87 protein-coding genes and 2 pseudogenes are annotated in these 96535 nt (G+C 72.3%); 41 read left to right on the forward strand and 48 right to left on the reverse strand.

All coding sequences use genetic code 11. The features are described from left to right. The 3 genes from NQU54_RS31595 to NQU54_RS31605 form a co-directional block, all read right to left on the reverse strand. On the reverse strand, nt 1-1641 hold a 1641-nt coding region (locus NQU54_RS31595), incomplete at its 3' end, for a GAF domain-containing protein (protein WP_257634011.1). A 281-nt stretch (nt 1642-1922) separates the two neighbouring features. Further along, a complete protein-coding gene (locus tag NQU54_RS31600; protein WP_257634012.1) occupies nt 1923-2729 on the reverse strand; it encodes a 3-hydroxybutyrate dehydrogenase in 807 nt (268 codons plus the stop codon). Nucleotides 2730-2784: 55 nt separating this feature from the next. Next, entirely contained in the window at nt 2785-3264 is a 480-nt protein-coding gene (locus NQU54_RS31605; RefSeq protein WP_257634013.1) for an NUDIX hydrolase, read from the reverse strand. A 203-nt stretch (nt 3265-3467) separates the two neighbouring features. On the opposite strand from NQU54_RS31605, the gene NQU54_RS31610 reads away from it, so the two are divergent. Further along, complete coding sequence (locus tag NQU54_RS31610) at nt 3468-4493, forward strand: O-antigen ligase family protein (RefSeq protein WP_257634014.1); 1026 nt, start codon at nt 3468-3470, stop codon at nt 4491-4493. Nucleotides 4494-4603: 110 nt separating this feature from the next. Here NQU54_RS31610 and NQU54_RS31615 read toward each other — a convergent pair whose 3' ends face one another. Together NQU54_RS31615 and NQU54_RS31620 are read right to left on the reverse strand one after the other, a co-directional pair. Then, a complete protein-coding gene (locus tag NQU54_RS31615) occupies nt 4604-5161 on the reverse strand; it encodes a hypothetical protein (RefSeq protein ID WP_257634015.1) in 558 nt (185 codons plus the stop codon). 98 nt (nt 5162-5259) lie between these two features. Beyond that, nucleotides 5260-6054 (reverse strand): glutamate racemase, encoded by a 795-nt coding sequence (locus NQU54_RS31620; protein WP_147968461.1) that lies wholly within the window; start codon nt 6052-6054, stop codon nt 5260-5262. Nucleotides 6055-6122: 68 nt separating this feature from the next. Between NQU54_RS31620 and NQU54_RS31625 the strand changes: the two genes are divergently transcribed. After that, the gene (locus NQU54_RS31625; RefSeq protein ID WP_102933761.1) at nt 6123-7337 is read left to right on the forward strand and encodes a glycosyltransferase; all 1215 of its coding nucleotides are present in this window, start codon (nt 6123-6125) and stop codon (nt 7335-7337) included. Between the two features lie 25 nt (nt 7338-7362). On the opposite strand, the gene NQU54_RS31630 is transcribed toward NQU54_RS31625, so the two are convergent. After that, nucleotides 7363-8784 carry a TerD family protein gene (locus NQU54_RS31630; protein ID WP_257634016.1) on the reverse strand — a complete coding sequence of 474 codons (1422 nt, stop codon included), beginning with the start codon at nt 8782-8784 and terminating at the stop codon, nt 7363-7365. 239 nt (nt 8785-9023) lie between these two features. Here NQU54_RS31630 and NQU54_RS31635 point away from each other — a divergent pair, with 239 nt between their 5' ends. After that, nucleotides 9024-9524 carry a DUF6643 family protein gene (locus NQU54_RS31635; RefSeq protein WP_257634017.1) on the forward strand — a complete coding sequence of 167 codons (501 nt, stop codon included), beginning with the start codon at nt 9024-9026 and terminating at the stop codon, nt 9522-9524. A gap of 450 nt (nt 9525-9974) precedes the next feature. Here the strand turns inward: NQU54_RS31635 and NQU54_RS31640 are convergent, their stop codons facing one another. Both NQU54_RS31640 and NQU54_RS31645 read right to left on the reverse strand, forming a co-directional pair. After that, nucleotides 9975-10682 carry a response regulator gene (locus NQU54_RS31640; RefSeq protein WP_069871527.1) on the reverse strand — a complete coding sequence of 236 codons (708 nt, stop codon included), beginning with the start codon at nt 10680-10682 and terminating at the stop codon, nt 9975-9977. Nucleotides 10683-10790: 108 nt separating this feature from the next. Then, complete coding sequence (locus NQU54_RS31645; protein WP_069871321.1) at nt 10791-11240, reverse strand: Crp/Fnr family transcriptional regulator; 450 nt, start codon at nt 11238-11240, stop codon at nt 10791-10793. Nucleotides 11241-11502: 262 nt separating this feature from the next. Here NQU54_RS31645 and NQU54_RS31650 point away from each other — a divergent pair, with 262 nt between their 5' ends. From NQU54_RS31650 to NQU54_RS31670, 5 genes are all read left to right on the forward strand, one after another. Continuing rightward, complete coding sequence (locus NQU54_RS31650) at nt 11503-11964, forward strand: ATP-binding protein (RefSeq protein WP_069871319.1); 462 nt, start codon at nt 11503-11505, stop codon at nt 11962-11964. Between the two features lie 79 nt (nt 11965-12043). Continuing rightward, nucleotides 12044-13021 carry a universal stress protein gene (locus NQU54_RS31655; RefSeq protein WP_257634018.1) on the forward strand — a complete coding sequence of 326 codons (978 nt, stop codon included), beginning with the start codon at nt 12044-12046 and terminating at the stop codon, nt 13019-13021. A gap of 235 nt (nt 13022-13256) precedes the next feature. Beyond that, entirely contained in the window at nt 13257-14900 is a 1644-nt protein-coding gene (locus NQU54_RS31660; protein ID WP_257634069.1) for a sensor histidine kinase, read from the forward strand. Between the two features lie 80 nt (nt 14901-14980). Further along, complete coding sequence (locus NQU54_RS31665) at nt 14981-15583, forward strand: Rv1733c family protein (protein WP_257634019.1); 603 nt, start codon at nt 14981-14983, stop codon at nt 15581-15583. Nucleotides 15584-15782: 199 nt separating this feature from the next. Beyond that, complete coding sequence (locus tag NQU54_RS31670; protein WP_069871314.1) at nt 15783-18221, forward strand: right-handed parallel beta-helix repeat-containing protein; 2439 nt, start codon at nt 15783-15785, stop codon at nt 18219-18221. Here NQU54_RS31670 and NQU54_RS31675 read toward each other — a convergent pair. Beyond that, the gene (locus NQU54_RS31675) at nt 18191-20572 is read right to left on the reverse strand and encodes a hypothetical protein (protein WP_372506102.1); all 2382 of its coding nucleotides are present in this window, start codon (nt 20570-20572) and stop codon (nt 18191-18193) included. The genes NQU54_RS31670 and NQU54_RS31675 overlap by 31 nt on opposite strands. 201 nt (nt 20573-20773) lie before the next feature. On the opposite strand from NQU54_RS31675, the gene NQU54_RS31680 reads away from it, so the two are divergent. Together NQU54_RS31680 and NQU54_RS31685 are read left to right on the forward strand one after the other, a co-directional pair. Next, entirely contained in the window at nt 20774-21619 is an 846-nt protein-coding gene (locus NQU54_RS31680) for a DeoR/GlpR family DNA-binding transcription regulator (RefSeq protein WP_069871309.1), read from the forward strand. Nucleotides 21620-21643: 24 nt separating this feature from the next. Then, nucleotides 21644-22117 (forward strand): SRPBCC family protein, encoded by a 474-nt coding sequence (locus tag NQU54_RS31685; protein ID WP_257634020.1) that lies wholly within the window; start codon nt 21644-21646, stop codon nt 22115-22117. Between the two features lie 46 nt (nt 22118-22163). Here NQU54_RS31685 and NQU54_RS31690 read toward each other — a convergent pair whose 3' ends face one another. Then, the gene (locus tag NQU54_RS31690) at nt 22164-23285 is read right to left on the reverse strand and encodes a PLP-dependent cysteine synthase family protein (RefSeq protein ID WP_306279265.1); all 1122 of its coding nucleotides are present in this window, start codon (nt 23283-23285) and stop codon (nt 22164-22166) included. A 179-nt stretch (nt 23286-23464) separates the two neighbouring features. Between NQU54_RS31690 and NQU54_RS31695 the strand changes: the two genes are divergently transcribed. Both NQU54_RS31695 and NQU54_RS50245 read left to right on the forward strand, forming a co-directional pair. After that, the gene (locus NQU54_RS31695) at nt 23465-23800 is read left to right on the forward strand and encodes a hypothetical protein (RefSeq protein WP_069871304.1); all 336 of its coding nucleotides are present in this window, start codon (nt 23465-23467) and stop codon (nt 23798-23800) included. Nucleotides 23801-23985: 185 nt separating this feature from the next. Continuing rightward, nucleotides 23986-24750, forward strand: a complete 765-nt coding sequence (locus tag NQU54_RS50245; protein ID WP_372506103.1) for an ATP-binding protein — start codon at nt 23986-23988, stop codon at nt 24748-24750. A 228-nt stretch (nt 24751-24978) separates the two neighbouring features. Here the strand turns inward: NQU54_RS50245 and NQU54_RS31705 are convergent, their stop codons facing one another. Continuing rightward, nucleotides 24979-25275 carry an SHOCT domain-containing protein gene (locus NQU54_RS31705; protein ID WP_257634021.1) on the reverse strand — a complete coding sequence of 99 codons (297 nt, stop codon included), beginning with the start codon at nt 25273-25275 and terminating at the stop codon, nt 24979-24981. Nucleotides 25276-25495: 220 nt separating this feature from the next. On the opposite strand from NQU54_RS31705, the gene NQU54_RS31710 reads away from it, so the two are divergent. Next, nucleotides 25496-26083 carry a DUF4865 family protein gene (locus NQU54_RS31710; protein ID WP_257634022.1) on the forward strand — a complete coding sequence of 196 codons (588 nt, stop codon included), beginning with the start codon at nt 25496-25498 and terminating at the stop codon, nt 26081-26083. A gap of 94 nt (nt 26084-26177) precedes the next feature. On the opposite strand, the gene NQU54_RS31715 is transcribed toward NQU54_RS31710, so the two are convergent. Then, nucleotides 26178-27407, reverse strand: a complete 1230-nt coding sequence (locus tag NQU54_RS31715; RefSeq protein ID WP_257634023.1) for an ROK family protein — start codon at nt 27405-27407, stop codon at nt 26178-26180. A gap of 17 nt (nt 27408-27424) precedes the next feature. Between NQU54_RS31715 and NQU54_RS31720 the strand changes: the two genes are divergently transcribed. From NQU54_RS31720 to NQU54_RS31740, 5 genes are read left to right on the forward strand one after another with little or no spacing between them, the layout of a single operon-like run. Next, entirely contained in the window at nt 27425-28846 is a 1422-nt protein-coding gene (locus tag NQU54_RS31720) for an MFS transporter (RefSeq protein ID WP_257634024.1), read from the forward strand. Between the two features lie 55 nt (nt 28847-28901). Continuing rightward, nucleotides 28902-29636, forward strand: coding sequence for a maleylpyruvate isomerase family mycothiol-dependent enzyme (locus NQU54_RS31725; protein ID WP_257634025.1), 735 nt, complete (start codon nt 28902-28904; stop codon nt 29634-29636). A 53-nt stretch (nt 29637-29689) separates the two neighbouring features. Then, nucleotides 29690-30214 carry a DUF4442 domain-containing protein gene (locus NQU54_RS31730; RefSeq protein WP_257634026.1) on the forward strand — a complete coding sequence of 175 codons (525 nt, stop codon included), beginning with the start codon at nt 29690-29692 and terminating at the stop codon, nt 30212-30214. A gap of 6 nt (nt 30215-30220) precedes the next feature. After that, entirely contained in the window at nt 30221-30463 is a 243-nt protein-coding gene (locus NQU54_RS31735) for a DUF6332 family protein (RefSeq protein ID WP_257634027.1), read from the forward strand. Then, nucleotides 30463-31371: a DUF2797 domain-containing protein gene (locus NQU54_RS31740; protein WP_257634072.1), complete on the forward strand. Its 909-nt coding sequence runs from the start codon at nt 30463-30465 to the stop codon at nt 31369-31371. The genes NQU54_RS31735 and NQU54_RS31740 overlap by 1 nt, the downstream gene beginning before the upstream one ends. A gap of 34 nt (nt 31372-31405) precedes the next feature. Here the strand turns inward: NQU54_RS31740 and NQU54_RS31745 are convergent, their stop codons facing one another. From NQU54_RS31745 to NQU54_RS31755, 3 genes are all read right to left on the reverse strand, one after another. Next, nucleotides 31406-32071 carry a response regulator gene (locus tag NQU54_RS31745; protein WP_079260325.1) on the reverse strand — a complete coding sequence of 222 codons (666 nt, stop codon included), beginning with the start codon at nt 32069-32071 and terminating at the stop codon, nt 31406-31408. Between the two features lie 47 nt (nt 32072-32118). After that, nucleotides 32119-33468 carry a sensor histidine kinase gene (locus NQU54_RS31750; protein WP_372506104.1) on the reverse strand — a complete coding sequence of 450 codons (1350 nt, stop codon included), beginning with the start codon at nt 33466-33468 and terminating at the stop codon, nt 32119-32121. 704 nt (nt 33469-34172) lie between these two features. After that, nucleotides 34173-35378, reverse strand: coding sequence for a geranylgeranyl reductase family protein (locus NQU54_RS31755; protein WP_257634028.1), 1206 nt, complete (start codon nt 35376-35378; stop codon nt 34173-34175). Between the two features lie 168 nt (nt 35379-35546). On the opposite strand from NQU54_RS31755, the gene NQU54_RS31760 reads away from it, so the two are divergent. Beyond that, nucleotides 35547-36908: a dipeptidase gene (locus NQU54_RS31760; protein ID WP_257634029.1), complete on the forward strand. Its 1362-nt coding sequence runs from the start codon at nt 35547-35549 to the stop codon at nt 36906-36908. A gap of 146 nt (nt 36909-37054) precedes the next feature. Here NQU54_RS31760 and NQU54_RS31765 read toward each other — a convergent pair whose 3' ends face one another. The 4 genes from NQU54_RS31765 to NQU54_RS31780 all read right to left on the reverse strand — a co-directional run bounded on the left by NQU54_RS31765 (nt 37055) and on the right by NQU54_RS31780 (nt 41445). Continuing rightward, entirely contained in the window at nt 37055-38089 is a 1035-nt protein-coding gene (locus NQU54_RS31765; RefSeq protein WP_257634030.1) for an NUDIX hydrolase, read from the reverse strand. A gap of 231 nt (nt 38090-38320) precedes the next feature. Then, nucleotides 38321-39238: a carbohydrate ABC transporter permease gene (locus NQU54_RS31770; protein ID WP_257634031.1), complete on the reverse strand. Its 918-nt coding sequence runs from the start codon at nt 39236-39238 to the stop codon at nt 38321-38323. After that, a complete protein-coding gene (locus NQU54_RS31775) occupies nt 39235-40149 on the reverse strand; it encodes a carbohydrate ABC transporter permease (RefSeq protein ID WP_069871273.1) in 915 nt (304 codons plus the stop codon). The genes NQU54_RS31770 and NQU54_RS31775 overlap by 4 nt, the downstream gene beginning before the upstream one ends. 12 nt (nt 40150-40161) lie before the next feature. After that, nucleotides 40162-41445 (reverse strand): ABC transporter substrate-binding protein, encoded by a 1284-nt coding sequence (locus NQU54_RS31780; protein ID WP_208972899.1) that lies wholly within the window; start codon nt 41443-41445, stop codon nt 40162-40164. Between the two features lie 212 nt (nt 41446-41657). Between NQU54_RS31780 and NQU54_RS31785 the strand changes: the two genes are divergently transcribed. Next, nucleotides 41658-43715 (forward strand): NPCBM/NEW2 domain-containing protein, encoded by a 2058-nt coding sequence (locus NQU54_RS31785; protein ID WP_257634032.1) that lies wholly within the window; start codon nt 41658-41660, stop codon nt 43713-43715. A 48-nt stretch (nt 43716-43763) separates the two neighbouring features. Here NQU54_RS31785 and NQU54_RS31790 read toward each other — a convergent pair whose 3' ends face one another. Next, nucleotides 43764-45341 carry a serine/threonine-protein kinase gene (locus NQU54_RS31790; protein WP_257634074.1) on the reverse strand — a complete coding sequence of 526 codons (1578 nt, stop codon included), beginning with the start codon at nt 45339-45341 and terminating at the stop codon, nt 43764-43766. A 132-nt stretch (nt 45342-45473) separates the two neighbouring features. Further along, complete coding sequence (locus NQU54_RS31795) at nt 45474-46451, reverse strand: ROK family protein (protein ID WP_069871267.1); 978 nt, start codon at nt 46449-46451, stop codon at nt 45474-45476. A gap of 146 nt (nt 46452-46597) precedes the next feature. Here NQU54_RS31795 and NQU54_RS31800 point away from each other — a divergent pair, with 146 nt between their 5' ends. The 3 genes from NQU54_RS31800 to NQU54_RS31810 all read left to right on the forward strand — a co-directional run bounded on the left by NQU54_RS31800 (nt 46598) and on the right by NQU54_RS31810 (nt 49234). After that, the gene (locus NQU54_RS31800) at nt 46598-47671 is read left to right on the forward strand and encodes a LacI family DNA-binding transcriptional regulator (RefSeq protein WP_257634033.1); all 1074 of its coding nucleotides are present in this window, start codon (nt 46598-46600) and stop codon (nt 47669-47671) included. Nucleotides 47672-47827: 156 nt separating this feature from the next. Then, nucleotides 47828-48280, forward strand: a complete 453-nt coding sequence (locus NQU54_RS31805; RefSeq protein WP_257634034.1) for a hypothetical protein — start codon at nt 47828-47830, stop codon at nt 48278-48280. A gap of 81 nt (nt 48281-48361) precedes the next feature. Next, nucleotides 48362-49234: an alpha/beta fold hydrolase gene (locus tag NQU54_RS31810; protein WP_257634035.1), complete on the forward strand. Its 873-nt coding sequence runs from the start codon at nt 48362-48364 to the stop codon at nt 49232-49234. Nucleotides 49235-49273: 39 nt separating this feature from the next. Here the strand turns inward: NQU54_RS31810 and NQU54_RS31815 are convergent, their stop codons facing one another. Further along, entirely contained in the window at nt 49274-49657 is a 384-nt protein-coding gene (locus NQU54_RS31815; protein ID WP_257634036.1) for an SHOCT domain-containing protein, read from the reverse strand. 176 nt (nt 49658-49833) lie between these two features. Here NQU54_RS31815 and NQU54_RS31820 point away from each other — a divergent pair, with 176 nt between their 5' ends. Beyond that, the gene (locus NQU54_RS31820; protein WP_257634037.1) at nt 49834-50466 is read left to right on the forward strand and encodes a GAP family protein; all 633 of its coding nucleotides are present in this window, start codon (nt 49834-49836) and stop codon (nt 50464-50466) included. A 68-nt stretch (nt 50467-50534) separates the two neighbouring features. On the opposite strand, the gene NQU54_RS31825 is transcribed toward NQU54_RS31820, so the two are convergent. From NQU54_RS31825 to NQU54_RS31850, 6 genes are all read right to left on the reverse strand, one after another. Beyond that, nucleotides 50535-51746, reverse strand: a complete 1212-nt coding sequence (locus NQU54_RS31825) for a hypothetical protein (protein WP_257634038.1) — start codon at nt 51744-51746, stop codon at nt 50535-50537. Nucleotides 51747-52013: 267 nt separating this feature from the next. Next, on the reverse strand, nt 52014-53309 hold the full coding sequence (locus tag NQU54_RS31830; RefSeq protein WP_257634039.1) for a DUF6986 family protein: 1296 nt from the start codon (nt 53307-53309) through the stop codon (nt 52014-52016). 180 nt (nt 53310-53489) lie between these two features. Beyond that, the gene (locus NQU54_RS31835) at nt 53490-54452 is read right to left on the reverse strand and encodes an electron transfer flavoprotein subunit alpha/FixB family protein (RefSeq protein ID WP_257634040.1); all 963 of its coding nucleotides are present in this window, start codon (nt 54450-54452) and stop codon (nt 53490-53492) included. Between the two features lie 82 nt (nt 54453-54534). Continuing rightward, a complete protein-coding gene (locus NQU54_RS31840; protein WP_257634041.1) occupies nt 54535-55320 on the reverse strand; it encodes an electron transfer flavoprotein subunit beta/FixA family protein in 786 nt (261 codons plus the stop codon). Between the two features lie 264 nt (nt 55321-55584). Next, a complete protein-coding gene (locus tag NQU54_RS31845; protein ID WP_257634042.1) occupies nt 55585-56091 on the reverse strand; it encodes a flavin reductase family protein in 507 nt (168 codons plus the stop codon). Nucleotides 56092-56284: 193 nt separating this feature from the next. Continuing rightward, on the reverse strand, nt 56285-56644 hold the full coding sequence (locus tag NQU54_RS31850) for a TlpA family protein disulfide reductase (RefSeq protein ID WP_208973403.1): 360 nt from the start codon (nt 56642-56644) through the stop codon (nt 56285-56287). A 185-nt stretch (nt 56645-56829) separates the two neighbouring features. On the opposite strand from NQU54_RS31850, the gene NQU54_RS31855 reads away from it, so the two are divergent. Then, on the forward strand, nt 56830-57561 hold the full coding sequence (locus tag NQU54_RS31855) for a lysophospholipid acyltransferase family protein (RefSeq protein ID WP_257634043.1): 732 nt from the start codon (nt 56830-56832) through the stop codon (nt 57559-57561). 123 nt (nt 57562-57684) lie between these two features. Here the strand turns inward: NQU54_RS31855 and NQU54_RS31860 are convergent, their stop codons facing one another. Genes NQU54_RS31860 through NQU54_RS31870 form a run of 3 tightly spaced genes read right to left on the reverse strand, consistent with a single transcriptional unit; the run spans nt 57685 to nt 60976 of the window. Next, on the reverse strand, nt 57685-58746 hold the full coding sequence (locus tag NQU54_RS31860; protein ID WP_257634075.1) for a threonine aldolase family protein: 1062 nt from the start codon (nt 58744-58746) through the stop codon (nt 57685-57687). Beyond that, nucleotides 58743-59525, reverse strand: coding sequence for an SDR family NAD(P)-dependent oxidoreductase (locus tag NQU54_RS31865; protein WP_087684161.1), 783 nt, complete (start codon nt 59523-59525; stop codon nt 58743-58745). Before NQU54_RS31865 ends, NQU54_RS31860 begins: the two co-directional genes overlap by 4 nt. Before the next feature lie 53 nt (nt 59526-59578). Next, a complete protein-coding gene (locus NQU54_RS31870) occupies nt 59579-60976 on the reverse strand; it encodes a DUF6421 family protein (protein ID WP_257634044.1) in 1398 nt (465 codons plus the stop codon). 308 nt (nt 60977-61284) lie between these two features. Here NQU54_RS31870 and NQU54_RS31875 point away from each other — a divergent pair, with 308 nt between their 5' ends. Then, nucleotides 61285-61968: a glycerophosphodiester phosphodiesterase gene (locus NQU54_RS31875; RefSeq protein ID WP_069871505.1), complete on the forward strand. Its 684-nt coding sequence runs from the start codon at nt 61285-61287 to the stop codon at nt 61966-61968. Nucleotides 61969-62050: 82 nt separating this feature from the next. Here the strand turns inward: NQU54_RS31875 and NQU54_RS31880 are convergent, their stop codons facing one another. Continuing rightward, nucleotides 62051-62608 carry a GNAT family N-acetyltransferase gene (locus tag NQU54_RS31880; protein WP_167500316.1) on the reverse strand — a complete coding sequence of 186 codons (558 nt, stop codon included), beginning with the start codon at nt 62606-62608 and terminating at the stop codon, nt 62051-62053. An 87-nt stretch (nt 62609-62695) separates the two neighbouring features. Here NQU54_RS31880 and NQU54_RS31885 point away from each other — a divergent pair, with 87 nt between their 5' ends. Then, nucleotides 62696-63088, forward strand: coding sequence for a VOC family protein (locus NQU54_RS31885; protein WP_257634045.1), 393 nt, complete (start codon nt 62696-62698; stop codon nt 63086-63088). A 277-nt stretch (nt 63089-63365) separates the two neighbouring features. Here the strand turns inward: NQU54_RS31885 and NQU54_RS31890 are convergent, their stop codons facing one another. Continuing rightward, nucleotides 63366-63827 carry a glycine-rich domain-containing protein gene (locus NQU54_RS31890; protein ID WP_257634046.1) on the reverse strand — a complete coding sequence of 154 codons (462 nt, stop codon included), beginning with the start codon at nt 63825-63827 and terminating at the stop codon, nt 63366-63368. 313 nt (nt 63828-64140) lie between these two features. Then, complete coding sequence (locus NQU54_RS31895; RefSeq protein WP_257634047.1) at nt 64141-64596, reverse strand: hypothetical protein; 456 nt, start codon at nt 64594-64596, stop codon at nt 64141-64143. A 144-nt stretch (nt 64597-64740) separates the two neighbouring features. Here NQU54_RS31895 and NQU54_RS31900 point away from each other — a divergent pair, with 144 nt between their 5' ends. Further along, nucleotides 64741-65922, forward strand: coding sequence for a helix-turn-helix domain-containing protein (locus NQU54_RS31900; protein WP_257634048.1), 1182 nt, complete (start codon nt 64741-64743; stop codon nt 65920-65922). Nucleotides 65923-66122: 200 nt separating this feature from the next. Here the strand turns inward: NQU54_RS31900 and NQU54_RS31905 are convergent, their stop codons facing one another. Continuing rightward, complete coding sequence (locus NQU54_RS31905) at nt 66123-66542, reverse strand: PPOX class F420-dependent oxidoreductase (RefSeq protein WP_257634049.1); 420 nt, start codon at nt 66540-66542, stop codon at nt 66123-66125. A gap of 242 nt (nt 66543-66784) precedes the next feature. Here NQU54_RS31905 and NQU54_RS31910 point away from each other — a divergent pair, with 242 nt between their 5' ends. From NQU54_RS31910 to NQU54_RS31920, 3 genes are all read left to right on the forward strand, one after another. Continuing rightward, entirely contained in the window at nt 66785-67387 is a 603-nt protein-coding gene (locus NQU54_RS31910) for a DUF5134 domain-containing protein (RefSeq protein WP_257634050.1), read from the forward strand. A 97-nt stretch (nt 67388-67484) separates the two neighbouring features. Then, nucleotides 67485-68420, forward strand: a complete 936-nt coding sequence (locus tag NQU54_RS31915; protein WP_257634051.1) for a M56 family metallopeptidase — start codon at nt 67485-67487, stop codon at nt 68418-68420. A 257-nt stretch (nt 68421-68677) separates the two neighbouring features. Continuing rightward, on the forward strand, nt 68678-69367 hold the full coding sequence (locus tag NQU54_RS31920; protein WP_257634052.1) for a phosphatase PAP2 family protein: 690 nt from the start codon (nt 68678-68680) through the stop codon (nt 69365-69367). Nucleotides 69368-69445: 78 nt separating this feature from the next. Here NQU54_RS31920 and NQU54_RS31925 read toward each other — a convergent pair whose 3' ends face one another. Beyond that, on the reverse strand, nt 69446-70450 hold the full coding sequence (locus NQU54_RS31925; RefSeq protein ID WP_257634053.1) for an MFS transporter: 1005 nt from the start codon (nt 70448-70450) through the stop codon (nt 69446-69448). 19 nt (nt 70451-70469) lie between these two features. On the opposite strand from NQU54_RS31925, the pseudogene NQU54_RS31930 reads away from it, so the two are divergent. The 3 genes and pseudogenes from NQU54_RS31930 to NQU54_RS31940 all read left to right on the forward strand — a co-directional run. Then, a pseudogene (locus NQU54_RS31930) lies at nt 70470-71281 on the forward strand (AMP-binding protein); the annotation flags it as partial. A 45-nt stretch (nt 71282-71326) separates the two neighbouring features. Next, nucleotides 71327-71797: an AMP-binding enzyme gene (locus NQU54_RS50250; protein WP_372506108.1), complete on the forward strand. Its 471-nt coding sequence runs from the start codon at nt 71327-71329 to the stop codon at nt 71795-71797. Continuing rightward, nucleotides 71794-72036 (forward strand): annotated as a pseudogene (locus tag NQU54_RS31940) (nitronate monooxygenase); the annotation flags it as partial. The gene NQU54_RS50250 and the pseudogene NQU54_RS31940, both read left to right, overlap by 4 nt. A gap of 226 nt (nt 72037-72262) precedes the next feature. Here the strand turns inward: NQU54_RS31940 and NQU54_RS31945 are convergent. Next, nucleotides 72263-72940: an O-methyltransferase gene (locus NQU54_RS31945; RefSeq protein WP_069871198.1), complete on the reverse strand. Its 678-nt coding sequence runs from the start codon at nt 72938-72940 to the stop codon at nt 72263-72265. 228 nt (nt 72941-73168) lie between these two features. Between NQU54_RS31945 and NQU54_RS31950 the strand changes: the two genes are divergently transcribed. The 5 genes from NQU54_RS31950 to NQU54_RS31970 all read left to right on the forward strand — a co-directional run bounded on the left by NQU54_RS31950 (nt 73169) and on the right by NQU54_RS31970 (nt 76254). Then, nucleotides 73169-74137 (forward strand): pirin family protein, encoded by a 969-nt coding sequence (locus NQU54_RS31950; protein WP_257634054.1) that lies wholly within the window; start codon nt 73169-73171, stop codon nt 74135-74137. Nucleotides 74138-74220: 83 nt separating this feature from the next. Then, on the forward strand, nt 74221-74685 hold the full coding sequence (locus tag NQU54_RS31955) for a hypothetical protein (protein ID WP_257634055.1): 465 nt from the start codon (nt 74221-74223) through the stop codon (nt 74683-74685). Next, nucleotides 74682-74999, forward strand: a complete 318-nt coding sequence (locus NQU54_RS31960) for a winged helix-turn-helix domain-containing protein (RefSeq protein WP_174886379.1) — start codon at nt 74682-74684, stop codon at nt 74997-74999. The genes NQU54_RS31955 and NQU54_RS31960 overlap by 4 nt, the downstream gene beginning before the upstream one ends. A gap of 99 nt (nt 75000-75098) precedes the next feature. Next, nucleotides 75099-75788: a M24 family metallopeptidase gene (locus NQU54_RS31965; RefSeq protein ID WP_257634056.1), complete on the forward strand. Its 690-nt coding sequence runs from the start codon at nt 75099-75101 to the stop codon at nt 75786-75788. 166 nt (nt 75789-75954) lie between these two features. Further along, entirely contained in the window at nt 75955-76254 is a 300-nt protein-coding gene (locus NQU54_RS31970; RefSeq protein ID WP_257634057.1) for a hypothetical protein, read from the forward strand. A 99-nt stretch (nt 76255-76353) separates the two neighbouring features. Here NQU54_RS31970 and NQU54_RS31975 read toward each other — a convergent pair whose 3' ends face one another. The 11 genes from NQU54_RS31975 to NQU54_RS32025 all read right to left on the reverse strand — a co-directional run bounded on the left by NQU54_RS31975 (nt 76354) and on the right by NQU54_RS32025 (nt 88625). Further along, nucleotides 76354-76998 (reverse strand): LysE family translocator, encoded by a 645-nt coding sequence (locus NQU54_RS31975; RefSeq protein WP_257634058.1) that lies wholly within the window; start codon nt 76996-76998, stop codon nt 76354-76356. 70 nt (nt 76999-77068) lie between these two features. Then, nucleotides 77069-78646 carry an ABC transporter ATP-binding protein gene (locus NQU54_RS31980; RefSeq protein WP_257634059.1) on the reverse strand — a complete coding sequence of 526 codons (1578 nt, stop codon included), beginning with the start codon at nt 78644-78646 and terminating at the stop codon, nt 77069-77071. Beyond that, the gene (locus NQU54_RS31985) at nt 78643-79446 is read right to left on the reverse strand and encodes an ABC transporter permease subunit (RefSeq protein ID WP_257634077.1); all 804 of its coding nucleotides are present in this window, start codon (nt 79444-79446) and stop codon (nt 78643-78645) included. The genes NQU54_RS31980 and NQU54_RS31985 overlap by 4 nt, the downstream gene beginning before the upstream one ends. Nucleotides 79447-79520: 74 nt before the next feature. Beyond that, nucleotides 79521-80474 carry an ABC transporter permease gene (locus NQU54_RS31990; protein ID WP_257634060.1) on the reverse strand — a complete coding sequence of 318 codons (954 nt, stop codon included), beginning with the start codon at nt 80472-80474 and terminating at the stop codon, nt 79521-79523. Further along, entirely contained in the window at nt 80471-82063 is a 1593-nt protein-coding gene (locus NQU54_RS31995) for an ABC transporter substrate-binding protein (protein ID WP_257634061.1), read from the reverse strand. The genes NQU54_RS31990 and NQU54_RS31995 overlap by 4 nt, the downstream gene beginning before the upstream one ends. 200 nt (nt 82064-82263) lie before the next feature. After that, complete coding sequence (locus NQU54_RS32000; RefSeq protein WP_257634062.1) at nt 82264-83067, reverse strand: class I SAM-dependent methyltransferase; 804 nt, start codon at nt 83065-83067, stop codon at nt 82264-82266. A 16-nt stretch (nt 83068-83083) separates the two neighbouring features. Continuing rightward, nucleotides 83084-84337, reverse strand: coding sequence for an MFS transporter (locus NQU54_RS32005; protein ID WP_257634063.1), 1254 nt, complete (start codon nt 84335-84337; stop codon nt 83084-83086). Beyond that, a complete protein-coding gene (locus tag NQU54_RS32010; protein ID WP_257634064.1) occupies nt 84321-85436 on the reverse strand; it encodes a mandelate racemase/muconate lactonizing enzyme family protein in 1116 nt (371 codons plus the stop codon). Before NQU54_RS32010 ends, NQU54_RS32005 begins: the two co-directional genes overlap by 17 nt. Further along, complete coding sequence (locus NQU54_RS32015) at nt 85433-86524, reverse strand: PLP-dependent cysteine synthase family protein (protein WP_099012796.1); 1092 nt, start codon at nt 86522-86524, stop codon at nt 85433-85435. The genes NQU54_RS32010 and NQU54_RS32015 overlap by 4 nt, the downstream gene beginning before the upstream one ends. Then, nucleotides 86521-87372, reverse strand: a complete 852-nt coding sequence (locus tag NQU54_RS32020; RefSeq protein ID WP_257634065.1) for a Rossmann-like domain-containing protein — start codon at nt 87370-87372, stop codon at nt 86521-86523. Before NQU54_RS32020 ends, NQU54_RS32015 begins: the two co-directional genes overlap by 4 nt. Further along, a complete protein-coding gene (locus tag NQU54_RS32025; protein ID WP_257634066.1) occupies nt 87369-88625 on the reverse strand; it encodes an ATP-grasp domain-containing protein in 1257 nt (418 codons plus the stop codon). Before NQU54_RS32025 ends, NQU54_RS32020 begins: the two co-directional genes overlap by 4 nt. A gap of 226 nt (nt 88626-88851) precedes the next feature. Here NQU54_RS32025 and NQU54_RS32030 point away from each other — a divergent pair, with 226 nt between their 5' ends. Together NQU54_RS32030 and NQU54_RS32035 are read left to right on the forward strand one after the other, a co-directional pair. Beyond that, nucleotides 88852-90354 carry an alpha/beta hydrolase gene (locus NQU54_RS32030; protein WP_257634067.1) on the forward strand — a complete coding sequence of 501 codons (1503 nt, stop codon included), beginning with the start codon at nt 88852-88854 and terminating at the stop codon, nt 90352-90354. A 321-nt stretch (nt 90355-90675) separates the two neighbouring features. Continuing rightward, on the forward strand, nt 90676-96535 hold a 5860-nt coding region (locus NQU54_RS32035), incomplete at its 3' end, for a type I polyketide synthase (RefSeq protein ID WP_257634068.1).

Below are 96535 nucleotides of genomic sequence, written 5' to 3' on the forward strand. Positions count from 1 at the left end.
GGGGCGGCGGGGCCGGGCACCCCGGCCGCCCCCGGGCGGGGGGGGGGTGGGGGGGGGGAGGGCGTCGGCGGTGTCGCCCTGGGCCAGCGGCAGCAGCAGAACGGTGCCGCCGTCGCGGGCGGCGGCCAGACCGTGCCGGGTGGCCGCCAGATGGGACGCGGCGGACCACAGCCGACGGCGGCCCGCGGCGTCCTCTGCGGGGGCGCCGCCGGGTCCGCCTCCGGGCCCGGCTCCTGGTGTGCCGCCGGGCCCGCCTCCGGATGCCCCGCCGGGACCGCTCGCGCGTGCGCTGCCGGGACCGCTCGCGGGTGCGGTGCCGGGTCCGCCTCCGGGTGTGGTGCCCGGCCCGCTTCCGGGTGCCCCGCCGGGGCCGGCGGCGGGCGTACCGGTGTCCGGGGCCTCGATGCCCGCGGCAAGCACCACATGGGGCGTGTCCAGGTCCGCCCGGAGCCGCGCGGCGCGCTCGCGCAGCAGCCGGGGCTCACGGTCGGGAGCGTCGAGCAGGTCGTCCAGGAGCTCACCGCGCACCCGCTGCTCGGCCTCACCCGCCGAGCGGCGGGCGAGCTGCAACAGCGAGGTGACCATGGCGGCGCGCTCCAGGGTGCGCTGGTCCATGGGGTCGAGCCGGGGGTGGCCGCGCAGTACGAGCGCGCCGAGCAGTTCGCCACCCGCCGAGACGGCGGCGACCCAGTCCTCCTCGCCGTCGCGCACCGCGTGGCCATCGGCCCGGGACCGGTCGACGGCCGCCGCGGGCGCCTCGTCGGTCTCGAGGAACTCCACGGAGCCGCTGAGCACCTCGGCCAGCGCGTCCGCCACGTCGTGCACCCCGCCACCGCGCAGCACCAGCTCGGTGAGCCGGTCATGGACGTCGGAGGCGCGCTCGATGACCCGGCTGCGGTCCCGGATGATCTCGTTGGCCGCCTCCAGTTCGGCGAGCGCCGTACGGGTCTCGGCGAGCAGATGGGCGGTGTCGATGGCCACGGCCGCGTGAGCGGCGAACGAGCCGAGCAGCGCGATCTGCTCGCGTTCGAACACCCTGGCCCTGCGGTCGGCCGCGAACAGCACACCGATGACACCGCTGCCCAGTAGCAGCGGCACCCCGAGGATGGCGACGAGCCCCTCGTCCCTGACGCCCGCGTCGATGGCGTGCGTGTGCTGGAACCGCGGATCGTCGAAGTAGCTCTCGGTCACATAGGGGCGGGCGGTCTGGGCCACCAGACCGCCGAGCCCCTCCCCCATGCCGAGCCGCAACTGCTGGAAGCGGGCCGAGACCGAACCGTCGGTGACCCTCATATAGGTGTCACCGGCCGTCGGATCGTTGAGCGTCAGATACGCGACCTCGGTGCCCAGCAGGGAGCGGGCGCGCTGGACGATGGCCTGGAGCACCGCGTCCAGATCGCGCAGCCCCGCCAGATCGTGGGCGGTCTCGAAGAGCGCGGAGAGCTCGGCCTCGCGGCGCCGTCGCCCCTCCAGCTCACCGCGCACCCGCAGGGCGAGCAGCTTGGCGCGCTCCAGGGCCGCCAGCAGGTCGGCCGGAGCCTTGTCGGCGCGGGCGCGCAGCACCGGGCGCTCATACGCCTCGGCGGGCGCGCCGCGTACGAGGAGTTCCAGGTAGGGGGCCTCCGGCCGGTCGTCGGGCATGGTCACAGGCATACTCCCGCCGGACGCGGCGGCGCCAGCCGTAGGGCGGCCCGGTGTCCTTTCGAGGGGGCGGCCGGGCAAGAGGCGGTCCGATGGCTGAGCCAATGAGCCACCATCCCGCCCGTCTGGCAGTGGCTGAGCCACTGAGCCGCTCGCCCGCCCGTCCGGCAGTGGCTGAGCCAATCGGCCACCATCCGCCGGTGGCTCAGCCAATCGGCCTTCATGGCCCAGTGGCTCGGCCAATCGGCCTTCACCGGCCGAAGAACCATCCGATGAGCCGCTCAGTGGGCGGTCCATCCGCCGTCCATGCTGAGCGAGGCACCGGTGACGAAGGACGCATGCGGACCGCAGAGATACGCGACGGCCTCGGCGACCTCCTCGGGTTCGACCAGCCGCTTGACCGCCGAATCGGCCAGCATCACATCGGAGACCACCCGCTCCGGCGAGATCCCGTGGGCCTCGGCCTGGTCGGCGATCTGCCGCTCGACGAGCGGGGTGCGCACATAGCCGGGGTTGACGCAATTGGAGGTCACCCCGTGCGCCGCGCCCTCCAGGGCGGCGACCTTGGACAGCCCCTCCAGACCGTGTTTGGCGGCCACATAGGCCGACTTGTAGGGGGAGGCGCGCAGCCCGTGCACCGAGGAGATGTTCACGATCCGGCCCCAGCCCCGCGCGTACATATGCGGCAGCGCGCCGCGCACCAGCCGGAACGGGGCCTCGAGCATCACGGTGAGCACCCGGGAGAACACCTCGGGCGGAAAGTCCTCGATGGGCCGGACGAGTTGGAGCCCGGCGTTGTTGACCAGGATGTCGATGCCGGCGGCGGCCCGTTCGGCGGCGTCGAGGTCGGTGAGGTCCAGGGGGTGGGCCTCGACCTGGCCGGGCAGTCCGGCGGCCGCGTCGACCAGGTCGGTGAGGCCCTCGGCGTCCAGGTCGACGGCCCGCACCCGCGCCCCGGCGGTGGCCAGCCGCAGTGTGCAGGCCCGGCCGATGCCCCCGGCGGCGCCCGTGACGAGTGCGGTACGGCAGGACAGATCGGGGCCGTCGGACGGCCGGGGGCCGGGGCCCGGTGTGGTGGACGCGCTCATGAGTGGCACATTAGGCAGCCATCGTGCCCGGACCGATGTGGGGGCGGCACATACTTCACTCCGCGACGATGGGCTCGAACCATGTCGGGCCGTCCTCGAGCGCCTGCTTGATGCGGGACAGGGAGAAGTCCTCCATCTCGGGCAGCGCGTCGAGTGGGAACCAGCCGACGTCCAGCGACTCGTCGTCGTTCACCCGCGCCTCGCCGCCGACCGCGCGGCAGCGGAAGCAGACGTCCACGAACTGGCACTTGTCGTCGTTGGGGTAGGTCACCGGGGCCAGGGTCCGTACGAGCACGATGCGTTCGGGGACACAGCGCACCGCGGTCTCCTCCTCCACCTCGCGGACCACCGCCGTGGCAGGCTGCTCACCGGGCTCGGGGATACCGCAGATGATCGTCCAGCGGCCGTTGTCGGCCCGGCGGCCCAGCAGCACCCGGCCCTGGTCGTCGAAGACCACGGCGCTCACGCCCGGCAGATAGAGCAGTTGGTGACCGATGGAGGCCCTGAGGTCACGGATGAAGTCGGGGGTCGGCATGGGCCGAGGGTATCGGGCGGAAAAGGGGGCGCGCGCGGCGGCCGCACGGCGCCCTCCACGGCGGGCGTTTCACCACCGACGCATCGTTTCTGCGCACCATATACACATTCCTTACGACAAGCGCTACGGTTTCGGGTGTCATGGCTCGCACGGCGGCCGTAAGGCCGTCGGTGCGGTGCCCGTCACGACGGGGGGTCGGCGGGATGACGTCATCAGTGGTGGAGCCTGTCGTACAGGACCACGGCAGACCGGCCGACGGCTGCGCCGGCGCGGCCGACATCGCGGGGGTTCTGATCCTGGCCGGCTGCGCGGTCTGGGCCCTGATCGCGGCCATGGGGCGGCCCGCCCGCCCCGAGGGGGTGCTGCTCGCCGTGCTGGCGGTGGCCGCCGGTTACGCCTGCGGCCGGATCGCCGGATCGCTGCTGCCGGTCGCCTCGACGGCGGCCGCCGGGCTCGCGGGATTCGGCCTGGCCTGCGCCTCGCCGTACGGGCTCGCCGACCATGAGGGGCCGGGCGCGGCCCAGCTCACCCTGGCCACAGGCGCGATCTGCTGCGCGGCCTGGGCCGCCCCGCGGGTCCTCCGCCCGGCGCTGTGGCTGCTGGCCGCGGCGATCACGCTGACGGCCGTGGTGGGCGGCTCGACGGCGGGCTCCGTGGCGAGCGGCGCCGTGCTGGTGTGCTCGCTCGCCGCCGCCCGGCCGCGGCGGCGGCTGCCCGCGCTCGCGGCGTGCGCGCTGGTCGCGGCGGTCGCGGTCGGCGGCACCTGGGCGGTGGCCAAGGACGCGGTCCCCGGCGGGCTGGCGCCCGCCCTGCGCGACCACCTCACCGAGCACCGGATCCGGCTATGGCAGGACGCCGCCCGCATCGAGGAGACGGACCCGCTGCGCGGTGCGGGCCCGGACCGCTTCGGCGAGCTGAGCCCCGCGGTGGCCCAGCCACAGGACCAGGAGGCCAAGCCCCATTCGGCGCCGCTTCAGCAGGCGGCCGGTCAGGGGCTGCCGGGGGTGGCGCTGCTGGGCGCCGCCTTCGCCTGGATGCTGCACGCCCTGTGGTGCTCCCCACGCCCCACTCCGGTGGTCCTTACGGCGGCCGCGACGCTCACGGCCCTGGCCGTCGAGTCCTGTCTGGGCAACGCCCTCAGCTTCTCCCAGGTCACCGCGGGGGCGGGCCTCCTCGCCGGGCTGGCGACGGCCCGCCGTCTGGACCAGACCCCGGGAACGGTGCCATGAGCCCCGGCACGGCTCGCGAATACCCGTCGCCTCAAAGAGAACGCGGGCCTCGAAAGCCGCGAATGAGAACGCAGGGGACGCATCCCCTGAAAGGGGGACATGGGCACCGGCTAGACCTGAGAGGTGCGCGCCGCGATCAGCCGCAGCCGGTCGCGGATGACCCGGACCGCGGCCTCCGCGTCATCCACCGTGACCGTGAAGACGCGGCCGTCCCCGAGGCGGACCACCAGGCCCTCGCCCCGGCGCACCACCACCGCCGTGCCCTTCTCGGGGCGCCAGCGGTAGCCCCAGCCGCCCCACTGGCAGGGGGTGACCTTGTGGGCCACATCGGCGTGGACCACATCGCTGAGCGGGATACGGCGGCGTGGGAGCCCCATATGGCCGCAGCGGATCTCCAGCACCTCGTCGTCGACCCGTACCGCCACATGAACGAAGGCGAGGGTGCCGAAGAGCATCAGCAGCCCGGCGGCCACACAGCCGATGACGGCCATCAGCAGCGGGGCGATGCCCGAACCCCATGGGGAGTCGACGGCGAGGTCGACACCGAGCGCCAGGCACGCGGCCCCCGCCACGGCCAGCAGCCACTGCACGCGGTTGTGGGCCCGTCCGGTCCAGACCGCGGGCGGCTGCCCGTGGGCCGTCGGCTCTCCGTGGTCGTGGTGCCTCATGCTTGGCAGCGTACCCACCTTCCGGCACCGCGGCAGCAGGGCGGATGAATCCGCTGGTGAAGAGCGGTTCGGTCAGCTCACCGCACGAGGCGTTCCGGTCAACCGCGGGCCGGTGCGACGGGTGCCAGCAGCACTCCCTCGGCATAGGTCAGGGCGGCGTCCGGCAAGGCAGCCTCGTCCCCGCTGAGGATGACCGTCAGACCGCCCGGGGTGACGGGGCCGTCCGGCGGGAAGGGATCGGCGCCGATCCGGCGCAGGGCCTGGGCGGCGACGGCCCCGGCCGAGCCGTGGAGGACGATCGGCGGTGCGTCCGGCCGCTGCACGGCGGCCCGGATGCGGTCGGCGACCAGTTCGTAATGGGTGCAGCCCAGGACGACGGTCGTTACGTCGCGGGGGGTGCGGGCCGCCGCGACGGCCACCGCGGCGTCGATCCCCTCGGTGTCGGCGTGCTGCACCGCGTCCGCGAGCCCCGGGCACGCCACCTCGGTCACCTCGACGCCGTCCGCGAAGTCGCGGATCAGTCCGCGCTGGTACGGGCTGCCGGTGGTGGCCGGGGTGGCCCAGATCGCGATCGGCCCTCCCCCGGCCGCCGCGGGCTTGATGGCGGGCACGGTCCCGATCACCGGCAGCCCGGGCTCCAGCTCGGCGCGCAGCGCGGGCAGGGCGTGGACGGAGGCGGTGTTGCAGGCGACGATCAGCGCGTCCGGGCGGTGCGCGGCGGCGGCCCGGGCGCAGCCCAGGGCGCGTTCGGTGACGTCCTCGGGAGTGCGCGGCCCCCACGGCATGGTGGCGGGGTCGGAGGAGAGGACGAGATCGGCGTCCGGTCGCAGTCGGCGCATCGCGGCGGCGGTGGGCAAGAGCCCGATTCCGGAGTCCATAAGCGCGATCTTCACCCGGTCACTTTAAGGGATCGGTCCGGTGCGCCCGACGGCCGGGCGGACCTTCGGGCAGACTTCGGCGGGTGAGCGCGCTGATGTGGATCGCCGCCGGGTCGTTGGCCGCGTGGCTGTGGCTGCTGCTGGGCCAGGGCTTCTTCTGGCGTACGGACGTCCGGCTGCCCCGGACCGGCCCGGGCGGCTCAGGGCCGCCGGAGCCCGCGGCATGGCCCTCGGTGGCCGTCGTGGTGCCCGCCCGGGACGAGTCCGCGGTGCTGCCGGCGAGCCTGCCCTCGCTGCTCGCCCAGGACTATCCGGGGCCGGCGGAGATCTTCCTGATCGACGACGGCAGCTCGGACGGCACCGGAAAGCTGGCCCGTCAACTGGCCGACGAGTACGGCGGGCTGCCGCTGACCGTCGACTCCCCCGGCGAACCCGGCCCCGGCTGGACGGGCAAGCTGTGGGCGGTGCGGCACGGCATGGCGCTCGCCACGACCCGTCTCGCCGCCGACCGTAAGGACGACGGCGGCGTGGACTATCTGCTGCTGACGGACGCCGACATCGCACATGAGCCGGACTCGCTGCGGGAGTTGGTGCGCGCGGCCGAGGCGAACGGGCTGGATCTGGTCTCCCAGATGGCACGGCTGAGGGTGGCGACCTACTGGGAGCGGCTGATCGTGCCGGCCTTCGTCTACTTCTTCGCGCAGCTGTACCCCTTTCGGTGGGTCAACCGGCCCCGGGGGCGGACCGCGGCGGCCGCGGGCGGCTGTGTGCTGCTGCGCCGGGAGGCCGCCGAGCGGGCCGGTGTCCCGGAGGCGATCCGTCAGTCGGTCATCGACGACGTGGCGCTGGCCCGCGTGGTGAAACGGTCCGGCGGACGGATCTGGCTGGGGCTGGCCGACCGGGTCGACAGTGTGCGGCCGTATCCACGGCTGGGCGAGCTGTGGCGGATGGTCTCGCGCAGCGCGTACACCCAGCTGCGCCACAATCCGCTGCTGTTGCTGGTGACGGTCGCTGGGCTGGCGGTGGTGTATCTCGTACCGCCCGCGGCCGTGGCCGCCGGGGCGCTGACCGGGCGGCCCGCTCCGCTGGCGATGGGCGCCGCCGCCTGGGCCCTCATGGCGGGCACCTACATCCCGATGCTGCGCTACTACCGGCAGACCCTGTGGCTGGCGCCGCTGCTGCCCCTGACGGCCCTTCTCTACCTCCTGATGACCGTGGACTCGGCGGTGCGGCACCACCTCGGGCAGGGCGCGGCCTGGAAGGGGCGCAGCTACGCCCGCCCCAGCGCCGCGCCCTGATGGCCGCGCCCCGTACGCCGGGGCTTCACTTGCGGCCGGGGGTCCAGTTCATGCCCCAGCCGTAGGTGTGGTCCAGGGTGCGCTGCGGGCTGACACCGCGCTGCGGCACCAGATAGCGGGCCTCGCGCTGCACGACGAGCTCACTGCCGGTGTTGGTGATGAGCGCGAGCGCGCAGACCGGCGACTGGACGGTGCACTCGTCGAGCGAGAAGTCGATCGGGGCGCCGAACTGCGGCTGGAGGGTGACCGTGGCGTCCAGGTTGGCGAAGCTGCGGGCGCCCTCGTAGATGGTCACGAAGACCAGGATCCGGCGGAACGACTGCTGGTGGTCCAGGTTGATGGTGAGGTTCTCACCGGCCGCCCGGGCGCCGGTCCGGTCGTCGGCGTCCAGCTGGATGAAGGGCGGCTGGTGCAGTGAGCCGAAGGAGTTGCCGAGCGCCTGGACCACGCCCTTGCTGCCGTCGGCGAGTTCGAACAGCGCCCCCAGATCGAGATCGAGATCGTTGTGCATGGCCATGGCCTTGCCCAGCTTGGAGGCCCACCCCGAGAACTGCTTGTGCACCTGCCAGTTGAGGTTGACCCGCATGGTGCCGGAGGTGCCGCCCTGCTTGGTGAGCGAGACGGCGGGCGCCTCCTTGGTCAGGGTGACCTTGCTGAGGCTCACCGGCGCCGGGGCGGCCGCGGGGTCCGGTGGGGCCGGTGCGGTGGGCGGAGGCGGCGGAAGGGGCGTGGAGGCGGCAGTGGGCGGCGGAGGCGGGTACGCCCCGGCCGGAGGGCCGGACGGCGGCGCGGGTGCGGCGTACGGGCTCTGGGCGGCCGCGTACGGGTTCTGTCCCGCGTACGGGTTCTGCCCGGCGTTCGGCGGGGCGGCGGGGGCGGGCGCCGGGACAGGGGCGGGGACGGCGGGCTGAGCCGGCGCCTGCCGCGGTTCGTCGTCGACGGTGATGCCGAAGTCCGTGGCGAGCCCCGCAAGCCCGCTCTTGTACCCCTGGCCCACCGCGCGGAACTTCCACGCGCCCTGCCTGCGGTACAGCTCGCCGAGGACGAACGCGGTCTCGACCGTGGCGTCCTCGCTGTCGAACCGGGCGATCTCCGCACCGCCCGCCGCGTCCAGCACCCGGATATGCAGCCCGGGGACCTGACCAAACGTTCCCCCATCGGCCGAGCCCGCGAGCACCACGGTGTCGATGGTGGGCTCCATCCGGGCCAGGTCCACCGAAAGGGTGTCGCTCACGGTGTCGCCCGCGGTCCGCTTCCCCTCGTGGCGCACCGCGCCGGAGGAGTGCGCCGCCTGGTTGTAGAAGACGAAGTCCGCGTCGGACCTGACCTTTCCGGACGCCAGCAGCAGCGCCGAGGCGTCCACATCCGGCACCCCAGGTCCCGCGCGCCAGCCGAGCTCGATCCGCACCGCGTCCGCCGGTACTGGCGTATTACCGCCCTTGCGCATGGCCATTTCCGTCCCCCTGCCTCTCTGTTCGCTCGGTCGCCGGGCGGCTCGGCCGCCACATACCGCGGATGGCCCGCGGCAACCCGCTGAAAACGCGCTCTTTACACGATCTCAACGTACCCTGACGACCGATTTTCCCGGGTTAGCTCTGATTGGGGATCCGCGACCACTCCGAACACTGAAAACAACCCTCCTACCGGACTCCCCAATGAGCACATGGTGGGCTTAACTTATGGTCTATGACCTCCCCCCGCAGCACTTACGGTGGCGGCTACTACTCCTCGCCGTCCTTCCCGGACACCCCCATCTACGACAGTCTTGTCGCCGAGCGGGGTACACCGCAGATCGCACCCATCAGAGTGCCGTCGGCCTATGACACCGGAAGTCATCTTCCGGCCCTGCCCTCGGCGCTTCCCGCGCTGCCCGCCGCTCCCTCCCCGCAGCCCATGCACCAGGGGTACCAGCAGCAGGCGCCGCAGCCGACCGGGCTCCAGCAGGCGCACTCGCCCCACATCCCGCCGCAGCCGACGGGACCGCGGGGCTACCCGGGCGCCCAGCAGCCGCAGCAGATGCAGCGCCCCGGGCCGGCCTCGCCCATGGGGTACGAGGCGATGCGCCCGGCCATGACGCGTCCGGCCGCGCCTCGTCCGGCGGCGCCCGCGCCTTCTCCGTACGACGACCCTTACGGCCGTCAGCAGTACCCGGGCGGCCGGTCGCCGCACCCGGGAGGCGGCTACTGACACATGTCGGGAGGTGATGCGACCGGGCCGGTGCCCGGTCGCGGGAAGGGCCGGGCCGGGCCGGATGGGGCATCCCCGTCCGGCCCCTGATCTTTGGCGGCTGTCCGGCCGCTGGGTTCCCGGGGGCCGCCCGCCCCTGACGCTTGAGGGCCGACGCTTGGGGCCCGGCTCCTGAGGGCCTGCCTCTCAACGGGCCCCATTTCGAGGGCCGTTCGGCCCCTCCCCGGCGGCGGAGCGCACCGCGATGCTGGAACCGAGCAGTTCCGCGACCATCTCCACCACCGGGGCGGACCGGGCTCTCACTCCACTGCGGTGATGAGCGCTTCGACCGGCCGCCCGTTCGGCATGGGGCGCGGGGCCGGCATGGGGATCCGGTCTCGCGCTCCAGGCGAAACGCACACCCGGCCACCGTAAGGACGTCATCCGCTCCTGACCGCGCTCTTCACGGGCTCACTGACCCGTTTCGCGCTCCTTCAGCCGCTCGGCGATCACCGCGGCCTGAATGCGCCGCCCCACGCCCAGCTTGGCCAGGATCGAGGAGATGCGGTTCTTGACGGTCTTCTCGGCCAGGAACAGCCGTTCGGCGATCTGCCGGTTGGTCAGCCCGTCGCCGATGAGCTGGAGGATCTCCCGCTCCCGCGGGGACAGGTTCTCCAGCTCCACGGGCCCGCTGGGCGCGGGGCCGCGCAGCCGGGCCATCACCCGGGCGGTGGCGCCGGGGTCGAGCATGGAGCGGCCGTCGGCCACGGTGCGCACCGCGGACACCAGGTCGGACCCGTTGATCTGCTTGAGCACATAGCCCGCGGCCCCGGCCATGATGGCGTCGAACAGCGCCTCGTCGTCGTCGAAGGACGTCAGCATCAGACAGGCGAGATCGGGGAGCCGGGTCCGCAACTCCCGGCAGACCTCGATCCCTTCGTGGTCGCCGCCCTCGCCCGAGGAGCCGAGCCGTACGTCGAGCACCGCGACCCGTGGCCGTACGGCGGGGGCGCGGGCGATGGCCTCGCGGGCATTGGCCGCCTCGCCGACCACCTCGAGATCGGGCTCGGCGTCGAGCAGATCGCGCAGTCCGCGCCGCACCACCTCATGGTCGTCGAGCAGAAAGACCCTGATGGGGCCGTCGGCGTCGGCTGTCTGGGGCACCGGCCTCTCCTCCATGGCGCGCGGGTCGCCGGTCGCGATCCGGCTGCCCAGCTTTACGTTCTGGCGCAAGGAAGCGTAAGGGGCCGTTCGGCCCCGGGCCGCTCTCCGCGCCCGTCGGCCCGATCATGGCGAGATCCCGCCCGCGTACGGCCCGTACAGATCCAGCAGCCGGGTGCGGGCGCTCTGGAGACGGCGCCCGATCACCTGGGCGCAGGCCAGCGCGAGGGCGTAGCCGAGCTCCGGGTCCTCGTCGCACAGCCGGCGAACCGCCTCCGCGTCGAACTCGTGCGCGCGCACCGGGCTGAGCGCCTCCGCGCCCAGATGCCAGGTGTCCGGCGGAAAGAGCCAGGACCAGCCGATGAGCTCTCCCGGCCCGAGGGTCTCGATCACCGCGGCCCGCCGCCCCGGGACATGCAGATCGAGGGTGACCGCGCCGGTGCGGATGATCCAGAAGTGGTCGGCCTTACGGCCCTCCTCGAAGATCCGGCCGCCCGAGGGGAAGGACACATCGTGGGCGAGCGCCATCAGCCGCTCACGGTGTTCGGTCTTCAGCGCGCTCAGAAGTCCCATCATGACCTCACTCCGTCGTCTCCTCTCCCCCCTCACCCTCGGCGGTCACCGTGCGTAAGCGCCGCGCATACGCAGTGTGTGCACGAGCTGTATCTACCAGATGTGCTTACGAGAGGCAGCCGATCCAAAGCGATACACCGGCGAACGGGTATCGATTCACCCTTACCCATTTCCGGTCACGTTTCCGATATGACACGTCATTTATGGTCGTCGTGACCGATGAGACCCCGCTCCCCGTACCCTCGGCTGCTTCACCGACCCTGCGATGTCGCTCGTACTCGTCACCAAACGGGAGGCACTGGTGCTAGCCGACCCTCGTCGTCGGTCCGCCGATCGAGCCGGAGAACACCTGCTCCACCGTCGTTTCACCGCCGAGGAGCTGCCCCGGCTGCGGGTGCAGGTCGAGCGGTGCGCCGCCTGGGCCGGGCTCAGCGAGACCCGCCGCGGGGACTTCGTGCTGGCTGTGGACGAGATCGCCAACAACGCCATCGAGCACGCGGGCGGCACCGGCTCCCTGTTGCTGCGGCGGGTCGGCGACGAGCTGGAGTGCCGGATCAGCGACTCCGGCCCCGGCTTCTCCGAGGACGTCATCCCGCGGATCCTGCCGGGTCTGGACGGCGCGACCAGCGGCCGCGGACTGTGGCTGACCCAGCTGGTCACCGACCGGCTCGCGATCAGCGCGGGGGCGGTGGGCGCCGTGGTGACGCTGGCCATGCGGCTGCGCTGAGTGAGCCGCCGGACTCCCTCGGCGACCGCTTCGGCGGGACAATGGGAAGGGACGTAGCCATGTGCCGGCAGGAGAGGCGGTGGACACGGTGGAGCTTCCCGTGGTCGTCGGGGTCGACGGTTCGGACGCCGCCTCGGACGCACTGGACTGGGCGGCCGAGCTGGCCGGGCGCCGCGGGCTGCCGCTGCGCGTCGTCCATGCCTCCCTGTGGGAGCGGTACGAGGGCTACATCCCCGGTACGTCCGCCGACCGGCCCGCCGAGCGGCTCCACAGCGAGGCGGTGCTGGCCACCGCGGCCGAGCGGGCCGGACGGCGGGTGCCGGCCCTGAAGGTGATGACCGACCTGGCGTCCGACGACGCGGTCACGGCCCTGCTGCGCACCGGGCAGAGTGCCGAGGCGCTGGTGGTCGGCTCGCGCGGGCGCGGCGAGTTCGCCTCCCTGCTGCTCGGCTCGGTCGGCCTGGGCATCGCGGCCCGCGCCCTGTGCCCGGTGGTCGTGGTGCGCGGCCGCCCGGAGAACGTGCGGGGCGGGATGAACCGGGTGGCGGTGGGGATCGCCGAGCGCGAGCGCCCCGGCGACCAGGAGCCCGCGCCGCCCTCCGCCGCCGTGGCGTTCGCCCTCCGCGAGGCGCGGCTGCGCGGCGGCGAACTGGAGGCGGTGCACGCCTGGCGCTGTGCGGGCCCCGAGGACCATGGAGCGCGCGAGGAGCATGGGAGACGCGAGGAGCGCAGAGGACGCGAGGACCATGGGGGACGCGAGGAGCACGGGGCGCATGAGGGCCAGGGGGCGCGCGAGGCTCACACACGGCGCGCCGCCGAGCTCCTGGACGAGACGCTGGGCGGCGCCTCGGCGGCCGGGCTGCCGCCGGTGCCGGTGGCGCACCGCCCGGTCGAGGGCTCGGCGCGCAAGGCGCTGCTGGACGCCTCCGCGCACGCCGATCTGCTGGTGGTCGGGGCCCGGCGGCGGCAGGGGCACTTCGGCATGCAACTGGGGCTCGTCAACCACGCCGTTCTGCATCACGCCAGGTGCCCGGTCGCCGTGGTGCCGGTTTCCTAGCCACCGGCTCCGCGGCGCCGCACCCGGCCCTGGCCGAGTTCCTCCCCTTTCCGTCACTGTCGGTCCCCCGCCCCGGCTACTCTGCTGGTGAGAGGCTCATGGGGGGGATGGAGGCCAGGTGTCGTCGGGCAGTGCGGACCAGGGACGCCATCCGGCCCTCCCCCAACTCCGGCTCGACCAGCTGCTCGGCGAGCTCCAGGCGCGGCTGGACGCGGCCCGGTCCACCCAGGACCGGATGCACAGCCTCCTGGAGGCCGTGCTCAGCGTGGGCCGTGAGCTGGACCTGGAGCAGGTGCTGCGCCGGATCGTGGAGGCCGCGGTGGTGCTGGCCGACGCGGAGTACGGCGCGCTGGGCGTGGTCGACCGGCACCGGCTCTCGCAGTTCCTGCCGGTGGGCATATCCGGGGAACAGGCGTACCGCATCGGCCCGTTACCCAGCGGCCACGGACTGCTCGGCGAGCTGATCCGCCACCCCCAGCCGCTGCGGCTCACCGATCTGTCGGAGCATCCGGCGAGCTACGGCTTCCCCGAGCACCATCCGCCGATGCGCTCGTTCCTGGGCGTGCCGATACGGGTGCGGGACGAGGTCTTCGGAAATCTCTATCTGACCGAGAAGCGCGGCGGCGCCCAGTTCGACGCCGATGACGAGGCGGTGCTGACCACCTTGTCGGTCGCCGCCGGGGTGGCCATCGACAACGCCCGGCTGTACCACGAGAGCCGGCGCCGCGAGCAGTGGCTGGAAGCGCTCGGTGTCATCACCCGTACGCTGCTGGCGGGCACCCCGGCGGCCGAGGCGCTGAGCCTGATCGCCCGGCTCGCCCTCCAGGTGGCCCTCGCCGACTCGGCGGCGATCCTGCTGCCCGCCACGGGCACCGACTCCCTGATGGTCGAGGTGGCCGAGGGGCATGACGCGGAGCGCATCGGCGGGCTCGTGGTGCCGTCCGACGGCTCGCTGGCCGGGCTCGCCGCCCGCACCGGACGCCCCGCGTTCGCCTCGGACGTACGGGTGGACTCCCGGGCCAGATCCTGGCCGCTGTCGGCTCCGGAGAGCGAGTTCGGGCCGGTGGTGGCCGTTCCGCTGGTCGCGGGCGAGCGGGCCTCCGGGGCGCTGCGGCTGTGCCGGCTCGCCGGGCGGCAGCCCTTCGACGACCATGAGGTCGCGCTGCTCTCGGGGTTCGCGGCGCAGGCGGCCCTGGCGCTGGAACTGGCCCGGCATCGCGCCGAGTCCGAGCATATGGCGATCCTCCAGGACCGTGATCGGATCGCCCGGGACCTTCATGATCTGGCCATTCAGCGGCTCTTCGCGACCGGGCTCACCCTCCAGAGCGCGGGCCGGCTGATCGAACGCCAGGAGGCGGCCGAACGGGTGGGGCGGGCCGTGGACGACCTGGACGAGACCATCAAGATCATCCGTTCCACGATCTTCGCCCTGCGCACGGTCGGGGACGACGGCGGCGAACCCGCCACGCTGCGGCGGCGGCTGGTCAAGGCCGTCCGGTCGGCCTCCGACACCCTGGGCTTCGCGCCGTCGCTGCTGATGGACGGCCCGGTCGACACCGATGTGCCGGACGAGACCGGTGACCATGTGCTGGCGGTGCTCGCCGAGGCTCTCAGCAACACCGTGCGGCACGCCCATGCCCAGCGGGTGGAGGTGCGGCTGACCGTCGGCGCGCGCATCACCCTGGAGGTCACGGACAACGGGGTGGGCATCGGGGGCGCCGCGCCCAGCGGCGGGCTGGTCAATATGCGGTCACGGGCCGAGCTGCTGGGCGGCACATTGGACATCGAGGCGCCCGAGGCGGGTGGCACCCGGCTGGTCTGGTGTGTCCCTCTTGACCGCCGACGGCCCGCCGGAAGGGCGAAAGGGACGGCCCCGTGATATTGCTCTCTCTTCACCGAATTCGCGCATATCCGGCCCGCCATGCGGTACCCACGAGTGGGGAAGGGGGTGTCTGATCCATGCGAAAAATCTGGGGGCTGCGGCGCTGGCGGCGCAACCCGCTGCGCCGTAGGACCGACGTCGTGGAGGCGTGCGCGGCGCTGATCGCCGCGTCGCTCATCCTGCTCGTCGCCCCCGCCGTCGGCTGGGCATCGGGGTCGTTGGCGCACGGGGCTCTGGTGAAGGCCGCGCGCGAGCAGCGTGCCGAGCGGCATCTGCTCTCGGCCACGGTGGTGAAGGTGCTGCCGCACCCACCCATCGACTCCGATCCCGAGACCGCGTCCGCGAGAGACGCCCACCGCCGCGTCCTCGCCCGCTGGACGGGGCCGGACGGCAGCAAACACGAGGGCACTCTGGGTGCCCATCCCGGTGCCGACCCCGGTGAGCGGTTCCGGATCTGGACCGACGACCGCGGCCGCCCCGTCGGCCGTCCGCTGGACACCGCGACGGCCGCCACCCACGCCGTGCTGGCGGGGATCGGCGCGGCGGGGGCCACGGCGGTCCTGGTGGACGGTGCCAGGCGGCTGGTCGTATGGCAGCTGATGCGCCGGCGCTATGTGCAGTGGGACATCGCCTGGGAGCGAGCCGGTCAGGACTGGGGCCGGGCGGACGCCGACAGCTAGCCTGTCCGAGCGGGCAGCGAAGGCAGTAAACGGGCGGGAGTTGTCATATGAACGCCAACTCCCCCCGTGCTCCACAGGCACGTCAACTCGGGGTGCCGTGCGCACGCTACGGTGGGGCATTCCATATGCGCAGCGGCAGTCAGCAGCGGCTGTCGGGCGCGCACACCGGCATCGCACGAGGTGGGGGCACAGCAGCACCATGGCACAGGGCTCGGTCGTCCAGGTGACGCACAGCGGAACGTCGCGGTGGCGGCGCCGCACCGGAGAGTACGCCTCCCTCTCGGCGGCCCTGGAGGCCGCCGGGGACGGTGATGTGCTCTCCATCTCGCCCGGCACCTACCGCGAGAATCTGGTGGTGGGCCGGGCCGTCACCCTGCGCGGGCCCGAGGGCTCGGCGCGCGGTTCGGTGCGGATCGCGCCGGTGGACGGAGTCGCGCTGACGATACGTGCCTCCGCCGTGGTCCAGGATCTGCATGTCGAGGGCCAGGACTCGGCCGCCCCCGCGCTGCTCATCGAGGACGCCACCCCTGAGCTGACGGACGTCCGGGTCGCCACGCGGTCGGCGGTCGGCATCGAGGTGCGCGGCGGCGCCCGTCCGACCGTGCGGCGCTGCACCGTGGACAACCCCGCGGGTGTCGGGCTCAGCGTGCTGGACGGCGCGGGCGGGGTGTTCGAGGAGTGCGAGGTGGTGGCCGCCGGGCAGTCCGGGGTGGCGGTGCGTGGCGGCGCCCGTCCGCGCCTGGACCGCTGCCGGGTGCACCACGCGTCCGGGTCGGGCTTCTCGCTGACCGGCGAGGGCTCCTCGCTGGAGGCCGTCGGCTGTGAGGTGTACGAGATCAGGGGCGCCGGGGTGCAGGTCTCCGGGCGCGCCACCGGCAATCTGACCGACTGCCGGGTGCACCGTACGACGGCGGACGGGGTGAACCTGGACACCGACGCGGTGCTCACGCTCGCCGACTGCGAGATCCATGACATCCCGGAGAACGCGATCGACCTGAGGTCGCGTTCGGTGCTGACGCTGACCCGCTCCACGGTGCGCCGCTTCGGGCGCAACGGCCTGTCGGTGTGGGACCCGGGCACCCGGGTGGACGCCAACCAGTGCGAGCTGCACGAGAGCACCGGCGACTATCCGGCGGTGTGGGTGAGCGACGGGGCGACCGCCGTGCTCGACTCGTGCCGGGTGCGCGAGGTGCCCGACGCGCTGTTCGTCCTGGACCGCGGGTCGCGGGTCGACGTGGTCGACAGCGATCTTTCACAGGTGCGCTCCACCGCGGTCTCGGTCAGCGACGGGGCCATCGTCCAGCTGGACGACTGCCGCATCCGGGAGGCGGCCACCGGGGCGTGGTTCCGCGACCACGGCAGCGGCGGCACGCTCGCCAACTGCACCATCGACGGCGCCGCCACCGGAGTGATCGTCACCAAGGGCGCCGATCCGACGGTCGAGCGCACCACGGTCACCGGGCCGACCGAGGCCGGGTTCTATGTGTCCGCCGAGGGCCGCGGCACGTTCACCGGCTGCCGGGTCACCGGCAGCGGGGGCTACGGCTTCCACATCATCGACGGCTGCCGCACCACCCTGACCCGGTGCCGTACGGAGCGGTGTGCGCGCGGCGGGTACGAGTTCTCCGAGGCCGGGCCGATCGTCGAGGACTGCACCAGCGACGAGAGCGCCACCACGGCGCTGGGCTCCCCGACCACGCCCGCCCACCCCCCGGTCACCGCGCCCGCCGTGGAGACCGCCGCCTCCACGGGCGGGCTGCTGGGTGGCGTCCCGGCGCAGCGGTCCGCCCAGACCTCCGCGCCCGCCGCCGAGCCCCCGGTCGACATCCGCCCGTCCTCCGCGGTGCTGGGCGAGCTGGACGCACTGGTCGGGCTGGAGAGCGTCAAGCGCGAGGTGCGCGCCCTCACCGACATGATCGAGGTGGGCCGGCGGCGTCAGGAGGCCGGGCTCAAGGCCGCCTCGGTCCGCCGCCATCTGGTCTTCACCGGCTCCCCCGGCACCGGTAAGACGACGGTCGCCCGGCTCTACGGGGAGATCCTGGCCTCCCTCGGAGTGCTGGAGCGCGGCCATCTGGTGGAGGTCTCCCGGGTGGACCTGGTGGGTGAGCACATCGGCTCCACGGCCATCCGCACCCAGGAGGCGTTCGACCGGGCGCGCGGCGGGGTGCTGTTCATCGACGAGGCGTACGCCCTGTCACCGGAGGACTCCGGCCGGGACTTCGGCCGGGAGGCGATAGACACCCTGGTGAAGCTGATGGAGGACCACCGGGAGGCGGTCGTGGTCATCGTGGCCGGGTACACGGCGGAGATGGAGCGCTTTCTGTCCGTCAACCCCGGTGTGGCCTCCCGCTTCTCGCGCACCATCACCTTCGGCGACTACGCCCCGGAGGAGCTGCTGCGGATCGTGGAGCAGCAGGCCGAGGAGCATGAGTACCGGATCGGCGACGGTGCGTCGGAGGCCCTGCTGAAGTACTTCACCGCGCTCCCCAAGGGCCCGGCGTTCGGCAACGGCCGCACCGCCCGGCAGACCTTCGAGGCGATGGTGGAGCGGCATGCGGGCCGGGTCGCCCAGATGAGCGACCCGACCACGGAGGACCTCACGCTGCTCTACCCCGAGGACCTGCCCGAGCTCATCTGACCGGTGGCCCCCTCCTGGGGAGGTGGCGGCGTCTGCTCCGGGAGCCGGGCCAGTAGCCCGGCCCGCTCCCGGTCGAAGACGGGGTCGGCCTGATAGTCCCCATGGCCCAGGATCGGTGCGGGCAGCGGGTGTTCGGGCGTACGGCCGTAGACCAGCGGGTCCTTGAGCGCGTCGCAGTCGACCTCGGGCCCGCTGCCGTCGGGCAGCAGCATGGGGCCGCCGATCGGATCGGTGTAGCGCCACAGATTGCGCCAGCAGCGCACCTCGCCGTGGAGCGAGAGCAGTTGCGTGGGGCCGAAGTAGGCGGGGAACCAGCGCCCGTAGAGCCGCTCCAGCGGTGAGCCGTAGGTGAGCAGCGCGACCCGGCCGCGGGTGCGGTGGTCCACCTGCCAGACCGCCGCGGCGGCCAGCACACTGCCCTGGGAGTGGCCGGAGATGACCAGCCGGCCGCCGTGCCTGCGGGTCCAGGTCTCCATCCGCCAGGTCAGGTCGGGCACCGCCCGCTCGGCGTAGCACGGGGGCGCGAAGGGGTGGGCGGCGCGCGGCCAGAAGGTGCCCACGTCCCACAGGATGCCGATGGTGCGGCGGGCGGAGGGGCTGCGGTAGGCGCGGCGGGCCCAGGTGGCCAGCATCAGGCAGGCCACCCCCATCAGCCAGGAGCCCAGGGCCTGCGCGGTCTGGGCCGCGGCGTCCACGACCCCGGGCGCGCTGTCGGCGGCCCGCCCGGGCACCTGGTGCGTGGCCCAGGCCCCGGTGACGGCGCAGGCGCCGAACAGCAGGGTCAGCAGCGCGAAGGGACCGACGATCCACGGGGCGGAGTCGGTGAGGCCGGCGCGGGCGATCGTGCTCGCGATGCGCCGGGTGCGCACCGCGTCGGGCCGCTCCCCTGGATAGCCGTCCATGATGGTCGGCAGCAGCCGTTCGCGCGTCCGCCACACCCTTACGGTGAAGATCACCAGCAGTCCGACCAGGACCAGCAGCAGCGCGGGGATGGCCGTGGCCAGCCAGGTCAGCAGGACCGGCGGGGCGATGCCCGGCCCCTCACCGGGGGTGGCGCCGCCGTCCAGCCAGTCGGCGATGCGCTGGGCGACACCGCCCGAGAGCACCGCGCCGAGCCCGCAGGCGAGCACCGCCACGGCGGGCCCGGCGAGCCCGTACAGCGGGGTGCGGCCGGGAGCGGCCCGGTGGAGGACCAGGGCGCACACCGCCATGGCCACGATCAGCGCGCCCTCCCCGATGACGATGACGCAGAACGCCTGGTTGCCCGGCAGCTTGCCGGAGGAGGCCCAGTCGGGGCGGGACCAGGCGGCGTACAGGACGGAGAGCGCCAGCACCCCGAGGGCCGCGCCGGGCAGCGCGGTGATGGTGATGCGGTCCAGTTCCCCGTCGACCTTGGTCTCGCTGCGGCCTCTGAAGCACACCACGGCCACCACCGCGACCGCGCCCATGACGAGCAGCGTCAGCAGCGCCCAGCCCACGGCGTCCTGCAACCCGCTGCCGCCCGGTCCGCGGTCGTAGGCGGTGGTGGGCAGGGTCAGGCCCGCCGCGACGGTGAGGAAGCCGGCCGCGGTGTGCGCGGCGCGCAGCCGGGCGACGATCCTGCGGCCGTACCAGAAGCCGGGCAGGCACAGCGCGGGGCGGTTGCCCGCCTCGGGGGCGGACTCGTCGACGGGGCGCTCCAGCGGCGGGGAGGACTCGTACGCGCTCCAGGTGCGGTTGGACAGGTACCACAGCAGTCCGGTGAGCGCGCCGGGCAGCACCGCGGCGAGCGCGAGCCTGCGGCCGGGCTGGCTCCACCAGCCGTGGTTCTCCGGGGACAGGAAGCCGAGCCAGGACTTGCCCCCGGCGCAGTCGGCCGAACCGGCACACTGCCAGGCGAACAGGTCCAGGCCAACCTCGCAGGCCCCGGCGATCAGCAGCACGGTCAAGGTGAGCGCCACGAGCCGGACGAACAGGCCGTAGGCGCGCACAGTCCGCTCGCGCCGGTCGGCCGGGGGCCGCATCCAGTGGGCGAGGTTGGCGACCATGAAGGGCAGTAAAAGCAGCCACAGGGCGCGCGAGCTGTTGCCCGAGGTGAGGTTGCACCATACGTACGCCTCGCGGATCGGGCCCTCGCGGTCCGGCCCCTCGCGCTCCTCCGGCGGGCGCCGCTCGGCGTCGAGGTCGACCGTCCTGCGGTAGACCGCCGCCGTCTCGTCGCCGGTCACCAGGCTGGTGCGCGGATCGCCCAGCATCTCCTCGGGGGTGGTGCCGCCCACTCCGTGGACGAGGAGTTCGAGATCGGGTGGCGGCGCTCCGCCCTTGCGGGCCGTCGTCGCCTCCGCCGCGTCGGGCGGTGTGTCCTTGGGCATGGTCGCTGGCACCGTTCCCCCGATTCCGGTGTGGTGCGGTCGTTCGGCTCCAGGATTGTGCCCACCGGCCGCCTGCCCCGACCATGACAGGGCGGGCGTGGCGAAATCGTGACCCTGGGTGCTCCGGCGATCGGCTGTCCCCACCCCGTGCGAAGATGAACGCGCGGGCGACGAGGGCCGACCGGAAGGAGACGAGGCCGGGTGAGCGACAACCAGAACCTCCTCGCGGAGCAGCGGCGCGCCCTGATCCTCGATGAGGTCAGGCGGCGCGGTGGGGTGCGGGTCAATGAGCTGACGCGCAAGCTCAATGTCTCGGACATGACGGTCCGTCGCGATCTGGACGCGCTGGCCCGGCTGGGCGTGGTGGAGAAGGTGCACGGCGGGGCCGTGCCGATCGCCGAGGCGAGCACGTACGAGCCCGGGTTCGAGGCCAAGTCGGGCCTCGAGCTGAGCGCCAAGGAGGACATCGCGAAGGCGGCGGCCGCGATGGTCACACCGGGCACCGCGATCGCCCTGGCCGGGGGCACCACGGCCTTCGCACTGGCCCAGCAGCTGCTGGAGGTGCCGGATCTGACCGTGGTGACGAACTCGGTCCGGGTCGCCGATGTGTTCTACAACGCCCAGCGGTCGGCGGCGCTCGGCGGAGTGGGCCCGCGCCCCGGTGCGGCCACCGTCGTGCTCACCGGCGGGGTGCGGACACCGTCGGACACGCTGGTGGGGCCGGTCGCGGACGCGGCTGTGCGCTCGCTCCACTTCGATGTGCTGTTCCTCGGAGTGCACGGCATATCGGTGGAGGCGGGTCTGTCGACGCCCAACCTCGCGGAGGCGGAGACCAACCGCCACTTCGTCAGGGCCGCGCGGCGGGTGGTGGTGGTCGCGGACCACACCAAGTGGGGCACGGTGGGGCTGAGTTCCTTCGCCTCGCTGGAGCAGGTGAACGCGCTGGTCACGGACCCGGGGCTGCCCGAGGAGGCGCGGGCGGAGATCTCCGAGTATCTGCCGGAGCTGGTGGTGGCGGGCGAGCCGTCCCGCACCGCAGACATCTGACACCCCGGCAGTTATCGTGTGCCCATGACACACCGGTTGCGTTCGGTCGGACTGGAGTACGCCGAGACCGCCCCGGTGCGGCTCGTCTTCGTCGCCGAGATCTCGGCCGCTCCGGAGGCGGTGTTCGAGGCGTTCGCCGACGTCGAGGGCTGGCCGCGGTGGTACCGGCAGGTGAAGCGGGCCCGCGCCACGGACGGCGGCAAGCGCAGGGAGATCCGGCTCGTGGGCGGCACCCGCTTCCGCGAGACGGTCATGGCCTCCGATCCACACGAGCGCTATGCCTACCGCGTCGACGAGACCAACGCGCCGGGGCTGCGGGCGCTGCTGGAGGAGTGGACGCTGCGGCCCTCGGGCGGCGGCGGGACCGTGGTGCGCTATGTCTTCGCGGTGGACGGCACGGTGCTGCTGCGCGGTGCCGTGCGGGCGCTGCGGCCGGGTCTGCGGCGCGCGTTCCACCAGGCGGTGCGGAACCTGGACCGGATGGTGGCGGCGGGCTGACGGGCCGTACGGGCGGACGTCAGCCGGTCCTGTCGGCGGGAAGACCTCAATCGGTCCAGTCGCCGGTGGTGAGGAAGACGTCGAGCGTCTTCACATACGGCTCGATGTCCAGCCCCTGCTCCTCGAGCCACACATCCGAGTAGTACTTGTCCAGATACCGCTCCCCCGGATCGCACAGCAGCGTCACCACGCTCCCGGTGCGCCCCGCGGCGACCATCTCCGCGACGATCCGCAGGGCGCTCCACAGCCCCGTCCCGGTGGAGCCGCCCGCCTTGCGGCCGATGGCCCGCTCCAGGGCGCGGACGGCCGCGACGCTCGCCGCGTCCGGGACCTTCATCATCCGGTCGATCGCGCCCGGTACGAAGCTGGGCTCCATCCGGGGGCGGCCGATGCCCTCGATGCGTGAGCCGCGGTCGCTGAAGGCGTGGGCGTCCTGGTGGACCCAGCCGTCGAAGAAGCAGGAGTTCTCCGGGTCGGCGACGCACACCCGGGTGTCGTACTGCATGTAGTGGACATAGCGGGCGATGGTCGCCGAGGTGCCGCCGGTGCCCGCCGTGGCGATGACCCACGCCGGTTCCGGATAGCGCTCCAGACGCAGCTGCTGATAGATCGACTCGGCGATGTTGTTGTTGCCCCGCCAGTCCGTGGCCCGCTCGGCGTAGGTGAACTGGTCCATGTAGTGCCCCCCGGACTCCGCCGCGAGAGCCGCGGACTCCTCGTACATCGTCCGCGGGTCGTCCACGAAATGACATCGGCCGCCATGGAATTCGATCAGGCGGCACTTCTCCCTGCTGGTCGTGCGGGGCATCACCGCGATGAAGGGCACCCCGATCAGCTTGGCGAAGTACGCCTCGGACACGGCGGTCGAGCCGCTGGACGCCTCGATCACGGGCTTGTCCGGCCGGATCCAGCCGTTGCACAGCCCATAGAGGAACAACGAGCGCGCCAGACGGTGCTTGAGACTCCCCGTGGGGTGGGTGGACTCGTCCTTGAGGTAGAGGTCGATCCCCCAGCGCTCGGGCAGCGGAAAGCTCAGCAGATGGGTGTCCGCGGACCGCTGGGCATCGGCCTGCACCTTACGGACGGCCTCCTTCAGCCACTCGCGGTAGCCGTGATCGCTGCGGTCCACGTCGATCGTCCCGATGATCCCGCGCGCCTCGCCGTCCAACGCCCACTCCTCCTGCTTGTGCCCTTGCCCGGCCCGAGTGGCATACTCATGCCGTTTCGATCCTCATTGTCCCCCAGTGCGCCCTGGTGTCCGGGCCCGGTCACGGGCACACTGCGCAACAGGGAAAATGAGAGGCAGCGGCACACGTGCCAGTCGGAGCCATCGGGGAGGCGGTTGTGATGGCCGATAACGAGTTCAACGCCAGGGGAGTGCGGATCGAGCGGTTCCTGCGCTCGGTCACCCGCGCCGGACAGGTCATGATCAAGGACGGCAGGCTTCAGTTGCTGACCAGTTACGGCAGCGAGATCGACAGCGCGCCCGTGCAGTCGGTGCGCGCGAGCAAGCCCTGGTTCGTGGACGGGGACCAGGCCATGGCCACCGTCAACGGCACCCGCTATCGCCTCACCCTCGGCTCGCAGGACGCCAAGTCCACCTCGGCCAAGTCCGGCTCCGGCGCCGCCAGCCGCTTCCTCGACGCCGTCCGGTCCGCCCGGGGGCACTCGCCGAAGAGGTGAGACGGCCGAGTTGCGCATGCGCGCGGCCGGACCGACCCTGGACGAGTATCAGTATCACTGAGGGTCAACAAGCGGTGACGCTGAGAACCGTCCCACCGGTCGCGCCCAGCAGCCACCACTGCTGAACGTGTTCGTCGCCCGCATCTGAATCAGGCTAGCCCCAACTTCTTCAGGGAGTCGCAGCCGTGATCAGTCGTCCTAGCAGGCATTGCACGGTGGAGCTGCAAGCCCTGCCGTCGCGGATCGGACAGGTCCGCAGAATCGTGTCGGCGCAGTTGCGCTACTGGCATCTGGATCCGCTCATCGACCCGGCGGCGCTCGGCGTCACCGAACTGCTCACCAATGTCCATCGGCACGCCGAGCCGGGCAAGCAGTGCACGGTGGAGATCGCTCTCATGCTGGACCGGCTGACCGTTTCGGTCCGCGACCAGGATCCGCGGCTGCCCCGCCTCCGGACCTGCGATCCGTTCGCCACCCACGGCAGGGGGCTCGCGCTGGTCGCGTCCGTCAGCCAGAGCTGGGGGATGCACGCGCGGGACGACGGCAGCGGGAAGGTCGTCTGGTTCACGCTGGCCGTGCCGCGCCCCACCGCGACCGCCAAGTCGCCCCTTCCGGCGCACGGAGCGGGCCGCACCGCGCCGCCCCACCGCACGGACGCCTCCCGTCCGGCGCCGGCGCCCACCGCGCCCGGCACCGGCCCCGCGCCCACCACGGAGCCCGCCACGGCACCTGCACCTGCACCTGCACCTGCACATGCCGCCCCGGCGCCCGCCCCCGCACCCGTCGCCTCCGCGCCGCCCGTTGCTCCGACACCGGCCCCCGCCGCCGCGGCTCCGACACCGGCCCCCGCCGCCGCGGCTCCGGCACCGGCACCGGCCGCTGCCGCCGCTCCGGCGCCCGCGGTGCACGAGCGGGCCCCCGCCACCGCCCGGTCGGCGGCTTCCCGCTGAGCACGCGGGCGTCCCGCCTCGCGGGAGGCGGGACGGCCCGAGGGGCCCGGCGGCCCGGACAGCCGCAGTGGCCCAGGCGGCCCTGACGCCCCGGCCCGCCTGACCGGACCGGCCGGATCGAGCGGACCGCCCTGCCCGACCCGAACGACCTGCCCAACCCGAACGACCTGCCCGACCCTGACGACCGGACCGAACACCCGGGGGTGTCGGCGCCCCCGGCGGCCACGGTCAAAGGGCCCCGCCCTTCGTCGCGTGGCGTCCGAACTGCTCGTCCAGGACGGACAGTCGGCGCCAGTACTCGTCCTCATCGATCTCACCGGCCGCGAAGCGACGGCCCAGCACCGCGATCGGCGATCGCTCGCCGAAGTCCACGGGGCCCTGTCGCCAGGGGGCGCGTCGGCGCCACCCGGCGCGCCTCAACAGGAAGACCGCGCCGACGACGACCAGGACCCACATCAGCGGGAAGAGCAGAATCCACGGTCCGGGGCCGTCGCCGTCGGCGAAGCCGTGCGCCAGGATGTTCATGATGATCGCGCTCCTCGGGAGTGGTGTTCTCATGGCCCTTGCCTCAGGGCCACTCCCGAGGATCACCTCCTTACGGTGCCCTGGTCGTCGTACGGCCGACGACAGTCCCGGTACCTCCCGGGGAGTACGGCTGCGCTGAGGCGATCCCTTCTGTACCTACTAGTGTGTACGATCGCGGCGAACGCATACGAACGCACGCCCCGCCGACAGGAGTTCGCCGATGCTCGCCATGCAGTACCGGATCACCCTGCCCGCCGACTACGACATGAGGATCATCCGGCGCCGGGTGGAGACGAAGGGGCCGCTGCTCGACGGCTTCTCGGGGCTGGGGCTCAAGGCGTACGGGATCCGGGAGCGCGGTGTGGACGGCTCACCGGTCCACCAGTACGCCCCGTTCTATCTGTGGACCGCGCCCGAGGCCATGAACCGCTTTCTGTGGGGCCCCGGATTCCAGGGCATCGTCCGGGACTTCGGCAGGCCCTCGGTCGAGCACTGGCAGGGGCTCGCCTTCGAGCGGGGCCCCTCAGCGGGCGCCGTGCCGCACACCGCCACCCGCCACGCCACGCCGGTTCCGGCCGCCGCCGACCCCGCCGCCGCCGTCGAGGACGCGCTGGCACGGCTGGCCGAACGCACCCGTAAGGACGGCGTCCACACGACGGCCCTCGGCATCGATCCGCGCGGCTGGGAGCTGATCCACTTCACGCTCTGGGAGGACTCCGTACCGCCCTCGGAGCCCGGCGACCGCTACCAGGTGCTCCATCTGTCGACCCCGGACCTGGACGAGCTCCCCCGGGGACGGCAGTGGTGACCGCCGTAAGGACGCGTCCCCGATCCCGGCCCCGGCCGCGGCTGCTCGCGGCGCCCCTCAGGGGTCCATGCCCCCGGGCCGCCCGGTGAGTGGGTCAGCCCACGCCCAGGGCCGCCAGGGGGTCGTCCAGCACCGGCTGCCACGCCAACTCCGCCGCCCCCACCAGGCTGTTGTGGTCCAGTGTGCACGGCAGGATCGGCACGCCCCCGCTCCGGCCCCATAGGCTCCGCTCCGCCACCACCGCGCGCAGCCGCTCCGGGTCGGCCTCCAGGAGCTCGCGGTGCAGCCCGCCGAGGATGATGCGGTCCGGGTTGAGGATGTTGACCAGACCGGCGAGTCCGAGGCCGAGGCGGTCGATGAGCTGCCCGGTGGCTGCCCGTACGGACGGCTCCGTGGCGTACTCCTCGCGCAGCAGATCGCGGGCCTGCTGCAACAGGGACACCTCCGGGCCCGGCTCGCGTCCGGCCGCCGTGAGGAAGGCGAGCGGATCGGCCTCGATGTCCAGACAGCCGCGGCTGCCGCAGTGGCAGGGCGGGCCCTCGGGGTTGACGGTCAGATGGCCGACCTCGAGGGCGAGCCCCGCGCTGCCGGTGTGCAGCCGCCCGTCGAGCACCAGCGCGCCGCCGACGCCCCGGTGCCCGGTGGCGACACAGAGCAGATGCTGGGCGCCGCCGCCCGCGCCATGGCGGTGTTCGGCGAGCGCGGCCAGGTTGACGTCATTGCCCGCGAAGCCGGTGACCGGCTCCCCGTCCTCGCCGCGGATACCGGCCGCGGCCAGGCTGCGGTTGAACAGGTCGCGCACCGGAGCGCCCGCGGGCCAGGCGACATGCAGCGGATTCAGGGCGGTGCCCTCCGGTTCGGCGACCGCGGACGGGACGGCGAGCCCCGCGCCCACGCAGCGGCGGCCGGTCTCCCGCAGCAGTTGGGCACCGGCCTCGACCACCGCGTCGATGACATGCGCCGGATCCGCGGGCACGGTCATACAGCCGGGGGCGGTGGCCACGGTCCGGCCGCCGAGTCCGACGAGCGCCGCGCGGAAGCCGTCGGCGTGCACCTGGGCGGCGAGCGCGACCGGCCCATGGGGGGCGATCGACAGCCGGTGGGAGGGACGGCCCTGTGCCCCGGCGGCCCCGAGCGGCCGCGAGTCGACTTGGATCAGGCCGAGCGCCTCCAACTCGGCGGCCACGGCGCCCGCGGTCGCGCGGGTCACGCCGAGTTCGGCCGTGAGCACGGCGCGGGTGGGGGCGCGGCCGGTGTGGACGAGTGCCAGTGCCGGGCCAAGAGCGCTTCGGCCGCGCTCGAGCCTTGTCCGTGTCTGGGTCACGCCCCTATTCTCACTTTGTGCCGACTCCAAACAAAACACGGACGGCCATCCCGGGCGCGCGCCGGTCCGTCGCCACACCTCGCGACCTCGCCCGGCTCCGCGCCGCCATCACCGCGTTCTTCTTCCTCGACGGTTTCGTGTTCGCCGGATGGGTCGCCCGGATCCCCGCGATCAAGGACCAGACGAGCGCCTCGGCGGGTGCGCTGGGGCTGGCCCTGCTCGGGGTGTCCGCGGGCGGTACGGCCACGATGATGGCCACCGGACGGCTGTGCCGCCGCTTCGGCAGCCACCCGACGACGGTGGCCTCCGGTGTGCTGCTCGCGGGCTCCGTCGCGCTGCCGCCGCTGACCCACTCCGCGCTCGCCCTCGGCCTGGTGCTGCTGGTGTTCGGCACCGGATTCGGCGCGCTCAACGTGGCCATGAACAGCGCCGCCGTCGACCTCATCGCCGCCCTGCGCCGCCCGGTCATGCCCGGTTTCCACGCCGCCTTCAGCCTGGGCGGGATGGCGGGGGCCGGGCTGGGCGGGCTGATCGCCGACCAGCTCTCCCCCACCCGCCATCTGTCGCTGCTCGCGGTCTTCGGGCTGCTGCTCGCGGCGGCCGCGGGCCGGACGCTGATCTCACTGCCGGTGCCCACGCCCCAGGGCGGCCCCGGGCTCGCGGCGAAGCCGGGGCCGGCCACCTCGTCCGAGCACACGGCCACGTCCGGGCCCGCCACCGAGCCCGGGCCCGCGGCCGAGACCGAGCACGCCACCGAGCCTGCGCTCGCGACCAAGGCCGAGTCCGCCGCCAAGGCCGGGCCCGCGGCCGAGACCGAGCACGCCACCGTCGGGCCCGAGCACGCCGCGGCCCCTGAGCCCTCCCCCGTCGCGGAGCGGCCGGCCCGCGCACGGTGGCTCGTCGCCGTCTTCGGCCTGATCGCGCTCTGCACGGCGTACGGCGAGGGCGCGATGGCCGACTGGGCGGCGCTCCATCTGCACCAGGACCTCGACGCGTCCGCCGGGCTGGCCGCCGCGGGCTACTCCGTCTTCGCCCTGATGATGGCCGTCGGCAGGCTCAGCGGCACCGCGCTGCTCGAACGGCTGGGCCAGACCAGGGCGTTGATCGCGGGCGGCACCACGGCCGCGGCCGGAATGCTGCTGGGCTCGCTCTCGCCCATGATCTGGCTCGCGCTCCTCGGCTTCGCGGTCACCGGGCTGGGCCTGGCCAACCTCTTCCCCGTGGCCATCGCGCGGGCGGGCGCGCTGACGGGGCCGGGCGGGGTCGCCGCGGCCTCCACGCTCGGCTACGGCGGCATGCTGCTGGGCCCGCCGACGATCGGCTTCCTCGCCGACTGGTACTCGCTGCCGATCGCGCTCACCACGGTCGCGGCGCTGGCCGCCGTGGCGGCGGTCGTCGCGTACGGCACGCGAAACGCCGTGCGCCCGGCCGGAAGCTGACATCCCCCTCCGCTCCGGCCCGGCCGTTGTCAGTGGCGGCTGGCACGATTCCGCCATGGAGACTGTCGAGTTGATCGAAACCTTGGACCGCGAGGGCCGGCTGCTGGCCGACGCCGCGGCCGAGGCCGGGGTGGACGCCCCGGTGCCCACGTGTCCCGACTGGCGCGTCCGGGACCTGCTGTCCCATATCGGCCAGGTGCACGGCTGGGCCACCCGGATCGTCGGCGAGGGCCTGACGGAGCCGGTCCGGCCCGCGGTGGACCCGGCACCGGCCGACGCCGAGCTGGTGGCGTGGTACCGCGAGGTCCATGGCCGGCTGGTGGACACCCTCACCCAGGCCGACCCGGAGCTGAAGTGCTTCACCTTCCTGCCGGCGTCCTCCCCGCTGGCGTTCTGGGCGCGGCGCCAGGCCCATGAGGCGGCCATCCACCGGGTCGACGCGGAATCGGCGCGGGGCGGAGAGCTCTCCCCGTTCACCCCGGAGTTCGCGGCCGACGGGGTCGATGAGCTGCTGGCCGGCTTCCACGGCCTGGACCGGTCAAAGGTGCGCACGGAGACCCCGGGCACGCTCCGGGTGAGGGCCATGGACCAGGACGCGGTCTGGACGATACGGCTGTCGCAGGACGCCCCGCGCACCGAGCGCCACGGCGAGGGGGCGGCCGACTGCGAGCTCGGCGGCCCGGCCCGCGACCTGTATCTCGCGCTCTGGAACCGGCTGCCGATCACCGCGCTGAGCACGGAGGGCGATGGGAAGCTGGCCGAGCTGTGGCGGGAGCGCTCCGGCATCTGAGACACCGACCATGAGGGTTACCGGCGAGTAATATCCCCTGTTAGCTTTTTGTCATGTCACGTCGATCGATGTCTCCGCGCGGCCTGCGCCGTGCGATGAACTGGTGGCCGCCCTATCTCTTCGCCGGAGTGCGGGTGGTCCACCTCGCGGAGGACTGGAGCAGCGCCCGCGTCAGGCTGCGGCTGCGCCGCTTCAACACCAACTACGTGGGGACCCATTTCGGCGGCTCGCTGTTCTCGATGAGCGACCCGTTCTGGATGCTGCTGGTGATGAACCGGCTCGGCCGGGACTACATCGTCTGGGACAAGGCCGGTGAGATCGACTTCGTCTCGCCCGGCCGCGGTGATGTGTTCGCCGAATTCAAGGTCACCGAGGAGCAGCTGGAGGAGATACGCGAGGCCACGGCGGACGGCGGCAAGGCGCTGCCGTGGTTCGAGAACGAAGTGGTCGCCGCTGACGGTACGGTCGTGGCACGCGTACGGAAGCAACTGTACGTACGCCGGAAGCACCGTGCCGGGCGGCCCGAGCCGGAGAGGACGGAGTCGGCGGCGGCCACCGGACACCCGACGGAGGGCTGATACGGAATGACCGGACCCCGTTCCCAGGACGAGCGCGACGCGCTCACCGTCGAGATTGTGTTCGCCCTGGTCACGGCCGGTCTGCTGGCGGCCGTGCTCTATGTCGCGGTCGCGAGCCCCGCGCTCTTCGGCGACCTGGGCCGGACCCAGGAGACGGTCTGGCACGGGGCTGCCGTCGCGGTGGCCGCCACCGGATTCGCCGTCCGACTGGTGCGGGCGCTGTGGCTCTTCTCCCGGCAGAGGCGCTGATGATGCGGGGCCCGCGGCCGGCACCACTGTGGCAGTGCGCGGGGGCGCGCTGGGACCGCCATGGACCCGCGCTGGTCTGGCGCCATCCGGCTCAGGGGGAACGGCTCTCCCCGCTGACGCCGGACCGCCCGCTCTCCTTCACCACCGGGCCCCGGCGCGACTGCGTCGGCGTCCGCAGGGGCGCCCGGCACACCCCGTGCCCGGCCGGGGCCGAGGTTCCCGCCTCCGTCATCTCGGCCCAGTGCCCGGACTGCGCCCGGCTGGACCGCTCGTACTCCGTGGCCGCCGACACCCGTACGGACGATCCGCGCCCTTACGACGTCTATCTCGCCTGGTTCGGCCCGGATCTGGTCAAGGTCGGGATCACCGCGGCCGAGCGGGAGGGGGCACGGCTGCTGGAACAGGCCGCGCTCTCGTACTGTCTGCTGGGCCGTGGCCCGCTGATGGCCGCGCGCCGGGCCGAGGCCGTGCTGGGCGCCGCGCTCGGCGTCCCGGACCGCTTCCCCTACGCCGCCAAGCGCACGGCCCGCGAGGCCCCGCCGCCCCCGGAGCGGCGGGCCGCCGATCTCGCCGCGCTCCACCAGCGGGCGCGTGGCCTGGGCGGTCTGCCGGAGTCGCTGGCCCTGGCCCCCTTCGAGCCGGTCCACCATGACGTGGCGTTCCATCTGGACCGGGTACGTCCGGCGCCGGGGCTGATCCGGCTCGTCCCCGAGACCACCGTGGCCGGACGTATCGACGCCGTGGCGGGCCCGGACCTCCACCTGACCGGGACGGACGGCCGCGCCCTGCTGCTGGACACCCGTCAGCTGGCGGGCTGGCCGCTGGCGTCGGCCGCGGCGGACGCCCCGACGACGGCGCCGGTGGTGGCGCGGGAGCGGGCGGCGGAGGCCCCGGAGGGGCTGTTCTGAGCGCAGCGGCCGTTCTGAGCGCACACAGCCTCGCTCAGCCCAGCCACCCCGGCCGGACCAGGCCCGACTCATAGGCGAGAACGACGAGTTGGGCGCGGTCCCGGGCGCCGAGTTTGACCATCGTGCGGCTCACATGGGTCTTGGCGGTGAGCGGGCTGACCACGAGCCGCCGGGCGATCTCCTGGTTCGACAGCCCCATGCCGACCAGGGCCATCACCTCCCGCTCCCGCTCGGTCAGCTCCGCCAGCGCCTCCGCGGGCGCGGGTTCCCTGGAGCGGGCCGCGAACTCGGCGATGAGGCGGCGGGTCACCCCGGGCGACAACAGCGCGTCGCCGCCGACGACCGCGCGCACCGCCCGCAGCAGCTCCTCCGGTTCGGTGTCCTTGACCAGGAAGCCGGAGGCGCCGGAGCGGATCGCCTCGAAGACGTACTCATCGAGTTCGAAGGTGGTCAGCATGACCACCTTCACCTCGCCGAGGGCCGGGTCCCCGGTGATCCCGCGGGTCGCGGCGAGGCCGTCGAGCACCGGCATGCGGATGTCCATGAGGACGACATCGGGACGTTGCTCCCGTACGAGCGCCAGCGCCTGCTCCCCGTCGGCCGCCTGGCCGACCACCTCGATATCCGGCTGCGCGGCCAGCAGGGCGTGGAAACCGGCGCGGACGAGGCTCTGGTCATCGGCGAGCGCAACGCGGATCACGGCCTCGTGCCCCTCCCCATCGCCCACCTCGTGCCCCTCCGCACCGCTCATGGTGTCTCCTTCCCATCCCTGTGCGGGACCCCGTCCGCGTGCGGGACCCCATCCCTGTGCGGGGCCCCCGGGACCCCGTTCCTCTGCGGGACCCCCGGGACCCCATCCTTGTGCGGGGCCCCGCCCCTGAACGGGATCCGGGCCCGGACGCGGAAGCCGCCGTCCGGGCGGGGGCCCGCCTCCACCGTGCCGCCGAGCGCGGCGGCCCGTTCCCGCATGCCGACCAGGCCGTTCCCGCCGCCCGTCACCTCGCCCCCGGCCGCCGGGCCGTCGTCGTCCACCCGCAGTTCCAACTCACCGGGGGCATAGCGCAGGAGAACGTGGGCGTTCCGGGAGCCGGAGTGGCGGACGATGTTGGTCAGGGCCTCCTGCACGATACGGAACGCCGCGAGATCGGCGCCGGGCGGCAGGGCCGTCCGTACGCCCGCCACCTCCACGCGCACCGCGAGCCCCGCGGCCGCCGCCTGCCCGGTCAGCTCCTCCAGGCGGTCCAGGCCGGGTGCGGGCGAACGCGGCGCGGCGCCGGACGCGCCGGAGGTCCGCAGGGTGTCGAGAACCTGGCGGACCTCGCCCAGCGCCTCCTTGCTGGCCGCCTTGATGGTGGTCAGCGCGGTACGGGCCTGCTCGGGGTCCTGGTCGAGGAGGGCGAGCCCGACCCCCGCCTGGACGTTGATCACCGAGATGCTGTGGGCGAGGACGTCATGCAGTTCGCGGGCGATCCGCAGCCGCTCCTCATCCGCCCGGCGCCGCGCCGCCGCCTCCCGTTCGGCCCGTACGCGGGCCCACTGCTCACGCCGTACGCGGGCGAGTTCGGACGCGGCCACGATCGCCATGGCCCAGGCCGTGATCACCAGCTCCTGGCCCCAGTCGACGGGCCCGTCACCGTTCGGCGGCAGCCAGCGGTAGAGCCAGTGGCCGATGAGCAGATGGCTCCCCCACAGCAGTCCGAGCGCGCTCCACGCGGCGACCCGCCGCCCGGCGGCGACGGCCGTCACACAGGCGACGACGACGCTGAAGAAGACGGGTCCGTAGGGATAGCCGACGGCGAGGTAGACCGCCGTCACCGCCGCCGTGCCGACCACGGCGGTCCCCGGACGGCGATGGCGCATGAGCAGCAGCGCGGGCCCGGCGAGCAGCAGCACGGCGGCCGCGGGCCCGAGGTCCATCCGGTCGGGCTGTTTATGCGCGGCGAACCCCGTGCCCACCAGTTGGACGACCGCGATGACGAGCGAGGAGCGCCAGGGCACGGTCGGGCGCGCCGGGCCGAAGGGCATCCGGCGCCACCGTCCGCCCGGCCCCTGCCCCGGCCACTGCCCCGGGTCGTGCTCCCCCGTGAATCCGTGCATAGGGGCAACGCTAAACCGGCCGGGCGCACCCGGCGTCCCCCCTGCGCGGTGCCCGCACGTACTCCCGGCGGAGTAGGGCACGCCAGGCCCGGCCCGGCGGCGCAATATGCGGGCGGCCTGGGCGCGGCTGCGCACCGGGCGGCGAACGCGGCCGTTCACCGCCGCCGGACTCCCCGAGGGCGAGGAGAGGGCGGCGGTGCTACGGGCCTGTCTGAAGCGGTGGGGATGAGAGGCCGACGCGTTCTTCGACGGCGTCACCGCCACCTCCCCCGACGCCGAGCTGAGCCGGATCGCCCCGATGCACCCGGTCTTCCGCATCACCGAAGGAGACGGATGACCGATCCGCCACGGGATTCCGTCGCGCTGCGCGATCCCGTCGGCCGATCCGCCCGTGCCACACGAGTCCGTCGTCCGACGCCGGGCCATCGCGGGACGCGTCACCGCCGTGCGCCGCGCGACCACCGCGCCGCACGGCATACGACGTCCCTCGCCCGACGCGTCAGCGACAGCCGTGGGGCCGCTCAGCGGATGCGGATCGGCGGAAGCGGCGGAAGTCGGGCCGCGGTTCGAAAGGCGCGCTGAAGGGACGCAGGGCTGTGTCGATGTGCGGCTCCGCCACGTGGGCGCGACCGGCCACGACGGCGCCATGGCCGATCGACGGCAGTTCGGCGCACTCCCAGCGGAGCGCCTTCCCGGCGGAGCGCCTAGCCCCGGTCCATCGCGGCCAGGGCTCGGCGGGCGGCCGGGTGGGTGCGGACGAGGTCGCCCAGCGTGGTCGTACCGCGGGTGATCTTGGTGAAGGCGCGCCACGCCGGGCGGAAGCCGGTGATCGCCGCGTGGAACATCCCGGGGCGGCGGGAGAAGACCGTGTGCAGACGGCGGCCCACACCCATCTCCACGCCGAGCCCCGCCTTGATCGCGAAGGCGTAGTTCAGGGCCTGCCGGCGGGCGTCCACCGCGTCGTGCGCCTCGGCCACGCGCACCGCCCACTCCCCCGCGAGCCGGCCCGAGCGCAGCGCGTAGGAGATGCCCTCGCGGGTCCACGGCTCCAGCAGCCCGGCCGCGTCCCCGCACACCAGGACCCGGCCGCGCGACAGCGGCGAATCGTCGGAGCGGCAGCGGGTCAGATGGCCGGAGGAGATGCTCGGCTCGAATCCGGCGAGGCCGAGCCGGGCGATGAAGTCCTCCAGATAGCGCTTGGTCCCGGCGCCCTCGCCGCGCGCCGAGATGACGCCGACGGTGAGGGTGTCGCCCTTGGGGAAGACCCAGCCGTAACTCCCCGGCATCGGGCCCCAGTCGATGAGCACCCGGCCCGCCCAGTCCTCCGCGACGGTCTCCGGGACGGGGATCTCCGCCTCGAGGCCGAGATCCACCTGGTCCAGCTTCACACCGACATGCGCGCCTATGCGGCTGGCGCTGCCGTCCGCGCCGACCACGGCCCGCGCCAGCACCGTCTCACCGTCGGCGAGCACCACGGCGACCGTGCGCCGGTCGGGCACGGCCGGGCCGTGCTGCTCGACACGGCTGACCGCGACGCCCGTACGGATCTGGGCGCCCGCGTCCTTGGCGGCCTCGACCAGGGCCGCGTCGAACTCCGGCCGGTTGATCAGCCCGAAGAGCGCCTGCTTGGAGCGGCGGGTGCGGGACAGCTTGCCGTTCAGCGAGAAGGTCACGGCGTGCACCCGCTCCCGCAGCGGCAGTTCGAAACCCGGCGGGAGGGCGTCACGCGAGGGGCCGATGATGCCGCCGCCGCAGGTCTTGTAGCGCGGTAGTTCGGCCTTCTCCAACAACAGCACCCGCCGCCCGGCGCAGGCGGCGGCGTGGGCCGCGGAGGCACCCCCGGGGCCCGCGCCCACCACGACGACGTCCCATACCGTCTCATTGTCCGGGGCTGCGTTGTCGCTGCTCACGTGTGGATCCGCTCCCAATCGACCGACCTGATGCGCCTTCCCGGCATCCTACGGCTCCCCGGCGGATGGCCCCGCTGTGGGATGATCGGCCGCGCGGCATCAAGCCGTACATACGTGCCCATCGCAGCGCATCCCGCCGTCTGCCCGTCGCATCCCAGGAGTGTCCCCATGGAGAAGGCGCCTCTCGCCGCCACCGTCGCCGCCCTCCAGCCGCGTGCCAGGGCCGAGCTGGCCGAGCTGGTGGCCTTCAAGTCGGTCGCGGACCCGGCGCAGTTCCCGCGCAGCGAATGCGAGGCCGCCGCCGGGTGGGTCGCCGACGCCCTGCGCGCCGAGGGGTTCGAGGAGGTGGCGCTGCTGGACACCCCGGACGGCACCCAGTCCGTCTACGGCTTTCTGCCCGGTCCGGCCGGCGCCCCGACCGTGCTGCTCTACGCGCACTACGATGTGCAGCCCCCGCTGGACGAGGACGCCTGGCACACCCCGCCCTTCGAGCTGACCGAGCGCGACGGCCGCTGGTACGGGCGCGGCGCGGCGGACTGCAAGGGCGGCGTGATCATGCATCTCACCGCCCTGCGCGCGCTCAAGGAGAACGGCGGGGTCCCGGTCAACGTCAAGATGATCGTCGAGGGTTCGGAGGAGCAGGGCACGGGCGGTCTGGAGCGCTATGCCGAGGCCCATCCGGAGCTGCTGACCGCCGATACGATCGTGATCGGCGACGCGGGCAACTTCCGGGTCGGGCTGCCCACCGTCACGGCCACGCTGCGCGGTATGACGCTGCTGCGGGTCTCGGTGGACACCCTGGAGGGGAATCTGCACTCCGGTCAGTTCGGCGGTGCGGCCCCGGACGCGCTCGCCGCGCTGATCCGCGCCCTGGACTCGCTGCGCGCCGAGGACGGCTCGACCACCGTCAAGGGCCTCGACCCGGATGCCGAGTGGGACGGCTTGCAGTATCCGGAAGACGACTTCCGCAAGGACGCCAAGGTGCTCGACGGGGTCGGGCTGATCGGCTCCGGTACGGTCGCCGACCGCATCTGGGCGCGCCCCTCGGTCACCGTGCTCGGCATCGACTGCCCGCCGGTGATCGGCGCCACGCCGTCCGTCCAGGCGAGCGCGCGGGCGCTGGTCAGCCTGCGGGTGCCGCCGGGCGTGGACGCGGAGGAGGCCAACCGGCTGCTCGCCGAGCACCTCCGGTCCTCGGTGCCGTGGGGCGCTCGGCTCTCGGTGGAGCAGATCGGCCAGGGCCAGCCGTTCCGCGCGGACACCACGAGCCCGGCGTACGCGGCGATGCGGGAGGCGATGCGCCTGGCGTACGACGGCCAGGAGATGGCGATCGCCGGGCAGGGCGGCTCGATCCCGCTGTGCAACACGCTGGCCTCGCTCTACCCGGAAGCGGAGCTCCTGCTGATCGGGCTGAGCGAGCCGGAGGCGCAGATCCACGCGGTCAACGAGAGCGTCTCCCCGGAGGAGCTGGAGAAGCTCTCGCTCACCGAGGCGCTGTTCCTGGGGATGTACGCGGAGAGCAAGGGCTGAGCCCCCCCTTCCCGCCGTGTCACCCCGTACGCGGTCGGCGGGCGGCGGGCGGCGGGATCAGCCGTCGGTCAGTCGGTGGTGTCAGTCGGTGGTGTCAGTCGGTGGGGTCAGTCGGTGGGGTCAGTCGGTGGGGTCAGTCGGTGGGGTCAGTCGGTGGGGACGCCCGCTTCGAGATAGAGCGGGCGGCCCCGCTCACGGGCGCGCAGCGCCCAGCGCAGCCGGCTCAGCCGCACCGGGGGCAGCAGCGCGGCGGCCTCGCTCTCGGTGACGAAGCGCCAGCCGCGCAGTTCGGAGCCGGGCAGCAGCACCTCCCGGGCGGCCGCGCTGGAGAGCTTGCCGCCGTCGAAGAGCAGCCGCAGCCCCCCGTGGCCGGGCGGCTGGGGGCGCTCCCAGTCGGCCACCAGCAGCCGCAGCGGTTCGTCCAGCCGTACCCCCAACTCCTCGGTGACCTCGCGCAACCCGGCGCACATCGGGGGCTCGCCCGGTTCGACGACGCCGCCGGGGAACTCCCAGCCGGGTTTGTAGGTGGGGTCGACGAGCAGCACCCGGTCCTCCTCGTCGAAGAGCAGGACCCCGGCGGCCAGCGTCTCGGCCCTCGGCTCCGGGGTCTGCACGATGTCGCAGTGCCCGGCGCCCTCGCGGACGGCGTCGGCGATGTGCTGGGCGGTCTGGCGCGGGGTGAGCCCGGTGGTGTCCACGACATGGGCATCGGTGGTCAGCCAGGTCAGGGCCGCCTGGTAGGGCGCGAGATGGGCCAGGCACCACTGGCGTACGGACTCGCTCGCGTCCGCGTCCCCCGGTATCTCCTCGCGCTCGGCTATGCGCTCGCGAAGGATCGTTTCATCGGTGTGGAGCAGAACATGCCGGACGGGGATGCGACGGGCGGCGAAACCGCCGAAGATCTCATCCCGGTACTCCTGTCTGAGGACCGTCATCGGGACCACGAGCGGGCCGCCGACCTCCGCGATCAGCGCCGCTCCGGTGTCCACGACCAGCCGGCGCCAGGAGGGCAGATCCTGATAGTCGGACACCTGTTCAAGTCGTTTGCGCGGAAGCATCATCCGCAGACCGTTACCGACCAACTCCGGGTCGTAGAACGTGCTGCCGGGCATGAAGTCCACCAATTCACGTGCCGCGGCGGTCTTACCCGCACCGAACGCACCGTTCAGCCAGACGATCACATTTCCCCCTATTCCATCGCCTCCTGACAGTTGCCCGCATCACCCTGCCACGGAAACGCGCGAAGACGACCGAGTGACGGATCGCGTCGCTCCGTCCCGTATGGGCACATGACCGGGAGAGGTGTGGCGGCGGGTCGTCGGGGGTCGTGGGGCCCTCGTGCCGCAGGGGTCACCGCGGCCACCTGAGCCACGGCGACCCCTGTCGCATCAGATCCCGTATCAGCCGCCGTATCAGCCCTTGCTGGCGCCGAGGGTGAGTCCGGCGATGAAGTGGCGCTGCAACAGCAGGAAGACCAGCACCGTGGGCAGCGCCACGATCACCGAACCCGCCGCGAGCAGGTTGTAGTCGGTGAAGAACTGGCCGCGCAGATTGTTGAGCGCGGAGGTGATGGGCAGCTTCTCGCCGTCGGAGATGAAGACGAGGGCCCAGAGGAAGTCGTTGTACATCCAGGTGAATTGCAAGGTGGCGAGCGCCGCGAGCGCGGGCCGGCACAGCGGAAGTGTGATGCTCCAGTACTGCGTCCACACCCCCGCCCCGTCCACCCGCGCCGCCTCCACGATCTCATCGGGAATGGTGCGCATGAAGTTGGCGAGGACGAAGACGCAGAATCCCACCTGGAAGGCGACCTGAACGGCGAGCACGGCCCAGTAGGAGTCGTACATCGTCATCGAGTCCGACATCCAATAGGGCAGATCGATCTTGGTGAAGAGTACGTAGAGCGGGGTGACGATGACCTGCTGTGGCAGCAGATTGCCCGCGGTGAACACCATGAGCAGCACCAGTCCGCCGCGTATTTTCAACCGGGTCACACAGAACGCGACGAACGAGGCGAGAAACAGCGTCAGCAGCACCCCGGGCACCGCGATGATGAGCGAGTTGACGAAGTACTTGCCCATCCCGGAGTCGTTGAACGCCTTCGCGTAGTAGTCGAACGACAGATGGCGCGGCAGCGAGAAATACCCGTATTTCGCGGTCTCCTCGTAGGGCCGCAGCGAGGCGTAGACGGCGAGCAGCAGCGGGGCGAGGAAGGCGAGCGACACGACCATGAGGAAGGCGTGCAGCCCGAGCCGGCCACGGGTCACCCGGCGCTTGCCGGGGCCGGTCACCGGGGCCACGGTCCGTACGGGGGCGGTCCGGGTGGTGCTCATCCCTTCTTCCCCCCTCTCAGCTCCTGGACCAGATAGGTCACGATGAATCCCAGGGACACGGTCAGCAGGACGACGGCGATCGCGGAGCCGAAGCCGATCCGGCTGGCCTCACCGATGATGTTGTCGGTGACCAGCACCGAGAGCAGTTCGAGCCCGTTGCGGCCGTGGTTGATCGCGTAGACGATGTCGAAGGCGCGCAATGCCTCGATCACGGTGATGACGCCGACGATGATGTTGACCGGCCGCAGGGTGGGCAGCACGACCCGGAAGAAGGTCTGGGTCTCGCTGGCGCCGTCGATCGCGGCGGCTTCCTTGAGCGAGGGATCGACGGATTTCAGCCCGGCCAGATAGAGGATCATCACATACCCGGTGTGCCGCCAGGCGGCCGCCAGCAGCACCATCCAGATATTGAGGTCCGGGTTTCCGAGCCAGTCCACCGGGTCGTTCTCGTTCGAGAGAATCGCGTTGAGCGCACCCTGGTCACGGGAGAAGATCAGCTGCGCGATAAAGCCGACGATGGCGAGGGAGAGCACCACCGGCATATAGAGGGTGGACTGGTAGAAGCGGCTGAACCGGACGCCCTTGTCCAGCAGGACGGCCAGCAGCAGCCCGAAGGGGGTCGCGACACAGCCGAGAAAGGCCACCCAGAGCACATTGTGGCGAACGGCGGGCCAGAACGGCGGATAGTCGGTGAAGAGGGTCTTGTAGTTGTCGATGCCGACCCAATGGATATCGCCGATACCGTCCCAGTTGGTGAAGGACAGACCGATGGAGGCGAGGGTCGGGCCCCAGATCAGGGCCAGGTCGAGCAGGACGGGTATGCCCAGCAGCACGCCGATGACGGCGAGGTCACGGGAGGTGAACCTCCGGGGACCCCGCCGTTTGGCACGCCGCGCGTTGATGAGCGGCACGGCGCGAATCTCCTAGTTGCCGGCGAAGATGGTCTTCTTCTGGGACTCGATGTCCTTGGTCAGGGTGTCGATGTCGTCCGGCTTGTTGATGAACTGCTGGATGGCGCGGATCATCACCTGGGACGCGAAGTCCGGCCGGGTGTCGCGGTCCATGAACTGCGATATCTGCTTGGCGTTCGAGACGAGGTCGACGGCCTTCTTCTGGAGCGCGTTGTACGAGGAGCTGGACGCCTTGTCATTGACGGCGATGTTGTTCGGGTCCCGCTTGAGGTAGATCTCCTCGGCGGCGGGAGTGGCGAGGTACTTCAGCAACTCCTTGCCCTCCTTCTGCCGCTTGGACTTCTTCGCCAGCAGAAAGCCGTCGATCGGCGCCTCGACCGCGTCCTGGCCATAGGCGGAGTCGATCTCGGGGAACGGGAAGAAGTCCAGATCGTCGCGGTCGGCGTCGGAGAACTGCTGTCCGGGGTGGGGCAGTCCGAAGACGGCCATACCGGACTTCTTCTGCGCCAGGCTCTGCGCGGCCTCCTGCCAGGTCCGCCCGTTCGCGCCCTTCTGGTGGTACGGCATCAGACCGCGCCACAGGTCGAAGACGTGTCGGACCTTGGGATCGGTCCAGGACTCCTTGCCGCCCATCAGGGAGATATGGAAGTCGTAGCCGTTGGCCCGCATATTGAGATAGTCGAAGGTCCCCATGGCGGGCCAGCCGTCCTTGTCTCCAAGGGCGATGGCGTCGAGGCCGTCCTTGTCCATGCGCTTGGCGAGCGCCCGGAACTCGTCGAAGGTCTTCGGGACCTCATAGCCGCGCTGGGCGAAGACGCTCTTCCGGTAGAAGACCGCCCACGGGTAGTAGTAGTACGGCACGAGGTACTGTTTGCCGTCCTTGCCGGTGGACTGCGCCTTGAGCGCGTCCGAGAAGCCGTCGAAACCCTTCCACAGATCGCTGATCTCGGCGAGCTGGCCCTGTTCGGCGAAGAATTGCATGCGGTATCCGGCGAACCACATGAAGACGTCGTCCGGGGTGCCCTTCAGATAGCGGTTGATGCCTTCCTGAAAGGCTTCATGGTTGACGGTGTTGACCTTGACCTTCTTGTCGGACTTCTTCTCGTACGCCTTGAACACCTCGTCGAACGCCTTACGGGGCACGGCGTCTGAGGCGTTGGAGCCGATCTTCACTTCGTTGCCCGGACCACCGCAGGCGGTCAGCAGCATCGGAAGGGCGACCGCGCCGGCTCCGGCCGCGGTACCTCGTAGTAGCGCACGGCGGGAGATCCGATGTCCTGACGATGACGGTGCCATGTGCCCCTCCACAGAGGTTCAATCAAACACAACCGAACGCGAGTGAGGGGATCTCACCCGCACCCCAGCTGAATCGTCAAGGGTTTTGACGAGATATCGAACAACTGTTATCGCATCTCTTCCAACAGACTCCAACAGGGTCTACCGTAAACGCTCGCATGTGACGCAGTCATGACACTGCGTCACCCCGTTGGGAACGGAGGACCCGCATCGTGCGCCACCGCTGTTTTCGACCCGCGAGACGAAGAGTCATCGGAGCACTGAGCGCCGGCCTGCTGGCCACGGTCGGCCTGGCCCTCCCGGCCGTAGCCCAGCCGTCGCACCCCGCCGAGGTCACCACACCGGCCTCCGCCCCGGGCGCCGCGCCCGGTGACGGGCTCGCCCTCACCCCTCCGATGGGCTTCAACAACTGGAACTCCACCCACTGCCGGGCGGAGTTCAACGAGGCGATGGTCAAGGGCATCGCCGATATCTTCGTGGCGAAGGGGCTGAAGGACGCCGGGTACCAGTACGTCAATCTCGATGACTGCTGGGCGCTGCCGCAGCGCAACGCGGACGGCAAGCTGGTCCCCGACCCGGTCCGCTTCCCCAACGGCATCAAGGCCGTCGCCGACTATGTCCATTCCAAGGGACTGAAGATCGGCATCTACACCAGCGCGGGCACCAAGACCTGCAACAGCGCCGGTTTCCCCGGGGGGCTCGGCCATGAGAAGTCCGACGCCCAGCAGTTCGCCGACTGGGGCATCGACTACCTCAAGTACGACAACTGCAATAACCAGGGCATCGACGCCAAGCAGCGCTACCGCGCCATGCGCGACGCCCTGAAGGCCGCGACCGAGACCACCGGCCGCCCCATCGTCTACAGCATCTGCGAATGGGGCGAGAACAAGCCCTGGGAGTGGGCCGGCGAATTCGGCCAGCTGTGGCGCACGACGGGCGACATCAGCGACAGCTGGGGCAGCATGCTGTCGATCGCCAAGCAGAACCTGCCGCTCGCGCAGTACGCCGGGCCCGGCCGGTGGAACGACCCCGACATGCTGGAGGTCGGCAACGGCGGGATGACGGACACCGAGTACCGCAGCCACTTCTCGCTGTGGTCGATCATGGCCGCTCCGCTGCTGATCGGCACCGATCTGCGCAAGGCCACCGACGAGACCTATGAGATCCTCGGCAACCACGAGGTCATCGCCGTCGATCAGGACCCGCTCGGCAAACAGGGCACCGTGGTCTCCTCCGAGGGCGGGCGCTGGGTCATCGCAAAGGAGCTGGCGGACGGCAGCCGAGCCGTCGCGCTGTTCAACGAGACCGACCGGCCGCAGCACATCGCCACCACGGCGACCGGCGCCGGGCTGCCCGAGGCGACCGCGTACCGGCTGCGCGACCTGTGGGCGCACAAGGACTACAACACCGCCGGAGCCATCTCGGCCACCGTCCCGGCCCATGGCACCGTGCTCTACCGGGTCTCGGCCGACGCCCGCTGGACCTCCTACCCGCCCGCCACCGAACTCGGCCTCGACGGCACGGCGCTGACCGAGGCCGGGGCCACGGAGCAGCTCGAGACCACCCTCACCGACCTCGGGCGCACCCCGGCCCAGCAGGTCTCGGTCCGGCTGACCGGCCCCGAAGGCTGGCGGATCAAGGCCGTCTCACCGACCCGGGCCGCCTCGCTGCCCACCGGTTCGAAGCTGGCCACGCGCTGGCAGGTCACCGCGCCCGCCGGTGCCGCGCCCGGCGCGTACGAGCTGACGGTCGGCGCCGACTACCGCTCGCCCGGAGGCACCAAGGCCACCGCGCGGCTGGTCTCGACGGTCCATGTGGCCGTCGCACCGCCCTCCGGACGCTCGTACGCGAGCGATCTGTCCTGGCTGAGCGCGCTCAACGGCTGGGGCCCGGTGGAGAAGAACACCAGCGTCGGCGAGAGCGAGGCCGGTGACGGCCATCCGCTCACCATCGGCGGCACCACATACGACAAGGGCCTGGGCGTGCACGCGCCCAGCGAGGTCACGTACTACACCGGCGGCCGGTGCTCGCGCTTCGGCGCACAGGTCGGCGTGGACGACGAGGAGGGCGCCGACGGGACCGTCGCCTTCGAGGTCTGGGCGGACGACACCAAGGTGGCGTCCACCAAGACGCTGACCAACGCCGATCCGGCCACCGCCCTCGACGCCGCCATCGGCGGGGCGAAGTCGGTCCGGCTCGTGGTCACCGACGGCGGGGACGGGAACACCAGCGACCACGGGGACTGGGCCGACGCGGCCTTCACCTGCTGAACCGTCCCACCCCCATGAGATCCGCCCCTTCCCGCGGCCGTCCCGGGCTCAGCACTCGGGCAGCCCGGGGAGGGGCGCGTCATTGTCCCCGCCCTTGACGTAGACGACACTCACATAGACATCGCGATGGCCGTTGTCGTCGTCGGTCCTGGCCCACCACACGTTCGTCCACTTGCCGTAGGTCTCCCGGCGGCCCAGGTTCTCCTGGCAGTAGAGGTAGTTGACGCCGTGCTCGAGGGTGCCGACCGGCTCGCCGCCGTGGGTGTAGGAGGTGGCGTCCCGCCACACCTCGCAGTCGTACCGCCCGCCGCCGCTGTCATGGCAGACGGGCGCGGCGCCGGAGGGCCGGGCCGATGCCGGTCCGCCCCGGTGGCCGTCGCCGCCGTCCGGGGCGCGGGACGCGGGCGGTGAGGCCCTGTCACCCGGCCGCGCACTGCCCCGCCCCGGCGTGCCGCTCGCCCCTCCGCCGCCCGGTGAGACGGTCTCCCCGGGCCCCGCCCCTCGCCGCGGCTCCTTCGTCCCGTCCGACGCCGTGGTGTGGTCATCGCCTCCGACCAGCGCGTAGGTCACCCCGCCGCCGATGAGCACGACGGCGGCGACCGCGGCCGCGATGAGCGCTCCGCGGCGCCTGCGCCCCGCGGCCCGCGGGTCGGCGCGATCCCCCGCGCCCGGCTCGCCGCTCACCAGCGGCTCCACCTCCGGCGGCGGGCCGAAGCCCGGAGGCGGCGGGGCGGCCGCGGACCCAGCGGTCGGCGGAACGGGCGGCGGCGCCACGGCCCGTGGTGTCTCCCCGGCCGCCACCTCCGCCAGCATCCGGCGCGCCTCGGCGGCGGACGGCCGCCCCCGCGGATCCTTGTCCATCAGCGCGTACAACACGGGCGCCAGCGGCCCGGCCAGCCGCGGCTCGGGCAGCGGTTCGGTGACGATCGCGGTGAGCGTGGACCATACGGAGGTGCGGCGGAACGGCGACGAGCCCTCCACCGCCGCGTACAGCGTCATGCCCAGCGCCCAGATGTCCGAGGCCGGGCTCGGGTCCTGCCCCTGGGCGCGCTCCGGCGCGAGATAGTCCAGTGAGCCGATCAGCTCACCGCTGCGGGTCAGCTTGGTGGTCGCGCCGTCCTCGGGCGCCTCCAGACTCGCGATGCCGAAGTCCGTGAGGATGACCCGGCCCTCGCGGTCCAGCAGCACATTGCCCGGCTTCACATCCCGGTGCAGCACCCCGGCGCCATGGGCCGCGCCGAGCGCGTCCGCGATCTCGGCGCCGATCCCCGCGGCCTCCCGGGGGTCGATGGTGCCCCGCTCGTCGATCACATCGTCGAGCGAGGGCCCGTCGATCAGCTCCATGACGATGAGCGGCAGCCCGCTCTCCTCGGAGACATCGTGGACCGTGATCACACCGGGGTGCCGGATCCGGGCCGCCGCCCGCGCCTCCCGCTGCATCCGGGTGCGCAGATCGGCCAGCTCGGCGCTGGAGGCGTCGGTGTGGGCCCGCAACACCTTGACCGCGACCTCGCGGCCGAGCACCGCGTCCACGGCCTTGCAGACCACGCCCATGCCGCCGCGGCCGAGCCGGCCCGTGACCCGATACCGCCCGCCCAGCAGCCTGCCGGACAGATCGCCGCCCATATCCACCGGTGCCACCGCTCCGCTTCCCCTCGATGCGCTCCTCGGCCCCGCCTGGCCACTGCCGGGCTCCGGGCGAACAGCTTAGGGGCAGACGGTGACAGCGGGTCAGGGACGGACGGTGAAGAGCCGGGGTCAGTCGCCGGTGGGATGTGTGCCCGCCGCCGGGCCGAAGCCCTCAAGACGCGCCTCCTGGGCCGCCGCGGCGGCCGCGCCCACCACGCCCGCGTCGGTGCCCATCTGCGCCGGGACGACCTCCAGCCCCTGGACGAACGACAGGGTCGCGTAGTCGCGCAGGGCGCGCCGCAGGGGCGCGAAGAGCACGTCCCCGGCGCCCGCCACCCCGCCGCCGATGACCGCCACCTCGATCTCGACGAGCGCGGCGGTGGCGGCGATCCCGGCGGCCAGGGCCTGGGCGGCCCGTGCGAACGAGGCGCGCGCGACCGGGTCACCGGCCCGTGCCGAGGCGGCTACGGCCCGGGCGCTGGTGTCGCCGTCCGGCCCCGGGCGCCAGCCCCCGTCCAGGGCGCGGCGGGCGATGTTGGGGCCGCTGGCGATCCGCTCCACACAGCCGCGTCCGCCACAGGGGCACGGGTCGCCGTCCAGCTCCACGCTGATGTGGCCGATGTGCCCGGCGTTGCCGGTCGGGCCCGGGTGCAGCCGTCCGCCCAGGACCAGCCCTCCGCCCACGCCGGTGGAGACCACCATGCACAGCGCGCCCTTACGGCCGCGGGCCGCGCCCTGCCAGTGCTCGGCGGCCGTCATCGCGGGCCCGTCGCCGACCAGCGTCAGCGGCAGTGCGCCGGTGGTCTCCCGGACCCCGGCGACCAGCGGGAAGTCCCGCCAGCCGGGGATGTTGACGGGGCTGACGGTGCCCACGGAGGCGTCCACCGGGCCCGCGCTGCCGATGCCGACGGCGGCGGCCCGCGACCAGTGCGGTGTGGCCGCGAGCTCCTCGAGCACGGCGGTGACCTGCCGCATCACGGTCGCGCCCGCCTCCTGGGCACGGGTGGCGCGACGGGCTCTTACGACCAGTTTTCCGCTCCCGTCCACCAGAGCGCCCGCGATCTTGGTCCCGCCGATGTCCAGTGCGGCGATGAGGTCACGTGGCATAGGTGTCGACTCTCCTGGTGGGCATGCTGGTGGGGCATGGGCGTGTTCAGTGTGCGACAACAGTCTTCCCGGCGCTGACAACGTTGTCCAGCAGTTATGCTCGTCACTCCTTCCCCCACGACGACCAGCGACGGGACGAGCGCACTGTGACCGACACCGCCCCGGGCACCGCCAGCCGCACCCCCACACGCCGTTACGGCACCCGCCCCACGATGAAGGATGTCGCCGCGCGGGCCGGGGTCGGCCTCAAAACCGTCTCCAGAGTGGTCAACGGCGAGCCGGGGGTCACCCCCGACACCGAGCGCCGCGTCCAGGAGGCCATCACCGCGCTCGGTTTCCGCCGCAACGACAGCGCGCGCATTCTGCGCAAGGGCCGTACGGCGAGCATCGGACTGGTCCTGGAGGATCTGGCCGACCCCTTCTACGGCCCGCTGAGCCGCGCCGTGGAAGAGGTCGCCCGCGCCCATGGCGCACTGCTGATCAACGGATCCAGCGCGGAGGACCCCGACCGCGAGCAGGAGCTGGTGCTCGCGCTGTGCGCGCGCCGGGTCGACGGCCTCGTCATCATCCCGGCCGGCCATGACCACCGCTATCTCGCCCCCGAGATGGCGGCCGGGGTCGCCACCGTCTTCGTCGACCGGCCCGCGGGCCGTATCGACGCCGACGCCGTCCTCGCCGACAGCTTCGGCGGCTCGCGCGACGCCGTCGCCCATCTGATCGCCCACGGCCACCGCCGGATCGGCTTCCTCGGCGACCTGCCGGGCATCCACACCGCCGCCGAGCGGCTGCGCGGCTATCACGCGGCGATGAACGAGGCCGGGCTGCCGGTCCATGACGCCTGGGTCTCGACCGGCCCCACCGACCCCGAGCGGGTCCGGGCCGCGGCCACCGCCATGCTGAACGCCGCCGAGCCGGTCACCGCGCTCTTCGCGGGCAACAACCGGGTCACGGTCACGGTCGTACGGGTCCTGGCCGAGCGCCCCGCGCCCGCCGCGCCGGTGGCCCTCGTCGGCTTCGACGACTTCGAGCTCGCCGATCTGCTCTCCCCCGGGATCACCGTCATAGCCCAGGACTCGGCCCAGCTCGGCCGCACCGCCGCCGATCTGCTCTTCCGCCGCCTCGACGGGGCGGGCGGGGACCCCCGGCAGCTCGTCCTGCCGACCCGGCTGATCCCGCGCGGCTCGGGCGAACTGCCCCCGCCCGCGACGTCCACGGCCTGACCGCCTTCCGTCATCGGCCCGACTCCCCCGCTCCCCCCTTCCGAACACCTGGTTCCGAACGCCTGAACGGCCCCGCTCCGGTTGCCCCGGTCCCCCACCGCCCCGAGGGTGGACGCGGAGGGCCCGGGGCCCGGCCGGTGGAACGAGGGAGACGCGATGAGCGGGCGCCGAACGCGGACGATCTGCGCGGTGAGCCTCATGGCCGTGCTGGCGCCGGCCGCCGCCGGCTGTTCGGACGACGGGGGCGCCCCGTCGTCCGAAGTGTCCCGGGCCTCCGCCGCCATCGCCTCCGCGAGGGCGTCGGCCCAGGCCCAGCTGGACAAGATCAAGGGCGGCTCCCAGGCCAAGCGCGAGGTGAAGGCCGGCCGGGTGACCCGCGACAGCGCGGGACGGGCCCTGGCACCGCTGACCGTGACCAACGGGGGCCGGCACACGGCCGGCTACGCCGTTGAGGTCAACTTCCGCAATGCGAGCGGGGACTTGGTCGACGCCGTCCTCCTGCGCCTCACCAAGGTGCCCCCGAACAAGCCCACCAGGGCCACCGCCCGCAGCCACCGCAGGCTCACCGGCCGCATCACGGCACAGGTGGGCACGGCGGTGCGGTACTGACCGCCGGGGCTCCCGGTGCGCCGATCCGGCGCACCGGGCGAGAAGACACCGAGAGGAACAGACGCGAAAGGCGCTCAGGCCATGGCACAGGTGCACCATCGGTTCGCGGACATCCAGGGTCACCGGCTGTTCTACCGTGAGGCCGGTCCCGCGGACGCCCCCGCGCTCGTCCTCCTGCACGGCTTCCCCACCAGCTCGTTCATGTTCCGCCACCTCATGCCGCGGCTGGCGGACGGCTATCACCTCATCGCCCCCGACCACCTGGGCTTCGGCTTCTCCGACGCCCCGGGCGTCGATGACTTCGACTACACCTTCGACGCCCTCACCGACCTCACCGCCGGTCTCCTCGGCCATCTCGGCCTCGACCGCTATGCCCTCTACGTCCAGGACTACGGCGCGCCCATCGGCTGGCGCCTGGCCCTGCGCGCCCCGGAAGCGGTCACCGCGATCGTGACGCAGAACGGCAACGCCTACGACGACGGTTTCGTGGAGGACTTCTGGCGACCGGTGTGGGCCTACCAGCGGGATCAGGGCCCGGAGAACGAACAGGCCATCCGCCAGGCACTCTCCTTGGACCTGATCAAGTGGCAGTACGTCACCGGAGTCCCCGACGAGAGCCTGGTCAGCCCCGACACCTGGCACCACGACTTCCAGCAGGTGTCCCGGCCCGGCAACGACCTCGTCCAGCTCAAGCTCTTCCGGGACTACGCCACCAACAGCCCCATGTACCCCCGGGTGCACGAGTACTTGCGGGCCCACCAGCCGCCCCTGCTCGCCGTATGGGGCCGGAACGACCCCATCTTCGGCCCCGCCGGCGCCCGAGCCTTCGTACGCGACAACCCGAAGGCCGAGGTGCGCCTTCTGGACGGCGGCCACTTCCTCCTCGAAACCGCCCTGGACGAGGTGGCCCCACTGATCCGGGAGTTCCTCGGCACCCGTGTGCCCGCACGCTGAACCACGCGCACACCGCCGTGCCGGTCGGTCCGCGGCCGCTCAGGCGGCGAGCACCTTGGCCTTGGCGCGCTCGTACTCCTCGGGCGTGAGATCGCCGTGGTTCTTGAGCTCCACGAGGTGCGCGAGCTCCTCGGCCTGGCCCGTGGTGGCGGTCGTCCGCATGACCTCCCGGAAGTCCGCCTCCGCCTTCTCGGCCCGCTTCATCTCGCGCACGCCCATCTCCCGGCCACGTGCCACCAGGTAGACGAAGACGCCGAGGAAGGGCAGCACCAGGACGAAGACGGTCCAGCCCGCCTTGGCCCATCCGCTGAGCGAGTCATCGCGGAAGAGATCGGCGAGCACGCGGAACAGCAGAAACAGCCACAGGACCCACAGAAAGACCCACATCGTGGTCAGAAAAATATTCAGCAGCGGGTAGTTCATCGTCCGCCTCCCATCGGCCACGCCCGGCGCGACCGTGAGCGCCCCGCCGGGCCCCACCTCTTCAGTTTACGGCGCCGCATCCGGCGCAGCGCCGGATGCGGTGGCGGCGGCGGGTGGATAGGACTTGAGGTGCGGGAGCGTCGTCGGTCGGCGAAGGCCGGAAGGGCGGGCGAGCCATGGAGCTCCAGGTTCTCCCCCTGGCCGTCACCATGATGGCGGGGCCGCAGATCGTGGCCGCCGTCATCCTGGTGACCACGGCCCGGCCGGTACGGGTGTGCCTGGCGTTTCTGCTGGGGGTGGCGGTCGCCACGGCGGTGGGAGTCGCTCTCGCCCGGTGGATCTTCGCGCTGCTGGGGCAGTCGGTCGCACCGGGCAGCCCGTCCGATCGAGGTGCGGCCGCGACCATCGTGCAGCTGGTGCTGGTGGGGCTGCTGGCGCTGGTAGCCGTGAAGAACGTGGTGAAGCGCCGGACGGTCGAACCGCCGAAGTGGCTGGGCTCGCTCTTGGAAGCCGGTCCCCGTAAGGCGCTCACGACCGGCTTTCTGATCATCCTGTTCATGCCGTCCGACATCGCGGTCATGCTGACCGTGGGGGCGAATCTGGAGCAGCACGGGGCGGAGTGGACCGCGGCGCTGCCGTTCATCGCCGCCACCGTGCTGATCGCGGCACTGCCGCTGCTGGTCTATCTCCTCCTCGGCGGCCGGGCGCAGCGCGCGATGCCCCGGGTCCGGGAGTGGCTCACCACCCATAGCTGGGTGGTCAACGCCGCCGCGTGCCTGATCTTCATCGCGCTCATCCTGGCCCCCTGACGTCCTGCGAGCCGGCCCTGACGACCCATGGACGGCCCCCTGACGGCCGGGTCGGCCGACTACCGGCCCTAACCGCCCCTGCCCGGCGCCCCGGAGCGGCCCGTGGCGGCCAGGAGGGCGATCACCGCGAGGGCGGCCAGCAGGATCAGCACCAGGAAGAGCACCGTCAGCACGGTGGGGTGGTTCCACAGGGCGAACACCGCGACCGGCACCAGCAGGACCCCCGTCGTCAGTCCCCGCCGGTGGTCGGCGGTCCAGGTGCCGGCCCGGCCGGTGCTCATCCCATGGGCCACGCCCCAGCGGGCCGCGCTGTCGGCGAGGATCTCGGCCCGGCCTCGTACCGTGCTCGGCAGCCGCCCCGGGCCGACCAGATAGGCGCCGAGCGCGACCACGACGCCGAGCACCAGCACGGTGAGCACGGTGACCCGCAGGAAGCGCACCACCGTGTCGAAGAGGACCGAGGCGGCCTCCCTGGACAGCACGCCCGTCGGCACATGGTCGAGGTAGTAGCGACGGCCCACCACGAGGGCCGCCGCCAGGGCGAGGGAGGCGAGCGCCGCGCCCAGGGCCGCGCGGGCGAGCGCCCGGCGGCGCCGGTGCGCGAGCAGCACTCCGGTGCCGCCGAGGGTCACCGTCAGCGCGGGCAGCCAGTTGCCGGCCAGGTCGAGAAGGCGGGCCGAGCGTCTGATCGTGTCGAGCCGGTCGGAGTGGAAGAGGACGAGCCGCTGGTGGATGTCCGGGATCCCGGTCACCGCGGGCAGCCCGGCGTCCACCAGCTGCTGTCTGACCCGCTCCACGGCGGCGCCGACGTTGAGGGTGACGGCGTGGCCCTCGACGCCGACCGGCCCGCCGCCCTTGCCGGTGAGGGCGCCCACGACGGCGGTGTGGGCGGCCCGGTTGGCGCCGGTCCACACGGCGGGGAACTGCTCACTGCGCACGATGTGGGCGGCCACCTTCCGCACCGCCTGGTCCAGGGCCGAGTCCAGCTGCGGGGCCAGCCCCTCGATGGTCTCGGCGGCCCGTTCCGGAAGGCCATGGGCGCGCAGCCAGGAGGCGATGTCGGCGGTGACCTCCCGGCTGTTGTGGCGGATGTCGACGGCCTGGCTGACCTGCTCCACGGCGGTGTTCTGGATCGCCGGGTCCTTCGCGAGCGGCGCGACCGTCGCCACGTAGCGGTCGGTGTCCAGGACGATGTCATGGACCCACACCGTCAGCACGGACACCGGTACGAGGAGACAACCGAGCAGGATCAGCAGGGCCGACACGGCGCTTCTGGCCATGACACCCATCTCCCGCCTTCCCCGGCGGGGCCGCATCCCGGGTGACACATGCGGGTGAGCGGATATGGCCAAGCGGATCAGCGGGCCCGGCGGGCCGGGCGGAGGTGTGGGCCCCGGCGGATCCACGGGCTGCTACGGATCACCGATTCCACGGATCGCCGGTTCCCACGGATCCACGCGAACCGGATCCACGCGAACCGGCGGGCGCTCATGGTTCGGCGGGCTCCCGCCGAACCATGGATTCCGGCGCCCCGGCCGCCTCCTCCGTCAGGACGCGGCCGGAGCCCGCCCCGCCAGCGCGTCGAGTTCCGCGCGGCCCAGGCCCGTCAGCCGCTCGACCTCGGCGCCGTCGAGGGCCCCGCAGTCCAGCCCGCGCACCAGATGGCCGCTGAGCGCCTTGGCGGTGGCCGGTTCGTCGGCGATGCCGGTGCCTCCGGCCGTACGGGCCGCATACGCGGCGAGCCGTTCCGCCGCGGCCTCCAGACCCTCGCGGTAGAACGCGTAGACGGCGGCGTAGCGGGTGGGGAGATGGCCGGGGTGCATGTCCCAGCCCTGGTAGTACGCGCGCGCCAACGACCGCCGGACCAGGCGGTGGTGGAGCCGCCAGGCGTCGTGCACCCGCTCGGTGGGGCCGACCGGCAGGACGTTGGTCGAGCCGTCGGAGAGCCGTACGCCGGTGCCGGCGGCGGCGACCTGCATCACCGCCTTGGCGTGGTCGGCGGCGGGGTGGTCCATGGACTGGTGGGCGGCGCCGACCCCACAGGCGGCGCTGTAGTCGAAGGTGCCGTAGTGCAGCCCGGTGGCGCGCCCCTCGGCTGCGTCGATCATCCGGGCGACGGTGGCGCGGCCGTCGGGGCCGAGGATGGCCTGGGTGGTCTCGATCTGCATCTCGAAGCCGATGCGGCCCGGGGCGAGCCCGTGGGCCTTCTCGAACTCCTCGCACAGCCGGGCCATCGCGGTGACCTGCTCGGCGTACGTCACCTTGGGGAGGGTGAGCACGAGGCCGTCCGGCAGTCCTCCGGCGGCCATCAGTCCGGTGAGGAAGATGTCGAGGGTGCGGATGCCGCGGTCGCGTACGGCGGCCTCCATGCACTTCATCCGGATGCCCGCATAGGGCGGCGCGGTGCCCGCCGCGGAGGCGGCCGCGACGAGCGAGGCGGCGCGGGCGGCCGCTGCGTCCTCCTCGGCGTCGGGGCGGGGGCCGTAGCCGTCCTCGAAGTCGATGCGCAGGTCCTCCACGGGCTCGCGCTCCAGCTTGGCCCGCACCCGGGTGTGGACGGGTCCGGCGAGGTCGTCGGGGAGGCCGAGGACGGCGGCGAAGGAGGCGGCGTCGGGGGCGTGCCGGTCGAGGGCCGCCAGCGCCTGGTCGCCCCAGTCGCGCACCGTACCGGCGGTGAGGAGGTCGGCGGGGACGTAGGCGGTGTGGACGGGCTGACGGGTGCCCGGGTCGCCGGGGTAGCGGCGGGCGAGCTCGGCGTCCACGGCGGCGAGGGAGTCGGCGATGGACGCCCGTACGGCACCGGGCAGGCTGGTCCGCACCGTCTCCTGGGGCTCAGGTTCCATGTCCGCTCCTCCGCCCTTCCGGTATCCCCGCCCACATTCCGCGTTATGGAAACGACAATCCGGAACGCGAAGTTATCCGGACGCTCAACGGCAGGTCAACACCCCCTCGGCAGACACGGGGCCCCGTACGCGCATCGCGTACGGGGCCCCGTGGAAACGCCTTGCGGGGACCGCGGGGGATCAGCCCTTGCGGGCCTTGACCTCCTCGGTGAGCTGCGGGACGACCTCGAAGAGGTCGCCCACCACGCCGTAGTCGACCAGGTCGAAGATCGGGGCCTCGGAGTCCTTGTTGACGGCCACGATGGTCTTCGAGGTCTGCATACCGGCCCGGTGCTGGATCGCGCCCGAGATGCCCGCCGCGATGTAGAGCTGCGGCGAGACGGTCTTGCCGGTCTGGCCGACCTGGTTGGTGTGCGGGTACCAGCCCGCGTCCACCGCGGCACGCGAGGCACCGACGGCCGCGCCGAGGGAGTCGGCGAGGGCCTCGACGACGGGGAAGTTCTCCGCGCCGCCCACCCCACGGCCGCCGGAGACCACGATCGCGGCCTCGGTCAGCTCCGGGCGGCCCGTCGACTCGCGCGCCGCACGGGAGACGACCTTCGTACCGGTCGCCTTGTCGGAGAAGGACACGCTCAGCGCCTCGACCGCGCCCGCGGCCGGAGCGGCCTCCACGGCGGCCGAGTTCGGCTTGACCGTGATCACCGGAGTGCCCTTGGAGACCCGGGACTTGGTGGTGAAGGCGGCGGCGAACACCGACTGCGTGGCCACCGGGCCCTCCACGCCGGCCTCCAGGTCCACGGCGTCGGTGATGATGCCCGAGCCGATGCGGACCGCGAGCCGGGCCGCGATCTCCTTGCCCTCCGTGGAGGACGGGAACAGCACGGCGGCCGGGGACACGGCCTCGTACGCGGCCTGGAGCGCGTCCACCTTCGGGACCACCAGGTAGTCGGCGTACTCGGACGCGTCATGGGTCAGGACCTTCACCGCGCCGTGCTCGGCGAGGGCCGCAGCGGTGTCGGCGGCACCGGAGCCGAGGGCGACGGCGACGGGCTCGCCGACGCGGCGGGCCAGGGTCAGCAGCTCCAGGGTGGGCTTGCGGACGGCGCCGTCCACGTGGTCGACGTAAACAAGGACTTCAGCCATGGGAATCGCTCTCCTGCGACATGCGAAAGATCTGGGGTAGGGGCGACGCGGCTCACATGAACTTCTGACCCGCGAGGCAGCGTCAGATGAATTTGCGCTCCGCGAGAAAGGCGGCGAGCTGCTTGCCGCCCTCGCCCTCGTCCTTGACGATCGTGCCTGCGGTGCGGGCCGGACGCTCGGTGGCACCGTCCACGGCGGACCAGGCGCCCTCGAGACCGACCTCGTCCGACTCGATCTCCAGGTCCTCGAGGTCCCAGGACTCCACCGGCTTCTTCTTCGCCGCCATGATGCCCTTGAACGACGGGTAACGGGCCTCACCGGACTGGTCGGTCACCGACACCACCGCCGGCAGCCGCGCCTCCAGCTGCTCGGTCGCGGTGTCCCCGTCACGGCGCCCCTTCACGGTGCCGTCCTCGACCGACACCTCCGCCAGCAGCGACACCTGCGGGACGCCCAGGCGCTCCGCCAGCATCGCCGGGAGCACACCCATGGTGCCGTCGGTGGAGGCCATCCCGCAGACCACCAGGTCATAGCCGGTCTTCTCGATGGCCTTGGCCAGCACCAGCGAGGTGCCCAGCGCATCGGTGCCGTGCAGATCGTCGTCCTCGACGTGCACGGCCTTGTCCGCACCCATCGACAGCGCCTTGCGCAGCGCGTCCTTGGCGTCCTCCGGACCGACGGTCAGCACGGTGATCTCGGCGTCGTCGGCCTCATCGGCGATCTGGAGAGCCTGCTCGACCGCGTACTCGTCCAGCTCCGAGAGCAGGCCGTCCACATCGTCGCGATCGACGGTCAGGTCTTCGGCGAAGTGCCGGTCGCCGGTGGCGTCGGGCACGTACTTAACACAGACAACGATCCTCAAGCTCACGCCGGCTCTCCTACTGCATCGTCTCTACCGAGCTGCCTTGTTGCTGGCAGCATAGGCGCCTTCGGGGGGCGGGACCCGGGCGGTACCGCGGGCGGTTTCCTGCCGGGGCGGCCCATGCACCGCAGCGAAATATTACTCGTCAGTACACCCAGCTCATTCCCCGGATGCAAGCCGCTTGAACTGTGACCTTGCCAACGGCCGCGATCAGCCGCGGGAGTACGGGCCGATCAGCGGCGGGAGTGCGCGCCGGCGGGCGGGCGCGGCTCAGTCCCGGAGCGTGTTGAAGCGGCCCTGGTGGTAGAGCAGCGGACGGCCCGCCCCGGCCGCGGTACCGGTGGTCACCTCGCCGATCAGCACCCGGTGGTCCCCGGCCGGTATCCGGGCCACCAGCCGGCACACCAGCCACGCCAGCACCCCGTCGAGCACCGGTACGCCCTCCGGTCCCGAGTGCCAGCGGGTGGCAGGTCCGAAGCGGTCGGCACCGCTGCGCGCGAAGGTCGCGGCCAGCTCCCGCTGGTGCTCGCCCAGGATGTGGACGCCGACGTACTCGCTCTCGGAGAGCACCGGCCAGCTCGAGGAGTCGGTGCCCACTCCGAAGGAGAGCAGCGGCGGCTCGGCGGCGACGGAGGAGAGGGAGGTGGCGGTGAAGCCTACGGGGCGGCTGCCCCGGGCGGTGATCACAGCGACGCCGGAGGCGTGCCGGCGGAAGACGGAGCGGAAGATGTCGGTCGTCGCGATCGGGGACGTGCCGAGGTCATGCGTTGCCGTCATGGGGTCGTCCTTCTGCCGGAGGGTACGGGCGGGGGCGGTGCTTGTCGTCGTTCACTCACCCGCCCGGACACCGCGCGCCCGCGACCCGCACCAGGTCCATGTGCGCACATCCGTAGAGAAGCAGTCCAGGCAGCATGACGTTCACCCTGGCCACGCCGGGTGCGGACCGTCAAGTGGGGCCGGGCTCGGTAGCTCACACGGCTTCACCCAGAGCGGCGATCACATCGGCTCGGCGCGGCTGCCCGGAGGCCCGCCGTACGATCCGCCCGGCGGCGTCGAGCACCAGCACGGTGGGGGTACGGGCGATGCCCAGCGCCCGAACGAGCTCCAGCCGGGACTCGGCGTCGATCTCGATATGCGCCACGCCGGCCACCATCGCGGCCACTTCGGACAGCGTCCGCCGGGTGGCCCGGCAGGGCTGGCAGAATGCGCTGGAGAACTGGACCAGCGTCGCCCGCTCGCCCAGCTCCGCGTCCAGCTCGGCGGCGCCCAGCCGCCGGCTCCCGTCGCCGTCTCGCACCTGTCTCCTCCCGGTCGGGCCTCCCTCGTGCAGCGTCCTGGACGCCCCGGAGATTCCCCGCCGGCCCTCCGACGTGATGAGGATCTCCCGGCCGGGAGGCGCCGCCCGGTAGCACAAAGGGATGACATCGGGCACCATCTGCCAGAAGCCGGAAACCTACGGCCGCGTAACTTCCGCCGGGAGAACCCTCCCAAGGGCATACGGATGAAGGGTCCTCAATGGCAGAGCTCGTCTACCCCCCGGTGATCGGCGTCGCCCGCACCATGTTCAAGGCGCTCGATCTGCGCTTCGACATCAAGGGCACCGAGAACGTCCCGGAGCGGGGCGGCGCGGTTCTGGTGAGCAACCACATCGGCTATCTCGACTTCGTCTTCTGCGGGCTGACCACCCGTCCGGCGAAGCGGCTGGTGCGGTTCATGGCGAAGGAGTCGGTCTTCCGGCACAAGGTCTCCGGGCCGCTGATGCGCGCGATGAAGCACATTCCGGTGGACCGCGCGGCGGGCATGGACGCGTACAGGCACGCCCTGAAGTCGCTGCGCTCCGGCGAGATCGTCGGCGTCTTCCCGGAGGCGACGATCTCGCAGTCCTTCACCCTCAAGAACTTCAAGTCGGGCGCGGCCCGGCTGGCGCAGGAGGCGGGGGTCCCGCTGCTGCCGATGGCTCTGTGGGGCACACAGCGGCTGTGGACCAAGGGCCACAAGCGGGCGCTGGGCCGCCACCATTTCCCGATCACGATGCGGGTCGGCGAGCCGATGGAGGCCGACCCGACCGAGCCCTCGGACACCCTGACCGAGCGGCTGCGCACCCGGGTGCAGGACCTGCTGGAAGCGGCGCAGCGGGCGTATCCGGTGCGGCCCAAGGGCCCGGAGGACACCTGGTGGGTCCCGGCCCATCTGGGCGGCACCGCCCCCACCCCGGCCGAGGCCGTGGCCCTGGACCGGCGCCGGTAGGCCGGTGGCCGGACCGGCGCCCGATCCGCCGGTGACGCAAACTCACGGCCGATCCGCCGGTGACGCGGAGACTCACGGGCGGGCCCCGGCGGCCCGCCCGGCGCGCGTATTTCCGGACAGGGGCTAGCGGCCCATCTCCTCCTTGAGGGCGGTGATGAAGCCGTCCACGTCCTCCTCCGTGGTGTCGAAGGAGCACATCCAGCGCACATCGCCCGCGGTCTCGTCCCAGAAATAGAAGCGGTAGCGCTTCTGGAGGCGTTCGCTCACCTCGTGCGGGAGGCGGGCGAAGACCGCGTTGGCCTGGACCGGGTGGAGGATCTTCACTCCGTCCACCGAGCGCACGCCGTCGGCCAGCCGCCGGGCCATGGTGTTGGCGTGGCGGGCGCTGCGCAGCCACAGGTCGCGGGCGAGCAGCGCCTCCAGCTGGACGGAGATGAACCGCATCTTGGACGCCAGCTGCATGGACAGCTTGCGCAGATGCTTCATGGCGCCCACCGCGTCCGGATCGAGGACGACGACGGCCTCGCCGAAGAGCATTCCGTTCTTGGTGCCGCCGAAGGACACGATGTCGACGCCCGCCGCGTTGGTGAACGCGCGCATCGGCACGTCCAGCGCCGCGGCCGCGTTGGCTATCCGGGCGCCGTCGAGGTGGACCTTCATCCCGCGCTCATGGGCGTGGTCACAGATGGCGCGGATCTCGTCCACCGTGTAGACGGTGCCGAGCTCGGTGTTCTGGGCGATCGAGACGACCTGCGGCATCGCCCGGTGCTCATCGTCCCAGCCCCACGCCTGGCGGTCGATGAGCTCGGGGGTGAGCTTGCCGTCCTCGGTGGGGACGGTGAGCAGCTTCAGCCCGCCGACGCGCTCGGGCGCCCCGCACTCGTCGACGTTGATATGGGCGCTCTCGGCGCAGATGACCGCGCCCCAGCGGTCGGTGAGGGCCTGGAGCGCGACGACGTTGGACCCGGTTCCGTTGAAGACCGGGAACGCCTGCGCGTGCGGGCCGAAGTGGCTGCGCATGACGAACTGGAGATGCGCGGTGTAGTCGTCCTCGCCGTAGGAGACCTGATGGCCTTCGTTGGCGAGGGCGAGCGCGGCGAGGATCTCCGGGTGGACGCCGGCGTAGTTGTCGCTGGCGAAGCCGCGTACCTCGGGATCGTGGTGGCGGCGGGCGTCGGTCCTCACGGCTTGGGGGTCAGCCACTGGCGGGTTCCGTTCACTTCCCGGGCGGGCCGGTCCCAGAGTCCGGTGATGGCCTCGGCCAGCTCCTTGACATCCGTGAAGCCCGCGAACTTCGCGTTGGGGCGCTCCGCCCGCATGGCGTCGTGCACCAGCGCCTTCACCACCAGGATGGCAGCGGCCGCCGACGGTCCGCCTTCGCCCCCCAGTTTGCGGAAGGAGTCGGCGAGCGCGAGCGTCCATGCCTCGGCGGCGGCCTTGGCGGCGGCGTACGCGGCGTTGCCCGCGGTGGGCCGGGACGCGCCCGCCGCGCTGATCAGCACATAGCGGCCCTTGCCGCTGCGCAGCAGGGCGTCGTGGAAGGCGAGGGAGGTGTGCTGGGCGGTCCGGATCAGCAGATTGTGCAGGGTGTCCCAGTCGGCGAGCGGGGCGTCGGCGAAGGTCTTGCTGCCGCGCCAGCCGCCGACCAGGTGGATCAGCCCGTCGACCCGGCCGAACTCCTTCTCGGTGCGGTCGGCCCAGGAGCGGGCGGCGTCGAGGTCGAGCAGGTCGACCGTCTCACCGGTGACGCTGGCGCCGCCGTGGGCGTAGCGCGCCGCGTCCACTGCCTCGGCCAGCCGCGCCGGGTCGTAGTCGGAGGCCACGACGGTGGCGCCGGCCTCGGCGAGGCGGAGCAGCGTGGCCCGGCCCGCGGGGCCGGCCGCGCCGGCCACCGCCACCACCGCACCGTCCAGCGGCCGCTCGCCCGGCTCGTTCGGGCTGGGGCTCGATGTCGGTGTGGTCATGCTCGCTGCCTCCTCGTCCTTCCCCGCTCGGGCGCCGTGCGCCGCCGCGGGGCTCATGCCGCCGCCGGTACGTCGCTGCCGGCCGTGATCCCCTTGGTGGAGGCGACCACGTCACGCAGCTTCTTCGCAAGCGCCTCGTAGAACATGCTCAGCGGAAACTCGTCGGGGAGCACGTCGTCGACGAGCTTGCGCGGCGGCTGGGTCAGGTCGAGGGCTTCGGGGCCCTTGGCCCAGACCGAGCCGGGGTGCGGTGCGAGGTAGGTCGACACCAGCTCGTACGCCTTGAACCAGTGGACCAGCTTGGGCCGGTCGATACCGTCGCGGTACAGCTTCTCGATCTCGCCGCACAGCTGGTTGGTGACCTGCGAGGCGCGGGACCAGTCGATGTGCAGGGTGTTGTCCGTCCAGCGTACGACGTCGTGCTGGTGGAGGTAGGCGAAGAGCAACTGGCCGCCGAGCCCGTCGTAGTTACGGACCCGGGCGCCGGTGACGGGGAACCGGAACATCCGGTCGAAGATCACCGCGTACTGGACGTCACGGCCCTGCGCCACGCCCTCGCCCTCCAGCCGCACGGCCTCCTTGAAGGCGGTGAGGTCGCAGCGCAGCTCCTCCAGCCCGTACATCCAGAACGGCTGCCGCTGCTTGATCATGAAGGGGTCGAACGGCAGGTCGCCATGGCTGTGGGTGCGGTCGTGGACCATGTCCCACAGGGCGAACGCCTCCTGGCAGCGGCGCTGGTCGGCCAGCATGTCCCGGATGTCGTCGGGGAGTTCCAGCCCCAGGGCCCGGACGGCGGCCTCGCTGACCCGGCGGAAGCGGGCCGCCTCGCGGTCGCAGAAGATACCGCCCCAGGTGAACCGCTCGGGGGCCTCGCGGACGGCGATGGTCTCCGGGAAGAGCACCGCGGAGTTGGTGTCGTAGCCGGAGGTGAAGTCCTCGAAGGCCAGGCCGCAGTAGAGCGGATTGTCATAGCGGGCGCGCTCCAGCTCGGCCAGCCAGTCCGGCCAGACCATGCGCAGCACCACGGCCTCCAGGTTGCGGTCCGGGTTGCCGTTCTGCGTGTACATGGGGAAGACCACGAGGTGCTGGAGGCCGTCGGCGCGCGTACGGGCGGGCTGGAAGGCGAGCAGCGAGTCGAGGAAGTCGGGGACGCCGAAGCCCTCCTCGGTCCAGCGGCGCAGATCCGCGATGGCCGCCCGGTGGTAGTCGGCGTCGTGCGGAAGCAGCGGGGCGAGCGCCTCGACGGCCTCGATCACCCGGGCGACGGTCGCCGCGGCGGTCTCCCGGGTGGGTGCGCCCTCGGCGTCGAAGTCGATGGAACCGTCCTTGGACTGCCACGGGCGAAACGTTTCGACAGCGTCTTTGAGGATCGGCCAGGCCGGATGTTCGACCACACGCTCTGCGGACAGAACGCCACCTTCAGCTATCACGGACGAAAAGATTTCCGTCATGACCACTCCTTCACCGAAGAAACTCGCGTATGGCCACCGTATCTATGGACACTCCCTCGCTCAAGCGACGGTACGGGAAATCGTCCTGCGTCACACCCGCACCACCGCAGTTTTTCCTGCCCCCATCGGCTCGGCTCATGCCACGGCCCGGCTTGAACTCTCCCGTCATGATCGGCCGGTATGGTGTGCGCCGGTCCGGGCGGCCCGTCCGCCGCGAGCCGATGATTCCGCCTTCCCACTGCCTCCCCCGACCCGACGAAGACGACCCGGCGAAGGCCGTCGAGGGCCGTCAGAAGAGCGAGACAGCGTTGACATTTCTCACCATCGGACACCGCGGAGTGATGGGTGTCGAGCCGGAGAACACCCTGCGCTCCTTTGTCCGCGCCGAGCACGAGGGCATGGACGTCATCGAACTGGACCTGCACCTGAGCAAGGACGGCGCGCTCGTGGTGATGCACGACGCGGATGTCGACCGCACCACCGACGGCAAGGGCCCGATCAGCGACTTCACCCTCGCCGAGCTGCGTGAGCTGGACGCCGGGCAGGGTGAGCGGATCCCGGTCTTCGAGGAGGTCGTGGACGCCGTGAAGGCGCCCCTTCAGGCCGAGATCAAGGACACGGCGGCCGCCCGGGCGCTGGCCGGGGTGCTGGACCGCCGCGATCTGCTGGACCGGGTGGACATCCTGTCCTTCCACGACGAGGCGCTCGCCGAGATCCGCACTCTGCTCCCGACCGCCCGCACCGCGCTCGTGGCCAGCCGCTACGGCCTCGATGTGATCGACCGGGCACACGCCGTCAGCGCCGGGATGCTGGTGCTCAATGTCCGCAGGCTCACCCTGGAGCTGGTGGAACGGGCGCACGCCGCCGACCTCAGGGTCATCGGCTGGACCGTGAACACCCCCGACCATCTGAAGCTGGTCCGCGGCCTCCGCCTGGACGGCGCCACGACCGACTTCCCGGAGATCCGGCGGGCGGCACGCTTCACGGCGTGACGCCCGCGCGGGCCGCCTTCACCCGTACGGCGCAGGCGGCGCGGCGGCGCTCGGAGGCGCTCAGCCGGGTGCCCGGAGGCCCTCAGCCGAGGGGCTTGATCAGCAGCTCGAACTCGAGGTCGGCGCGGCGCGGCACGCCGAAGCGCTCATCGCCGTACGGGAACGGGGTCATCCGGCCGGTACGGGCGTAGCCGCGCCGCTCGTACCAGGCGATCAGCTCCTCACGGGCGGAGATCACCGTCATACGCATCTCCGTCACCCCCCACTCCGCCCGCGCGAACCGCTCGGCCTCGGCGAGGATCACCTTGCCCAGGCCCCCGCCCTGGAGCGTGGGCCGGACCGCGAACATGCCGAAGTAGGCGTGGTCGTCGCGGTGCTCGAGCTGGCAGCAGGCGACCAGCTCACCGTCCCGCTCGACGATCACCATCCGGCTGCTCTCGCCCCGCACCACGGCCGCGACGCCCTCCGGGTCGGTGCGCTGCCCGTCCAGGATGTCGGCCTCCGTGGTCCATCCGGCGCGGCTGGCGTCCCCTCGATAGGCCGACTCGATCAGCTCCACCAGCCCCGCCACATCGGCCTCGGTGGCCGGGCGGAAGGTGAGCGGGGCGGTGGCTCGTACGGTGGCGTCCGCGGTGTCCATGGTGTCGGCAGGGTCCCTTCGGCGATCGGTGGCGGCAAACAGACCTTAACCCGCCCCGAACCGGCCGGGTTGCGTATGGTCGCGGACATGGTTCACGTACTGAGCAGCCGCGTCCTGCTGCGGCCGATGGACCCCGAGCGCTCCCGGGCGTTCTACGGCGAGGCCCTGGGCCTGGAGATCTACCGGGAGTTCGGGACGGGCCCCGAGCGCGGCACGGTCTACTTCCTCGGCGGGGGCTTCCTGGAGGTCTCGGGCCGCTCCGAGACCCCGCCCGCCCCGGGCCTCCAGCTGTGGCTCCAGGTGACGGACGTGGCGGCGGCGCACAAGGAGCTCACCGCGCGGCGGGTGGAGGTGCTGCGGCCACCGAAGAAGGAGCCGTGGGGGCTGGTGGAGATGTGGATCGCGGATCCGGACGGACTCAAAATTGTTATCGTCGAGGTTCCCGCAGATCATCCGCTGCGCTACCGACCAGGGGTCTAACAGCCCGGGCATGAAAAAGCCCCGCCCGGCGCCACGGCGGTAGGCGCACGGACGGGGCGATTGGCTGTGCTAGCTCCTCTTGTCCTGAGCCTGGCCGTCGCCACGCTTGAGGACAAGGAACCCCTTCACCGGTCGACCGGTGCATTCTCGGAGCCCTCGAAGCGTCATCACGACGGTGCGATACCGAGGGTCGGTCCAGTCCGTTCGCATATTGAACCTCCTTCGGGGGACGCTACTGCCGTCGACGGCCCGCTCAAGGGCGAACCTCCGAGCTTCATCAATCCGTGGGACCGGGGTCCGGAGGCATGGGCATAATGGCGCACTCCTCCGTGTGCTGGCACTTGGCCGCCACGCCGACCGGATCCGAGCCCGGCGGACCCCATAGCTCGGAGTCGACGGAGAAGCCCAACTCTCCGATCCGGGTCTTCGTCCTCTCCAAGATGGCGGGGTCGTAGTTCCGCGGGTTGTACCCGGGCGAGTGGTGAACGTACCCGCCCCGGCGAGCGCACAGGCTGGAGTACAGGTACGTATGCAGGATGAGCGCGTGCCATCCCTCGTCGACGACTCGCGACGGGGTCAGGTTCTTCCCGGGCGAACACGAGGCAGCGATCACGAACTTCGTTGCCTCGTCGACGATACGGCCGGCCATTTCCTCGGCCATATCCGGGTTGTTGTCCATGACGGTCTGGACGACGCCTGCGCGGTCGTCGTCGACGAGCAGAGCTGTACCGTAGCTCATGCGCGTACCTCTTCTCTGTGAGTGGTGCGCTGCCCTCGTCCCGGTCGTCAGCCTCCAAGCACACGACTGGGGCGGGGATATCTGTGTTCGGCCTCCGCCCCTCATCCCGCCGAACGGCACCGGGATTTAGAGCGGGGCCGCGGTCCGGGCTGGGTGCCGACCTCCACCGGACCGCTTCCTGCCTGCCTGACTTTCCAGCGCCCGACAAGCAGGGGCTTTTTATGGGAGCCCTGGTGACCGACCTCGACGGCTCCGTCAGGTACCGCGACGGCGCCCTGTGGCAGACGGTCAAGATCCCGACTGGGGTACCACGTCACGACGTCGGCCCGTCATGGCGAACCAGCGTCGTCCCGGGCCCGATCTGCTCGCCGCTCGCATGGAGTTGCCGCAGAGCTGCGTCTTGAGAACGAGTCGGCGGCGGGGCCGCGGCGTCTTGAACAGCCAGGCAAGTCCCCCCGATGTTGCTGACGAGCCGCCGCAGACGAGCACTGACGATCGGGTCGTATGCGATTCGGTTCCAGGTCGCCACCAGGCATACAAGTCGTCGCCCTTGGCCTTCGTGCTTCATTGCCGCGACCATGCCCTGCCAGAACGGCCGACGCTCACCCATTGCGGCATCACCGCGATCAATCCACTGACCTGCGACGCCCCAACTCATTTCGGCCGAGTAGGCACGGCAGACGGCGATACGGGCGAGCAGTCGGTCAGTCTGACTAGTCCCCTCACGGTCATAGATGAATACGAGGGTGTTCGACTCGTCGGTGGTCATTGCGGCTCCCCGGTCCCTGGTTTCCCCTGTGTGACCAGATAACTACGGGGGACTCATGATCAGTTAACGCGAAAGTTGCACAACGGGGCGTCAGAACCCTGGAGGGGGAGGGACGAACGCTCTCTCCCGTGCGACAGTTGGACCATGGACAGCGCACCGTCAGCGGGCGAGAACATCGCGGTATTGCGAAAGGTCCGCGGTCTGAGCCAGGCGGCCCTTTCCCGCCAAATGGGGATCACGCTCTCGTATCTGAGCAAAATCGAGACCGGGCTTCGCCCGGCGACTCCGCCGAATGTGGCAGCAGCGGCAACCGCACTGAAGGTCACGACGGCCCGCATCTACGGCGATCCCTTTGCCGATCCGTCGAAGCAGACGGAATTGATGGATCAGCTACGGACGGTCGTCCGCCGACACACCCTGCCGCGCGAGAACGTTCCACCGCCCGGCGAGCTGGCTGCGTCCCTCAAGCAGGCCGCTCAGCTCCGTGCCGACACCGACTACCTGAAGCTGCTCCAGCTCCTCCCCACACTCCTCGGCCAGGTCACCGCGACCGCCATGGAGAGCGACGGGGACGCCACGGCGTGGGGGCAGGTGGCCGATGTGTACAGCTGCGCTTACGCCTGCGCTCACCGATTTCGTCAGCCGGACCTGGCCGACATGATCGTCAGCCGTCAGCAGTGGGCGGCCCAGCAGACATGGAACCCCGAAGCTGTGGCTGCCGCGGCGTGGAATGAGGCGGGGACGTATCAGTCGGCCGGCGAGTATTCCGACGGTTTGGCGATCATTGAGCGCGCCATTGTCAAGTACGAGAAGACGCCGGGTGATGATCTGGATCGCGTTGTCCACCTGGGATCGCTCCACCTCCGCGGCATCGTCCTGGCCTCCCGGCACGAGGATGCGAACGCCACCGCGGACCACGTCCGCCGGGCGAAGACGCTGGCAGAGCGGATCACGGGGCCCGATGTCCTCCAGCACAACCTCACATTTGGATCGGGCAACACGGCGTTGTACGAGCTGGCTGCGCAGATCGAGCTGAACCACCCTGATAAGGCGGCTCAGGTGGCAGCCCCACTCCTGAAGAATCCCCCCTCGGGGCTGAAGCCGTCGCGCGTTGGTCGTTTGGCCATAGACGCCGCGCGTGCGCGTCTGGCGACGAAGGATCTCGTCGGCGCGGAGGACGCGCTGAAGTACGCCTTCCACGTCGCCCCGCAGATGGCCGAGATCCATCCGATGGCGCGCGAAGTGCTTCGCGTGCTGTGGACGCTCCACCAGCGCAGCCGACCGGACTTACTGGCGATGGCGCGCCGGTCCGGGCTGGCGTCCTGACCAACACACAACTCCCCGCCGGATGATCTCGACAGGGCTGCTGTATGTGGTCACTATCCTCCACATGCCACGATGGCTACCGCCACGTCATGTGGGGTCGGCGACACCATGCCGCGGGTCGCCCTGGTGCCGTCCGCCCGCCACGGTTCGGGGTGGTCGGGGGTGGTGGGGCGGACGGCGGGCGGTGCCGGGGAGGGGGATCAGCCGGGCTGGCTGTTCTCCTTGTGCTCGCCCCAGCCGTGCCAGCGGTCGATCTCGATCCAGGCGCTGACCCTGCCGCGGTCCCGCCGCGGGTACTCCTGGCCGAGGTACTGCCGGGACAGCCGGTCGATACCGGCCAGATCCTTGTCGTCCTCGATCTCGACGACCCGGCCGATGAGGCTGATGTGGTTGTACCAGTTCGCCTCGTCGATGACGGTGAGCGTGACCCTGGGGTCGTTGCGGATATGGTTGAGCCGCTTGCGGCCCTCGTCCATGTTGACCAGGACCCGGCCGTCGTCCCAGAGGTACCAGGTGGCGGTGGACACCGGCTGGCCGTCGGACCGGATCGTCGCGATCACGGCCGGATTGGGCTTCTCGAGCATGGCGACCGCGGCCTCGGGAAGCGGTGGGTTCGACACGGGCTCTCCTCCTCTTGGAACAGACGTTTTCTTGGAATGGGCGTTCACGACCCGTGGTGCGGCTGGGGCCTGCATGATCCACGGCCGCATGTCTCACGGTGCCACACCGCGCCCCGCGCTCCCTATCACTCCGCGCCACTCCGCACGCCTCGCGCTCCCCCACTGCGCCCGTGCGCTCCCGTGTGTGGTGGCGCCGCGGGGGATGTCTCCTGGTAGTACGTCCCTCTTCCGGGAGGTGTGCCGTGCACGGAAATCCGCTCGTCGGCTGGCTGCTGGTCGCGCTGTGCGCGGCCACGGGTGCCTACTGTCTGCTTCAGATGCGCGGTGAGCCGCCCGGTCCGGTGCGGCGGATCGCGGCCGCCGAGGCGCTGATGGGGTGGGGCATGGCGGCGATGGCGGTGCCGTCCACCGCGCTGGACCCACGGCCCTGGGGTCCGCTCGCCTTCGCGGGGGTCTTCGCCGTGGCCGCCGTAAGGACCCTGCTGCCGGTGGAGCGGGGCGCGGGGCTCCCGGGACACCGTCTGCACCACGCCGTCGGAGCGCTGGCGATGGTCTATATGGCGCTCGCGATGATGGCGGGCACCACGGGCGGTCACCATCACACCGGCCCGATGGCCCCGGACCGGATGGCGGGCGGGGTGCCGCTCCTGACCGGGGTACTGCTTCTGTACTTCGCGGTCTACGTCGTACGGTCCGGGCTGCGGCTCGTACCGCTGACGGACGGCGCCGTGGACGGCGCGGCGGCCGGTCCGCCCGGCGCCGACTGGTCACGGCGGCCCGAGCTGCGGCATGCGTGCAGGCTGTCGATGGGGATAGGGATGTTCGCGATGCTGCTCACGCTGTGACCGGGGCGGCGGCCGGGTCGTGGCCACACCGTGGTGTGCGTCACTTCCCCGTCGTGACCGTACCCGGCCCCGGCGTCGCGATCATAGGCTGACCGCCATGATGGTCCCGTTCGCGCTGATGGGCCTCGGCGCACTGGCGGCGGCGATGGCGCCGCGCCTGCTCTCCCGCTCCGACTGGATCGACCGCGAACCCGTGCTCGCCCTCTGGGTGTGGCAGTGCGTGGTCGTCGGGGTGCTCCTGTGCTGTGCGCTGACCATGGCGCTCACGGCGGCGGCCGCCTGGGACGCCGTACGCGGCAATGTCTTCGCCCCGGCGCCCAAGGGCGTGGTGGAGGCGTACGCGCTGTCCGGCTACGGGCCGCTGGCCGCGCCCATCGCCCTGGCGCTCGCCTTCGGGGCCGTCTGGAGCGCGGTGATGCTCACCCGCGAGATCGGCCGCGCCCGCGCCTGGCGCAAGCAGCACCGCGCCGAACTCCTCGTCCGCTCCCCCGTCCTGCCCGGTGAGGAGCCCAGCGGGGAGCGTCTGGTCGTCCTGGAGAGCGAGAAGCCGGACGCCTGGTGGCTGCCGGACACCACGCCCCAGCTCGTCATCACCACGGCGGCGCTGCGCCGCCTCAAGGGCCGTCGGCTGGACGCCGTGATCGCCCATGAGCAGGGCCACGCCCGCGCCCGCCACCACTGGCTGCTGCACTGCTCAGGCGCGCTGGCCACCGGCTTTCCGCAGGTGACCATGTTCGCGGCGTTCCGCGACGAGGTGTACCGGCTGGTCGAACTGGCCGCCGACGACTCCGCGTCACGACGCTTCGGGCGGACGACCACCGCGCTCGCGCTCGTCGAACTCAACGAGGACCGCGGGGTGTTCGGCCCCTGCCCCAGCGCGCTCGCCCAGGTTCCGCAGCGGGTGGACCGGCTGCTGGCCCCGGCCTCCCGCCTCCCGGTGGCGCGCCGCTGGCGCCTTACGGCCACCGCGGCGCTCGTCCCGGTCGTCCCGCTCCTGGTCACCCTGGTCCCGGCGCTGCGGGTGCTGGGGTAGCCGCCCGCGGCACACGAGGCCGCCCAGCTTGTGGCCGCCCAGCCCATCACAAGGGTCCCCGGCCGGGCCTACCAGGGCCCCTGGCTCCGGGGCCGCCGCAGGGGCTTCCCGGCCTCCCCGACCGCCGTAAGGGCAGTGGTCTCCCGGATGACGGTAAGGACCCCTGGCCTCGCGGACGACCGTAAGGACCCCAGGTCTCCCAGCCCGTCATAAGGGCCTCCTGGCTCCATGGCCCGCCCGTCGGCGATCATCGACCCATGCAGCCGGCAACCCTCCACCGCCGAGCCGCCCTCACCGCGGCCGTGTTCACTGCACTCTTCCTGGTGCTGCTCGCCCTGGTGGCCACCCATTGGGGGCCCCTGGGAAGCACCGACCGGGACATCGTCGTCGCCCTGCACCGCTCCGCCGTGGAGCACCACGGCTGGACCAAGGCCAACAGAGTGCTCACGGACTGGGTCTGGGACCCCTGGACGATGCGTGCGCTGCTGGCCGTGGCCGTGGGATGGCTGCTGTGGCGCGGGGAGTGGCGACTCGCCCTCTGGGTCGCCGTCACGGCGGCGGCGGGCACGGCGCTGCAACAGGCGATCAAGGCCGGCGTCGACCGGGCACGTCCCCAGTGGCCGGATCCGGTGGACTCGGCGCACTACGCGGCCTTCCCGTCCGGCCACGCCCTGACCACCACCGTCACCTTCGGGCTGCTGCTGTGGCTGCTGACGCTGCACGGGGCGCCCGCGAAGTGGCTGCGGCTCATGGCCGTCGTGGCCGCCGTGTCCGTGCTGGGGGTCGGCTTCACCCGCCTCTATCTGGGCGTCCACTGGCCCAGCGACGTCCTGGCCGGCTGGCTGCTGGGCGCGGCGCTGGTGTACGCGGCGATCGCCTCGTACGGCTACGTCCGGAGCCGTACGAGCGAGCGCCGGGCGTCCCCCGAGGGGAAAGTGCGGTCATGAGCGATCGTCGGCGGGAGGGGCACGCCTCCCGCCGACGCCTCCGGGGCCACGGGCCGCGCGGGCGGCCCGCCGCACACCTCAAGGGGATCGTCGTTCCCGCAGATCGCTTGCCTTGACCCCGAGCAGCAGCAGGGCGACGGCGAGCAGCACGATGCCGGCGCTGATCTGAAGGCCGAGGGCGAGGCTGCCGGTGCCGGCCTGGATGAAGCCGAGCAGGGATGGGGAGGCGGCCGCGGCGAACGAGCCCATCGAGGTGACGAGGGCGATGCCGGTGGCTGCCGCGCGCTCTCCCAGGTAGATGGAGGGGATCGAGTAGAACACGGTGAGGCCGGAGTAGTGGGCCGCGGCGAGGACCGCCAGCAGCGCCACGACGACGATGACGCTGCCGCTGGACACCGAGAGCGCGACCATCGCGAGGGCGGCCACGGTCCAGCTGAGGGCCGCGTGCCAGCGGCGTTCGAGGGTGCGGTCGGAGTGCCGTCCCACGATCAGCATGACCACGATGCCGAGCAGGGGCGGCAGGGCGGAGAAGAGCCCGAGGTCGAGGACGTCGCCGACGCCCGCCTCGGCGATGATCCTCGGCGTCCAGAACGACACGGCGTTGGCCAGGGTGTAGGCGCCGCAGGCGCACAGACCGGTGATCCACACCTTGGGGTCCCGCAGCGCGATGCGCAGACCGCCGTGCCCGCCGGCCGCCTCCTCGTCGCCCTTGCGCCGCTGGTCCGCGTCGAGGTCCGCGCGTACGGCAGCCCGCTGCGCGGGGGTCAGCCACCGCGCCTGTCCGGGTTCGTCGACGAGCCACAGGAGGACGACCCCGGCGAGCACGATCGGGGGGATGCCCTCGATGAGGAAGAGCCACTGCCAGTCGGCGAGGCCGGCGATGCCGCCGAAGGTGTGCATGATGCCGCCGGACATCAGGGAGCCCACGACGCCGGAGATGGGCACGCCCGCGAAGAACACCGCGGTCATGCGGGTGCGCCGGTCGGAGGGGAACCAGCGGGACAGGAAGTAGAGCGCCCCGGGGAAGAAACCGGCCTCGGCGACACCGAGGAGGAACCGGGCGATGTAGAAGGTGATCTCCACCCGGTACACCGCCGACGAGGTGCGTCACACGCTCGCCCATGCCAGGGTCTCCACGCTGTTCGTCGCCGACCGCGTCCTGCGTGTCGACTTCTGCGCCATGCTGCGCGAACTCGGCGTCGGCGAGGACTCCACGGCCACCTGCCGCGGCCTGCCCGACCTGGAGCGAGTCGTGGTGTGCGGGCAGGAGGTACCCGAGTGGGCGACGGCGTGGCCGCGGTTCCTGGCCGGGGCCACCGGCGACGCCCCCGCGACCGGCGCCCCCGACGACATCCTGCTGGTCCAGTACACCTCCGGCACCACCTCCCGTCCCAGGGCGTACTGCTCACCCAGCGCGGCATGTGCGCCGACGCGTTCTTCTCCGGTGCGCGCCTCGGCCTGCGTCCCGGCGACCGCTTCCACAGCGCCCGGCCCTTCTTCCACGTCGCCGGCAGCACCCTGTCCGTACTGGCGTCCATCCAGCACGCCACGACTCTGGTGACCATGCCGAAGTTCGAACCGGCCGAAGCGCTGCGGCTGTTGGAGAGCGAACGCTGCACCCACTTCTCCGGCAACGACACCATCGCGCTGATGCTGCTCAACCACCCCGACCGCGCACACCGCACACTGCACCTGCGGGGTGCGTGGGTGGCGGCCTCCCCCACCGTCATCCGCCGGGTGATCGACGAGTTGGGTGCCACCGAGTGCGTCGCCGGATACGGTCTGTCCGAAGCCTCGCCCAATGTCGCCCAGTCCTGCTGGTGGGAGGGCCACCAGGTCAGGGCGTCCGGTGCGATGCTGCTGGAGCCCGGCGTCGAGGTGCGCATCCGCGCCGCGGACGACACCCGCGACTGCGGTCCCGGCGAGCCGGGTTCGATCCTGGTGCGCGGCTGGAACGTCATGCGGGGCTATCTGGACGCGCCGGAGGCGACCGCCGCCGCCATCGACCCCGCCGGCTGGCTGGCCACCGGTGACGTCGGCACGCTCGATGCCACGGGCCGGCTGTACTTCGTGGGCCGCACCAAGGACATCATCCGGGTCGGAGGCGAGAACGTCGCACCGGCCGACGTGGAGAACACCTTGCACCGCCATCCGCGGGTACGGCAGGCCGTCGTGGTCGGCGTCCCCGACGAGCGACTGGTCGAAGTGGTGTTCGCGTTCGTCGTCCTCACCGAACCGGGCACCACCGAGGACGAACTGATCGCCTGGGCGCGCACCCGTATGGCCGGGTTCAAGGTGCCCCGCCATCTGCGCATCGTCGAAGGGTTCGAGGAGATCGGTATGACCGCCAGCTCCAAGGTGCGGAAGAACCGGCTCGCCGCCCACGCCCGCGGCCTGCTCGCACAGCGTGACGACGAGGTACCGGCATGACCGGCGTGATCCGTATCCCCACCCCCGTCACCCGTCTGCTCGGTATCGACCTGCCCGTCATCCAGGCCGGTATGTCCTGGGCCTCCTCGTGTTCGGCCCTGCCGCTGGCGGTCAGCGGGGCCGGTGGCCTCGGAGTCGTCGCCGCGGGGCCCATGCGCCTGGACGACCTGGCCCGTACCCTCGATGAGATGGCCGCCGGCACCGGCCGTCCCTGGGCGGTCAATCTGCCGCTCCACCGGGCGGGGGCCGACGACGTCATCGATCTGCTCCTCGCCCGCCGGCCGCCCGTACTGATCGCCTCGCAGGGCGGGCCACGCCGCTACCTGGAGCGTTTCCGTGCCATCGGCACCGTCTGCCTGCATGTCGTCGCCGGTGTCGAGCACGCCCGCAAGGCCGCCGACGCGGGCGTCGACGGGCTGTATCGCCATCGGCCGCCGACGGGGACAGCGCCGTCCAGCGGAGCGCTCAGCCGAGCCGCACACCCGCCAGGATCCCGTGTGCGACGGGCAGGCGCAGTGCGAGATAGCCGCTGGAGGGGTCGGCGAGGTAGTCCCGCATCTCACGGTGCATATCGAAGCCGAAGTCCATGTCCATGTCGTCCACGAGCACCAGCGCGCCCCGGCGCAGCCGGGGTTCCACCACCTCGAGCACCGCGCGGTTGAGGTTGGGCCAGCCGTCCATCAGCAGGAGGTCCACCGACTCGGGCAGCTCCCGCAGGGTCTCCCGTGCGTCGCCGACCCGGACGCTCGCGATGTCGGAGAGGCCGGCGGCGGCGATGGCCTCCGTGGCCCTGGCCACCTTGTCCGCCTGGAGCTCCGTGCCGATGACCTGCCCGCCGCCGTTGTCCCGTACCGCGCTGGCCAGGTAGAGGGTGGACACGCCGAAAGAGGTCCCGTACTCGACGACGGTCCTGGCGCCGGTCGCGCGGGTGAGCAGGTAGAGCAGCTCACCGCCCTCCTTGGACACCGACATGGAGGCGTCCTTGAACGTCTCGGCCATCTGGCCGGCATCCAGCTCGGCCCAGGCCGCCTTCGGGTCGGTCACACCGGTCTCGGCGAACGCGCGCTCGTCGCCTTCGCGCTCGGCCTCCAGCAGTCCGTCCAGGACGGTCGCCACGGGCTCGGTGTGCAGTGTGGACGGCATGCGATCTCCTTCAGGGTCGACACGGTCACCGGATAGATTCTTCTTCCGGCGGCGTCCCGGCCGCCCCCTAAAGATCCCCCTGGCTCCCCCTGACAGTGGCCGTCGCCGAGGGCGGATGAAGCGCCGACGCGGGGGCCCGGCCGTCCCGAGCAGGGGTGATCGCCTCGTACGGCTACGCTCGGAGCCGTACGAACGAGGGCGAGTCGTCCCCGACAGGAGAGTGCGGTCATGAGCAATCTCGATCTCAGGCCCGCGGCCACCGTGTGCGGCGGCCGCGAGGACGTCACCGCCCGGCCGGTCCGCGAACTGCTGACCGCCAAGGAGGTCGCACTGGGCGAATCCACGATGGTGCGCCGGCTGCTGCCGAACCTCGGGCGGCGCATGGTGGGGGCCTGGTGCTTCATCGACCACTACGGCCCGGACGACATCGCCCAGGAGCCGGGCATGCAGGTCCCTCCGCATCCGCATATGGGGCTTCAGACGGTCAGCTGGCTGCACGACGGCGAGGTGCTGCACCGCGACAGCGTGGGCAGCCTTCAGACGGTGCGCCCCCGCGAGTTGGGGCTGATGACCTCGGGCCGGGCCATCGCGCACTCCGAGGAGTCCCCGCGCGAGCACGCCAGGCTGCTGCACGGGGCCCAGCTGTGGGTCGCGCTGCCCGACGGCGACCGCCATATCGCCCCCGCGTGGGAGCACCACGCCGAGCTGCCCCGGGTGACCGGCGGCGGAGGGCTGCGGGCGACGGTGATCCTCGGCGAACTGGACGGCGCGGTCTCCCCCGGCACCACCTTCACCCCGCTGATGGGCGCGGACATAGCCCTCGCGGCCGGGACCGACGCCCGGCTGCCGGTGCGGCCCGACTTCGAGTACGCGGCGCTCACCATGTCCGGCGAGGCCGAGGTGGACGGGGTGCGCCTCGCGCCCGGCTCGCTCCTCTACCTCGGCTGCGGACGCGCCGAGCTGCCGCTGCGGGCGGATGTGGACAGCGCGTTCATGCTGCTGGGCGGCGAGCCCTTCGAAGAGAAGATCGTGATGTGGTGGAACTTCATCGGGCAGTCCCATGAGGAGATCACACAGGCCCGCACGGACTGGGCGGCGGGCACGCGCTTCGGTGAGGTCCACGGCTACGACGGCGCCCCGCTGCGCGCCCCCGAGCTCCCCCCGGTGCCGCTGAAGCCGCGCGGACGCACCCGCTGACCGAGCGGCCGGGGGCCGGCTCTTGACTTTCCTGACAGGAAAGCGGGACTCTTACTTTCCCGGTAGGAAAGTGGGGTCCCGCCATGGACAACATCGCTCCGGAGCAGGCCCGCAGCGCCCTCGACGCGGCCGACCGCGCCCGGCGTCAGGTGGCCGAGGAAGTCGGCCTGCCCCGCGGCTACTGGTGGGCGATGGCGGCGGGCTGGCTCCTGCTGGCCGTGCTCGGCAATGTGCTGTCGCCCTGGGTGGCCGGGATCGCGACCGTGGCCTTCGGCGTGGGGCACGGGGTGTTCGCCTCGCGCCTGCTCGACGGGCGCCGACGCACGGATCGGCTGCTGGTGAGCGCGTCGGTCGCCGGTCGCCGTATCCCGCTCGTCGTGGTCGGCATGCTGTTCGGGCTCATCGCGGTCACGGTCCTCGCGGCGCTCGCGCTCGACGCCGACGGCGCCGGCCATGCCGGCATCTGGGCGGCGGCGCTGGTCGCGGGCGTCGTCGGGTTCGGCGGACCGGAGATCCTGCGCGTTCTGCGGCGGTGGGCGCGGGCATGACGGAGGCGCGATTCGACGAGCTGATCCATCCCAGCACCCGGCTGTCGCTGGTGGCGACGCTGGCGGCCGCCGACTGGGCGGAGTTCGCCTTCCTCAAGGACCGGCTCCAGCTGTCCGACTCGGCGCTGTCCAAGCAGCTCACGACGCTCGAAGAAGCCGGGTACGTGGCCACGGAACGCCGCCTCAGCGGCAGCCGCCGGAAGGTGCGCGCCCGGCTCACCAGCACCGGGCGGGACGCCTTCAACGGCCACATCGCGGCGCTGCGAGCAATCGTCGCCGACGCCACGGCACCGGCCGAGGGGCCTCCGGTGTGAGGCCGCGTGCGCCGGCTCACGGGGACGGCGAGTTCACCAGGACCCCACCCGCACGAATCCCGTTGTCGGGAGTGATCCCGGATAGTTACGTTTGGCCGCATGGCGGATGACGAACGCACACGTGCGGCACGACTGGTGGCCGCCCAGGCGAAGGCCGCGCGGCTCTTCGCGGAGATCGAGGCGCGCGGGCTGGTCGCGCCCGGCGAGGAAGAGCGGGCGGTCAGCGACCGGGTCCGGGACCTGGCGAACGAGATGTTCGGTACGACCCGGCACTGGCACAAGCGCATCGTGCGCTCGGGGCCGAACACGCTCATGCCGTACCGGGAGAATCCGCCGGACCGGGCAATCGGTACGGACGACATCGTGTTCGCCGACTTCGGGCCGATCTTCGAAGAATACGAGGCCGACTTCGGAAGGACATTCGTCCTCGGCGAGGATCCGGTCAAGCACCGGCTGCGGGATGATCTGTCCAAGGTGTTCGCCGCGGGGAGGGCATTCTTCGAGAGCGCCCCGGACATCACCGGCGAGCGGCTGCACACCGAGGTCGGCCGCCTGGCCGCAGAGGCCGGATGGAAGCTGGGCGGCTGGCACGCAGGACACCTGGTCGGGGAGTTCCCGCACGAGACGATCGACGGCGCGGACGTGGAGTCGTACATCACGCCCGGCAACGACACACCCCTGCGCCGCACCGACAAGGCCGGGCGCCGCTGCCACTGGATCCTGGAGATCCACCTCATCGACCAGGAGCGGGGGTTCGGCGGGTTCCACGAGGAACTGCTCACCCTGTGACCGGTCCCCCGGCCACGTTCCCCGGCCACGTTCCCGTGGCCATCCGATAGCTCCGCGTAACGCGACGATCGGCTCTCGGTGACCGGGAAATGACATGGGAGGCGGCCCGGATGCAGAATCGAGAGGGAGCCGAGGAGGCCGAGGAGGGGGGAGAAAGAAGGCCCTCATGACCACCTCCACGCATACGCCGCACAGCGACCACGCCCATGAGCACGGCAAGGAGTGCGGCCACGTCGCCGTGCCGCACCGGGACCACATCGACTACGTCCACGACGGCCACCTGCACCGCACGCACAACGACCACATCGACGAATGCGAACCGGCCGGTCACGCCGTCCATGAAGGCCACGACCACCAGCACCAGGACGGCTGCGGCCATGTCGCCGTGCCGCACGGGGACCATGTGGACTATGTCCACGACGGACATCGCCACGCCAGCCACCAGGGTCACTGGGACGACCACTGACCGTATCCGCCATGTGACCGACGAGAGAAACCCGACGGGCCATCCGTCCCGGCCCCGGCGACCGCACCGTCGCCGGGGCCGCCGCACCGCCGGGGCCGGTCAGTCGGCGCGGCCGGTCGCCGCCACCGTCACACCGAGGCCGATCATCGCGAGGCCGCCCGCCCCGCCGGCCATCGACAGGCGGCGGTCCGAGCGGGCGAACCAGGAACGCGCCGCCGAGGCGCCCAGGCCCCACAGGGTGTCCGTGACCATGCCGATGGTCACCGGGACCAGGCCCAACAGCAGCATCTGGATGGAGACATGGCCCGCCGAGTGATTCACGAACTGCGGTAGGACCGCCGCGAAGAAGACGATGCCCTTCGGGTTGGTGACCCCCACGAAGATGCCGTCCAGAACCGTACGCAGATCGCCGCGCCGCTCACCGGCCGGGGCCCGCAGGTTCGCCACCCGCATCTCCCCGCGGTGCCGGAATGCCTGCACACCCAGGAAGATGAGATACGCCGCTCCCGCCAGCTTCACACCCGTGAACACGGCGACCGAGCTCTCCACCAGCGCGCCGAGACCCCACGCCACGGCGACCACCAAGGCGTAGCAGCCGATCACATTGCCGAGGACCGTCGCGAGCGCCGTACGGCGGCCGTGGGCGAGAGCCCGGCCGACCACGAACAGCACGCTCGGCCCCGGGATCACGATCACCAACAGCGACATCGCCGCGAACGTGAGAACACTTTCCGTGGACACCATGTGTCCGCCACCCCCTGAATCGCTTGGTCCGGAGGACATACAAACAGACGACGGAACATCCGCTCCAGACTCATTCACCTGCCGGTCGGCCCGGCCCCGGGGAGAGGGCCGACGACGCACGGACCAGCGAGGCCGTGAACGCGTGGCCCGGTGCGGTGAGCACCTGGTGTGCCGGGCCCTGCTCGATCACCTCGCCCGCCTCCAGGACGGCGATGCGCGTGGCCGACGCCGCCACGTCCAGGTCGTGGGTGATGAGGATCAGGGCCAGCTCGTCGCGGTCGCGGGGCAGGGCGATGAGCCGGTCGAGGATGTCGCGCCGGGTGATGGGGTCGAGTCCGGAGGTGACCTCGTCGCATATGAGTACCCGGGGCCGGGCGAGCAGGGCACGGGCGAGCGCGGCACGCTGCAACTCGCCGCCCGACAGCTGCCCGGGGAGGCGTCGTACCAGGTCGGGGGCGAGCCCGAGACCGCCCAGCGTGGCGTCCGCCTCGGCGCGCGCCTCGGCCGGGGCGGCCCCTCGCAGCCGTGTCGCCGTGCGCGCCACCTGGTCCAGGACCGGCCGGTGTTCGTCGAAGGCGGCCCGTGCGTCCTGGAACACGTACTGGACCGCGGCGAGTTGCTCCCGGGTGCGGGCGCGCAGGCTCCGGGGCAGCGGGGCGCCGTCGAGCAGTACGTGTCCGTCATGGTCGCGGTGGAGTCCGGCCAGGCACCGGGCGAGCGTGGTCTTGCCGCTGCCCGAGCGGCCGACGACGGCCAGGCAGGTGCCGGACCGGACGGTGAGATCGGCGGGGCGCAGCACGGTGGTGGCGCCGTGCCGTGCGGTCAGCCCGCGCACCCGCAGCCCGGGGGCCGCCTCCACCGGCTGCCGTATTTCGCGTGGTACGCCGCCCGGCGGGGCGCTCTCCGGGGCCGTGGGCGGTGTCGTCCGTGCCGCGAGGAGCGTACGGGTCCAGGGGTGCGCGGGCGCCGTCCACAGCCGCTCGGCGGGGCCCGACTCCACCACCCGGCCGGTGCGCACGATCACCACCTCGTCGGCGAGCGCCCGCACCACATCCAGATCGTGGCTGAGGAGTACGACGGCGATACCGCGCTCGGCGACCGCGGACAGCCGCTCGACAACGCGGCGTTTGGTCAGCGCGTCCTGGCCCGTGGTCGGTTCGTCCGCGACCACGACACGCGCGCCGAGGAGCAGCGCCTGTGCGAGGACGACCCGCTGCTGCTGACCGCCGGACAGCTGATGCGGATAGCGCCGCAACAGCACCTCCCCATCCGGCAGTTGGGCCTGGGTCAGGGCGGCGAGCACCCGCTCTCGGGCCTCGGCGCGGCGCTCGGAACGCGGTAGATGGCGCACCTGCGTGCGGGCGATGTCGTGGAGGAGCGCGCCGATCCGGCGGGCGGGGTTGAGGACCGTGGCCGGATGCTGGGGGACATAGCCGACCAGCCCCTCGGCCACCTGTACTTCGCCCGTCACCTGGGCCCCCGGCGGGTACTCGCCGAGCAGCGCCAGCCCCGTGGTCGTCTTGCCGCTGCCGGACGGACCCACCAGCGCGGTGACCTTTCCGGGCGGCACCCGCAGGCTCATCCGGTCGACGACGGCCCGGCCGTCGATCTCGACGCGCAGGTCCTTGATCTCGGCGACCGCGTTCACGTGCGTTTCCCCATCTTCTTCTCCGGACGCGCGTCCTTCGTCTCCGGGCGCCCGGCGCGGTCCAGTGCGGCGTCGAACAGCAGGTTGCCGCCCGTGGTCAGGGCGACGATCAGCAGCGCGGGCACCACGACCGCCCAGGGCTGGACGAACAGCCCGGTGCGGTTGCGGTCCACCATCACCGCCCAGTCCGCGGCGTCCGGTGCCACGCCGACACCCAGGAAGGCCGCCGTGGCCACCAGATAGAGCACTCCGGTGAGCCGGATTCCGGCGTCGGCGGCCAGCGTGCGCAGAATCGACCGCCCGACGTAGCCGACCCCCATGCGCCACCATGTCTCGCCCTGCATCCGCATCGCCTCGACCGCCGGGCGCGAGGCGGCCTCGGCGGCCGCGGCGCGCACCAGCCGGGCCGCGTCCGGGATGTTGGCGAGCGCCACCAGCAGCGCCAGGCCCGCCGCGCCCGGGGTGAAGACGGTGGCGACCAGCAGGATCAGCAGCAGCGACGGTACGGCGAGCAGGATGTCCAGGGGGCGCATGAGCAGCTCCTCCAGCCAGCCGCGGTGGGTGAGCGCGGCGATGAGCCCGATCGGCAGCGCCACCAGATACGCGAGCGCGGTCGCCGCCAGCGCGGTGAGCACCACCGGCCGCCCGCCGAGCAGGATCTGCCGCCAGACGTCGCGGCCCACGAAGTCGGTACCGAGCCAGTGGCCGCCGCCGAGCGTGAAGGAGGTGGCGCGCGGTCCGGGCGCACCGGCGAACAGCGGCCCGAGCAGGGCGAGGGCGAGGGGCACGGCCACGATCACGACGGCGAGCGCCCAGCGCCCCCGCCCCGGCCGGGCCCGGCGACCCCGTCCCGGCCGCTCGTCGGCGTACGCGCTCACGCCGTCACCTCGGCACGGGGGGCGAACCCGCGGGTGACCAGATCGGCGCCGATGTTCAGGACGACGGTGACGACGCCGAAGACCACCGCGAGCCCCTGCACCACGGGCACATCGCGTTCGGCGACCGCGTTCATCAGCACGGTTCCCAGACCGGGGATCACGAACAGCGCCTCCACGACGATGACCCCGCACAGCAGCCAGTCCACCGTGCGGGCGAGGTGCTGGGCGGCCGGGGCGACCGCGTTGGGCAGGGCGTGTGCGTAGCGGATCCGGGCGCCGTGGATGCCGTACCGGCGCGCCTGGGCGACGTACGGCGAGGCGAGCGCCTCGATCATTCCGGCGCGCACCATGCGGGCCAGCGAACACACCGGCCGGGACAGCAGGACGAGCACGGGAAGCACCAGCGCGGCGGGGTGGGCGAGCAGATCGGTGCCGTAGCCCACGGCCGTCGGCGGCAGCCAGCCCAGCCGCAGCGCGAAGACGGTCACCAGCAGCACACCGAGGGCGAATTCGGGGACGGCGTAGACGCCGAGGGTCACCGTGGAGATGGCCCGGTCCACGAGCCGCCCCTGGTGGCGGGCGGCGAGCACGCCCAGCCCCACCCCGGCCGGCACCAGGAACAGCACCGTGAGGGAGGCGAGGAGCAGGGTGGGGCCGAAGCCGTCGGCCACATACGAGTTCACGGGCCGTCCCGAGACCAGCGAGGTGCCGAGGTCGCCGTGCGCCAGCCCGGCCGCCCAGTCCAGCAGGCGGACGGCGGCGGGCCGGTCCAGCTCCATGGTGTCGCGGATGGCGGCGATCCGCGCCGGGTCGGGCTGGTCCCCGGCGAGTACCACGGCGGCGTCCCCCGGCAGCGCCTCGGTGAGCGCGAAGACCAGCAGCACCACGGCCACGGTCTGGGCGGCGCCGAGCAGCAGCCGCCGGGCGAGCCAGGAGCGCACGGGCGTCAACGGAGCCAGACCTTGTCGAAGCGGGCCCAGCCCAGGGTGTTGGCCGGGGCCTCGCGGTCGACGCCGCCCACGGCGGGCGCGGTGCCGATGATCCAGTCGGCGAACCCCCAGACCAGGAAGCCCCCTTCGGCGTACAGACGGCGCTGCATGCGCTCGTAGACGGCGGCGCGGGCCTTGTCGTCCTTGGTGGACTGGGCCTGCTGGTAGAGGGCGTCGAAGTCCCGGTGATGCCATTTGGTGGCGTTGGTGGTGGAGTCGGTGAGCAGCCGCTGGGAGATATGGGACTCGATGGGCATGGCGCCGGAGCGGTAGCTGCACAGGGTGCCGGAGTCGAGGATGTCGCTCCAGTAGGAGTCCTTGCTGCCGTTCCGCACCGTGATCTTGACTCCGGCCTTGGCGGCCTGGTCGCGGAAGATGGCGGCGGCCTCGGTGAATCCGGCGGCGACGGACGAGGTGTCGAGGGTGACCCTGAGTCCGTCCGCGCCCGCCTGCTTCAGCAGCTTACGTGCGCGGTCGAGGTCCTGTTCGCGCTGCGGGAGCCCGGCCGGGTAGTACTCATAGCCCTTGCCGAACAGGTCGTTGCCGAGTTGGCCCGCGCCGGACAGGGCGCCGTCGATCAGCTCCTTCCGGTCGGCGATGAGGAAGAACGCCTCACGGACGCGCTTGTCGTCGAAGGGCGGGCGGTCGGTCTTCATCGCGAACGCCTGCATGGTGCTGCCCGGCAGCCGGACGATCTCCATCCGGCCGCCGCGCTCATGGGCGCGGGCGGTGGTGGGGTTCAGCTCATGGGCGTACTCGACCTGGCCGCCGAGGAGCGCGTTGACGCGGGCGGACTCCTCGTTCGCCACGATGAATTCGAGCTCGTCGAGGTAGGGGGCGCCGTCCCAGTAGGCGTCGTTGCGCCGCAGCACGGTGGAGCGTCCCGGGGCGAAGGAGACGAGCCGGAAGGGCCCGCTGCCGACCGGTTTGCGATCGAAATCCTCAGCGCCGTCGGGGACGATGTACGCGCCGAACGCGGCGAGGATATTGGGGAATTCGGCGGTCGGGCGCTTGAGGACGAACTCGACGGTCCGCCGGTCCACGGCCCGGCTCGCCGTGAGATCGATGGGCTCGAGGGACGCCTTGGCGCGGAACGCCCGCTTCGGATCGGCGATACGGCGGTAGCTGTGGAGGACGTCCCGCGCGGTCACCGGCTTGCCGTTGTGGAAGGCGGCGTCCCGCAGGGTGACCTGCCAGCGGTCCAGGCCCGCGTTCGGCTCCCACGACCGGGCCAGGCGCGGCCGGGCGGAGAGGTCGGCGCCGTAGTCGGCGAGCTTGTCGAAGAGCGCCTTGGCGCGGGCGACATCGGCGAACAGATTGCCCAGATGCGGATCGAGCGTTTCGCTCGCACCGCCGCCCGCGAAGGCGGCGCGCAGCCGTCCGCCACGCCGTGGCTTTCCGTCGCCCTTCGCATCGTCCCGGCCGGAGGTGCCGCCGCCGCATCCGGCGAGGGTGAGTGCGCCGAGGCCGGCGAGGCCCGAGGCCGTGGCGAGGAAGCCGCGCCGGTGCGGGCTCGGGAGGTGGCGGCGGGGAGCGGGTTCATCGTGCATGGCGGTGTTCCTCGAAGGTGTCGGGGGCGGTCGTCGGCGGTGGCGGCTCGGTGGCGGGCGTCGATGGTCGCGGCTCGGTGGCGGATGTCCTCGGTCGCGGCCCGGTGGCGGGCTCGGCGGTCACGGCTCTGTAGCGGTCGTCGGCGGTCGCGGCCCGGTGGCCGTCAGCCTGGATCGCGGCCCGCAGGGGCCCGGTTCGGTCAGCCGGTCAGCCGGGCGACGAGATGCAGCCGGTCGGAGTCGACCGTGGTGGCCGCGTCGTCGCCCTCGCGCCACGGCGGCTCGGTGCGCGGCCCCGGCCGGTCGTACAGGCCGAGGACGGTGAAGCCGTGGCCGGTCAGGAAGTGCCGTAGCTCCTGCGGGAAGAGCAGCCGCCACGCCGAGTGCTGCTCGACCGGCGGGGACCCGTCGTCGGCCGACCATACGCGCCTCCGGCGCAACAGCTGCGCCGCCCGGTCGAGGGACAGGGTGGTGGTGGACCGGTGGACGGTGCCGTGGCGGCTGAAGGCATCGACGGTGGGGGTGCCGAGGAGTTCGGTACGGCCCAGGAAGAAGGCGCCGTTGCGCAGCTCCGCGACGAGGAGGCCGCCGGGCGCCAGCCCGGCGCGGCAGGAGGTGAGAAAGCCGTCGAGGTCGTCATTGGTGTGGCAGTACAGCAGGGCGCTGTCCAGGCACACCACGGCGTCGAAGGTGCCGAGGTCGAAGCCGCGCAGATCGGCGTGGCGGTACTCCGGTCCCGGGTGGTGCTCGCGGGCGTACTCCAGCATCGCCGTCGAGAGGTCGGCCCCGACGACCGTGCGGCCCGCGCCGTGCAGATACGCGGCGTCGCGCCCGGTGCCGCAGCCGATGTCCAGGACCCGTGGACCGGCGCCGTACCGCCGCAGGACGTCCTCGGCCCAGCGGCCGGCGATCCGTTCGGGGTCGGGGAATCTGGCCTCGTACAGTTCGGGGCTGTCGGTGAGCAGATTGCCCCGGGACGTGTCGCGCTGTGGTTCGTGTCGCATCTCGTGCCGTTCTCTCTCAGGCGGCCACGGGGACGGCCGGGCGCGGGGCGGGCAGTGTTCCGGTGCGGTGCAGCCGGGCGACGCCACCGGCCGAGGCGAGGCCGAAGGCCAGGCAGCAGGCCCAGGGCAGCCAGGCGGCGCCCCCGTGCGCCCCGGCGTCCATGGCCCAGCCGACGGCCGTGTTGCCCACGGCCGCGGCGATGCCGGAGACCACGTAGAAGAGCCCGAAATAGGTGCCGGTGAGCTCGGTTCGCCCGAAGCCGGGGATCAGCTCCATCACAAAGGGCTGGGCGACCATCACGCCCAGGTAGAGCAGGAGGGCACCGGCCAGTACCGGCAGGGCGTACAGCGCCTTCGTCCCCGGCCCGCCGGGCGAGGCCCCCGCGACCACCATGGGCGGCAGGAAGGCCAGACCCATCAGCGCGAGGCCCACGCAGATCCACCGTGCCCGGCTGCCGCGCGCCTTCAGGGCGCGGGTGATCCGCAGCTGGAGCGCGAGATTGGTGAGCGTGCCGACGAGGAAGACGAGCCCGGCCGCGCCGTCCCAGCCGGTGGCCTGGCGCGCCCCGGCGGGCAGCAGCAGATACAGCTGATTCTCGAGGGTGAACATGCCGACCATGGCCAGCGCGAAGGCCAGGAAGGCGCGGTTGCCGGCCACTTCCCGCCAGTCCGCGAGGACGCCGCCGGGCGGCGGTGTGACGGTGCGGGCGGGGAGCACCAGCGCCTGGGCGACGGTCAGCAGCGCGAAGATCGCGGCGGCGGTGAGCGCGGAGGCACGGAAGTCCACGAGCAGCAGGGCGCTGCCGAGCAGCGGCCCGATCAGGGCGCCGGTGGTCGCGAAGACGTTGAACAGCGCGAACGCCTCCGCTTGGCGCCCGCCCGCCTCCTGCGCCAGATAGGCCCGTACGGCAGGGTTGAACAGGGCGCCCGCCAGGCCGCTGAGCACCGAGGCGGCGAGCAGCACCGGCAGGCCGTCGCCGAGCGCGAAGAGCGCGAATCCGAGGGTGCGTACCGCACAGCCGGTGATGATGACCCCGCGTGCGCCCAGCCGGTCGGAGGCCGATCCGCCGATGATGAACAGACCCTGCTGGCTGAGGTTGCGTACCCCCAGCACCGTGCCGACGACGGCCGCCGACATGCCCAGATCCTCGCTCAGGTGGGTGGCGAGATACGGGATGAGCAGGTAGAAGCCGGTGTTGACGCCGAGTTGGTTGATCAGCAGCAGGCGGATCGCGAGCGGGAAGCCCCGCAGTTCACGCCAGGTCTTCACGGTGCTCCTCCCCTCCGGCTCCTGCGGCTCCCTCGATGCCCTCGGCTCCCGCCGCGGCCGTGGTCCGTCGCCGCACGCCGAGTCCGGGGCGGCCACTGGTCCGTACGACCCCGTCGGTGCCCCCGATGCCGGTCCACGGGTCATGGGCGAGCAGCAGATGTCCGTCGAGGTCGATCCAGCGGGCGCGGCCCACGAGGTGGACGGCGGGCGCGAGGCCGAGGGTGCTGGCGGTCAGACAGCCGAGCATCAGCTCGGTGCCGCTGCCCTCGATCAGCGAGGCGATCCGCAGCGCCGCGTGGACGCCGCCGCACTTGGCCAGCTTGACGTTGACGCCCCGCACCCGCCCGGCGAGCCGGCGGACGTCCTCGTGGTCCACGGCGTCCTCGTCCGCGATGACGGGCAGCGGTGAGCGTTCGGCGAGCCGCGCCAGCGCCTCGGGGTCACCCGGTGCGATGGGCTGTTCAACGGCCTCGACGGTGAGGTCCGCGAAGCGGGGCAGCAGCTCCCGCGCCTGGGGCACGGTCCAGGCGCCGTTGGGGTCGAGCAGCAGCCGGGCGGTGGGCGCGGCGGCGCGCACCGCCCGTACGCGTTCCACGTCGTCCTCGGGGTCCTGGGCCCCTGCCTTGATCTTGATGATGGAGAATCCGCTGTCGGCCAGGCACCGGGCCTGCGCCGCCGCCCGCTCGACCGGGACGATTCCCACGGTGCGGGCGGTGGCGGCGAACTGCCGCGTCGTGGCGGCGTCGAGAAGCCGGTGGAGGGGCAGGCCCGCGCGTTTGCCGCGGAGGTCGAGGAGTGCCGATTCGACGGCGGCTCGCACCGCGGCCGGGCGGTGGTGGCCGTACTCCTCCTCGCACAGGGCGGACAGCGCGCTCTCCGGGTCGGCGAAGCGCGCCAGGTCCTGGCCCGCCTCGTGCAGCAGCCGCTGGAGGGTGGCGGTGTCGAGGCCGTAGTAGCCGCTGGTGACCGCCTCGCCGTGGCCGTACTGCCCCGCGTGTTCGACGGTCAGCCAGACGGCGTCGCGGGCGGCCATGGTGGAACGGGAAATACGCAGCGGCTCGGCGAGTTCGAGGCGTACGGTGCGCTGACGGGCTTTCACGAGGTGCTTTCCAGGGTCGGGGACCCGCTGCTCAGCGGGTCGGTGACGGTGGTGCAGCGCACCCAGCCGGTGGCCTCGGCGGCGCGCGGGTGCGCGATCTGCACGGGCCGGGTGGCGGCGGTGGTCAGGTCGAGGCCGTGTGCGGTGGCGAAGTCGTCGTCGTAGACGGTGCCGAGATAGCGGTGCGGTCCGTCGGGGAAGACGGTGGCGACGACGGCTCCGGGGTGGACGCGGGCGGCCCAGGCGGCGACGAGCCCGACGGCCCCGGTGCTCCAGCCGCCGCTGATGAAGCTGCCCCTGGCCAGCGCCCGGCAGGTGTGCGCCGCCTCGGCGGGGCCCACCCAGTGGACCTCGTCGAAGGCGTCATAGGCCACGTTGCGCGGGTGGATGCTGCTGCCCAGCCCGCGCATCAGCCGGGGCCGTGCGGGCTGGCCGAAGATGGTGGATCCGGTGGCGTCGACCCCGATGAGCCGCAGCGCGGGCCAGCGTTCGCGCAGTGGCCGGATGAGGCCGGCGCTGTGGCCGCCGGTGCCGACGCTGCACACCAGGATGTCGAGATGGTCGAGCTGACCGGTCAGTTCGGCGGCGAGCGAGGCGTAACCGGAGGTGTTGTCGGGATTGTTGTACTGATCGGGCCAGTACGCGTCCGGCAGCAGCGCCAGCAGTTCGCGCAGCCGCGCCAGCCGGGCGGCCTGCCAGCCGCCCTCGGCCGCCGGGCGGTCCACGAGTTCCAGGCGGACGCCGTAGGTGCGCAGCAGCTGCCGCATCGACGGTTCGAGCTCGGTGTCGCAGACCAGCACGATGGGGTGGCCGAGCGCCTGGCCCGCGAAGGCGAGGCCGATGCCGAGCGTGCCGGAGGTGGATTCCACCACCGGGGCGCCGGGCCGCAGTTCGCCGCGCTCCCGGGCGCCGAGCAGCATGGACACGGCGGCGCGTGCCTTCATCCCACCGGCGCCGAGCCCTTCCAGCTTGGCCCAGAAGCCGGGGTGGGGGCAGGGCAGATCGGTGGTGATCCGGGCGAGCGGGGTGCGGCCGAGCAGGGCGAGGAGGCCACCGCCCGCGGGGGCGGGGTGGAGGGCCGTGGTCATGGCGCGCCCCCGTAACAGTGGATGGTCCCGGGGCCGCCGTCGAGCCAGAAGAAGGGGTAGGGCTCGGCGCACACCGCGCTGACCCCGGCGCCGATCAGACGGGGCAGGATCGCGCTGCCGGTCTGGGCGAACATCACCAGTTGCTTGCCGTGGCGCAGGGCGTGTTCGCGCAGCGGCTCGAAGGTGCCGTTGCCGAGCGTCATACCGGAGGCGAGGACGGCGTCGCAGTGGTCCAGCCGCGCGAGCGCGTCGGTGGCGATCGGCTCTCCCCACTCCGTGGTGCCGCCCTTGAGGTCGCACGGCACATAGCGCAGTCCTCGTGAACGCAGCGCCTCCAGAAGGGAGTTGACCACGCCCACGACGAGGACGGTCCGGCCCGGCGCCAGGTCCAGCAGCCCGGTGACGGATTCGGCCCGCGCACGGGACTTGCGGAGGGAGTCGCCCGCCGCGAGGGACACCGGCCGGGCCCCATGGCCGGGGGTGTGCGGCAGCACATGCATCAGATAGGCGTCGAGGGCGGCGATCCGGACCGGTGTCAGGTCGTGGCGCAGCAACCGGGCCACGTCCGCGCCCACACAGTCGTCGATCGCTCCGTCGGGCAGCGCGCCGGGCTCGACCGCGCATGAGCCGACGGCCTCGGCGAGGCGCAGGCTGAGCACCTCGTTGCGGTAGCCACCGCTGCGCCCGTCGTGGCGTACGGCCTGGCACGTGGTGAAGGCCACGGCGATCCGCAGCGTTCTCGGGTCGGGCCCGAGGGCCCCGTCCAGAGCCCGGCCGAGCAGTTCCCCGGAGGACAACTCCCCTTGGCGGGCGGTGCGTTCGGCGGTCCGCCCGGTGTCCGTCGTCATGCGATCACCACGCGCGGGCGCAGCCCGGCCAGCAGGGCCTCGACGCGGTCGCGGGCCCCAGGGCCTTCCGTGTCGGCCGCCATGATGTGGCCGAGGTATTCGTTGTTGCTCCCGGCCGCCTTGACGTGTTCGCCGGGCTCGGCGAGCCGCACCTCGAGGACGTCCGGCTCCTCCCATACCGCGTCGCCGCCCTCGATCGAGACCAGCGTTCCGGCGGTGTCCGGCACCAGGAAGCCGATGGCGGCGCTGCGCAGCCCGGTGTCCCGCCGCCGCAGATCGGGCCGCTTGCCGAGCGCGACGTCCACGAAGGCGGCGGCGAGGTCGACGCCGGTGACATGGCGGACCAGTTCGGTGATGCGGTTGCCCGCGGGGCGGGGGTTGACCTCGACCACCCGTGGCCCGGCGGTGGTCAGCTTGATCTCGGTGTGGGCCACGACGCCGTCCAGGCCGAGCGCCTTCAGCGCGAGCAGCGCGGTCTCGCACACCGCTTCGGCGTCCTCCGGGGCGAGCGCGGCCGGAAACATATGCCCGGTCTCGATGAACGCGGGCGCCCCGCCGACGCTCTTGTCCGTCACCCCGACCACCTCGGCCGCACCGCCGAACGACACCGTCTCGACGCTGAACTCCGGCCCTTCGAGGAGCTCTTCGAGCAGTACGACGGGCGAACGGCGCTGGCCACGGGCGTTGACGGGGAAGTCGGCGAGCGCGCGAAAGGCGTCCAGCAACCCACCTTCGTCATCCACCCGCCGTACGTACATTCCGGCGCACAGGTCCACGGGCTTGACCACCAGCGGATAGCCGATGTGCCGCGCCGCCTCGGCGGTCCGCGCCCAGTCGGCGCAGACGGCGTAGCGCGGTCCGGCCACTCCGGCGGCTTCGAGCACACTCCGGGTGGTGTCCTTGCGGCAGGCGCTCTCCACCGCTTCCGCGGAGGGTCCGGGCAGCCCCAGCCGGCCGGCGATGCGAGCGACCGTCGGCAGGTAGTAGTCGCAGGAGGTTATGACGCCGTCGAAGCCCAGCGTGGTGTGCAGCCGTTCCACCAGCGACAGCAGGGAGTCGGTGTCGTTGGTGTCGGCGGTGAGCACATGGCGGGCGGCGAGCAGCGGATGGGCGGTGCCCTCGGGCGCCGAACGCAGATAGTGGTGCAGATCGCGCGTGAGGAAGGTGAACTCGTGCCCACTCTCCCGGATCGCCCGTGGCAGCAGCCTGCTCATCGATCCGACCCAGCTCTCGACCATCAGCAGGTGGGCCACAACTCTCCTTCGTCGTCGTCAGGTTGAGGGGCAACGTTCGTCGTCGTCGGGCTGAGGGCAGGGCGGTTCCGGCGCCGGGCGCGTCGGGTGTCCTCGCCTTGACCGCCCACCGCACATTAATCGAGAATCGTTTTCATTGTCATCTGATGGTTCGAAAACTTCTCGGTGGGCGCGGTCACAGCCCCCTCCTCCGATCGCGTCCACCACTCACCAGATAGCGAGACCCATGGCTCCCCCCGCCCGGCGCTCCTCGGTGGCCTGCGCCCTCATGGCGTGCGCCGCGACCCTCCTCACCGGCGCGCCCGTCCCCGCCCACGCCGACGCCCCGGCCCCAACCCTTCGTTTCGGCGCCTGCCCGGACTCCGTACCGGACCCGCCCGCGCCGGAGCGCGTCGCATGCGCGACGCTCGCCGTTCCGCTGGACCGGCACCACCCGGAGGGCGAACGCATCCGGATCGCCGTCTCCCGCGTACGGGCCTCCGGGTCCCCCGCAGAGCGGCGCGGCATCCTTCTGGTGAACCCGGGAGGGCCCGGCGGGTCGGGGCTGCCGTACGCGGTCACCAAACGGGCCAAACTCCCCGAGAGCGTCCGGCGTTCGTACGACATCATCGGCTTCGACCCGCGCGGTGTCGGCCACAGCGCACCCGCCGACTGCGGCCGTATGGGTGGTCTCTTCGACGGTCCGGGCGCCGATCCCGTACCGGTCGGCCCCAGGGCGGAACGCGCACACCTCCGCTCCCTGCGGCGCATGGCGGACGACTGCGCGGCGGGGGCGGGCGGCGCCCTGCCGTACCTGTCGACGGAGCAGACCGCGCACGACATGGACGCCATCCGGGCGGCGCTCGGCGAGCGGCGCACCGGCTTCCTCGGTGTCTCCTACGGCAGCTACCTCGGCGCCGCCTACGCCGCCCACTTCCCCCGCCACGTGTCCCGCATGGTGCTCGACAGCGTCGTCGGCCCCGAGGAGTGGTACGACTTCGATCTGCGGCAGACCCGGGCCCTGCTGCGCCAGCGCGATGTCTTCTTCCGCTGGGCGGCGGAGCACACCGGCCGGTTCCGGCTCGGTGACAGCCCCGAGGCGGTGCGCGCGGCGTATCTGCGGGTGCGCGCGGGACTCGCCACCCGCCCGGTGGACGGGTTCGGCGCGGCCGCCTTCGACCGCGCCGTCTACCGCGCGCTCGGCCGCACCGAACGCTGGACTGGCCTCGCCGACGGCCTGCACGCCTATCTGAGCGACGGCGACACCGGCGCCCTGCGCCCCACCGACCCCTTCGACGGCCCCGAGTCGCGCAACTACGAAGCCGCCAACCGCATCGTGAAGTGCGCGGACGGCCACGCCCCCACGCCCCGCCAGGTGGTGGCCGACGTACGCCGCCTGCGGCGGCTGGATCCGCAGCCGGTGCTCACCGGCATCGAGGCGTCCACCTGCGCCTACTGGCACCACCGGCCCGCCCACCGCACCCGGCTCGGCGGCCCCGGCGCCCCGCCCGCCCTGCTGATCGCCTCCGCCCACGACCCCGTCACCCCCATCGAGGGCGCGCACCGGCTCCGGCGTCTGCTGCCCGGTTCCCGGCTGGTGACGCTCCACCAGGACTACTCCCACGGCGTGTTCGCCAGCCGGGGCAACCCCTGCGTGGACGGAGCCGCCGCCGCGTATCTGGTCGACGGGGCCCTTCCCGCGGCCGATGTGCACTGTGCCGGTCCGGGCCTGCCCGAGCCGCGGGACTGACCAGGTTTCGCCACTGTGCGCTTCGACATCCCGATGCCGCGCCGAACAGGCGTCGAGGCCCCCGCATTCCGCCTGACAGCCGCTGTCGCCACCGCGGTCAGGGGGAATGAGGGGGCTGTTTAGGGGACGGCCCGCTCGCCGCCGGAACAAGAATCACAACTACAGCGGCGAGCTTTCCCAAGCTCGTTCGAGCTTTCTCTCCCGGGCCTTCTTTCCCTCGGGCCGCGCAACCGGAGCGCGGCCGTCCCGCGCGGGGAGCGATCCCACGCGGGCCGGTCGCTCCTCCCGCGCGCCCTGCTTCGAACCGAGAGGTGTGGCGGCATGCTACGGACTGACCTGATCCGGCCGGTGCCCGAACTGCTCCGGGCCAACGCGGATCGCTTCGGTGACAAGCCGGCCTGTTCCGACGGCCACCGCACGGTCAGCCATGCCGAACTCGAGCGCCGTACCCGGCGGCTGGCCGGGCATCTCGCGGGGCTGCGGCTGCACCCCGGCGACCGCGCGATGATCTGCCTGGGCAACCGCGTGGAGACGCTGGAGAGCTACTTCGGCGTGTTGCGCGCGAACGCCATCGCGGTGCCGGTCAACCCGCGGTCGACCGACGCGGAACTCTCCTATCTGCTCGACGACAGCGGCGCCCGGCTGGTGCTCACCGACGCCGCCCACGCCGACCAGTTCGACCGGCTGCGGGAGCAGATCCCGGAGCTGAGGGTGGTCGTCAGTGGCGACGGACCGCTGCCCAAGGGGTTCATCGCGTACGAGCCGCTGCCGGACACCGAGCCGGAGCTGGCGGCCCGCGACGACCTGGGCCTGGACGAGGTCGCGTGGATGCTCTACACCTCGGGCACCACGGGCCTGCCGAAAGGCGTGCTGTCCACTCAACGGAACTGCCTGTGGTCCCTGGCCGCCTGCTACGTACCCGTGACCGGGCTGACCGCCGAGGACCGGGTGCTGTGGCCGCTCCCGCTGTTCCACAGCCTGTCGCACATCGTGTGTCTGCTGGCGGCGACCGCCGTCGGGGCCAGTACCCGGATCGTGGACGGGGTGGCGACGGCCGATGTGCTGGAGGCGCTGCGCGAGGAGCGGTCGACCTTCGTCGCCGGAGTGCCGACGCTCTACCACCATCTGATCGAGGCGGCGCGGGAGCGCGACTTCGCCGCGCCCGAGCTGCGGGTGGCGCTCGTGGGCGGGGCGGTGGCCACGGCGGACCTGGTCAGGTCGTTCGAGTCCACCTTCGGAGTGCCGCTCGTGGACGCGTACGGCAGCACCGAGACCTGTGGCGCGATCGCGGTGAACTGGCCCACCGGCCCCCGGGTCGAGGGGTCGTGCGGGCTGCCGGTGCCGGGGCTGACGGTGCGGCTGGTGGACCCGGACACCGGTGCCGACGTTCCGGCCGGGCAGGAGGGCGAGTTCTGGGTGTCCGGGCCGAACATCATGGCCGGGTACCACAACCAGCCGGAGGCGACGGCCGCGGCGCTGCGCGACGGCTGGTACCGCACCGGGGACCTCGGCCGCCGCGACAAGGCCGGATTCTGCACGGTGACCGGCCGGATCAAGGAACTCGTCATCCGCGCCGGGGAGAACATCCACCCGGGCGAGGTGGAGGCCGTGCTGCGCACCGTGCCCGGGGTGGCGGACGTGGCCGTGGTGGGCAAGCCGCACACGGTACTCGGCGAGGTGCCGGTGGCCTTCGTGGTGGCCGGCCCGGACGGCTTCGACCCGTCGGCGCTGCTGGCCACGTGCCGCGAGCGGCTGTCGTACTTCAAGGTGCCGGAGGAGATCTACGAGATCGCTCGGGTGCCGCGCACCGCCTCGGGGAAGATCACCCGGCATGTGCTGCTGGAGCTGCCCGCACGGCTGCGGGCCGCCGGGGACGGCCAGTACGACTCGCTGCTGAGGCTGGACTGGGTTCCGCAGCCCGCGCTGCCGGGCGCCCCGGCCGGGGCGGGCACCTGGGCGCTGCTGGACGGCGACACACTCGGCCTCGCGGAGGGGCTGCGGGCCGCGGGAGTGGACGCGCGGGTGGTGGCCGAGGGTGTGGGTGGCTCTGTGGCCGGTCTGGTGGCCGACTCAGTGGATGGCCTCGTGACCGACTCGGTTGCCGACCTCGTGACCGACTCGGTTGCCGACCTCGTAGCCGACTCGGTGGATGGCCTCGTGACCGACTCCGCCGGAGGTGGCGGTCGTCCGGCTCCGGATGTGGTCGTGGTGGCGCCTCCGGTGGCGGGCCTCCCCGATGCGGGGCAGGACCTGGTCGACCGGTTGGCGGCCCGGCTGGGCGGCTGGCTGGCCGACGACCGGCTGGCCGGCACGAAGTTCGTGGTGGCCACCACGGGCGCGGTGGCCACCGGCACCGAGGCGGACGCACCGGAGCCGCTGTCGGCCGCGCTGTGGGGTGTGGTGCGGTCGCTCCAGGCCGCCTGTCCCGGTCGGCTGACCCTGGTGGACGTGGACCTGGACGTGGACACGGACCTGGACGTGGACCTGGACGTGGACACGGACCTGGACCTGGACCTGGACATGGACATGGACGTGGACACGGACACGGACATGGACGTGGAGAGGGCCGGCGCGGCAGAAGGGGACGGGGACGGCCGAGGGGCCGCGCTGCGGCGCGCCGTCGAGAACGGCCACGACCAGGCGGCGGTTCGTACCGGAGTGCTGCTGGTGCCGCGTCTGACGCGCGTCTCGGTCCCCGCGGAGCCGGGCACCGCCCCGGTTCTGGACCCGGACGGACTGGTCGTGATCACCGGTGGCGACACCGCCCGCGGCACCGCGCTGGCCCGCCACCTGGTGGCCGGGTACGGCGCCCGGAATCTACTGCTGCTCAGTGCGAATGGTCTGCCGGAGGAGGCGGCGGCCGCGTTGCGGAGTGAGTTGGCGCGCGACGGGGCCCAGGTCTCGATGGCCGTGTGCGACCCGGCCGACCGGGCGGCGCTGGATTCGGTGCTGGACGCGCAGGACCGGCCGGTGACCGCCGCGGTGCATATCGAAGAGCCGGGCCCGGAGCGGTCGTTCGACACTTCGCTGCGTGGCATGACACACCTGGAGGAGCGGACCCGGCGGGCCGACCCGGCGCTGTTCGTTGTCGTCACCTCCGCCGCCGGGGTGCTCGGCTCACCGGGCCGTCCGGACCGCGCGGCCTCCGACCAGTTCGGCGAAGCCCTGGTACGGCGGCGCCGGGCGCTGGGCCTCGGCGGGCTGGCACTGGCCTGGGGCCCGCTGCCGGGCGAGCACGGTACCGCGCCGGTGGCCGGTGCCGTACCGCTGCCCGAGGCGCTGGCCCTGTTCGACGCGGCGCTGACCGCCGACCAGGGCCCGCTGACGCTGCTCAGGCCGAGCACCCAGGGGCTGCCGGGCGGCGAGCCCGTGCCCGCGGTGCTGCGCCACCTGGTGGACGCGCCGTCCGCCGTACCGACGTCGGACGAACCCGCCGCCGCGGAGTTCCGGCGGCGGCTGGCCGCCGAGAGCGAGTCCGGCCGCCAGCGCACGGCACTGGCGCTGGTGCGGGAGCACGCCGCGGCGGCGCTGGGGCTGGCCTCGGCCGACCCGGTCGAGCCCGGCCAGGCGTTCAGCGCGTTCGGCTTCACCTCACTCACCGCGGTCGCGCTGCGGAACCGGCTGAACGCGGCCACCGGGGCACGGCTCGCCGCCACGGTGGTCTTCGACCATCCGACCCCGGCCGCGCTGGCGCGGCATCTGGTGCGCGAGATCACCGGGAGGCGGAGCGAGCACGCTCCGGTGCGGGCGCGCGGGGTGTCCGACGAGCCGGTGGCGATCGTGGCGATGGGCTGCCACCTCCCGGGCGAGGTCCGCACGCCCGAGGACCTGTGGCGGTTGGTGTCCGACGGCCGCGACGCGATCGGCGGATTCCCGGAGGACCGGGGCTGGGACCTGTCCGGGCTGTTCGACCCCGACCCGGACGCCGTGGGCAAGTCCTACGTGCGCGAGGGCGGATTCCTCACCGACGCGGGCGGGTTCGACGCCGCCTTCTTCGGCATCTCGCCACGTGAGGCGCTGGCCATGGACCCGCAGCAGCGGCTGCTGCTGGAGACCGCGTGGGAGACCTTCGAGAACGCCGGGATCGACCCGAGTTCGCTGCACGGCACCGACGTCGGTGTGTTCAGCGGAGTGATGTACCACGACTACGGGGCCGACGCGGGGAGTACTGCGGAGGGCCTGGAGGGCCACCTTGGTGTGGGCAGCGCGGGGAGCGTCGTCTCCGGGCGCGTGGCCTACGCGCTGGGCCTGACCGGGCCCGCGGTGACCGTGGACACCGCCTGCTCGTCCTCACTGGTGGCGTTGCACCTGGCGGTTCAGGCGGTGCGTACCGGCGAGTGCTCGTTGGCGCTCGCCGGGGGTGTCGCGGTGATGAGCAGGCCGACATCGTTCATCGAGTTCTCCCGCCAGCGCGGCCTCGCCCCTGACGGGCGTTGCAAGTCCTTCGCGGAGGGCGCCGACGGCACCAACTGGTCCGAGGGCGTCGGGCTGGTGCTGCTGGAGCGGCTGTCCGACGCCCGTCGCAACGGGCATCAGGTGCTCGCGGTCGTCCGTGGCACGGCCGTCAACCAGGACGGCGCCTCCAACGGCCTGACCGCGCCCAACGGCCCCTCCCAGGAACGAGTGATCCGGCAGGCATTGGCGAACGCCGGGCTGACGGTGGCCGATGTGGACGCCGTGGAGGCCCATGGCACCGGCACCGCCCTCGGCGATCCGATCGAGGCCCAGGCCCTGCTGGCCACGTACGGGCAGGAGCGGTCGGAGGATCGGCCGCTGTGGCTCGGTTCGTTGAAGTCGAACATCGGGCATGCGCAGGCGGCGGCGGGCGTGGCCGGTGTGATCAAGATGGTGCTGGCGATGCGGGGCGGTGTACTGCCGAAGACGCTGCACGTGGAACAGCCCACCAGCAAGGTCGACTGGGCTTCGGGTGCGGTGTCCCTGCTCTCCGAGGCCCGGCCCTGGCCGGAGACGGGGCACCCCCGCCGCGCCGGAGTCTCGTCCTTCGGCGTCAGTGGGACGAACGCACATGTGGTCCTGGAGCAGGCACCGGAAGCGGTCGTGCCCGCGGCGGAGGCGGACGACGCGGGTACGCCTGGCTTGGTGGCCACGGGTGGGGTGGTGCCGTGGGTGCTGTCCGCCAAGAGCCCCTCGGCGCTGCGCGCTCAGGCCGAACGTCTCGTCGGACGCCTGGAGTTGGGCGATGCCCCGCGCGCGGTCGATGTGGGCTGGTCGCTGGCCACCACCCGCGCGGCTCTCGAACACCGCGCGGTCATCCTCGCCACCGACACCGAAAGCGGCACGGAAACCGCCCGTGCCCTGGCGGAGGGACGGCCTGACCCGCTTCTGATCACCGGGCAGACTGCGGCGGACGGCAAAACCGTGTTCGTCTTCCCCGGCCAAGGCGCCCAATGGGCCGGGATGGGGGCACAGCTCCTCAAGACTTCGCCGGTCTTCGCGGCCCGGCTCCATGAGTGTGCCGAGGCTCTGGCCCCGTACACCGACTGGTCGTTGATCGACGTCATCACCGGTACGCCCGAGGCTCCCTCGCTCGACCGCGTCGATGTCGTCCAGCCCGCCACCTTCGCCGTGGTCGTATCCCTGGCCGCACTGTGGCAGTCCATCGGCATCCTCCCCGACGCCGTCATCGGGCACTCCCAAGGCGAAATCGCCGCCGCCTGCGTCGCCGGACACCTCACCCTCCCCACCGCCGCCAAAATCATCACCCTCCGCAGCCAGACCATCGCCCACCACCTCGCCGGACACGGCGGCATGATGTCCCTCGCCGCCCCCGCCGACACCATCGACCTCACCAACTGGCACGGCAAACTCTGGATCGCCGCCCACAACAGCCCCAACGCCACCGTCATCGCAGGCGACACCGACGCCCTCCACGAACTCCACACCCACTACACCGACCAGGGCATCCGAGCCCGCAACATCCCCGTCGACTACGCCTCCCACACCGGACACGTCGACACCATCGAAGACCAGCTGGACCACGTACTCAACGGTGTCACCACCTCCACCGGCACCATCCCCTGGCTCTCCACCGTCACCGGCGAGTGGACCGAACCCCACACGGCTGACGGCGGCTACTGGTTCCGCAACCTCCGCCAGACCGTGCGGTTCGACACCACCGTCCGCACCCTCGCCGACGACGGCTACCGCACCTTCATCGAAG

It is taken from the genome of Streptomyces malaysiensis subsp. samsunensis (assembly GCF_024519315.1).
GTDB classification, from domain to species: Bacteria; Actinomycetota; Actinomycetes; order Streptomycetales; family Streptomycetaceae; genus Streptomyces; species Streptomyces malaysiensis.

What these genes read in the sequence shown, in the direction of transcription:
- NQU54_RS31600 (WP_257634012.1), bottom strand. Translation starts at nt 2,729, where the DNA reads ATGAGCGCGTCCACCACACCGGGCCCCGGCCCCCGGCCGTCCGACGGC.
- NQU54_RS31605 (WP_257634013.1), bottom strand. Translation starts at nt 3,264, where the DNA reads ATGCCGACCCCCGACTTCATCCGTGACCTCAGGGCCTCCATCGGTCAC.
- NQU54_RS31610 (WP_257634014.1), top strand. Translation starts at nt 3,468, where the DNA reads ATGACGTCATCAGTGGTGGAGCCTGTCGTACAGGACCACGGCAGACCG.
- NQU54_RS31615 (WP_257634015.1), bottom strand. Translation starts at nt 5,161, where the DNA reads ATGAGGCACCACGACCACGGAGAGCCGACGGCCCACGGGCAGCCGCCC.
- NQU54_RS31630 (WP_257634016.1), bottom strand. Translation starts at nt 8,784, where the DNA reads ATGCGCAAGGGCGGTAATACGCCAGTACCGGCGGACGCGGTGCGGATC.
- NQU54_RS31635 (WP_257634017.1), top strand. Translation starts at nt 9,024, where the DNA reads ATGACCTCCCCCCGCAGCACTTACGGTGGCGGCTACTACTCCTCGCCG.
- NQU54_RS31640 (WP_069871527.1), bottom strand. Translation starts at nt 10,682, where the DNA reads ATGGAGGAGAGGCCGGTGCCCCAGACAGCCGACGCCGACGGCCCCATC.
- NQU54_RS31645 (WP_069871321.1), bottom strand. Translation starts at nt 11,240, where the DNA reads ATGATGGGACTTCTGAGCGCGCTGAAGACCGAACACCGTGAGCGGCTG.
- NQU54_RS31650 (WP_069871319.1), top strand. Translation starts at nt 11,503, where the DNA reads ATGTCGCTCGTACTCGTCACCAAACGGGAGGCACTGGTGCTAGCCGAC.
- NQU54_RS31660 (WP_257634069.1), top strand. Translation starts at nt 13,257, where the DNA reads ATGCACAGCCTCCTGGAGGCCGTGCTCAGCGTGGGCCGTGAGCTGGAC.
- NQU54_RS31665 (WP_257634019.1), top strand. Translation starts at nt 14,981, where the DNA reads ATGCGAAAAATCTGGGGGCTGCGGCGCTGGCGGCGCAACCCGCTGCGC.
- NQU54_RS31670 (WP_069871314.1), top strand. Translation starts at nt 15,783, where the DNA reads ATGGCACAGGGCTCGGTCGTCCAGGTGACGCACAGCGGAACGTCGCGG.
- NQU54_RS31675 (WP_372506102.1), bottom strand. Translation starts at nt 20,572, where the DNA reads ATGCCCAAGGACACACCGCCCGACGCGGCGGAGGCGACGACGGCCCGC.
- NQU54_RS31685 (WP_257634020.1), top strand. Translation starts at nt 21,644, where the DNA reads ATGACACACCGGTTGCGTTCGGTCGGACTGGAGTACGCCGAGACCGCC.
- NQU54_RS31695 (WP_069871304.1), top strand. Translation starts at nt 23,465, where the DNA reads ATGGCCGATAACGAGTTCAACGCCAGGGGAGTGCGGATCGAGCGGTTC.
- NQU54_RS31705 (WP_257634021.1), bottom strand. Translation starts at nt 25,275, where the DNA reads ATGAACATCCTGGCGCACGGCTTCGCCGACGGCGACGGCCCCGGACCG.
- NQU54_RS31710 (WP_257634022.1), top strand. Translation starts at nt 25,496, where the DNA reads ATGCTCGCCATGCAGTACCGGATCACCCTGCCCGCCGACTACGACATG.
- NQU54_RS31725 (WP_257634025.1), top strand. Translation starts at nt 28,902, where the DNA reads ATGGAGACTGTCGAGTTGATCGAAACCTTGGACCGCGAGGGCCGGCTG.
- NQU54_RS31730 (WP_257634026.1), top strand. Translation starts at nt 29,690, where the DNA reads ATGTCACGTCGATCGATGTCTCCGCGCGGCCTGCGCCGTGCGATGAAC.
- NQU54_RS31735 (WP_257634027.1), top strand. Translation starts at nt 30,221, where the DNA reads ATGACCGGACCCCGTTCCCAGGACGAGCGCGACGCGCTCACCGTCGAG.
- NQU54_RS31740 (WP_257634072.1), top strand. Translation starts at nt 30,463, where the DNA reads ATGATGCGGGGCCCGCGGCCGGCACCACTGTGGCAGTGCGCGGGGGCG.
- NQU54_RS31750 (WP_372506104.1), bottom strand. Translation starts at nt 33,468, where the DNA reads ATGCACGGATTCACGGGGGAGCACGACCCGGGGCAGTGGCCGGGGCAG.
- NQU54_RS31760 (WP_257634029.1), top strand. Translation starts at nt 35,547, where the DNA reads ATGGAGAAGGCGCCTCTCGCCGCCACCGTCGCCGCCCTCCAGCCGCGT.
- NQU54_RS31770 (WP_257634031.1), bottom strand. Translation starts at nt 39,238, where the DNA reads ATGAGCACCACCCGGACCGCCCCCGTACGGACCGTGGCCCCGGTGACC.
- NQU54_RS31780 (WP_208972899.1), bottom strand. Translation starts at nt 41,445, where the DNA reads ATGGCACCGTCATCGTCAGGACATCGGATCTCCCGCCGTGCGCTACTA.
- NQU54_RS31790 (WP_257634074.1), bottom strand. Translation starts at nt 45,341, where the DNA reads ATGGGCGGCGATCTGTCCGGCAGGCTGCTGGGCGGGCGGTATCGGGTC.
- NQU54_RS31795 (WP_069871267.1), bottom strand. Translation starts at nt 46,451, where the DNA reads ATGCCACGTGACCTCATCGCCGCACTGGACATCGGCGGGACCAAGATC.
- NQU54_RS31805 (WP_257634034.1), top strand. Translation starts at nt 47,828, where the DNA reads ATGAGCGGGCGCCGAACGCGGACGATCTGCGCGGTGAGCCTCATGGCC.
- NQU54_RS31810 (WP_257634035.1), top strand. Translation starts at nt 48,362, where the DNA reads ATGGCACAGGTGCACCATCGGTTCGCGGACATCCAGGGTCACCGGCTG.
- NQU54_RS31815 (WP_257634036.1), bottom strand. Translation starts at nt 49,657, where the DNA reads ATGAACTACCCGCTGCTGAATATTTTTCTGACCACGATGTGGGTCTTT.
- NQU54_RS31820 (WP_257634037.1), top strand. Translation starts at nt 49,834, where the DNA reads ATGGAGCTCCAGGTTCTCCCCCTGGCCGTCACCATGATGGCGGGGCCG.
- NQU54_RS31825 (WP_257634038.1), bottom strand. Translation starts at nt 51,746, where the DNA reads ATGGCCAGAAGCGCCGTGTCGGCCCTGCTGATCCTGCTCGGTTGTCTC.
- NQU54_RS31830 (WP_257634039.1), bottom strand. Translation starts at nt 53,309, where the DNA reads ATGGAACCTGAGCCCCAGGAGACGGTGCGGACCAGCCTGCCCGGTGCC.
- NQU54_RS31835 (WP_257634040.1), bottom strand. Translation starts at nt 54,452, where the DNA reads ATGGCTGAAGTCCTTGTTTACGTCGACCACGTGGACGGCGCCGTCCGC.
- NQU54_RS31845 (WP_257634042.1), bottom strand. Translation starts at nt 56,091, where the DNA reads ATGACGGCAACGCATGACCTCGGCACGTCCCCGATCGCGACGACCGAC.
- NQU54_RS31855 (WP_257634043.1), top strand. Translation starts at nt 56,830, where the DNA reads ATGGCAGAGCTCGTCTACCCCCCGGTGATCGGCGTCGCCCGCACCATG.
- NQU54_RS31865 (WP_087684161.1), bottom strand. Translation starts at nt 59,525, where the DNA reads ATGACCACACCGACATCGAGCCCCAGCCCGAACGAGCCGGGCGAGCGG.
- NQU54_RS31870 (WP_257634044.1), bottom strand. Translation starts at nt 60,976, where the DNA reads ATGACGGAAATCTTTTCGTCCGTGATAGCTGAAGGTGGCGTTCTGTCC.
- NQU54_RS31880 (WP_167500316.1), bottom strand. Translation starts at nt 62,608, where the DNA reads ATGGACACCGCGGACGCCACCGTACGAGCCACCGCCCCGCTCACCTTC.
- NQU54_RS31885 (WP_257634045.1), top strand. Translation starts at nt 62,696, where the DNA reads ATGGTTCACGTACTGAGCAGCCGCGTCCTGCTGCGGCCGATGGACCCC.
- NQU54_RS31890 (WP_257634046.1), bottom strand. Translation starts at nt 63,827, where the DNA reads ATGAGCTACGGTACAGCTCTGCTCGTCGACGACGACCGCGCAGGCGTC.
- NQU54_RS31895 (WP_257634047.1), bottom strand. Translation starts at nt 64,596, where the DNA reads ATGACCACCGACGAGTCGAACACCCTCGTATTCATCTATGACCGTGAG.
- NQU54_RS31900 (WP_257634048.1), top strand. Translation starts at nt 64,741, where the DNA reads ATGGACAGCGCACCGTCAGCGGGCGAGAACATCGCGGTATTGCGAAAG.
- NQU54_RS31915 (WP_257634051.1), top strand. Translation starts at nt 67,485, where the DNA reads ATGATGGTCCCGTTCGCGCTGATGGGCCTCGGCGCACTGGCGGCGGCG.
- NQU54_RS31920 (WP_257634052.1), top strand. Translation starts at nt 68,678, where the DNA reads ATGCAGCCGGCAACCCTCCACCGCCGAGCCGCCCTCACCGCGGCCGTG.
- NQU54_RS50250 (WP_372506108.1), top strand. Translation starts at nt 71,327, where the DNA reads ATGCGGGGCTATCTGGACGCGCCGGAGGCGACCGCCGCCGCCATCGAC.
- NQU54_RS31945 (WP_069871198.1), bottom strand. Translation starts at nt 72,940, where the DNA reads ATGCCGTCCACACTGCACACCGAGCCCGTGGCGACCGTCCTGGACGGA.
- NQU54_RS31950 (WP_257634054.1), top strand. Translation starts at nt 73,169, where the DNA reads ATGAGCAATCTCGATCTCAGGCCCGCGGCCACCGTGTGCGGCGGCCGC.
- NQU54_RS31955 (WP_257634055.1), top strand. Translation starts at nt 74,221, where the DNA reads ATGGACAACATCGCTCCGGAGCAGGCCCGCAGCGCCCTCGACGCGGCC.
- NQU54_RS31960 (WP_174886379.1), top strand. Translation starts at nt 74,682, where the DNA reads ATGACGGAGGCGCGATTCGACGAGCTGATCCATCCCAGCACCCGGCTG.
- NQU54_RS31965 (WP_257634056.1), top strand. Translation starts at nt 75,099, where the DNA reads ATGGCGGATGACGAACGCACACGTGCGGCACGACTGGTGGCCGCCCAG.
- NQU54_RS31970 (WP_257634057.1), top strand. Translation starts at nt 75,955, where the DNA reads ATGACCACCTCCACGCATACGCCGCACAGCGACCACGCCCATGAGCAC.
- NQU54_RS31975 (WP_257634058.1), bottom strand. Translation starts at nt 76,998, where the DNA reads ATGGTGTCCACGGAAAGTGTTCTCACGTTCGCGGCGATGTCGCTGTTG.
- NQU54_RS31995 (WP_257634061.1), bottom strand. Translation starts at nt 82,063, where the DNA reads ATGCACGATGAACCCGCTCCCCGCCGCCACCTCCCGAGCCCGCACCGG.
- NQU54_RS32000 (WP_257634062.1), bottom strand. Translation starts at nt 83,067, where the DNA reads ATGCGACACGAACCACAGCGCGACACGTCCCGGGGCAATCTGCTCACC.
- NQU54_RS32015 (WP_099012796.1), bottom strand. Translation starts at nt 86,524, where the DNA reads ATGACCACGGCCCTCCACCCCGCCCCCGCGGGCGGTGGCCTCCTCGCC.
- NQU54_RS32020 (WP_257634065.1), bottom strand. Translation starts at nt 87,372, where the DNA reads ATGACGACGGACACCGGGCGGACCGCCGAACGCACCGCCCGCCAAGGG.
- NQU54_RS32030 (WP_257634067.1), top strand. Translation starts at nt 88,852, where the DNA reads ATGGCTCCCCCCGCCCGGCGCTCCTCGGTGGCCTGCGCCCTCATGGCG.